This window comes from Mycolicibacter heraklionensis, from assembly GCF_019645815.1.
In the GTDB taxonomy this organism is placed as follows: domain Bacteria; phylum Actinomycetota; class Actinomycetes; order Mycobacteriales; family Mycobacteriaceae; genus Mycobacterium; species Mycobacterium heraklionense.
This window is the reverse complement of sequence record NZ_CP080997.1, coordinates 4,918,586-5,033,928: the sequence shown is the minus strand read 5'-3', so window position 1 is coordinate 5,033,928 and position 115,343 is coordinate 4,918,586. Positions and strand designations below refer to the sequence as shown.

Genomic DNA, 115,343 nt, shown 5'->3' with positions numbered 1-115,343 from the left:
GTGCTCGACGGCGAGCCCGACACCGAGACACTGCGGCTGCTGCACCGCACCATCGTCGGAGTGTCGGAAGACTATGCGGCGCTGCGCAACAACACCGCAGCCGCCAAGCTGATCGAGTACACCAACCACCTCACCAAGGAGCACCGCGACGGGGTTCCGCGCGCGGCCGTGGAGCCGCTGGCGCTGATGCTCGCACCGCTGGCGCCGCACCTGGCGGAGGAACTGTGGCGTCGACTCGGCCACGACTCCTCGTTGGCACACGGACCGTTCCCGGTGGCCGACCCGGCCTACCTGGTGACCGACACCGTCGACTACCCGGTACAGGTCAACGGCAAGAAGCGCGGGCTGGTCACGGTGCCCACCGACGCGAACGACGAGGCGATCAAGGCCGCCGCCCTGGCCGACGAGAAGGTGCAGGCGTTCCTGTCCGGTGCCACCCCGAAGAAGGTGATCGTGGTGCCCGGACGGTTGGTGAATCTGGTGGTGTGACAAGGCCATCCCGGCGAACAGACGCGAAAGCCCCCTTTTTCACCAGCAGAAGGGGGCTTTCGCGTCTGTTCGCGAGGGAAGGGGGAAGGTCAGCGCGGCCGGATCACCACTTCCTGCAGCTGCGCGTCGGCCGGCGTGCGTATCGCGGCGGCCACCACTTCGGCGACGGTGGCGGGACGCAGGAAGCGGCCGGGGTCGTACTCGCCGCCCTCATAGGCCACCAGGTCGTGCTGCATGTCGGTGTCGACCCGGCCGGGGTAGACCGTGGTGACCCGCAGCGCAGGCTCGTCACTGCGCAAGGAATCGGCGAACGCCCGAAGCGCGAACTTGCTCGCCGAATACGACGCCATGCCCGCAGAGACCCGTTGCCCGGCACCGGAGTTGATGAAGACCACCTGACCGCGGGCCGCCCGCAACGCAGGCAGCAGCGCCAGAGTCAGGGCCACCGCACCGAACACGTTCACTTCGAAAGTGGCCCGCCACTCTTCGATATAGGACTCTCCGGCCGCCCCGGGCAGCATCACCCCGGCGTTGTGCACCAGCACGTCGAGTTCGTCGACGATCTCGGTGGCCGCCTCGATCCCGTCGGCGTCGGCGAGGTCAAGCGGCCAGGTGGTGGCGCCGAGCCGCTGCGCCACCGCGTCCAGACGCGCTGACGGCCGGCCGGCCAGCAACAGCGTGTGGGTGGGCGCCAGCGCCTCCGCTATCGCCGAACCGATCCCGCCGCCGGCTCCGGTGATCAGCGCGGTCGGCATCAACCGCAGTCCAGGGGGCAGCCCGCCCCGTCGTCAGCGGCGGCCTCGACCCCGTCGCAGGTGGCCAGCCGCTCCAGCGGTTCCAGCGCCCGGGTCAGGGTGTCCAGGTCTTCCTGGCTGAGCTTGCTCAGCATCGCCGCCAGCGCGGCGTGCCGGTTTGCCAGCGACTCGCGGTGGCTGGCCAGGCCTTCGGGGGTGATGTCAACCAGCACCGCCCGCAGATCGGACGGATCCCGGCTGCGCTTGACCAGGCCGATCTTCTCCAGGCGGCGGATCGCCACCGTGGTGGTGGGGGTGCGGACCCGTTCGTGAGCGGCCAGCTCGGTCATGCGGATGGGGCCGCGGTCCAGCAGCGTGATCAGGATCGACAGCTGAGCCAGGGTCAACTCGCCGGTCGGCGTGCCTCTGCTGATGTCGCCGCGCCGCAGTATCGAAAAGAGTTTGGACAGCGAGCGGTGCAAGCCTTCCGCGATCGCCGTCACCTGCGGCGTATCGGCAGTGCTCTCCGTCATAGTTCGCCAGTCTAACCGGCGGTTCCCACGAGGGGTGATAGGTCTGCGAAGGTTGCTGTCACAACACTTGGGACAGGAACTTCTGCAGCCGCTCCGTCGCTGCGTTGTCGAACAGCTGATCCGGCGGCCCGGACTCCACGACCCTGCCCCGGTCCATGAAGACCACCGTGTCCGACGCGGAGCGGGCGAAGCCCATCTCATGGGTGACCACGACCATCGTCATGCCGTCGGCGCCGAGTTCGGCGATCAACGCCAGGATCCCCTTGACCAACTCCGGGTCCAGCGCCGAGGTGGCCTCGTCGAAAAGCATCACCTGCGGCTGCATCGCCAGCGCCCGGGCGATCGCCACCCGTTGTTGCTGGCCGCCGGAGAGCGCCGACGGGCGCGAGGCGGCCTTGTTCTTCAGCCCGACGCGGTCCAGCAGGCCCAGCGCGAGCTCGCGGGCCGCGTCGTCGGACATCCCGCGCAGCTTGCGCGGAGCCAGCGTGATGTTGTCCAGCACGCTGCGGTGCGGGAACAGATTGAAATGCTGGAACACCATCCCGATCCGCTGGCGCAGCTCGTCGGGATCGTCGGCCAGCACCGACCGGCCACCCAGCAGGACATCGCCTGCGTCGGGTTCGTGGAGCCGGTTCAAGGTGCGCAGCATCGTCGACTTACCCGAGCCGGAGGGACCGATCACCGCGGCGGTGGCGCCCGCCGGCACGTCGAGGTCGACCCCGCGCAGCACCTGATGTTTGCCGAAGGACAACTGAATCCCCTTGGCCGCCAACGACACCGGCTCGCGGTCCGACGGCGCTGTCACGTCATCTCCTGACTGGAGATCGCCGGGCTCAGCTCGACGAAATCGTCGGCTTCGGCGGGCCGGCCGCGCCGCAACCGATGGTCGACGAAGTTGACCAGGTGTGTCAGCGGGATGGTCAGGGCCAGATAGAGGACGCCGGCGGCCACCAGGGGGGAGAGGCTGCCGGTCTGGGCGTTGAAGTCGCGGCCCACCTGGAAAAGCTCCCGCTGACCGGCGACCAGACCGAGGAAGTACAGCAGCGCCGACGCTTTGAGCAGAGCGATGAACTGGTTGACCAGCGCCGGCAGTACTCGCCGGATGCCCTGCGGGATCACCACCAGGCGCATGGCTGCCGGGTAGCCGAAACCCAGTGCGCGCGAGGCCTCCAGCTGGCCGGACTCCACGCTCTGGATGCCCGAGCGCAAGATCTCCCCGATATAGGCCGCCGCGGTCAGCCCCAGCGCCGCGATCCCCAGTGGGTACGGGTTGTTGTGTGTTAGCCCGCCCACCAGCGGCCCGACCGCCAGGCCGATCAGCAGGATGATCAGCACCTCGGGCAGTCCCCGGAAGATGTCGGTGTAGATCCGCGCCGGCCAGCGCAGCCATCGGGTGCGCGAGAGTCCGGCCACGGCCAGGCCCAGCCCCGCCACCAAGCCGATGGCGCCACCGCTCACCGTCAGCAGCAGCGTGTTGGGCAGACCGGTCTTGAGCAGGTCCGGCAGCGCGCGCCGGTACAAGTGCCAGTCGAAGAAGGAGTCGCGGAGCTGCGCCAGCGTGGATTTGGGCGTGTACGGCTCTGACTCGAGCCGGTGATGCCGCGCCGCGATCGCGGCGAAGTCCGGCAGATGCGGGGTGGCCGCCGACTTGGAACCCGGCTGCCAGTCCGGCGGCAACGGCCGCGGCACCCAGTCGGTGAACAGCTGCGGCCAGGTGCCGTCTTCGATGACCGCGTCCAGGCCGGAGTTCAGCGCCGAGATCAGCGCCTGGTTGCCCTTGGCCACCGCGTAGGCCTCGAAGCCGGCCGGGCTGAAGGTATAGCTCACGATCTGCGCCGGATCGCCGGGCTTCAGCAGGTTCAGTGCGGTGAGCGACGGCGCCACCCACGCATCCACCTGGCGGCTTTTCAGGCTGGCGTACAGCGTGATCGAGTCGGGGAACCGCACCGGTTCGACTTCCAGGGTGTCGACGACGTAGGCGTCTTCGACGGTGCCCTGTACCACCGCGATGCGCTGCCCGCTGGTCAGGGAGTCGTATCCGGTGATTCCCGATCCGGCCGGGACCACCAGGGCCATGTAGCCGAAGTCGTAGCCGTTGGTGAAACCCACGGTGCGGCGCCGCTCGTCGGTGGCGTTGATCGATGCCGACCCGACGTCGAAACGTCCCGACTCCACTTGGGCCAGCAGGCCGAAGAAGTCGGTGCCGACGAAGTGGACTCGTAGGCCCAGTTTCTTGGCGATGGCCCGCAGCAGTTCATTGTCGAACCCGCTGTAGCGGCCTTTGGCGTTGATGCAGTTCGTCGGCGGGCTTTCGGTCAGCGTGCCGACCGTCAGCACACCCGGGGTGCCCAGCCCGAGCTTGGTCACATCAATCGAACTGAGCGGTTCGACGCCCGCCGTGGTGTATTTGTCCTCGCGTGGCCACTTGGCGTTGGCCAGTTTGACCGGCAGCGCGACGGCGGCCTGCTCCCCGGGCGGGGTGCACAGGTCCGGGGCGGCCCCGGCCGACGGCACCGCCGCCAGACCGCACACGATCAGGCAGGTGGCGATGAACGCCGCGAGCCTTATTGCTGGTCGCGCCATCGGCACAGCGCCTCGGCGGCGGACAGGTCGTAGTCGGGGCCGGTGCTGCCGATGGTCAGCAGGCTCACCCCGAGTCCGGTCAACGCGTCGGCCTCGGCGAGCAACTCGGCCACGCTGCCGCGCGTCTGGTCGCCGCCCAGCGCCGCGGAGTGCTCGATCGTGGCGGGGTCACGGCCGACTGCGGCGCAGTGCTGCGCCAGCACGGCGGCCTTGTGCGGGTAGCTGTCGGCGTCGGCGAAGCTGTGCCACATGTCGGCGTGCTCGGCGACGAGGCGCAGCGTCTTGCGCTCGCCACCGCCGCCGATCAGCAACGGGATCGCGCGGGTGGGCGGTGGATTGAGCTGGGCCAGGCGGCTTTTGATTCGCGGCAGTGCGCCGGCCAAGTCGTCGAGGCGGCTGCCTGCGGTCCCGAACTCGTAGCCGTATTCCCGGTAGTCCCGGTGCTTCCAGCCCGAACCGATGCCCAGGATCAGCCGGCCGTCGCCAATGTGGTCGACGGTGCGGGCCATGTCGGCGAGCAGCTCCGGGTTGCGGTAGGAGTTGCACGACACCAGCGCACCGATCTCGATGCGCGAGGTCTGCTCCGCCCAGGCGGCCAGCATGGTCCAGCACTCGAAGTGCGGTCCGTCGCGGTCGCCGTAGAGCGGAAAGAAGTGATCCCAGTTGAAGGCGATGTCGACCCCGGCGTCTTCACAACGCCGGACCGCGTCGCGGATCGCGCCGTAGTGCGCCGCGTGCTGAGGCTGCAGTTGCACCGCGATGCGGAGGGGTCGGGCCATCTCGCCACCTTATCCCCGGAATTGCGGGATGGATGCGAGTGAACCGACGGGTATCAGGCGAGGGTCATGCGAAGCAGCTCGACCAGCACGCGAGGCCGATCACTTTGTACCGAGTGTCCGGCACCGTCCACCACGTGCGTGGTCAACCCCGGCGAGCGTTGCGCGTACTCGGCGACGTCGTCGGCGGAGACGAACGCCGAATCGCCGCCGCGGATCAAGGTGGTCGGCGCGGTGATCGCCGAGACATCGGTCCACAGCTCGGTGAAGTCGCCGACCGACCGGATGGCGTCGTAACGCCACGTCCAACTGCCGTCCGGCAGCCGACGGGTGTTGTGGAACAGCCCGCGTCGCAGGGATTCCGGATCCCGGTGTGGTGCCGCGGCCGTGGTGACCGCCAGCAGTGACTCGAAGTCGGGGAAGGTCCGATCCCCTTGGGCCAATGCCACGGTGCCGCGGTCGGCGGCACTCATCTGGGCATGCCGCTGCAACGCCGACGGTGTCACATCCACAATGGCCAGGCGGCGCACCAGCTCGCCGGCGGTGGCCGCCAACCGGATCGCGGTCAACCCGCCCAGGGACATGCCGACCACCAACTCGGCGTCGGGTGCCAGCTCCTGCAGTACCGGCGCCAGCGTCGCGGCATTGCGCTGGGGTGAGTAGTCGCCGTCCTCGCGCCACGCCGAGCGGCCGTGCCCCGGCAGGTCCACCGCCAGCGCGGGCTCGCCGAGCCCGAGGATGACGGTGTCCCAGGTGTGGGCGTTCTGCGCGCCGCCGTGCAGGAACACCACCCGCGGCGGCGCCGATCCCCAGCGCAGCGCACTGACGTCACCGGTGTCGATCCGCTCCACATCGGGCAACGGACCGGCCAGACCGGCCTGCTCGGCGTTGCCCCCCAATAGGGCGAACTCCGAGAGGCCGGCCAGCTCGTCGTCAGTCATGTTCGGCGCAGAGTCGGCGTCTAGCCGACGATGAATTCCTCGAGCTCGGCGCGCGCGACGTCGTCGGGCAGCTGCTTGGGCGGGCTCTTCATCAGGTACGCCGAGGCCGGCAGGATCGGTCCGCCGATGCCGCGGTCCTTGGCGATCTTGGCGGCGCGCACCGCGTCGATGATGATGCCGGCCGAGTTCGGCGAGTCCCACACCTCGAGCTTGTACTCCAGGTTCAGCGGTGCGTCACCGAAGGCGCGGCCCTCCAGCCGCACGTAGGCCCACTTGCGGTCATCGAGCCAGGCGACGTGGTCGCTCGGTCCGATGTGGACGTTCTTGTCCTCGACCTTGCCGGCCAGCGAGCCGGTCAGGTTGGAGGTGACGGCCTGGGTCTTGGATACCTTCTTGGACTCCAGGCGCTCGCGCTCGAGCATGTTCTTGAAGTCCATGTTGCCGCCGACGTTCAGCTGGTAGGTGCGGTCGAGGGTGACACCGCGGTCCTCGAACAGCTTGGCCATCACCCGGTGGGTGATGGTGGCGCCGACCTGGCTCTTGATGTCGTCGCCGACGATCGGCACGCCGGCGTCGGCGAACTTCTTGGCCCACACCGGGTCGGAGGCGATGAACACCGGCAGCGCGTTGACGAACGCCACGCCTGCGTCGATGGCGCACTGGGCGTAGAACTTGTCGGCCTCTTCGGAGCCCACCGGCAGGTAGGAGACCAGCACGTCGACCTTGGCTTCCCGCAGGGCGGCGACTACGTCCACGGCCTCGACGTCGGACACCTCGATGGTCTCGGCGTAGTACTTGCCGATGCCGTCGAGGGTCGGGCCGCGCTGCACGATGACGTTGGTCGGCGGCACGTCGGCGATCTTGATGGTGTTGTTCTCCGAGGCGAAGATGGCCTCGGAGAGGTCGAAGCCGACCTTCTTGGCGTCCACGTCGAACGCGGCGACGAACTTGACGTCGCGGACGTGGTACGGACCGAAGCGCACGTGCATCAAGCCGGGGACCGTCGAGGTGTCATCGGCGTTCTGGTAGTACTGGACGCCTTGGACCAGCGAGGACGCGCAGTTACCGACGCCGACAATGGCGACCCGCACATCCGTCGTTTGCTCAGTCATTTTCGACGCTCTCCTTTTTCTGCTTTCACTGCTGACGTGCTGTTGTGTTTCCCCGATGCCCGCGTCCGGCAGGCTCAGGGTTGTTCGGCCCGACCCTGCGATACGCGTTCGGCCGCGATCAGCTCGTTGAGCCACTTGACCTCCCGCTCACTGGATTCCAGCCCGAGCTGGTGCAGTTGGCGGGTGTAGCGGTCCAATGAGTTGCTGGCCCGTGCCACCGCATTGCGCAGGCCTTCCCGGCGTTCTTCCACCTGCCGGCGGCGGCCTTCGAGGATCCGCATCCGAGCCTCGGCGGGGGTGCGGTTGAAGAACGCCAGGTGGACTCCGAAGCCGTCGTCGGTGTAGTTCTGCGGGCCGGTGTCAGACACCAGCTCGTTGAACCGCTGACGGCCGGCGTCGGTCAGCCGGTACACCCGCCGGGCCCGGCGCACCGGGGTCCCCGTCGGCGCGGCGTCCTCGGCGATCACTCCGGCCAGCTGCATGCGCCGCAGCGCGGGATACAGCGAGCCGTAGGAGAACGCCCGGAACGCACCCAGCAGACCGGTCAACCGCTTCCGGAGTTCGTAGCCGTGCATCGGAGACTCGAGCAGCAAGCCCAAAATGGCAAGCTCAAGCACTCCAATCACCTCCTCCAGGTGGCGTAGCTACGATCGGTCGACGGTTCGCGCCATAGTATCGCGCCGATATAACCAAGCCCAAGTGGCTATTGTTCGCCCGGTGTTCAGGCCCCCGAATCCGGCGGTTCAGGAGAGGTAAAGCTGGTTCAGGACGGGTAATTGATGCGCTTGATGCTGCCGTCGCCGGCGAAGGCGATGTAGCCGCTGCCGTAGTCGCTGGAAACGTAGACCGACAGCGACAGCGCCCCCGGTGTCGTCGGATCCCTGGCCGGATCGACGATCAGGTAGGTGTTTTTCACCTCGGACGGTTTGATGCCGAGCGTCTCGGCTCCCCCGCGCAGGATCCCGACGGTGGCCTTCACGTCGAATGCGCCGAGATCGACCAGCACGTCGTCACTGCTTCGGGACGAGGTGGACGGATCGTCCCAGCCGCCCCGGTAGGAGTAGTCCAGTTTGCGGCGCTCCTCGCCGGGGTCGGCGCGCTCCAGGGACGCATAGGTGGGATAGACCACCAGCCGGTAGCCCATGGTGTCGCCGAACTTCTGGCGGGCCTGCTCCAGCAGGCCGGTGAGCCCGCCCAGCGAGTGCAGCTGCCGCGGCGGGGTGAGCACCACCGGCGCGACACCGTCCGGCTTGGCGCCGGGGTCGGAGGTGAAACTCAGCGGGGAGCTGGTGTTTCCATACATCGCCCAGCCGAGCAGCATGCCCGCCAGCACGGCAGTGCCCAACGCGGCCAGCGCTTTGACGGCGACGCTGCGCACGCCGAATTTCGCGGGAGTGCCCAGCGTCGGAAGCTTCACCGGCGCGGTCTCGGTCTGCAGGTCGCTGACCAGTGAATACAGATCTCCCAGGGTCACGGCGCGGGTGGCGGCACTGATCCGCTCCTGGTGCTCGGCGCTGGAAAGCTGCCCCTCACCCAGGGCGCTGTCCAGGATTCGGCAGACGTCTTCCCGGTCGCTGTCTTTGGCTCGGGTGCCCGCGGTCTGCCGTGTCGCCACGGCGACGATAGTAGAAGAACTCCGCCCCGTGGTGACGCCGAATCCGCCGGTTAGCGGCGGTTGGGGGCGTTGATCGCGACCGCCGGTCAGCACCCGACGTACTCTGGTCAGCGTGCGATTGCAGCGACAGGTAGTGGACTACGCGCTTCGGCGCCGTTCCCTGCTGGCCGAGGTCTACTCCGGGCGTACCGGGGTCTCCGAAGTGTGCGACGCCAATCCGTATCTGCTGCGCGCCGCGAAGTTCCACGGCAAGCAGAGCGCGGTGGTCTGTCCCATCTGCCGCAAAGAGCAGCTCACCCTGGTGTCTTGGGTCTACGGCGACCATCTGGGTCCGGTCTCGGGCTCGGCGCGTTCCGCCGAGGAGCTGGTGCTGCTGGCCACCCGTTACCCGGAGTTCTCGGTGCACGTGGTCGAGGTCTGCCGGACCTGTAGCTGGAATCATCTGGTGAAGTCATACGTGCTGGGCATAGCGCGCCCGCCCAAGGGATCCCGCGGTCGACGGCCGGCACGCAGCGGAGCCCGTACCGCCAGTGAGTAAACACCACGACGACGGGTCCGATGCTGGCTCGGCCCGGCCCTCCGACGCCGGCAGCCGACGCCCACCGGCGGGGCCGGATGACCGACTGACCGCGATCATTCCCGCGGTCGACGACGCCGTGACCGCCGACTTGCGGGACCCGATCGACGCGGTCCGGGCGGCGCTCGACGGGGCGCCCCCGCAACGCGAGCAGACGCTGAGCGGCCGGATCCCGCGGCGCGAGCCGCCTCCCGAGAAGCCGGCCGCGCAGCCGCCGCGGCGGGCCGAGCACTCTGCTCCCACCGACGCACCGGCCGTGCCGAATCCGCTGGAGTGGCTGCGTGCGCATCCGCCGAATTGGCGGTGGGTCCGGCGCGGGCTCTACATCGCTGTGGTGGTGATGCTGCTGCTGCCGGTCATCACGTTCGCGATGGCCTACTCCATCACCGATGTGCCCTCGCCCGGCGACATCCGGACCAACCAGGTGTCGACGATCCTGGCCAACGACGGATCCGAGCTGGCCAAAATCATTCCGCCGGAAGGCAACCGGGTCGACATCGACATCAACCAGGTGCCGGTCTACGTGCGTAACGCGGTGTTGGCGGCCGAGGACCGCGACTTCTACTCCAACCCGGGCTTCTCGGTGTCGGGCTTCGCCCGCGCGATCAAGAACAACCTCTTCGGCGGTGACACCCAGGGCGGTTCGACGATCACCCAGCAGTACGTCAAGAACGCCCTCGTCGGGTCCGAACGGGCCGGCATGGGCGGGCTGGTCCGCAAGGCCAAAGAACTGGTGATCGCCACGAAGATGTCCAGCGCGTGGCGCAAAGACGATGTGCTGCAGGCCTACCTGAACATCATCTACTTCGGCCGCGGCGCCTATGGAATCGCCGCGGCGTCTCGGGCCTACTTCGACAAGCCCGTCGAGCAACTCGACATCGCCGAGGGTGCGCTGCTGGCCGCACTGATCCAGCGGCCGTCCACGCTGGATCCCGCGGTCGATCCCGAGGGCGCCCTCGACCGGTGGAACTGGGTGCTCGACGGCATGGTGGAGACCGGAGCCCTTTCCGCCGGTGAGCGTGCCGCCCAAGAGTTTCCGTTCACGGTATCGCCGGAGCTGGCCCGCACCCAGAACATCACTACCGGGCCCAACGGCCTAATCCAGCGGCAGGTCACCCAGGAACTGCTCGAGCTGTTCAACATCGACGAACAGACGCTCAACACCCAGGGCCTGCAGATCACCAGCACCATCGATCCCCAGGCGCAGGAGGCCGCCGAGGAAGCGGTCACCACCTACCTCAAGGACCAGATCCCCAACATGCGCTCGGCGGTCGTGTCCATCGACCCGCGTGACGGTGCGGTGCGCGCCTACTACGGCGGCTCGGATGCGACCGGCTTCGACTTCGCCCAGGCCGGTTTGCAGACCGGGTCGTCGTTCAAGGTGTTCGCGCTGGTGGCCGCGCTCGAGCAGGGCATCGGCTTGGGCTACCAGATCGACAGTTCGCCGCTGACCCTCGACAACGGCCGGACCAAGATCACCAATGCCGAGGGCGAGGGCTGCGGTGTCTGCAACATCGCCGAGGCGCTCAAGCGCTCGCTGAACACCGCCTACTACCGGCTGATGCTCAAGCTCAAGAACGGGGCGCAGGACGTCGCCGACGCCGCGCATCAGGCCGGGGTCGCCAAGAGCTTCCCCGGTGTGCCGCACACCCTGTCGCAGGACGGCGGCCCGCCCGAAGGCGGAGTGGTGCTGGGCCAGTACCAGACCCGGGTGATCGACATGGCCTCGGCGTACGCGACGCTGGCGGACTCCGGGATCTACCACCCGCCGCACTTCGTGGAGAAGGTGGTCAGCGCCGACGGCCGCGTGCTGTTCGATGCGAAGACCTCCGAAGACACCGGCGAGCAGCGCATCCCCAAGGCGGTCGCCGACAACGTCACCGCCGCCATGCAGCCCATCGCCGGCTGGTCGCGCGGGCACAACCTGGCCGGCGGCCGGCCGTCGGCGGCCAAGACCGGAACCACCCAGCTGGGCGACACCGGGGCCAACCGCGACGGTTGGATGGTCGGCTACACGCCGTCGCTGTCGACCGCGGTCTGGGTGGGCACCACCGGGGGAGACGAACCCCTGGTGAATCAGTGGGGCGGCCCGGTCTACGGCGCGGGCATTCCAGCCGACATCTGGAAGGCCACCATGGATGGGGCCCTGAAGGGCACCCCCAACGAATCCTTCCCCACGCCTACCGAGATCGGTGGTTATGCCGGCGTACCGGCCGCGCCGCCACCACCCCCGCCGATGGACGCCGGCCCGCCGGCGCCACCGGAGGAGACCGTCATCCAGCCGACCATCGAGATCGCCCCGGGCATCACCATCCCGATCGGTCCGCCCACGACGATCACGGCCGCTCCGCCTGCGCCGCCCGGGCCCGAACCGGGCGGTCCACCGCCGGCGGAGCAGCCGCCCGCTGCGCCGTAGTGCGTTTGTGACCTGGTTTCAACCCGATAGTGAGTCCACGGAAGTAGTCTGTTGGCCATGCGACTGCAGCGACGCGTGGGGGACGACTGGCTGCTGAGCACTTCGCCGATCGCCGAAATGGGTTGCGCCCGAATCGGGTTGGCGAAGGGCCGGAAGCCCGACTCCAACCCGCGGGGATGCCCTGGGCGCCGGTGAAAACCCAGGGCCCGACAGCGCCGGGTGCCGACAGCGCTGAAGAAGAGCACTTCTTGACGACGACCGACGCCAAGCCGACCGACGAAGCGAATGGCGCGGACGCCGACGGTTCCGCGCACAACTCCGCCGAGAGCTCCGATGACGAGGCGGATCGCCAGGAGTGCCTCGAAGCGGTCAAGGCCGCCATGGAGCGGCCTCGCCCGGACAGCGAAAAGCCCTGTGTACCAGAGGAACCGCCGACGGATCTCGATGACGAGCCGGACCAGCACGGGGCCCGACGGCGGCGGAATTGGCTCTGGGCCCGACGCGGCCTGTACGCCGCCACCGCTGTGCTGCTGGTGGTGCCGGTCGTCACCTTTGGGATGGCCTACCGCGCCGTGGAGGTCCCCGAACCCGGTGACATCCACACCACTCAGGTGTCGACAATCCTGGCAGCCGACGGTACTGAGCTGGCAAAAATCGTTCCGCCGGACGGGAATCGGATTGACATCAAACTCGACCGAGTGCCGGTTCACGTACGGGACGCGGTGCTGGCCGCCGAGGACCGCGATTTCTACACCAACTCCGGCTTCTCGGTCTCGGGGCTGTTCCGGGCGGTCAAGAACAACCTGACCGGCGGTGACACCCAGGGCGGCTCAACGATCACCCAGCAGTACGTCAAGAACGCGCTGGTCGGGTCGGAGCGGGCCGGCATGGGCGGCTTGGTCCGCAAGGGCAAAGAGCTCGTCATCGCCACCAAGATGTCGGAGGCGTGGCCCAAAGACGAAGTGCTGGAGGCCTACCTCAACATCATCTACTTCGGCCGCACCACCTACGGGATCGCCGCGGCCGCCCGAGCGTACTTCGACAAGCGGGTCGAGGACCTCACCATCTCCGAAGGTGCTTTGCTGGCGGCGGTGATTCAGCGGCCATCCGCCTTGGATCCGGCCATCAATCGGGATCGGGCCGTTGAGCGTTGGAACTGGGTACTCGACGGCATGGTGCAGACCGGCGCCCTGACACTCAGCGAGCGGGCCAAGCAGTTCTTCCCGACGACCATCCCGCCCGACCAGGCGCGCAATGCCGACCAGGCCTCCGGGCCCAACGGGCTGATTCAGCGCCAGGTCACCGAAGAATTGCTCGACATGTTCCACATCGACGAGCAGACCCTGAACATGGAGGGACTGCGCATCACCACCACGATCGACATGAAGGCACAGCGGGCGGTGGAGAAGGCCGTCAGGGCGACCATGGCTGGGCAAAGACCGACTATGCGGACCGCCGTGGTCTCCATCGATCCACGCAACGGCGCGGTGCGGGCCTACTACGGCGGCGACGAGGTCGGCGGCTTCGACTTCGCCCAGGCCGGCTTGCAGACCGGTTCCTCATTCAAGGTGTTCGCCTTGGTGGCGGCGCTGAAGCAGGGCATCGGCCTGGGTGAGCAGATCGACAGCGGCCCGCTGACGGTCGGCAAGACCAAGATCAGCAACGTGGGCGGCGCCAGCTGCGGAGTCTGCAACATCGCCGAGGCACTCAAACGGTCGCTCAACACGGCCTACTACCGGCTGATGCTCAAGCTCAAGCACGGACCGCAGGACGTCGCCGATGCCGCACACCAGCTCGGGGTCGCCGAGAGCTTCCCGGGTGTCGCGCACACCCTGTCCCAGGACGGCCTTGGCGGGCCCCCGGAGAACGGCATCGTGCTCGGCCAGTACCAGACTCGGGTGATCGACATGGCGTCGGCGTACGCCACCCTGGCCGACTCCGGGATGTATCACCGACCGCACTTCATCGCGAAGGTCGTGGGCCCCGACGACCGGGTGCTCTTCGACATCGCGGCCGCCAAGGACTCCGGTGAGCAGCGGATCCCGAAGGCGGTCGCCGACAACGTGACCGACGCCATGAAGGCCATCCCCAGCTGGTCGGGTGGACATGACCTGGCCGGTGGCCGGCCGGCCGCCGCCAAGACCGGCACCACCCAGCTGGGCAACACCGGGGCCAACCGGGACGCCTGGATGGTCGGCTACACGCCGACCCTGTCGACCGCGGTCTGGGTGGGCACCACCGGCGGCGACGAACCGCTGACGAACAAGTGGGGCGGGCCGGTATACGGCGCGGGCCTGCCGGCCGACATCTGGAAAGCCAGCATGGATGGCGCGCTGTGGGGCGACCCGATCGTGCAGTTCCCCAAGCCCACTGAGATCGGCGGTTTCGCGGGGGTGCCGGCCAGCGCACCTATCCCGGTGCAGAACGACTGGTATTCGCCGGCGCCACCACCACAGGACTTTGACGAGCCGCCGCCTCCGCCGCCGGGCTTCCCGACGCCGGAGCCGTTTCCGCCGCCTCCACCGCCGCCCCCGCCGCCGCCTCCTCCACCGCCCCCGCCCCCGGAGCCGCCCCCGCCGCCGGCGCCGGAGGCTCTGCCGTGACGGAGGAGACAACCGAACGCCCGATGCGCTCACCCCGCCGGCTGGCGGCGGACCTGCGCAGCGCCGACGACCGCGACCTGCCCAGCCGCACCGACGTCGTCGGTCATGCGCTGTCGAACACCATCGGCGGGCCGGTCGGCCGCCATGCGCTGATCGGGCGTACCCGGTTCATGACGCCGTTGCGGGTGATGTTCCTGATCGCCGTGCTGTTCTTGGCCCTGGGCTGGACCACCAAGTCGGCCTGCCTGCAGAGCACCGGCAGCGGAAGCCCCGACCAGCGGGTGGCCAACTGGGACAACGAGCGCGCGTACTTCCAGCTGTGCTACTCCGACGTGGTGCCGCTCTACACCGCGGAGCTACTGGATCAGGGCAAGTTCCCCTACAAGTCCAGCTGGGTGGAGAAGGACTCGTCGGGCAAGGAACAGACCCGCTACGACGGACTGCCCGCCGTGCGCTACATGGAATATCCGGTGCTGACCGGTCTGTACCAGTACTCGGCGATGGCCCTGGCGAAGACGTACACGGCGATCACCAAGGTGGTGAAGATCCCGGCGTTGAGTGGGGTCGCCGAGGTGGTGGTGTTCTTTGACATCGTCGCGCTGGGTCTGGCGCTGGCCTGGCTGGCGACGGTGTGGTCCACCGCCGGGCTGGCCGGCCGGCGCATCTGGGACGCGGCACTGGTCGCGGCGTCGCCGCTGGTGATCTTCCAGATCTTCACCAACTTCGACGCGTTGGCCACCGCGTTCGCCGGGGCGGGTCTGTTGGCCTGGGCGCGGCGCCGGCCGACCGCGGCCGGGGTGCTGCTCGGTCTGGGCACCGCCGCCAAGCTGTACCCGGTGCTGCTGCTGTTCCCGCTGCTGGTGCTGGGGCTGCGCACCGGCCGGCTGCGGGAGGTCAAACGCACCGCGGTGGCCACCGCAGTGAGCTGGCTGGTGGTGAACCTGCCGGTGCTGCTGTACGCACCGCGGGGCTGGAGCGAGTTCTTCCGGCTCAACTCCCGCCGCGGCGACGACATGGATTCGCTCTACAACGTGGTGAGGTCGTTGACCGGCTGGTCGGGCTTCGACGGCGACCTGGGGATGTGGCAGCCGCCGACGGTGCTCAACAGCGTCGTGGCCGCACTGTTCGCGCTGTGCTGCGCCGGGATCGGCTATGTCGCGCTGACCGCGCCGCGGCGGCCGCGGGTCGCGCAGTTGGCGTTCCTGGTGGTTGCGGCGTTCCTGCTGACCAACAAGGTGTGGAGTCCGCAGTTCTCGCTGTGGCTGGTGCCGCTGGCGGTGTTGGCCCTGCCGCACCGCCGGCTGCTGCTGGTGTGGATGACCGTCGACGCGCTGGTCTGGGTGCCGCGGATGTACTACCTCTACAGCGTTGCCGACCGCAGCCTGCCCGAGCAGTGGTTCACCACCACGGTGCTGGTGCGGGATCTGGTGGTGTTGGTGCTATGCGCGCTGGTGGTTCGGCAGATCTACCGCCCGCAGGAAGACCTGGTGCGCGCCCACGGGTGGGCCGACGATCCGGCCGGCGGGGTGTTCGATCGGGCACCGGATGCGCCACCACCGTGGCTGCCGGCCCGGCGGTTCAGCGAGGCTCGACGGAGGAGAGGCGAAGCTGGGACCGCCGCATGAACCTGGTTGCGGTCCAGCCCGAGGCGGCCGATTTCGTGAGGAAGCCCAGCCTCCGGTAACCTGACCCGGTTGCCGACGCAGGCGACCCTCCTGCCGTGGACACCTCCACGGCCGCACTACGACCATAGGAGGTGATGAGGTTCCCATGCGTCCATACGAAATCATGGTCATCCTTGACCCCACTCTCGACGAGCGCACCGTCGCCCCGTCCCTGGAGACGTTCCTGAACGTCATTCGCAAGGACGGCGGAACGGTCGACAAGGTCGACATCTGGGGCAAGCGCCGCCTGGCTTACGAGATCGCCAAGCATGCCGAAGGCATCTACGCGGTCATCGACGTCAAGGCCGCTCCGGCCACCGTGTCCGAACTCGACCGTCAGCTCAGCCTGAACGAGTCGGTGCTTCGCACCAAGGTGATGCGCACCGACAAGTCGTAGGCGGCTGTCGCAGCCGTTGCGTAGGCTCATGCTGCGAATGCAGCATCCAGCGCTGACACCGATCCTAGGAGGGCCCCGTGGCTGTAGGTGACACCACGATCACCGTCGTCGGAAACCTGACCGCGGACCCTGATCTGCGGTTTACCCCCTCGGGGGCGGCGGTCGCCAACTTCACGGTGGCGTCCACTCCGCGGGTCTTCGACCGGCAGAGCGGTGAGTGGAAGGACGGCGACGCGCTGTTCCTGCGGTGCAACATCTGGCGCGAGGCCGCCGAGAATGTTGCCGAGAGCCTCACCCGCGGATCGCGGGTGATCGTCACCGGGCGGCTGCGGCAGCGGTCCTTCGAGACCCGCGAGGGCGAGAAGCGCACCGTCTACGAGGTAGAGGTCGACGAGGTCGGCCCCTCGTTGCGGTATGCGACCGCCAAGATCAACAAGGTCAGCCGTGGCGGCGGCGGAGGCGGCTTCGGCGGAGGCGGCGGCGCGCCGGCCTCGGCCGGTCCGTCCGGCCCGCCCGCGGAGGACCCGTGGGGCAGTGCTCCGGCGTCCGGCTCCTTCGGGGGCGCCGACGACGAGCCGCCCTTTTAGACAACCGAACCACAGCACGAAAGAGATAGGTAGATGGCCAAATCCAACAAGCGGCGTCCGGCTCCTGAGAAGCCGATCAAGGCTCGCAAGTGCGCATTCTGCTCCAACAAGAAGCAGGTGATCGACTACAAGGACACCTCGCTGCTGCGCACCTACATCAGTGAGCGGGGCAAGATCCGCGCCCGTCGTGTGACCGGCAACTGCGTTCAGCACCAGCGCGACGTCGCGCTCGCGGTGAAGAACGCTCGCGAGGTCGCGTTGCTGCCCTTCACCTCGTCGGCGCGCTAGCCGACCATTCGATCTCCAGAAAGTACGAAACGATGAAGCTCATTTTGACCGCCGAGGTGGACCACCTCGGAGCGGCCGGAGACACCGTCGAGGTCAAGGACGGATACGGCCGCAACTACCTGCTCCCGCGGGGGCTGGCCATCGTCGCCACGCGCGGCGCGCAGAAGCAGGCCGACGACATCCGTCGGGCCCGCGAGACCAAGCAGGTGCGCGACCTGGACCACGCCAAGGAGCTCAAGGAAGCTCTGCAGGCGCTGGGCACGGTCACGTTGCCGGTGAAGACCTCGGGCGACTCGGGCAAGCTGTTCGGCTCGGTGACCGCCGCTGACGTGGTCGCCGCCATCAAGAAGGCCGGTGGGCCCAACCTCGACCGGCGGATCGTGCGGCTGCCCAAGGCCCACATCAAGGCGGTCGGCAACCACCCGGTGTCGGTGCACCTGCACCCCGAGGTGAACGTCGACGTCACCCTCGACGTCGCTGCGGCAAACTAAGCACGTACCTCAGCAGCCCCGGCGGCGCCCTGATCGGCGCCGCCGGGGCTTTGCTGTGTTCGGATCGGGTTCAGTCCGGTGAGTTCTGGCTAACTTTTGAGCTGTCTGTGAGTGCGGGGCCGTTTACCTTGTTGTGGAATCGCGTCTACCTGCTTGCAAAGCAACACGCCCAAGACGGCAACCTGCGACGACACGCCGAAGAGATTGTCTTCCACAATCAAAACACCCTTCGCTATGGCCTTTACCTGCGGGGATAACCCCGGTTAGAAGAACAATCCACAAGTCTTCCCCACCGTCCCAAACAAATGGGGGACCGGTGTGCACACTTGATCCACAGCTTTGTGAACAAGCTCGTTTTGTACGGCCGCCAGCAACGCCTACCGTCAACGCGGCACGACACAACGGGGAGTGTCAGAGCCAACGGATATGTTCGGGCCATTAACGCCGAATAGACGTTCGATCGTGCCAGTGGAGGAGGAGGGGCGCATGGCAGTAGTCGACGACCGTGGTCACTCTGAGCTCGAAGAGCCACCACGCGAGGACGTCGGCCGCCAGCCACCCCAGGATCTCGCCGCGGAGCAGTCGGTGCTCGGAGGCATGCTGCTGAGCAAGGACGCCATCGCCGACGTGCTGGAGCGGTTGCGGCCCGCCGACTTCTACCGCCCGGTGCACCAGAACATCTACGACGCGATCCTGGACCTCTACGGGCGCGGTGAGCCTGCTGACGCGGTTACGGTGGCCGCCGAGCTCGACCGTCGCGGCCTGCTGCGCCGGGTGGGCGGCGCCCCGTACCTGCACACGCTGATCTCCACGGTGCCCACGGCGGCCAACGCCGGCTACTACGCCACGATCGTCGCGGAGAAGGCCATCCTGCGCCGGCTGGTGGAGGCCGGCACCCGGGTGGTGCAGTACGGCTACGCGGGCGCTGAGGGCGCCGATGTGGCCGAGATCGTCGACCGCGCCCAGGCCGAGATCTACGAGGTCGCCGAGCGGCGGAGCTCCGAGGACTTCGTCCCGCTGGAAGACCTGCTGCAGCCCACCATGGACGAGATCGACGCGATCGCCTCGCACGGCGGAATCGCGCGAGGTGTGCCGACCGGCTTCACCGATCTGGACGAGGTGACCAACGGGCTGCACCCGGGACAGATGATCATCATCGCGGCGCGGCCCGGTATGGGGAAGGCGCTGGCGCTGAAAACCCCGTTGCCGACCCCTACCGGCTGGACCACGATGGGCGATGTCGCCGTCGGTGACGAATTGCTGGACGCCGACGGACGGCCCACCCGCGTCGTGGCCGCCACCGAGATCATGCTGGGGCGACCCTGCTATGAGGTGGAGTTCTCCGACGGCACGGTGATCGTCGCCGACGCCGAGCACCTGTGGCCGACGAACGCGGGCGTGCGCACCACCGCGCAGTTGCGCTGCGGACTGGACCGGATTGCCCCGGCCGGTACGCCCCCGCGGTCCAGCGGGGGCGCGGCGCTGCTGGCGCCGGCCCTGAGCCTGACCTCGGTGAGGCGGGTGCCCAGCGTCGCAGTGCGCTGCGTGCAGGTCGACAACCCAGCACGTCTCTACCTGGCCGGTCGTGGCATGGTGCCTACCCACAACTCCACACTGGCATTGGACTTCTTGCGGTCGTGCTCGATCAAGAACCGGATGGCCAGCGTCATCTTTTCGCTGGAAATGAGCAAGTCCGAGATCGTCATGCGATTGCTCTCCGCTGAAGCCAAGATCAAACTCGGCGACATGCGCTCGGGACGGATGACAGACGACGACTGGACCCGGCTGGCGCGGCGGATGAGTGAGATCAGCGAGGCGCCGCTCTACATCGATGATTCGCCGAACCTGACCATGATGGAGATCCGCGCCAAGGCCCGCCGGCTCAAGCAGAAAGCGGACCTGCGACTGGTGGCGGTCGACTACATGCAGCTGATGACCTCCGGCAAGAAGGTCGAGTCTCGCCAGCAGGAGGTGTCGGAATTCTCCCGGAACCTCAAGCTACTGGCCAAGGAGCTCGAGGTGCCGGTAATCGCGCTGAGCCAGCTCAACCGTGGTCCCGAGCAGCGTACCGACAAGAAGCCGATGTTGGCTGACCTACGCGAGTCCGGTTGCCTGACCGCCTCGACGCGGATCCTGCGGGCCGACAACGGGTCCGAGGTCACCCTGGGTGAACTCATGCGTACCGGGGAACGCCCCCTGGTGTGGTCGCTGGATGAGCAGCTGCGGATGGTGGCCCGGCCGATGACCAACGTGTTCCCCAGCGGGCATCGCGAGGTGTTCAAGCTGCGGATGGCTTCGGGGCGTGAGGTCGAGGCCACCGCAAACCACCCGTTCCTCACTCTGGACGGCTGGGTTGCGTTGGGCGACTTGAACGTCGGGGACCGGTTGGCCGTGCCGCGGCGGGTGCCCGAACCGGTGGACACCAAACGGATGGAAGACTGCGAGGTCATCCTGCTGGCGCACATGATCGGTGACGGGTCCTGCGTCAAGAATCAGCCGATCCGGTATGCGTCGATCGACGAGGCGAACCTGACTGCGGTGACGGTCGCGGCCATGCACTTCGGGGTGACGGCGGTCCGCGATGAGTACGCGGCCGCGCGGGTGACCACGCTGCGCCTGCCGGCCCCGTACCGGCTGACGCACGGCAAGCGCAATCCGATCGCGGCGTGGTTGGACAAGCTGGGGCTGTTCGGTAAGCGCAGCTACGAGAAGTTCGTGCCGCAAGAGGTTTTCGCGCTGCCGAACGACCAGGTGGCGCTGTTCGTGCGTCACCTGTGGGCGACCGACGGGTCGGTGATCTGGGACGCCAAGTTAGAGCAGGCGCGGATCTACTACGCCTCGACCAGTCGGCAGCTCATCGACGATGTTGCGCAGCTGCTGTCGCGAGTCGGGGTGTTCGGCCGCATCAAGCGGGTGACCAAAGCCGGTTACCGCGACGGTTGGCACCTGCACATTTACGGTGCCGAGAACCAGGTCCGGTTCCTGCACAACGTTGGGGCCCAGGGCGCCAAAGCCGAGGGGGCCAAGGAGATTCTGGCTCACCTGCAAGGTGTGGCACGCAACCCGAACCTGGACACCGTCCCGAAAGAAGTCTGGGGCCGGGTGCGCTGGGCGCTGGCTGATCAGCAGATGAGTCACCGCGAATTCGCCGCGGCCATGGGCACCCAGTTCTGCGGGTCCACGATGTGGAAGCACGCCCCGAGCCGGGACCGGCTACACCGCGCCGCCATGGTGCTCGAAGACCGCCACATCCACGACGTTGCGACCAGTGACGTGTACTGGGACACCATCGTGGAGATCACCAGCATCGGCGAGCATGACGTGTTCGACGGGACCGTTCCGGGAACGCATAACTTTGTGGCACAAGGGATCTCAACCCATAACAGTTTGGAACAAGATGCCGACATGGTGATCCTGCTGCATCGGCCGGACGCCTTCGAGCGTGACGACCCGCGTGGCGGCGAGGCAGACCTGATCCTGGCCAAACACCGCAACGGGCCGACGAAGACTGTGACGGTGGCGCATCAGCTGCACTTGTCGCGGTTTACGAACATGGCGCACTAATGATCGGTTGCTTGTAGGGTCTCAAGCTCCGGGTGCGCGGTCGATGATCCCGACGGGTCCGGCCAGGCGCGCGGGTGCGAGCCGGTTCCCGCCGCCGCCGTCAGTGTCTCGGCGGATCGACACCGGAACCGAGATCGGCATTGTTGCCTGCGCTGGCAGCGGCGCGCTGAGCTGCTCGTGATACCGCCGAAATGCGCCTAGCAGCGCGGATACGAATGCATCGTTGAGGGATCCGCCGGCGGCCTTGCCAGCTGCGCGCAGGTCCGCGAATTCGACGTCGAGCGCGGTGAATCGCCACGATGTTCCGCGAGGCGCGAGCAGCCCCAACCCCGCTGAGGCCGGCGGGGACAATACGCGGCGCGGCGAGTTGAAAGGGCCGGCGGCGGTCCTCGACGGACTCGGCGTGTCGCTACTGCGCGAACGGCTGCTGTCTGAGTGAGGGAGAAGCACTGCCAGCTGGCTCCGCTCGCGTGGGTGTCGGAGCCTCTCATCTCCTTCCGGTCCTTCCGGTGGATCACTCGATTTCGACGAACCACGCGGATGGGATGCCTTCGCTGAGGATCGCGTGCAGGTCGTTGTAGCCGTGCTCGAAAGCCGGTGCGAATCGGGTCGCCTCCCACTCGTCCATCCATGCCAGATACTCGCTCTTGGATCCCGCATGGCACACGAACACCGCACCCGCGCGGGAATCCTGCGGGTATCGAGCGAATTCGATTCCGTTAGCTGGTTTGTCGCGATGCCACCCGGTGCCGATGTTCGGTAGACCGCGCAAGGTTCGGGCTTCCTCGGCGATCAGAAACAGCAGGAATTTCTGGGCGTCTTCCAGTAGGACGAACCCCCAGTTCTTGTGCCAGGAATTGCGGTCACGTTGCTGCACCACCCATTTGTCGCTGGTGTTGAGAAAAAACCCGAACGCAATACCGCCGAGACTGAATGTGAGCACACCATCGGTGACCTCCGGCCGCTGTTCGCCCCAAAGCCTCTCGCTGGCGGTCAGCAAAAGCGGAAGGTCCGGCCAAGGGAACCTTTCGGCGTCAACAAACGGCCGCCGACCCTCGGTCGCGATGATCCGCCATTGATACCACGCTCGGACGACAGGGCGATACGGCTCAGGGTAGTCACCAAGATCGACGGTGGGGGCTGCGATGGGGCCCGGCGGCGCGGGGAGCGACGCTACCTCGGGACGTATCGATTTCGCCAACCCGGCGTCGATGAGGCGCAACAAAGGGCCGGTGCGGTCGTTCTGATCGAGCAGCCGGAACGCCGTGCCACCGCCAGGCTGGCCGAACCACGGAGCAACAACGAACGACTCGATCTGCCACCCGTCGGGAAGTTTGCCGCCACTTGCAAGCTCAAACCGAGAAAACTCCCTGATCACCAGATTGGGAGGAAGTGACCGCTGCGGATAGGGGGTGCCGTCGGCGTAGAGCCACCCCCCACGCTGGCTGCCATTGAGTTCCACAATCACTGATTCAGCCTAATCAGCATCCGTACGATGTCGCCGTGCCGAAAGCTGCTGGCAGGCGTCGGGGGCACCTGAACAAGCCGAAGAAATGACCCGTGTCGAGACAAACCGCCCGACACTACGTGAGACAACCTGCATCACCGGAGGTGAGGGTAGCGGGATATGACACGCAGCGTACGACCCTACGCGGCGATAGCGACGATTACGCCTGCCCCAAGCTCGGCCGGTAGTCAGCCGCCTCGGACTCGGCAGTAAGGAACGCACCCAGCTCACCCTCCTGCTGGGCGACAAACACACCAATTACCTGCCGGCATACTTCCGGCACGCTCACCCCACGTATATCCGCGATACGTTTCAGCCCGAACAGCATTGACGTGGACACATGAAATTGAACAGCGAACTGACCGCAGGAACCATCCTCAGGCGGCGACCCCGGACCCACCACGACAGGTTCATCAGCCTCGTACTGGTCCACCTCAGCACCCCGAGCTCGCTCGACAACCCCACCACGATCGCCGCCACCACCGCCGTCGGCCGGATCTCGGAACTCCTCATGACTGAACAAACCCATTCCGCCTACGCTAGACCCCGCAGAGTCTCACGCAGCCTCCACGCGAAGCGCCGGCTTCAATTACGCGACCCCTCAAGGCTTGACTGCGGGCGGCAGATGCGGCCAGAGGCTCGGATAGATCCGACATGGCGTGAGCTCAGCACCGTCGCGTGCCAAACCAGGGCAGACGACGGCGCCGGCGCGAATGATCTCGGTCGCGCCGGTTAGGTCGCCTACGGGGCACCGCCGAAGAAATGACACGAACTTGAGACAAAGCGAGGTGACATCACGTGAGACAACCTGCATCGTCGCAGTTCGGGACAATGCCGTATGACACGGAGCCTGAAACCCTACAAGGGTTTCCTTGTGGCGTCTCACGCTGCGTGTCGTATTCTCAGCTCGGTGTCATCTGCCGTCGATGACCATCTTGCCGTTCTCCATGTGCACCGCAACCGCTGCTGAGGGGCTACAGGTTGTGCCCGCTGAGCGTCAAAAGTACGTTGATGGTTTCTGTGTCGCTTGGGTGAAGGCCCGCCTGACGGTACAACGTTCCGACCGTTGTTCCTCGAGTAGTCCATTCATCGCTGTACATTTCCCACTGTTCGAGGGCGGCGCAGCGTTCGAAGATTCCGGAGACAGACCACATCTCGGGTGATGGCGGCGGTGGTTCCCGTACCAAGGTCTGTCCGCTCGGCGGCGGGGGACAGCCATTCACGGGCCGCACGAGAGTGTAGTCCTTGCGTGCGTGCATGGCGGCCAGGTAGCTGTCGACGTCAGCTCGCGGAGCTTTGAACGCCAGTGTGATGCTGGTGTCGGTCTCCATAGGTGCGTTGGTCTGGTGTGCGGTGGCTTCCAACGGAACCAGAGATGTTGGAAGGTATGCCCATTTGGCGGCACCGTTGATCTTCTGCACCGCGTCGTCGATGGGAATGTCCTGAGTCGATACCTTCGTGACGTTGTCGAAACCGCAAGCGGTCGGGACTTGGGCAACGAGAAGCGCGACCGTAATGGCGATCAAGCGCATGCGTGGCACTAGCGCACCGCGCCTTCAACCGTATGCACGCTACTGGACCGGGTTATGAGGAAGTCCTGCGCCAGTCCGGCGGTTTGAAGATCATGTGCCCAGGAGGAAATCTGTTGTGTTGTGCCAACCAGCGGGTACATCATTTTGGGTTGGCGTCCCGGGAAAGGTAGCCCACCGCACGGCGCATCACCTCGGCTTCCTGCTCCAGGAGCTTGATCCGCTTGTGCGCCTCGCGCAGCTGCGCCGACAGATCACCATCGGCGGCCGCAGACCCGGGCCGGTCGACACCCTCGTCACGGTCGGCGATCTTGAGCCAGCGATGCAGGCAGGCCTCGGAGATCCCGAAGTCCTTCGCGATCTGGCGCAACGGGGCCTCGCCCTTGCGGGCCACAGCGATCACGTCAGCACGGAACTCGGCAGGAAACGGCTTCGGCACGAGATTGATCCTTCCAGCAAGGACGAATCCTCACAGGTCAGGAATCAACCAAACCGGGGGCAGTCCCACTGCACTTTCTCAAGTTCGGCTGCACCGGGACTGCACTTGTGCAGTAGATGTGAGACACACGAGGGAGAATGCGCAGGAGTCCGCCCGCCAGATCCACAGGTATTGACAATTGCTCTGATGACCGCATAACTGACGGGCATGACTGCTGCCCGAAGAAATCTCTGCATCCTTTACGGTGTGATCGCGCTGGTGGCGCTCATCGCCACCTGGGCGCACAACATCGCGTACTTCTCGGCCGGCGGGGGCCCGCTCGACTTCTTCGCCGCCTGTTTCGCCAATCACGCGGTCAGCTCCATGACCATCGACCTGACACTGGTCTCCGTCGCAGCGCTGGTCGCCATGGTTGTCGAGGCACGCAGGATCGGCCTCAAGTACCTGTGGGTGTACGTCTTGCTGGGTTTCGTCGTCGATATCAGCGTGGCCGTTCCGCTCTTTGTCATCGCCCGGGAGCGGCGTCTGGCGCAGCTCTAGGACCTACGCGCGCTCCCCGCCACTGCCGAGTCGCGTAGATTCTTTGAGAACCAAGCCCACGCACCTGACGCAGCATTCAACGAAAGCCATCATGCCCGAAGACCAGAGCGCAGACGTTCCACCGAATCAACTCTCCGTCGATCCGCGGAGCGCCTTCTATGACGAAGAGGTGCTCCGCCGTGACGTCGGTATTCGCTTCAACGGCGTCGAGCGAACCAATGTGTGCGAATACAACGTGGCCGAGGGTTGGGTGCGTGTCGAAGTCCCCACCGCGAAGGACCGCCGCGGAAATCCTATGGTCGTCAAGCTCAGCGGCACGGTTGAACCTTATTTCCGCTCAACAGAATAAGGGCTTCCCTGGAATACTGGCCGTGCGTGAGGCTCAAGCTGTAGGGGCTCAGGCCCATGCATCCCAACGCGTGCCATGCGGGCGGGTCGGTTCCAGCGGGATGGCGGGCGGTGCCCACCACGACCGTTCGACGGCGGGAGAGGGCGTCACCGGCTAACCGACTCGATAATGGCTGTAGACCACACTCTCTCGCTAACCTCGATATGTGCCGGAGTCACCGAAACCCCCGTCCGAGCGGCAGCGTCCTCGCGAAGATCGAGCCAGTTCTGAGGGCGGCGGCTCTCCCAGCCCGATCGTTCTCGATGTTGAGGGCTCCGGGGTCCAACCGCCGGTTTCCCTCCGGGTGCGTCGGCTGTTCTGGCTACTGGAGCGAGTCGCGCCCGCCATCGGGTCGCGCTGGGCGCTTGAGCTGTGGTGCACCCCACCGGTCCTCGAGTCCAGCCTGCGCATGCCGCCCGGCGTCCCACCCGGCGAGCCGCTGGAAGCGCACTGGGACGGGCACCGGATCGTCGGCGAGTCCTGGGGTGAGGGGCCGCCGGTCTATCTCGTGCACGGCTGGGGCGGGCGCCGCCCCCACCTCGGCATGTTCATCAAACCGCTCGTCGAATCCGGGCACCGTGTCATCGCGTTCGACCTGCCCAGCCATAACGAGTCAGAGCCGGGCGTCCTCGCTCCCGGTCGCACCACGGCCATCGAGTGCGCCGAAGCGGTTGCCGCCATGATCCGGACACATGGGCCGGCCCGCGCGGTTGTCGCCCACTCCCTCGGTGCTAACGCGACCGCATTCGCGGCGTCCTGGGGCGCGACGGTCGGCCGGTTGGTGTTCCTCGCGCCGATGGGTGAGTTCCCGATCTACCTGGATCTGTTCGCGGCGCGCCACAACTTCGGCCGACGGATACGCGCCGGCCTGCATCGACGCCTGGAACGCCGTATCGGCATGCCGCTCGAGGACACCAATATGGTCCGGATCGCTGAGCGCACCGACTATCCGCCGCTGCTGCTCATCCACGACCCCGATGACCCCGACACTCCTTACGTGACGAGCGAGAAGGTCGTCGCGTCATGGCCAGGCGCACGCTTGATGACGACGGCGGGCCTCGGCCGGCTGGCACATTTCCGAATCTTGCGGCATCGCCCCGCGATTCGCGCGGGCGTCGACTTCATCGGACCCGCATCGGTGTGAAAAGCGCTTGGCCGCAAGGCCACCGCCTAAATACTGTAGTGCCGTAACCGCTGCAACCGCCGCATGCCCGCGGCGGCCACCTTCTCCGGGGCCGGGCGCAGCGCCTCCTCGAGACGTGCCCGAACGTCCGCGGTGTCGAGGTGCGTGCCAATCGCGACGAGGTGGCTGGCTCCCGCTCCGGCAGGCGCGGTCGCCACATGGACCGACGTCCCGACCACGTTAAAGAGGTAGTGACGCTTGCCGATCGCGACGGTGCCCTTGATCCGGTAGACCCCCTGCGGTGGCTGCTCCAGCAGGTCGATGAGCGGTCCCGGGTCAACGGCGCCATCTCCGACGACGGTGACCGAGGCCGCGTGCACATGGTCGTGGTGCTCGTCGTGACCGTCGAGGAGCAGCTCACGAAACGACATCTGCCCGGATTCCCCGCCGTCGCCGACGTCATAGAGCAACCGGGGATCAACGCGGCCGGCCACCGCGCCCACCACATGGGCGTGGGGATTGAGTTCGCGCACCCGGGCTTCAACGCGAGCAAGGGCCTCGTCGCGGGTGTCCTCGGGGATCCGATCCAGCTTGTTGACCACCACCAGGGACGCCACGCCGTAACGCTGCGGCGGGGCAGCCCCGGTGTCGACGGTGTCAAAATGCTCCAAGGCGTCGATGACGTCGACGACACCGCCGTGGCGGATCCGCTCCACCCCGCTGAACCGAATGACTCGCGATACGTCCGCGGGTTCGGCCACCCCGCTCGCCTCGATGATGATCGCGTCGAGCGCCAGCTTCGGGTCGGCCAGCTTCTCCAGGGCCTCGTCCAGCCCGCCCTCATCCGGCAGGTGACAGATGCACCCACCGGCGATGGACACCGGCTCGTCGACCTGGCCGGTGACCAGGCCGGCGTCGACGTTCAGTTCACCGAAGTCGTTGATAATGACCCCGATTCGCGCGCCCGGCGCCCGCAGCACATGGTTCAGCAGTGTGGTCTTGCCCGCCCCGAGGTAACCCGTCAGCGCGATGACGGGGATAGCGGGCGTGTTGCGGTCGACCATCCGGCCATTATTGCGTTGAGCTGGATCTTGGCCGACGGGAGCTATGGCTGCCATCGACCATTTTGCCAATCAAATGGTAATCTGGTGCCATGACTGTCACGGTGGACCGACTAGGACGGCTAGTCATTCCTAAAGCGCTGCGAGTGGCGCTGGGAATCACCCCCGACACACAGCTCGAACTGATTCCCGACGGATCTGGTCTGCGGATTGAGCCCGTCCAGCGGCATGCTCGCCCGATCGAGACGCGAGACGGTCTTCCGGTACTTGGCCCGGTGGAGGGGGCGGTGCTGACCGATGACGATGTGCGCCGGCTTCGTGATGACATCCAACGATGACCTTTGGGCCTGCGACACCAGCGTTGCCGTCGCTGCGCTTGATTCGACCCACGAAGCCCACGCGGCCTGCCGTCAAGTCCTTGTGCAACGTCGACCCGCCCTCGCGGGTCACGCGGCGTTCGAGACGTATTCGGTGCTCACCCGCCTCCCCCTCCCACTCCGCCTGAACGCAACTCAAGCGGCCCTGGTACTGGCGAAGGCATTCCCGGACGAGTGTTGGCTCGACGCACCTGCGACCGGCGATCTGTTCGAGCGGCTTGCCGACCTCGGCATTGTCGGCGGGTCGGTCTATGACGCGCTCGTCGGTCAGGCCGCCTCGACGCATCGGCGCGTCCTGCTCACCCGTGATCGTCGGGCGGAGCGCACATATCGTGCACTCGACGTGCAATATCAGTTCGTCGACTGACCAGCTCGCGCTCAGTTCGGCGCGTCTGAAGCAACGTCGGACCCCTCCGGAAGACTGCGCCGCATGAGCAGGCGCAACCGAGAGAAGAGGGCGGCGAAACACAAGAACCGGCGCCGGACGCCCCCAAAGCAAGAGCACGCCGGCTTCGATGCCGGCCCGGACCGCGCGGCGCTGCTTGAAAGCCTCGTCGTGGCGTTGAGCGCGGCCGCTTCGTGTCCCGCCGACTACTTGCCGCGTCGTGCCGCGGAACTGCTCGGCGAGTACCGGGGCTTCGCACGTGAGCTAGACGTGCAAGCACGGTCCAGGTCATTTCGCCAGTCGTTTCTCGTCGCGTACGCCCAACGCATTGGCGAAAGGCTCGACAGCGCGAGCGCATCTGTCACCGCAGAGGTGAAGCGCGGGGGTCGACTGCTTCCCGTGCTGGCTGCTAACAGTCGGGCGACCGAAGAACTCACGGAACGGCTCTTCCCGTCGACGGTGCCTCGCTCGGTGGCAGTGTCCAGCGGCGCCGGCTGGGGTGCCGGCCGCGTGGCGGCAGATATAGCAGTGCTCGACACACGCGATTCGATAGGGGGCTAGGTCGATCGGGCCCTTCGGTACGGTCCGCCTGCACCGCCCTCGACGACCGCTCGTCGTGACCGTATGCGCCGCTGGCATGGCGCCACGACCAAAGGCGTTCTGAGCGAACGAAAGACGCTAGACCTCCGCCGGGAACCAGAAGTCGAGCGTCTGCTCCACCCCGCCCCAGTCGATGCCCAGCCAGTCACCGAAGAAGGCTTCAATGTTGCCGAAGGCGCTGTAGAAGGACGCCACGAGTGAGTAGAACAGGCCCTCCCACCAGCCGCTGTCGATCAACCCGTGGGGCCACGCGTTGAGCCAGGCGCCGAACTGGTCGAAGTCGCCGGAGATGTTGATGTCGGTGAGCATGCCGTCGGTGGTCGCCGTGTGGTTGGCCACCTGATCGGGTGTGAGGCCCAGGTACATCATGTGTTCGTAGAAAATCCCCAACGCGGAGGTCGAGGTGGGGTCGGCGACCGGGTCGCCTGGGATCGTGTACACGGTGGTGGTGAACGCGTCGGTCGGGGTCTGGACGCCGGACAGCAGAGCGGTGTCGAAGAAGTCGCCGGAGGAACCGTCGAAATCGGGGATCTCGGTGCCGGAGCCCACCGGGTTGCCGATGAATACGAAGTGCAGCAATGCCGGGTCGATGCCCTCGTGGGCCAGCTGGGCCATCGCGATCGAACCGGCCGTCGCACCCTGCGACCAGCCGAACACCCACAGCGGGTGGTCGGCGTCGTAGGCGTCCGGGTTGGCGGCGAGCTGGGCGTGCACCTCCCGCACGATCTCCGCCGCCCCGACGAAGCTGCTGTGGCCCTGCTGAACGAGCGCGGGCGTGGACAGGAGCAGCAGCGGCGCGTCGCATCCCGCGGATCCGACCACGCAGGCGTCCGGGTCGTCACCGAGGTCGAAGCCCAGCGGCCGCAGGAACAGGTCGGCTGCGGTTTCGGCGAAGGTCGCCGACGGCGTCGACAAGATCGTCGGACCGACGAAGATCGCCGTGTCGGCCAGCAGGCTCACGTCGACGTGCGTGGCGTGCACCACCGGAGCGGCGAGTACGCCCCCCGCCACGGTGCTGGCAACCGCGAGCGGCGCCAAGGCCTTGGTCAGCGTCACGGGGTGCCCCTTCGCCACTAGCTAAAAATCACGAGAGTAAAGCCAAAGCTAAACCTGAGGGCGATCATGGCAGGGGCGCGCGGCGCGAGTCAATGGACCGCTTTAGGTCGTCGGGAACCAGCAGTCCAGGGTTTCCTCGACCCCACCCCAGTCCAGGCCCGTCCAGTCGCCGAAGAAGTCCTCGATCTTGCCGAAAGCGCTGTAGACAAACGCGACGGCCGAGTAGAACAGGCCCTCCCACCAGCTGCTGTCGGCCAGCCCGTGACCCCACGCGTTGAGCCAGGCGCCGAACTGGTCGAAATCCGTCGAGATGTTGATGGTGGTGAGCATGTCGTCGGTGGTGACGGTGTGGTTGGCCACCTGATCGGGGGTGAGCCCCAGATACATCATGTGCTCGTAGAAATCGCCGTACGGCGAGGTGGAGGTGTGGTCGGCGTTGGGGTCACCCGGGATCGTGTAGATCGTGGTCGGGAATGCGTCGCTGGGGGTCTCCTTGCCGTACAGCATCCAGGTGTCGGAGAAGTTGGTGTGCGCCGAGCCGTCGTCCTCGATACTCGGATACTTGCCGTCCGGAGCGGTCGGGTCGCCGATGAATACGAAGTGCAGCAGTGCCGGGTCGACGCCGTCGTGGGCCAGTTGCGCCATCGCGATCGAGCCGGCCGTGGCGCCCTGCGAGTAGCCGAAAACCCACAGCGGGTGCTCGGCGTCGTAGTCGCCCGGGTCGGCGGCGAGCTCGGCCTGTACCGCCCGCACGATCTCGGCCGCACCGAAATAACTGCTGTGGCCGACCTGGATGAGGGCCGGGGTGGTCAGCAGCTGCAGGGGCGCGTCACATCCCGCGGAGCCGACCAGGCACGAGGCCGGGTTATCGCCGACGTCGAAACCCAGCGGCCGCAGGAAGAGGTCCGCCGCGGTCTGGGCGAAGGTCGCCGACGGTGTCGACAAGACCGTCGGACCGACGAAGATCGCGGTGTCGGCCAGCAGGTCGACGTCGACGTGCAGGTCGACGCTGGCGTGCGCGGCGTGCACCACCGGTGCGGCAAGCACACCGCCGGCGACAGCGCCGACGATCGCGATCGGTGCGACGAGGTTGGTCAGCATCACTGCGCGGCTCCCATTCGTTGAGGCTTCGCCACCACCGGGGGTTCTTCGGCGTTTCTTTACTAGCTCATACAGACACCTTAGGGTGCTCGGCATGAACGCAACCAAGGTTTTCGCGCCGCTCGCTGCCGCGAGCGTGATCGCGGCCGGCGTCGTCGGAACCCCCGTCGTCCAAACGGCGCACGCGCTCCAAGTAGCCCTGCTGTCGGACACCGCGATCTTCGTCGGCGGGACCATGTTGACCACGCCGTCGGCGGCCTTCGCTCAGACCGCGGCCGACCTGTTCCTGGAGCCGCTGGGTTTCGACGCCGGCGACGATGCGAGCGTGTGCGTGATCGGCTCCGCCGGCTGCGATTCCGCGCTGCAGGTGCTGACCACCCCGCAACTCATCCTGCAGGGGCACAGCAGTTTCGCCGGGGCGGCACTGATCGTCCAGGCGGTGGAGGCCGAATTTGCCGCCAACCCCGGCGCCTACGACGCCGAGCACCCGCTGTGGGTTTTCGGCTACTCGCAGGGCGCCACGGCCGGCTCGATCGCGATGGCCCAGTTGGCCCATGACGGTGTCATCCCGTCGGGGGCGTTGCACTTCGTTTTCATCGGTGATCCGTCCAGTACGACCGGCGTGTGGTCGGATCCCTCCGGCGCCACCGACACCTCCGACCTTTACCCCCTGCTGAACGGTTTCCATACCCCCAACGACGCCTTCACCACCACCATCTACGAGTTCCCCGGTGACCCCGTTGCCGACTATGCGTCGAACTCCATGCTCGGCTTGCTCTGGGAGCACGTCATGTACTTGGGCCTCACGCCGGAAGAGGTCGCCAACCACACCCTCAGCACCGACGGGTTGATCACCAACATCGACCTCTCCGGTGACATCGACGAGTTCAGCACCTGGATCAGTGCGCTGACAAGCGGCGGGTTGATCGAAAGTGGTGTGTTCGTGGGACTGTTCAACTCGATCGTGGAGATGATCTACAACGCCTTCGGCAAGATCGAGGAGTTCTTCACCGACTGGATGGGCATCGACTGGGGCGGTGTCGAGGACACCCTCGACTACTGGTTCCCGCTGGTCTAGCGCGGTTACCGCGCGCCCGACGGCATCGGCCGAAACACCTGCAACGCGCGGTAGCACGCAGTGAATTCGGCTTCCGCGCAAGGGATGTCGACCTCTCCGTCATGGGCGATCGGTACCGGTCCGTCGACCGCGGTGAATCGGAATTGCGGTACCCGCAGCTCGTGGTAGAGCCGACTGCGCTGCAGCCGCCCGGTCAGCAATGCCGCCAGGATCCGCAGCGTGGACCACGGCCGGCCGGTTTCCAGGATCCGCACGTCCAACAGCCCGTCGTCCATCCGGTGCCGCACGGCCGGCGCGAAGCCGTCGGGCTGATACGCCGAGTTGCCGAGGAAGAACAGCGACGTCTGCAGGGTCTTGTTGTCGTAGGCGATGCGCACCGGCTGGTCGCGCCGCAGTGTCATCAGCATGGCGTAGGCGCTGGCGACGGGCTTACCGAGCTTGTCCTGCAACCGTTCTCGGCGACGAACGAAAGTCGGGTAGGCGCCGATGCTCGCCGTGTTGATCACCGTTGTCTCGGAGTTGAACCGCACCACGTCCACCCGCGACAGGCTGCCGTCGGCTACGGCCCGGATGGCCTTCGCGGTGGTGTCGCAGCCGATGTCCTTGGCGAAGTGGTTCAGGGTGCCACCCGGAAACACCGCCAGCGGCAGGTCGCGTTCCACCGCCACGTGCGCCGCGGTCGCGACCGATCCGTCGCCGCCGGCGATCGCAAGCACCTCAGCGGAATCGGCGGCGCGGCGCAACGACTCCGCCAGGTCGTCGTCGGGGCCGAGCTCGACGAGGGTGACGGCCGGCAGGGCTTCGCGCACCTGGGCGGCGACCTCGCCCGCCCGCCCGCCGCCGGAATCCGGATTGACCACCAACGTCACCCCGACGCCGTCGGGCCGTGCGGGGGAGGGGAGTCGCAGCGCAGCGGCGTGCGGCGTCGGCGGGGAGGCAATCGGCGGCACCAGCTTCGCCCCCACCACCGCGACCGACGCGCCGATGCCCAACCCGGCCAGCACATCCCCGGGATAGTGGACGCCAGTGGCGATCCGGGACAGGCCGACCAGGCCGGCCAGCCCGGCGATTGGTAAGCCCAGCAGGGGGTTCTCCAGGCCGACCCCGGTGGCGAACGCCGCCGCGCTCGCGGAGTGACCGGAGGGCAGCGAATTCGACAGCGGTAGGCGGCGGGCACGACGCAGCAGGGGCACCAGCGCGATGTTGGGGCGCGCGCGATGCCGGATCCGTTTGACCACTTGGTTGGTCACCAGGCTGGTCAACGCCAGGCTGGCCACCCCGCGGGCGGCGGCGCGCTGGGTGGCCGGGCCGCCCGTGACGGCCATGGCGGCCGCGAGAGCCAGCCACAGTTTGGAGTGGTCGGCGGCGCGGGTGAGTACCGGCATGGTGGTGTCGAGCAGTCGGCTGGGCGACTGGGCGATCGCCTCGAACACCTCGGCGTCGAGCTTGCCGAGGCCTTCGGTGATCTGACGCAGACCGGAACGTCGGCGCGGCAAGGGCGCCATCGGCAGCTGACCCACGGCAGTATTCCTCCGTCCAGCGGCGCCGCCGCTGGCGCCGTACCGCAGCTCTATACCCGTTTGACGGTGGGGAGACTCCACGCCACCGCGGTCCATGAGAAACTCTCATGGTTTTCTCCGGTTCGTGCGCAGGGCCCCTCGGCGCGAGCGCTCACAGCACCGGTGATCGAGAGGAACCGACTGTGAACGAGCGACCTGGCGCAGTACTGGAGCAGCAGACCGGGGCGGGCGCCGGCCCGGGCCTGGGGTGGCGGCCCACCACCGCGCCGGCCGCGTTCGCCCCGGACGACATCGCCGACATCATCGGCTACGTGCGCCACCCCGTTCATGTGGTGCGCGAAACGGCCACCGGGATGCTGGGCCTGGCCCTGGGCGGCGAGTTGGTCGGCGCCGGGGAATCGGAATTGTCCCTGGTGGGAACGCTGCCCCCGATCTACCCCGAATGGCTGGGGGACCGCGAGTTCTGCGAGGCACACGGCGTCCGCTTCCCCTATGTCACCGGAGCGATGGCCAACGGCATCGCGACGCCGGCGCTCGTCATCGCGATGGCCGAGGCCGGGATGATGGGCTTCTTCGGTGCGGGCGGGCTGTCCTATGACGCGGTTGAGCGGGGGCTGGACGAGATCCAGACCGCGTTGGCCGGCCGGCCCGGGCTTGCCTGGGGAGCCAACCTGATCCACTCGCCCAACGAGGTCTCCCTGGAGACGCGCGTCGCCGAGCTGTTCATCGCGCGCGGCGTTCCCGTCGTCGAGGCCTCGGCATTCATGAAGCTGACGCCCGCGGTGGTGCACTATGCGCTGTCGGGCCTGGACACCGATCCGGCCGGCAACATCGTGCGCCGCAACCACGTGATGGCCAAGGTGTCGCGGCCCGAGGTGGCGCGCATGTTCATCGAACCGGCGCCGGCGGCGTTGGTGTCGGCCCTGGTGTCGGCCGGAAAGCTGACCGAGCGTGAAGCCGAGCTGTCTCGCTACGTGCCGGTGGCCGAGGACATCACCGTCGAATCCGACAGCGGTGGGCACACCGATAACCGCCCGCTGCCGGCGCTGTTCTCCGAAATCGCCATGCTGCGCGACTCGCTGGCCCAGCAGCACGCGTTGAACTGCCGGGTGCGGGTGGGCGCGGCGGGTGGTCTCGGCGCCCCGCAGGCGGTCGCCGGCGCCTTCGCGATGGGCGCGGCCTACGTGCTGACCGGGTCGGTCAACCAGGCCTGCGTGGAGTCGGGGCTTTCGGCGCCCGGGCGCGCCATGCTGGCCACCGCCGGGATCGCGGACGTGATGATGGCCCCCGCCTCGGACATGTTCGAAATGGGCGTCAACCTGCAGGTCCTCAAGCGGGGAACGATGTTCGCCCCCCGCGGCAAGAAGCTCTACGAGTGGTACGCGGGCAACCCCGACCTGGCCAGCGTGGTCGCCAAGCACGGCCCCGAGCTGGAAAAGATCCTGGGCACCACCGTCGCCGAGGTGTGGGCGGACACCCAGCGGTACTGGCAACAGCGTGACCCGGCGGTGCTCGAGCTGGCCTCGCGGGATCCGAAGTACCAGATGGCACTGGTGTTCCGGTGGTATCTGGGGCAGTCGAGCCGGTGGGCCATCAGCGGTATTCCCGAACGTGTGCTGGACTACCAGATCTGGTGCGGCCCGGCCATGGGCGCGTTCAACAGCTGGGTGGCCGGCAGCCACCTGGAGCCGTGCGAGAACCGCCAGGCCGTCCAGGTGGCACTTAACTTGCTCGAAGGTGCGGCGCAGGTGACCCGCGCCAGCGCGGCCCGCTCCTGCGGGGTGCCCGTTCCGGCCAAGGCATTCGCCTACAGCCCGCGGCCGCTGGCTGTCTGACGCGGTCGTCAAATGCGCTGACGGGGCATGTTCTGGCTGTTCAGCGGCTCCCCGCCGTAACATTTCGGCGGACGACTGTAATGCATGCGGGAGTCTGGGCCGGGCATCTCGCCGTGTGATGGCTGCAACACTCTGATATGGTCCCGGCAGCGTCTGGCCATCGGGATGATCAGCGGACCCCCAGCTGCGATTAAACGTCTCTGATGGCAAAACTTAGGCATTCGATGCTTTGCGTCAAGGCCGCTCTTAAGGAGACCTGTGGTAGCCAAACATCCACCTGTCGCAGTGGTCGGCGTCAGCGCACTGTTTCCCGGGTCCCCGGAAGCCGAGCGATTCTGGCGCAACATCGTCGAAGGTGCCGACCTATTCTCCGACGTACCGGAGTCGCACTGGCGGATCGACGACTACTACGACGCAGATCCTCGCACGCCTGACAAGGTATACGCCCGCCGCGGGGGGTTCTTGCCCGCCATCGACTTCTCGCCGATGGATTTCGGCATTCCGCCGAACGTGGTGCCCGCGACCGACACGGCCCAGTTGTTGGCGTTGCGGGTCGCGCAGCAAGTGCTGGAGGACTACGCCGGCGGCGACATCTCCGGCATCGATCGCGAACGAGTCAGCGTGGTGCTGGGCTCGTCCGGCGGCACCGAGATGTCCGGCTACATGAGCGGTCGCCTGCACCGGCCGATCTGGGAACGCGGCCTGCGCGCCGCCGGCCTCTCCGACTCAGAGCTGGCCGCATTCAGCGAACGCGTGGCGTCGGGCTACACCCCCTGGCAGGAGAACACCTTCCCGGGCCTGCTCGGCAACGTCATCGCCGGACGTATCGCCAACCGTTTTGATCTCGGCGGAACGAACTGCGTCGTCGACGCAGCGTGCGCCAGCTCGCTGGCCGCGATCGAGATCGCGCTGCACGAGCTGTACCTGCGCGAGGCCGACATGGTGATCGCCGGCGGCGTCGACGCCTTCAACGACATCTTCATGTTCATGTGCTTCGCCAAGGTCACCGCGCTGTCGCGCACCGGCGACTGCCGGCCGTTCTCCGACCAGTCGGACGGCACCATGCTGGGCGAGGGCCTGTCGATGCTGGCCCTCAAGCGCCTCGACGACGCGGAGCGTGACGGCGACCGGATCTACGCCGTGATCCGCGGCATCGGCACGTCCTCGGACGGACGGGCCAAGAGCATCTACGCCCCCAGCCCGGATGGTCAGGCCAAGGCCCTGCGCCGCGCCTACGAGGCCGCCGGCTACGGACCGGAAACGGTCGGACTCGTCGAAGCCCACGGCACCGGCACCAAGGCCGGCGACGTCGCCGAGTTCACCGCCCTGCGCCGGGTATTCGACGAGTCGGGTCGGGCGGACCGCCAATGGTGCGCCGTCGGGTCGGTCAAGTCCCAGGTGGGGCACACCAAGGGAGCTGCCGGAGCCTGCGGCCTGTTCAAGACCGTGATGGCGCTGCACCACAAGGTCCTCCCGCCGACCATCAAGATCGACCGGCCCAACCCCGGGCTGGAGATCGAATCGTCGCCGTTCTACCTGTCGACGCAGACCAAGCCGTGGATCGCCGACCAGAACGTGCCGCGGCGGGCGTCGGTCAGCGCGTTCGGCTTCGGTGGTACGAACTTCCACATCACGCTCGAGGAGTACGCCGGCGCCGGCAAGCACGCACCGCGCTACCGCTCCTGGGACTCCGAGCTGGTGGTCCTCGGCGCGGACTCCGCCGCGGCGCTGGCTGCGCGGGCGGGGGAGCTGGCCGCCTCGCTGGTCGACTCGCCCGACATGCTGAGCTACCTCGCACGCAGCACCCAATCGGCGTATGACGCCAGCCAACCGCACCGCCTCGCCGTCGTCGCCAACGGTGTCGAGAGCCTGCGCGCGATGCTCGGCGAAGCTGCGGCGAAGCTTCAAACACTCAGCGGGGAAACGTCATTCAGCTCGCCCAAGGGCTATTACTACTCCTGCCGGCAGGCCGGCCCGGTCGCACTGCTGTTTCCCGGGCAGGGCAGTCAGTACGTCGGCATGGGTGCCGACATCCCGCAACTCTACGAACCGGCTTTGGCGCCTTGGGAACTCGCGCGGGCCGGCCTGCTCAACGCAGACCGAGACCTGCACGAGGTGGTCTGGCCCAAGACGGCGTTCACCGAGGAAGACCGCGCGGCTCAGGCCGCCGAGCTGACCAAGACCGAATGGGCGCAGCCGGGTATCGGCGCGCACAGCCTGAGCCTGCTGTCCGTCGTCCGCTCGCTGGGCATCGCGCCGGTCGCCGTCGGCGGTCACAGCTTCGGTGAAGTAAGCGCGCTGTGCGCCGCCGGAGTGATCAGTGACGACGTCGCGCTGCTCATCGCCCGGGCACGCGGTGCGCTGATGGCCCAGGCCGCCGCCAGCAGCGACGGAGCGATGTGCGCGGTGACCGCCCCCGCCGAGCAGGTCAGCAGACTTCTCGGCGAGTGGGGTTTGTCGGTGGTCATCGCGAACCACAATGCCCCCAACCAGGTCGTGCTCTCGGGCGACAGCGCGGCGATCGCCGATGCCGCGCAGCGCTTCAGCGCAGCGGGCATGAACGCCCGGCTCCTCGACGTCGCCACCGCCTTCCACTCCGAGATCGTCAGCTCGGCGGCGGCCCCGTTCGCGGCGTACCTGGCGGGCATCCCGTTCGGCGTGCCGCAGGTGCCGGTGTACGCCAACGCAACAGCGCAGCCGTACGTCGGCAGCGCCGAACAGATGCAGGTCACGCTGGCCAACCAGATCGCCCAGCCGGTGCGGTTCGTCGAGCAGATTCAGGCGATGTGGTCCGCCGGCGCCCGAACCTTCGTCGAAGTCGGCCCCGGCAGCGTGCTCACCAACCTCGTCGGCAAATGCCTGGCCGGCCAGGACCACGTCGCGGTCTCCCTGGATGCCAAGGGCAGGAATGGGATTCGATCGCTGTGGATGGGGCTGGCGCAGCTCGTAGCCGCCGGCGTCCCGATGAACTTCGAAGGCATGTGGGCGGACTACCGCCACGGCGACGATCCACGCACCCGCCCGGCGCCCAAGCTGACGATGAAGCTCACCGGCACCAACTTCGGCCGGCCCGACATCAACGACGAGCCGGTGTCCCGGCCCGCTGAGAAGTCCGAAAAGTCTGTGAAATCCACCCCCCGCAGTGACCACAACGGACACGCGACCGTATCGGAGCCCACCATGACAGCTGATCCATTCGTTCCCGCCGCGAACGGGTTGCCGGCACATGTCCCGACGCACGTCCCGGTGCCGGTTCAGGCCGCCCCGGTTCCGATGGTCACCACGCCGCTGATGTCCGGGCCCGGAGCCGAGATGGTGACGCACATGGTCGGCGCGCTGGGCAGCATGCAGCAGACCATCGCCCACCTGCAGGGCCTGCTGCAGACCCTGGTTTCCAGCACCGGCCTGACCCCGATGCCGGTCACTCAGCTGGCTTTCCCCGCCGCAGCCACGGTGGCGCCGGCTCAGCCGGTCGCTCCGTATGGCGTCGCGACCCCGCCCGCTCCGCCGGTGGCCGCTCCGCCGCCCGCGCCGCCGGCGGCTCCCGTTGCCCACGTCAGCGCCCCGCCCGCACCTGTGCCTGCCGCACCTGCGCCGGTGGCCGCTCCTGCTGCGGTCGCGACCATGCCGGCGCCGCCTGCGCCGGCTCCTGTTGCAGCCGCCCCCGCTCCGGTGGTTGTCGCGCCCGCGCCGGCTGCGCCGGTGGCCGCACCGGTTTCGGCCGCGCCGGCGGTGGGTGTGGATTTGGTCGGGGACATGTTGGCGGTGGTTGCCGAGAAGACTGGTTATCCGGTGGAGATGCTGGATTTGTCGATGGCGCTTGAGGCGGATCTGGGGATCGATTCGATTAAGCGGGTTGAGATTTTGTCGGCGGTGCAGGATCGGGTTCCGTCGTTGCCGGAGGTGGACACGGCGACGATGGCGGCGTTGGTGACGTTGCAGGAGATCGTTGACTATCTGCAGTCGCTGCTGGGTCCGGCGGCTGCGCCTGTTGTGGCCGCGCCGGCCCCCGCGCCGGTTGCGCCCGCGCCGGCTGCGCCGGTGGCCGCACCGGTTTCGGCCGCGCCGGCGGTGGGTGTGGATTTGGTCGGGGACATGTTGGCGGTGGTTGCCGAGAAGACTGGTTATCCGGTGGAGATGCTGGATTTGTCGATGGCGCTTGAGGCGGATCTGGGGATCGATTCGATTAAGCGGGTTGAGATTTTGTCGGCGGTGCAGGATCGGGTTCCGTCGTTGCCGGAGGTGGACACGGCGACGATGGCGGCGTTGGTGACGTTGCAGGAGATCGTCGACTATCTGCAGTCGCTGCTGGGTCCGGCGGCTGCGCCTGTTGTGGCCGCGCCGGCCCCGGCTCCGGTTGCGCCCGCGCCTGCTGCGCCGGTCGCGGCGGTGGGTGTGGATTTGGTCGGGGACATGTTGGCGGTGGTTGCCGAGAAGACTGGTTATCCGGTGGAGATGCTGGATTTGTCGATGGCGCTTGAGGCGGATCTGGGGATCGATTCGATTAAGCGGGTTGAGATTTTGTCGGCGGTGCAGGATCGGGTTCCGTCATTGCCGGAGGTGGACACGGCGACGATGGCGGCGTTGGTGACGTTGCAGGAGATCGTCGACTACCTGCAATCACTGATAGGTTCACCACCACCGGATTTGGTGGCGCCCAACGGATTATCGGCAGGTGATCGCGCCCCTTTTGAGTTAACCGGAGCGGAGGTGGCGCGCTACGCGGTACGCGCCACCGCCGCTCCGGTGAGCGGGATGGGCATGCCCGGCCTGTATGCCGCCAAGACCGTCGAGATCGTGACGGCCGAGGCAGCCCAGGACGGGCTGACGGAGACGGCCGAGGCCCTGGCCGCAGTTCTGCGCACCCACGGCATTCGCGCGGTGATCGTGGCCAAGCCCAGCGCCGACGCCGAGGCGGTCATCCATCTCGGCGGACTGCGGCCAATCACCACTCGTGACGAGGCGCTTGCCCTCAATCGGGTCCTGTTCGCCGACGCGCACTGCGTCGCAGCGCAGTTCGCAGAGCGCGGCGGTGTCTTCGTCACCGTTCAAGACACCGGCGGTACGTTCGGTCTGCTCACCGATCCCGGCCTGCGGGCCTGGTCGGGCGGGATCGGCGCACTGGCCAAGACCGCCGCGCAGGAGTGGACCGGCGCGCAGGTCAAGGCAATCGACATCGCCGTCGGCCACCGTTCCCCACTCGTCATCGCCGAGCAGATCGCCGACGAGGTCCTGGCCGGTGGAGTGGAACTCGAAGTGGGCCTGGGTAGCTCACACGGACGGACCACGGTCGTCGCGGACGCGCAACAGGTGACCACCCGCACGCACCGCATCGGTCCGCAAGACGTGATCGTCGTCTCGGGTGGCGCCCGCGGGGTGACCGCCGGTTCGGTGATCGCCCTGGCGCAGCAGACCCAGGCCGCTTTCGTGTTGATCGGGCGCACCGAACTCACCGACGAGCCGCCGGAGGCGCAGGGGCTGACCACAGATGCGGAGCTCAAGCGGGCGCTGCTCGCCAGCGCTGCGGCTCAAGGGCTCAAGGTCACCCCGAAGCAGTTGGAGCAGCAGGCGCAGCGCATCCTGGCCGACCGCGAGGTGCGGGCCACCCTGGCCGCGCTGACGGCGGCCGGTTCCCGGGTCCGCTACGCCGCCGCCGATGTCCGGGACGCCGCGCAGCTGAGTGCGCTGCTGGACAGCGTGCGAAGCGAGCTCGGTCCCATCACCGGCCTGGTGCACGGTGCCGGCGTGCTGGCCGATGCGCCACTGCACAAGAAAACCCTCGACGGGTTCGACCGGGTCTTCGAGACCAAGGTCGGCGGCGCCTGCGCGCTGCTGGATGCGACGGCCAACGATGCGCTCAAGGTGATCTGCCTGTTCTCGTCGGTGGCCGCGCGCAGCGGAAACGTCGGTCAAAGCGACTACGCCATGGCCAACGAAATCCTCAACAAGGTGGCCCTGGCAGAACAGGCTCGTCGCGGCCCGTCCTGTTTGGTGCGGGCGTTGGGTTGGGGCCCTTGGGATTCCGGAATGGTAACGCCGGGGCTCAAAGCGATGTTCGAGTCCCGTGGCATCTCGTTGATTCCGCTCGCCGACGGCGCGTGTGCGTTCGTCGCCGAGGTCCTCGACGGCGAGACCGGCAGTTCCGAGGTGACCCTGGGCGACGGTGTGCTGGCCGGGCTGCCCACGCATCCGATACCGCCGGAGGGCCGGGTCGCGCGGGTGCTCGCTCACGTGGCGCAGCAGCCCTACCTGCTGGACCATCGGGTCCAGGGCAATGTCGTATTGCCCGTCGTGCAGGCGCTCGAATGGTTCATCCGGATGGCCGAGGCGTGCCGGCCCGGCTACCACGTGGATCGGGTGCTCGACCTCAGAGTGTTGCGCGGCGTGACGCTCTACGAGTTCGAAAAGCACGGCACGCCCCTGCTGGTGCGTTGCGTGCCCGTCGAGGATCGTCCCGAGCTGTTGACGTTGACGCTCTCCGACATCGAGGACTCGACCGCGTACTACTCGGCCAAACTCGAGATGCGTTCGGGCGCAGCCGTCGTCCCGAGCGCCCCGGCGTCGACGCCAGGCAACCGCAGGCTGGACCGCGAAGCCTGCTACACCGGTGGGGCACTGTTCCACGGAGCGGCATTCCAGGTGCTCGACAGCATGGATTGCGCCGAGACGACCGCGACGGCCCAGCTGTCCGGATTGACGTCCGTGGGCTGGGTGGGGGAGGGCTGGGCGACGGACCCCGCCGCCGTCGACGGATGCCTTCAGGCGGCACTGGTCTGGAGCTATGAGCTGCTCGGCCGCAATGTCCTGCCGCTGCGGGTGGGCGAGATCGTGCGCTACCGATCCGGTGCGCTCAGCGCCGGCCTGCGGTGCGTCCTCACCGGCGGGGACGCCAAGACCAGCCGCGCCGTCTGCGACCTCGATCTGATCGACGCCGACAACCAGCTGGTGCTCAGTCTCAGACGACTCGAGTTGTATCCGTACGGCGGCTGATTCGAAGTGAAGTTTGATCCCATCGCGATCGTCGGGCAGGGCTGTGTCCTGCCCGGGGGACTGAATGCGGGTGAGCTCTGGACAACCGTGCACGACGGCCGCGACGTGCTGGGCTCGGCCGGCCCGGACTACTGGGGCGTATCGCCGGCTCGTGTCCGGTGTGCCCCGGCGGACGTACCCGAACTCGACCGCACCTGGTCGGATCGCGGCGGCTATGTCCGCGGCTTCGATGACGTGTTCAACCCCCGCGGACTGCTTCTCGACGCTGACGTTCTCGCCGGGCTCGACCCGCTCTACCGGTGGGGCATCGAGGCGGCCAGACAAGCCCTGGTCAGTGCGGGATGGCGCGCGGGTGAAGTCCCGGGTTCCGCCGGGATAGTCCTGGGCAACCTGAGCTACCCGACAAAGAAGATGACCGATCTCGCCGAAACGGTCTGGCGAGGACAACAACCCGGCGTCGAGTCTGGGGTGGACTGGCGCAATCGCTTCATGTCCGGGCTGCCGGCACATCTGATCGCACAGGCGCTGGGCTTGACGGGCGGAGCCGCGGCCCTCGACGCTGCCTGCGCTTCATCGCTGTATGCCATCAAGCTGGCCTGCGATCGGCTGCACGACCGCACCGCGGACATCATGTTCGCCGGTGGCGTCAACGGCGCCAGTGACCTGCTGCTGCATATCGGCTTCACCGCCTTACAGGCGCTCAGCCGAACGGGCCGGTCGCGGCCGTTCCACAACGGCGCCGACGGGCTGGTCCCCGCCGAAGGCGCGGCCATCCTGGCGCTGCGGCGGCTTGACGATGCGATCGCCGACGGCGACACCATCCTGGGTGTGATCCGGGGTGTCGGCTTGAGCAACGATGGTCGGGGACACGGATTTCTGGTGCCCTCCCAGGACGGCCAAGAACGCGCAATGCGACTGGCCTACCAGATGGCCGGACTCGAGCCGCGCGACGTCTCGCTCATCGAATGCCACGCCACCGGGACATCGCGCGGCGACCTGACCGAACTGATGAGCATGGCGCACATTTTCACCGGCATGTCCGACGTGCCGATCGGATCGCTGAAATCCAATCTGGGCCATTCGATCACGGCGTCCGGCGCTGCGGGTGCCATCAAAGTGCTCGCAGCGATGCGGGCCGGGGTACGTCCCCCGACCCTGCATGCCGATGATCCGCTGCCCTTCCTCGCCGACTCGCCGTTCCGGCTGCTCACCGAGGCCGAGCCGTGGGACAGCGACGGCCCGCGCCGCGCCGCGGTCAACAATTTCGGCTTCGGCGGCAACAACGCCCACCTGCTGCTCGAAGAATGGGTCGAAGGGAGCGGTCCAACGCCGGCTCCGCCGACCGCCGCGCCCCGGCCCGAGCAGGAAGTCGCGATCGTCGGCCTGAGCCTGCTGGTCGGCGACGGACACGGAACCGCCTCCGTCGCTGAGCACTTGACGACGTGTCAGCCGATACCCACCGGCACGGGCGACGGAATCCGCGGCGCACGCATGGCTGAGGTCTGTCTGGATCTAACCCAAACCCGTTTCCCGCCAGCCGATCTCAAACAGACCCAGCCCCAACAGCTGGCCCTGCTCGGTGCGGCCCTCAACATCGGCGAGTTGATCAAGAGCCTGCCGCCGGACACCACCAGCGTCGTCGTCGGAATGGGCTGCGACCCTGAAGTCAACCGATTCGGGCTGCGCTGGCGGTTGGCCGACGAATTCGATGACCCCGAGCAGCTCGCCGCGGCTCGGGACGGCGTCGTTGCGGGGTGGACCGCAGCGGGCGTCGTGGGCGCCATGCCCAACATTGTGGCGAATCGTCTCAACAGCCAATTCGATCTACGGGGGCCGAGTTTCACGGTGTCCCGGGAACAGCTCTCAGGCACCACGGCCCTCGAGATGGCCGCGCGGGCGTTGCGGCGCGGAGAGGTCGACGCGGCCGTGGTGGGCGCGGTGGATCTCAGCTGCGAACCCGTGCACCAGGCGGCGGCTCGTGCATTACTGCCCGCCGACGAGCAGGTACCCGCCGACGCCGCCGTCGTTCTCGTGCTCAAGCGCGCCGCCGATGCGCGCCGCGACGGTGACCCGGTGTACGCGACCCTGCTTCCCGATCAATCGGTGGACGCCGAATGTCTGCACCTGGGCACCGTTCCCGGTGCGGTGAATCTCTCGGCCCTGCTGGGTCACGCGCACGCCGCCTCGGGACTGTTGCATGTGGCCGCCGGCGTGCTCTACGGAGCCCTCAGTGTGTGGCCCGACGGCGAGCCCTGGACCTCCGAGCAACGGCGCGTCGCCGTCGAGCTCACCGGAATGGCCGATCAGCGACAACACATCACGCTGGTGTCGTCGGCAACCGGGCCCGAGGCCATGACATTGATGGCGCCGGCAGCCGCCAACGCCGTCGGGAAACCCATCCACCTCAACTTTCCCGCGCACCTGCCCGCGGTCCAACTTCCACCACGCGTCCCGGCCCCAGGAACGAACCCCCCTCACCAACTGGAGCAATTCATGCCAACACAACTCCCGATGCCTCCGGCTCTGGCAACGGTCGCGGAGTCGCTGGCCCGGCTGCCGTTGGGTGTGGCCGCGGCTACGCCGCCGCCGGAGCCGCAGCCCGCCGCAGCGGCCGCGCCGACTCCCGCCACCGTCACCATGCCCGCGGGCGCCAGCCGGGCAATCCAGCCCGCCAAGCCGGTCGACAAGGTGGTCCCGACGCCGACGGTCAAGCGCGAGCCGGTCGGACTCAAGCTCGACAAAGACGGACTGCTCGTGCACTCCTCGGGGAACATCTCCGAGATCTTCGGCCCGGCGTTCGCCGAGCAGGACCAGTACGCACGACAGGTCCGGATGCCCGAACCGCCACTGCTGCTGGCAGATCGGCTGCTGGGCATCGACGCGGAGCCCGCCCGCAACGGCACCGGAACGCTCTGGACCGAAACCGATGTCACCGCCGACTCCTGGTGGCTACAGCAGGGCCGGATGCCCGCCGGAATCATGATCGAAAGCGGGCAGGCCGACCTGATGCTCATCTCCTGGATGGGCGCGGATCTGCTCAACAAGGGCGAGCGGGTCTACCGGCTGCTCGGCTGCGAGGTGACCTACCTGGGCGGCCTGCCCGAGATCGGCGACACCCTGCGCTTCGACATCCATGTGGACGGCCACGCCCGGCAAGGTGACGTTCGGCTCTTCTTCTTCCACTACGACTGCACCATCGACGGTGTCGAGCGGATGTCGATGCGCAACGGCCAAGCGGGTTTCTTCACCGACGAGGAGTTGGCGGCCTCCGGCGGAATCCTTTGGCGCCCTGAGGATCACACCGTCAGCGGACCGATGGAGCAGACGCCCGCCCAGACGTCGCGCAGCTCGCTGCAGCGTGCCGATCTGGAGGCGATGGCGTCCGGCGAGATCTGGCGCACGTTCGGCGAGGGTTTTGAGCGCGCAGGCAGCCACACCCGCACCCCCAGCATCCACGCCGGCGACATGCTCTTCGTCGACGAAGTCACCGATCTGGACTTCACCGGTGGACCGTGGGGCCGCGGGTATCTGCGGGCCGTCGCGCCCGTCACGCCGGAGAACTGTTTCTTCGCCGGTCATTTCAAGAACGACCCGTGCATGCCCGGCACGCTGATGTACGAGGCGACCATGCAGACCATGGCGATCTACATGACCGCCCTGGGCATGACGCTCGACTGCGACGGCTGGCGCTTCGAACCCGTTCCCTTCGAGACCTACAAGCTGCGCTGCCGGGGCCAGGTCACGCCGCAGTCCCGGGAGGTCGTCTACGAAGTCTTCGTTCGCGAGGTGATCGCCGGACCCGAGCCGACCCTGTTCGCCGACCTGCTCTGCACCGTCGACGGGCTGCCCGCCTTCCACTGTGAGCGGATGGGCCTGAAACTGACACCCGGATGGCCGATGGACTCCGGCGCCAAGGAGCTCGAAGGCTACGTCGAGCCCAAACCGGTCGCCGAAGTCAACGGGTTCCGCTACGACTACCAGGCGATGCTCGCCAGCGCGATCGCCAAGCCGTCCATGGCGTTCGGGCCGCTGTTCGAGAAGTTCGACTCGCCCCGCAAGGCGGCCCGGCTGCCCGGCCCGCCGTATCACTTCATGTCGCGGGTCACCGAGCTGGTCGGCGAGACCGGCGTGATGAAGGCCGGCGCCGAGGTCGTCGTGGAGTACGACGTCCCCGCCGACGCCTGGTATTTCGCCGAGAACGGCGCCGCCAACGGGCACGAGACGATGCCCAACGCGGTGCTCATGGAGGTCGCCCTGCAGCCCTGCGGTTGGCTGGCCAGCTACGTCGGTTGCCCGCTGGACGGTGAGGCGGACCTGTTCTTCCGCAACCTGGACGGGACCGGGACCCAGCACCGCGAGGTCACTCCGGCGACCGGAACGCTGCGAATCCACGTGAAGCTGAAGAGCCTGGCCAAAGCCGCGGGCACCATCATCGTCGGCTTCGACGGAGAGATCACCGCCGACGACGGACCCGTCTACACCTTCGACACCGTGTTCGGCTACTTCAAACGCGAAGCGCTGCAGAACCAAGTTGGGCTCCCGGTCAGCGACGAACAACGTGCCGCACTGGCGCAGGCCTGCGAGGCCCCGGTGGTCGACTTGACCACCCAACCCGCCGAGTTCTTCGGCGCGGGTGCACGGTTGGCGGACCCGATGCTGCTGATGGTCGACCGAGTCACCGGCCGCTGGCCCACCGGCGGCGCCGCCGGACTGGGACAGTGGCGCGGCGTCAAAGACGTCAACCCCGGCGAGTGGTACTTCAAAGCGCACTTCTTCCAGGACCCGGTCCAACCGGGATCCCTGGGCATCGAGATGCTGTTGCAGGTCCTGCAGTTCGGGATGCTCGACCTCGGACTCGGCAAGGAAGCCGGCCCGTCCGCACGCTTCGAGCCGGCCGCCCTGCACGACGCCATGACCTGGCGGTATCGCGGCCAGATCATCCCCACCAACAAGCAGATCACGGCGCAGGTGGAGATCACCCGGATCGTCCGCGAGGACGCCGGCGTCCTCGCGGTCGCCGAGGCATCGCTGTGGGTGGACAACAAGCGCATCTACACCGCGAGCAACCTGGGCATGCGCATCGTCGCCGGCACCGGGGAAGGGCGCTCCTCGGTCGGTGCCGGCACCATCACGACATCCGCTCCGGCCGCGGTGTCGGCGGGAGGTGCAGTCGCGGCGGCCGCGACCACCACAATGGAAGTCACCCTGGATCCGGTCAGCGACTCCTGGATCGTCGATCACTGCCCGACCTATGTCATTCCCTCGCTGCCGATGATGTCGGTCATGGACCTGTTCGCACAGGCGGCAGCCCGCGCCACCGGCGGAGCCAAGGTTGTCGAGGTCACCGATGTCCAGATGGTTCGGTGGGTCGTGGTCGACTCCCCGAAGCAGCTGCGGGTGGTGCTGGAGCAGACGCAGCAGGCCGGGTGTTTCCAGGGCCGACTGGAGGTCTGGCGTGATGCTCCGCGAGCAGAGTTGTCCCGCTGGGAGATTCACGCGCACGCCGTCGTCGCCACGGCCGCGCAGTACACCGGTGCACCGGAACCGCCGGCCCCGCTGGAAGGTGCGGTGCCCTATGCCAACCCCTACGACGGAACCGTGTTTCACGGTCCGGCCTTCGCGGCCCTGACCGATGGCGCCCGCATCGGCCGCAACGGCTCAACCGGAACGCTCGCGATCGACCGTTGCGCCGTTCCGGCCGGCGAACTGCAGCCGGGACTGCTGGACGGCGCGTTGCACGTGGTACCGCACACCGCTATGAGCGTGTGGACCACCGACACCGCCGACCCCGCGTCGTATGCCGATGCCCGCGACCCCGATGTCGGATTCCCGCGCCGCATTCTCTCGGCCCGGTTCTACGCCGACGCTCCCGTGGCGGGAACCGTTGATGTCGAAGCCCGATTCGTGGGCTTCGACGACGACGAAGGCCGCATGCCGACATTCGACCTGTGGCTCAGTGCCGACGGAAAACCCTGGGCGCGCATCCGGATGGCCGAGTTTCTGCTGAGCAAGGGTCCGCTGGCCGAGGTCGGCGGTCCGGAGCGCCGCGCGTTCATGGGGGACCGCCAGCCCGTCCCCGGATTGTCGCTGAGCGAGCGGCTCGGGCGCGGCGTCCTCGAACTCGACACTGCCCGGATGGCAACACTCGACTGGTTCAAGGGCACCCTGCAGGCCGTGTACGGCACGGACAGCCAAGGTGATTCGCTGATGGTCGACATCGTGACCAAGGAGGCGGTGGCAGACGCCGTCCACAACGCGATTCACCCCTCCCGGGTTCAGATCGTCGACGGGCAGGTGAGCTGCCCGGCGCTGCCGCTGGAGCGCATCACGGTCGAGGTCGAGAAACTGCGGCCGGGAGCGTGTCGCGCGAGCGCGTCATCGGTGACCGACTGGGAACCGGTCCGAGCCTGGTGGACCGAGAGCGCGGGGATGCCGGACGGCTGGTTCGGTGAGTTGGCCCTGGGGGCGGTGCTGTCGCGCTACGTACGACACGTCGTGGTCACCGATCCGGCGGCGATGGCGGCGGTGCGCGGCCGGCCCGTCCTCTTGCTGGCCAATCACCAGGTGCAGGTCGAATCGTTGCTGGGCACCACCATCGGATCGTGGCTGACCGGCACGAAGGTCGTCACCATCGGCCATGCCAAACACGAAACGGGCTGGGTCGGCAATCTCTTGCGGATGATCGATACGGCGGCCGGCAAGGAGCTGGGGCATCTTCGCTATTTCGACCAGCAGCAGCCCCAGGAGTTCTTCGGTCTGGTCGATGAGCTCAAGCGCGAAGCCGCGGCCCTGGGAGTGTCGGTCATGGTGCACGCCGACGGGACCCGCAGCGTGAGCTCGGGCCAGCGGGTCGAGCGGCTGACGTCAACATTGCTGGACATGGCGATCGAGATGTCAATGCCGATCGTGCCGGTGTACTTCGCGGGCGGTTTACCCGAGGAGCCGTTGCCGCACAAGCTCGAAGTTCCCTACGGCCATGCCGCCCAGGACTACATTTTCGGCAGGCCGATCCTGCCCGAGGAGCTGCGCGGTCGGCCATACGCCGAGTTGCGGCGTTACGTGATGGATGCCATCAACGCGCTCGCACCGTTCAGCGATGCGCCGCATCCACCGAACTACGATGTGGAGAGCCGGATTACCGCCGCTGCCCCGGGCGCCTCGCCGCTGGAGTCGGTGTGGTTCTGCATCGAGGACGCGCTGGATTCCCTGCCCGTCGACTGGCGAAACCTGGTCACCGACGATGACTGGGAGACCGTCAAGGCGGCTGAGTTCAGTTCGTCCTGACTCAGAGGCTGGGTGCCGGCCTCGCCGGAGCCTTGTTGACGCCGGCCGAGGCGGGCGGCTAGCTTAGGGGCGATCGCGGCACGGCCGTCCAGCTGCGCAGCTGGGCGTAGATCGGCCTTCAACGAATCGTGACCAACCAAGTCTTCGCAGACAGGAGCCCACTTATGGCGTCAGCATCTCTGGGCGTCTACACGTGCCTCGCGTGTGTCGTGTTGCTTACCCTGGCACTCTTTTTGTCCAGCAAATCCTGATCGGTCGCACGACCTCACGGATGTAAATTCCACTGGCCGCAGTCCTGGGCCAGGACATCGTTGACGTCGACTTCGATCCCCCCGACGATCGGCCCCGGGTTTGAGGCGGTACTGACTATCCGCTGATAGAGCACCGCACCGGGGTCGACCTGGCCGCGCGACCAGGATCGGGTCTGCCAGGCCCACCGCTTACCGGGTGTGCGGGAGACCCCGATGACACCGTCGGCGGCCGCCCACTGGCAGACGTTCACGCCTCCGTAGACGCCGGTGCGCTGCACTCCCAGTACCGAGTTGATTCCCCGAAACCATTGCAGTGCCACGGCGTTCCAGGTGTTGCGGTCGATGTCGTCGTCGACGCTGAAGAAGATCGGCGCACTGCGCCCGCCGCCTGCCGCGGTGTGCAGCTGCCAGGCGGTCTGCGCGTCGGAGACACCGCCGGGGTATCCCCGGGTGAAATCCGACGGTGCCGTCCCGCCCGGCTTGCCGTACTGGTAGTTACTGACGATCACCAGTCCCGCGGCGGTCAGCGATTCGGCGTAGGGCCGGGTGATCGGCTTGGCGCCGAAGTGCGAACCCGGCCGCGACGTCGACACGTAGTTGATGACTCCGGCATGACCGGCGGCCCGGATGTCCTGCGCCGGAATCTGGCGCATGGCGTAGTCGATGAGCGTGGGAGCCGCAGCCGACGCCGTCGGCATTCCGGTGGCCGCTGCGCCCAGCCCGGTGAGCGCCGCGGCGGATGCGTACCGCAGTGCGTCACGTCGGGAGACGTGGTTCCGAGGGCGGGAAGTCCGCGGAGAGTCAGGCACGGGCCGATGTTAACAATGTGGCTGCTGTTAATGGTGTTGCCCGCGCCGAGCGCGCTCGGACGCTTTTCCGCAAAGATCGTCGCTTTGCCCGGAAGACGAGTCGTCGGCGGATACGATTCGTGCGTGTCGACGCCGGTCAGCAGTACATCGCCGACGACTCCGCGCGCACCCGAGGTCCCGCTGGTGGTCGCGGGCTGGTGCGTCGTCGCGACCTGCTTCGCTGCGATGGTAACGACCGCTTTGACTGGCGGATCATCGATATCGGCTGTCGCCGAAGCCATCTCGGGCGCGGCGTTGGCGGTGTTCGTGTTGCTCCATACGCTGACGCTCTACAAACCCGCCGGCGCCGTCGCCTACTTGGCCATCGCGGTGACCGTGGGATTCGGCCTGGAGGCGTGCAGTCTCGCGACCGGCTTCCCGTTCGGCTTCTACACCCATCACGTGGAAGGACCCCGTGCGTTCGGCGTGCCGTTCACGGTGGTGGCGGCCTGGGCGATTCTGGCCTGGGTGGCGTGGATTCTGGCCCGGGTGATTGTGGGCGAGTTCCGGAGCCGGACGCTGTCGGTCGTCGTGACACCCGTCGTCGCCACCCTGATCGTCGGCGGCTACGACCTGGTGATCGACCCGATCGGGGCCTACGTGCGTCAGATGTACTCCTACCGGTCACCGAGCGGGGTTCTGGGCGTGCCGTTGAGCAACTACGTCGGCTGGGTGATCACCGGGTGGGTGCTGTTCCAGACATTTGCCCTGATTGAACGACGGTGGCGACGCGAACCCAGCTCCGTCACCCGGTCGGCGCTGTTGATGCCGGCCGTCATCTGGTTCGGACTCGGCCTGCAGGTGAACCTCGGGCTGCTGCGCGCGGGCGATGCCACGACGACGATCCAGGGCACACCCGTTGCACTGGCCGACATCTATGAGACATGCGCTGAGATGACGTGGTTCATGATGGGCCTGGTCGTGGTCGTCAGCGTGGTCCGGCTCTATCAAGGCACGCCGGCGGCGTCGCCGGAGATCGCCGACTAAAGGCGCACACGGGCCGCTACCCGACCACGATGGGACGCGGCATGACGGTGAGCTTGACCCCATAGCGCGGTGTGCCGAGACCGTAGCCGCCGTGGCGGCCGGCGCCACCCGGAGGAATCGGGGGAGGCATGGCGGTCATCGACCTGCTTTCCGGGGCGACGGTCCAGCCGCTACCCGTCCCGGCGGTGGGAGCACCTGTCGGGGTGGCCGCCGCCCAGCTGGGTGGCGCCGACAACGAACCGACCAGGGTGGCCTGGCCTACACCGGCAGCCACCGGGGAGCTGGCGCCGCCGGCAGCGCGGCCGGCGGCCTCCAGCCCACCAGGGGTCGCCGACGCCAGTGCCATACCGGAGGCCGGGCCGAGCCCGCCGCGGGACAGGGCGGCGGTGCCGCCATCCATGCCGCGTGCCAGAAACCCGAGCGTGGCCAGCCCGGAAAATCCCTCGATGTTGCCGCCGGGGTCGAAAATGCCGGTTGCGGCGATGGTGTTCCACAACTGGGCGTTGATATTCAGACCCGACCCGTCATCGCTGCCCCAGGTATCCCCGAAGAGGCCGTCGAAGAATTTGGTCCAGTCCCAATCGGGTGACAACGGCGAGGTGCCCTCCGCCGGCGACGCCATGCTCCGCAACGCATTGGGCAGCTGGGCGTGGGCATCGGTGGGGCCTACGCCTCCGGCCGCCTGCCCGCCCTGGTCGTCTGCGTTGGTGGTTTCCGGCGCATCGGCGAAGGGGATCAGTTGTGTGGCGGTAGCGGAAGCCGCGGCGTAGCCGTACATCGCGACGGCGTCTTGCGCCCACATCTGGCCGTAACGAGCTTCGGCCGCTGCGATGGCCGCGGTGTTCTGTCCCAGCGCGTTGGTCTTGACCAATGACGCCAGCAGCACCCGGTTGGTCTCGATGGCCGCGGGCGGCACCGTCATGGCGTGGGCCGTGGCATACGCCTCGGCCGCGGCGTACGCCTGTGCCGCAGCCTGTTCGGCCTGCTCGGCGGTCACGCTCAGCCACACAAAGTAGGGTTCGGCCGCCGCCGCCATCGCCGATGCCGATGGCCCCCACCACCCTTGACTGGATAGGCTAGCGACCAACCACTCGAAAGATGTTGCTGCCGAGCGCAGTTCCGAGGCCAGCAGATTCCAGGAGGCCGCAGCGGCCAACATCGGCCCCGATCCCGGTCCGGCGTACATCCGTGCCGAGTTGATCTCCGGTGGAATTGATCCGTAGTCCATTACCCAAAATCCTTTCAGTAGAACGAGATGACGTTCGCGGCGTCGGTCGCTGCGTATGACTGCGCGCTGCGCTGCAGCGTGTTCACGAACGTCTCGTGCACCGCAGCGGCTCGCTTGCTGATCGCTTGGTACACCTGGGCGTGCCGTGCGAACTGAGCTGCGGTCAGTACCGAGACCTCGTCGGCGGCGGCGGGAATCACGCCGGTAGTCGGCGCTGCGGCGGCGGCGCTCTGCGCGGCCACCGTATATCCGACGCCGCGCAGATCGGCCGCTGTCGCGGCCAGTTCTTCGGGCAAGGCGGACACAAAAGACATCGGAAATCTCCCTCGAGAAGGCATGACGAATTACGCTGCTAAAAGCGGATATTCGCGCGTCACGGCAGCGCACGTCCACGATGCGGACAGCGCTGATACGGTACGGCGCGAACCGGTTCAGAAGGTGAAAGCAGCGCCGGGGCAGGATTCGAACGAAATGATCGTCGAACTCGGATAAGGACTATCGCTCGGACTCAATGTCGCTCTCACCTCCTCACGGCCAGGGCACACGGGGATGCCGTTGCGGCGGGCACATCGGGACAAACCGAACCAGCGCGGAGTCGGCCGGACGGCACCCCTCTCGACAGAGTTTTGGCACTGCACGGCGTATCCAGCCATAGGCCGAAAGCCACTTGGGCTCAACCCTTAAGCCGGGAAGAGCTGTCCTGACCCTGGGCGTCTCTCGACGTTTGAGGTCAGTGGCCTGTATCCGTACAGACGCCTCACCTAGCGAGGTGCGTTCGCGGCCATGGTGGCATCAACGGTGGGGGTAGTCAACTCGAACGAGCAGCTCCGCATACCCAAATGCGTTGCCCAAAAAGGCCAATGCACCTCGAAACTCGCTGTATGACAGTGCTATTCGCAATGTAGAGAAATTTGCCCGCCGCAGGAACACGCCATACCGGCGAAATCCTCGACATGGCGACGGTGGTGAACCACACGAAATACCAACGGATCCCGAGTCCAGCTGATCGACCGAATGCTCGGACGGTGTCGTAGACCGACGATTCGGTGGATCAAGCCGTGCTACCTTCGAAATGGCCGGCGGCCGATCCCTACGCACGTGGTTTCCTGAGCACGGATCGCGTCCGCCCTTGACCTGAATCACCCCATTTACTTAAATGGGCTAGCAGTCACATCAGCGACTACGGAGGAACTTGTGCAGACGTCGGCGTCCGAGGTCTCCGTTGGTTCCGACTACTGCGGTCCCCTGCTCGGGTCCGGCAGCCAACTGGAACGCGCCACGCACGACGCCCTGGACAGGCTGCAACAGGTGTTGGCTCTGCACCCTTTGGGCGCTGACCGATTCCGGGCGGGGAACGAGGCCGGCCGGTTCGGCAGAATCTTCGGCGGCCAGCTCATCGCCCAGGCGATGGCAGCGGCCGCGGCCACGGTGCCCGAGCTCACCGCCCATTCGATCCATGCGTCGTTTCTGCGCCCCGGCGACTCCGCCATACCTCTGGAGATCGTCGTCGACCGCACCCGCGACGGGCGCACCATGTCGGCGCGGCAGGTCACCGTACAGCAGGACGGTCGCACCCTGATGGTGGCGACGGTGTCCTTCGACACCAGCCCCGACAGCACTGACACCACCCCCGTGCCGCTGCCCGGACCCGAACCGGAAGCCCTGCCGCTGCTGCAGCACTGGGTACAGCATGCCCCGCCGTACCTGGCCGGGCGGGGTAACACCTGGATCGAACGACCCCCACCACTGGAAGTCCGCACTGCCGAAGCGCCCGTCTTCCTCGGCGGCGCACAGGCGCCGGGCCCGCGTACACATTGGATGCGGTTGCCACGTGAGATCGACCGCGACGCGCAGCTGCACGCGGTGCTGCTTGCCTATGCCAGCGATTACCTACTGGTGGACACCGCATTTCGTGCCCACCCGGAGCCGGTCGACCATGCCACGCACACCGGCCTGACCCTGGACCACAGCGTCTGGCTGCACCGTCCGGTCCATTTCGATCGATGGCACCTCTACACCCAGCAGACCGTCGCCACGGCCGGCCACCGCGCCCTGGTGCACGGCACCATGGTGGATGCCGCCGGCCGCCATGTGGCCAGCACCGCTCAAGAAGTCCTGGTCCGGCCGATAGCCGAGGCGCCCGGACGACAGAAGCCCGAGGATCGGTAGTGGTCCTGCGCAGAGCGGCGTCGACGCTTGATGGACGCGTAGCCGTCATCACCGGGGGCGGTTCGGGGATCGGCCGCGGTATCGCCGAGAGCTTCGCGGAATTCGGCGCCCGGGTGGTGATCTGGGATCGCGACACCGATGCGGCCCGAGCGGCCGCGGAGCTGGTCGGCGGCCACGCCTGCGCAATCGATGTCCGCGACCCCGATCAGGTCGATGTGGCACTGGCGGAAACCCTTGCCACGGTGGGCTTGCCGACGGTGTTGGTCAACAACGCCGGCGGGGTGTTCTTCTCCCCGCTACTGGACACCGCACCCAAGGGGTGGGACACCCTGATCCGCTCCAACCTCACCCAGGTCCTGCTCTGCACACAGCGCGTCGCGCAGACACTGGTCCAACACGGCGCGGCGGGCAGCATCATCAATGTCGCCAGCATCGAGGGCACCCGTGCCGCGCCCGGCTATGCGGCCTACGCGGCGGCGAAAGCGGGTGTCATCAACCTCACCAAAACGGCGGCTCTGGAATTGGCGCCGCACGGCATTCGGGTCAACTGCCTGGCCCCGGACCTCACGCTGACCGAAGGTATCGAACGGGTCGGCTCGGCCGAGATGCTGGCCGAAGCGGGCCACATGATTCCGATGGGCCGCCCCGGTCATGTCGACGAGATGGCCGGCGCCGCGGTCTTTCTGGCCGGCGACCTGAGTTCGTATGTGACCGGCCAGACGCTGCATGTCGACGGCGGAACGCACGCGGCGGGCGGCTGGTACCACCATCCCGACAGTGGCGATTACGTTCTCGGTCCGTCACGGCCTACCAACACCTAGCAACTCCACGCGCAGGAGGGCCGTATGCGGTTCGCTTTCACCTATCCGATCATCACCCATCCGTGCGATCCCGAGTTGGCCTCCGCAGGCGGGGTGACCACCGTTGCGCGGGCGGCCGAAGCCGCCGGGTTTGACGCCATGGGTTTCACGGACCACCCGGCGCCGACCCAGCGCTGGCTCGACGCCGGCGGCCACGACAGCCTCGATCCCTTCGTGGCGATGGGATTCGCCGCAGCGCACACCGAGAAGATCCGGTTCATCCCGAATGTCGTCGTCTTGCCTTATCGCAACCCGTTCGTCGTGGCGAAATCGGGTGCGACGCTGGATCTTTTGTCGGGCGGAAGGTTCACCCTGGCCGTTGGTGTCGGCTACCTCAAGGGCGAGTTCGCCGCTTTAGGGGTGGACTTCGATGAGCGCGCCGCACTGGTCGAAGAGAGCCTGGACGTCATCCGAGCTGTCTGGACCGGTGACGACGTCTCGTTCGAGGGCAGACATTTCCGGGCGCACGGGATCACCGCGCATCCGCGACCGGTCAGCAGCCCCCATCCGCCGATCTGGATCGGCGGCAACACGGGAAAGGCACGTCAGCGGGTGGCGACGCGCGGTGACGGCTGGGCGCCGTTCCCGGCGCCGCCCGGTCTGGCCAGCACCGCCCGCACCGCCGAGATGAACTCGCTGGAAGCCCTGGCAGCAGGCATCGACGACCTGAGACGACGCTGCGAGAAAGCAGACCGTGACTGGTCCACCATCGACGTCTGCTTCTCGAACCTCGCCGGCGGCCGGCTCGGCTACGACGACTTCGATCCCGGCGCCTATCTGGACGGTCTGGGCCGCCTGGCCGAGATCGGCGTGACCTGGGTCCAGGTCGCGGTCCCCGGCGACAGCCTCGGCCGGGCCGTGGAGGCCCTAGGGCGCTTCGGTGAATCGGTGATCAGGACGTTCTAGAAACGTCCGGCCGGTACCCTTCGGAGTCGTGACGCGTTCCGCTTCGCGGCGCGAGGTGCTCAGGTATGCCGCGCTACTCGGCCCGGCACTGGCATTGCCCGGTGCCCTCGGGGCGACGGTCGGCGCGCCGCGGGCCGGTGCGAACGGGCTGCAAGTCATCGATTTCGCCCACCGGCTGGTGTCGCCCGAACAGATCAAGGCCGCCGGTTTCGACGGGGCGCTGGTCTACGTCTCCGAGCTCCGGCCGGGCGCCGCCTTCGATTTCAAGCCCGTCACCCGCGACTACGCCGACGGCCTCCGCGCCGCCGGCCTGCAGGTCGCCAGCTGCTACCAGTTCGGCAAGCCGGGCTGGCCGCAGTCGCCGTCGGACTTCACCCGGGGCTACGACGGCGGCGTGGCCGATGCGCGGACGGCGCTACGGTTGCACGCCGCCGCCGGGGGGCCGTCGTCCGCGCCGATCTTCTTCAGCGTCGACGAGGACATCGACGCCACATCATGGAAGAGTCTGGCGGTCCAATGGTTTCGCGGGATCAATTCCGTACTGGGCGTTGACCGCACCGGAATTTACGGCGGCGCCCGGCAATGCACCTGGGCGATCAACGACGGCGTCATCGGGAAGTCGACCAGCCCGGGTCACCGGTGGGCGTGGCAGACCCGGGCGTGGTCGCATGGGGACCGCGAACCGGCGGCCGTACTCTTCCAACGAGAAATCGTCACCGCGACCGAGCCGGGTTTCGTCATCGACGACGTACATGTCGACGTCAACGACGTCCTCGCCGCGGACTTCGGCCAATGGGACCTCGCCCGACAATAGGGAGAACTTTCGTGATCGGCACATCCTGGGACGCACCACGAGTGGCGCGATGGTCCGGCGTCCTCGGTGTCGTCCTGCCCGCGATCACCTTGCTGGTGTACCCGATCTGGTCTTTCCCGGGGACCCGAACGCAGTCGGTCGACGTGGCGCGGTGGGCCGCCGCGCACCACGATCGGTTGGTCCTGACGATGGCCCTCAATACCGTCGGCGTCACGCTCTGGTTTGTCTTCGGTGCCGCGGTGTGGACGTACCTGCGGGATCGCGTTCCAATGAAATCGATCCTGCCGACCTGCTTCGCCGCGGGCTTCATCGGATGCGTAACGCTGCTGCTCAGCGGGTTCACCGCCTTTGACCTGCTGCTGTACCGGCGCCGCAGTGCCGACGCGGCGGCACTGCTCTACGACCTGACGTTCGGACTGCTGGCCATGTCGGGGATGCCCCTGGTGGTGGCGCTGGGCGCGTTCGTGGTCGCGGTGTATGCCCGGCAGACGTTGCCGTCGTACGCCGGCCACCTCGCGCTCGCTGCCGCGGTAGTCCATCCGGTGCTGCTGCTGACCTTCGTCTTCCGCGGCGGCCCGCTGTCCCTGGAGGGATATGCGATCACCGCGATGCCGGCGTTCTTGTTCGCCTGGATCCTCGGGACAGCGCTGGCGATGCCACGCGCCGGCGATGGCGCAGCCCCGGGCGCGGCGTCAGCGCAGCGTCGCGGGTCCGGCGTGCGTATCACCGCGCCAGGGCGCTAGCAGCAGCTCGCAGGCGCGCCGCATGTCGCGCTCGGCCTGTGCAGCGGTCGTTTCACCCATCACGGCCCAGGACAAGATGCCGTAGGCGCACTGCTCCACCAGTAGTGCCAGCTGTGTGTCGGACGGTGCGGGCCGGGCGATGCCGGCGACGGACAAGATGGCGGCGCGCAGGTCGAAGTCACCGCTCGCCGTTGATTCGGATCGCCGGGCGTTGACCGAGGTGATCATTGCGCGGGCCAGCCGCGGACGCGCGAGCATCGATCGACAGATACTGACCATGAGGTCGGTGACGTCGGCTGCCGGACAGCCCGTCGGCGGGTGCGACGGACCGGCGGTCTGGGTGTAGTGCAACAACAAGGCGCTGAACAGGTGATGCTTGGTGGGGTAGTAGCGGTAGACGGTCGCGATCGATACCGCCGATTGATCGGCCACGTCCTGCATCCGGACGGCCTCCAGCCCGTCGCGGGCACCGAGTCGGGCCGCGGTGGCAAGGATGCGCTCGCAGCGTTGTCGTTGCGCGGTCGTGCTGGGGGTAGCCGCCTCGCGCTCAACCGGCGGGCGGGGCATCAGTGGCTTCGGGGGGCTGTTCGGAGCAACTTCTGCATCAGCCGATGCGAGGCGAGCACGGCTTCGGCGCGATCTGAGGTGGCGCGCAGGGCAGGACTGTCGGCGTGGGCCGAGATGACGTGCACCGGGCCCTGGCAGAGCTGGCTGAGTCCTTCGCGCGCGACATCGGCCGGATCGGACACCCGCAACCCCGGCACGTCGAAGTTGAGGCCGGCTCGTGCCATGGCGGGAGTCCTGGTTACGCCGAGCACCAATTCCAGGACGTGCACGTCGTAGTCGCGCAATTCCAGCCAGAGGCCCTCGGCGTAGATCCGGGTGAACGCCTTCGCGCCGCCGTAAACGGTCTGCCGGGCCGAACCGAGATAGCCGGTCAGCGACCCGACCAGCAGTAGACCGCCGCGCCGACGGACGCGCATCGGCCTGCCGAAATGATGGATGAGCGCCAGCGGTGTCCGCACGTTCAGGTCGAGCACGCGTCCGAAGGCCGCCGGCTCGCCGTCGAGGAACTCCGCGCTGTGGGTGTTGGCTCCCGCGTTGTAGATCAGCAGACCAACCTCGAGCTCCGTCGTCGCCTCGACGATCCGCGTGACCGCGTCCGCACCGGCCAGATCCAAAGGGAGTTCACGGACACGCACGCCGCGTGCCCGGCACCGATCGGCGGTCTCGCGCAGCGGCTCTGCCTTGCGCGCGATCAGGACCAGATTGATGCCGGCGTCGGCCAGCTGGAATGCGAACTCGGCGCCGACACCTTCGGAGCCGCCGGCGATCACAGCCCAGGGGCCGTACTGCTGGGCCCACTCGGATTGATCACCGCTGGACAAGGCACGCCTCCATAACTAAAATTCATTCTAGTTTTACTCGGAAGAGGTTACCTCACCCTCGTGGTGCAACGGAAGGCGCAGAGCCATTGCGGTACAACGGCCCCCGGATTCGGTCCCGCTGATGCGGCTCGGCTTGGCCACACCGGTCGTCATCCAGATCCCCGGTACGGCATCGGACTGGGAAGCCGAAGGCGGTGTCGAGGACATCAGCCGGATCGCTTCGGCCGCCGACGAGCTCGGGTTCGCCTACCTCACCTGCTCGGAACACGTCGCGGTACCCGACGGGGCCGCGGCCGGGCGCGGGACGACCTACTGGGATCCGTTGGCCACCCTGTCGTTTCTCGCTGCCCGTACCCGCTCGATCCGGTTGGTGACATCGGTTGTGGTGCTGGGCTATCACCATCCGTTGGAGATCGCCAAACGTTACGGGACCCTCGACCGGCTCAGCGGTGGCCGGCTGACCCTAGGTGTCGGAGTGGGATCGCTGCGCGAGGAGTTCGACCTGCTCGGCTGTGCGTGGGACGATCGCGGCGCCCGCGCTGACGATGCGATGAAGGCGTTGCGGGCGGCACTGTCGGACACCCGCCCTGCCTATGACGGAGCCTTCTACCGGTTCGACTCGATGGTGGTGCAGCCGTGCGCCGTACAACAGCGGGTGCCGATCTGGGTGGGCGGCCGCACCCGCCGTTCGCTTCGGCGAGCCGTGGGCCTGGGTGACGGTTGGGCGCCGTTCGGCCTCAGCGTCGGCGAACTGGCGAAATATCTTGGCTCCGTGGACCTCCCGGACGAGTTCGCGGTTGTCTTGTCGACGCCTCCGCTGGACCCGATCGACGCCCCGCAGCAGGCCCTCGATCGGATCGGCAGGCTGGCTGACATCGGGGCCACCGATGTGAGCTGTGTGATCTCGGCGCGCTCTTCGGCGCACTTCTGCGACCAACTGGCCGCACTTGCCGAGCTGGCCGACCTCCCGCGGCGGGAGCGGCGATGAGCGAGCAACGGCTGGCCGACTTGGAGCGGCGACTGCAGCAGATCGAGGACGAGCGCGCGATCGAGCGGCTGATCGCGTCCTACGGGCCATTGGTGGACGCCGGCGACCCCGAATCGGTCGCCGCGCTGTGGCGACAGGACGGCGTCTACGACGTCGAAAGCTGGCTGATGAACGGCCGCGAGGAGATTGCGGCCATGGTGCGCTCTCGTGGCCACCAGGAGCTGATCGCTCGGGGATGTACGCACTTCCTGGGGCCGGCAGTGGTCACCGTGAACGGTGACGAGGCGGTCGCCGTGTGCGAGTCGACGCTGCTGGTCAAACAGGGCAGCGAGTTTCGCGTCGCGCGCGGCGGCGCCAACTATTTTCACCTCGAGCGGGTGGCCGGTTCGCCCGGACAGTGGCAGATTGTCACGCGGATCACCCGGATGCTGGACGGCGCCGCGGAGAGTCGCGCGTTACTGGTGGACGGCGTTGCCGGGCGCATCCGTTGAGAAGCCCACGGCGTAGCGGCCGAGACGGCCGAAGTCGGTCCGCACAACCCGGCGGCTAGACTGCGCGGAAAAGCGCCTATCCGCCGGCACGGCAGGGGAGATTAATGGATCTGCGGTGGTCGGAGGAAGACCGGGCATTTCAAGCTGAGGTTCGGGAATTTCTCGACCAGAAACTGACCCCTGAGCTGCGCCGTGCGGGCCGGCTCATGACCAGTGTCTACGCCGATCACGAGGCCAGCATGGCGTGGCAGGCGATTCTGCACGAGCGGGGCTGGGCGGCGCCCGCGTGGCCGGTGGAGCACGGCGGCTGCGACTGGAGCCTGACCCAGCACTACATCTTCAGTCGCGAGTCGACGCTTGCCGGCGCACCATCGCTGTCGCCGATGGGAATCCGGATGGTCGCGCACGCGATCGTCCGGTACGGAACGGACGCGCAGAAGGACTACTTCCTGCCCCGGATCCTCACCGGTGAGGTGTTCTTCTGCCAGGGCTACTCCGAGCCGGAGGCCGGATCGGACTTGGCGGCCCTGTCGATGGCGGCCACCGTCGACGGCGATGACCTGGTGTGCACCGGCAGCAAGATCTGGACCACGCACGCCGGCGAGGCGAACTGGATGTTCGCCCTGGTGCGCACCTCCCGGACCGGCAAGAAACAGCAGGGCATCACGTTCGTGCTGATCGACATGAACTCGCCCGGTATCGAGATCCGGCCGCTGGTGATGACTTCCGGCGAAGAGATCCAGAACCAGGTGTTCTTCGACGAGGTGCGGGTCCCCAAGACCAATGTGATCGGCGAGATCGACAGCGGCTGGACGGTCGCGAAATATCTGCTCGAGTTCGAGCGCGGCGGCGGCGCGGTGGCGCCGGGCCTGCAGGTGGTGGCCGAAGAGATCGCCACGGCGGCAAAGAGTCAGCCTGGGCCGGGCGGTGGCAAGCTCGCCGACGACGACACCTTCATGCGCAAGCTCGCGGACGCGCGGATTCGCGCCGAGGTGTTGGAGATCCTGGAATACCAGGTGCTCACCGCCGTCGCCGAGGGACGCAATCCCGGGGCGTCGTCGTCGATGCTCAAGATCTTGGGCACCGAGCTGAGCCAGGAACTGACCGCGCTGGCGTTGGAGGCGGCCGGACCGCGGGGGCGCATCTATCAGCCGCATGTCACCGCGCCCGGCGGACCGATCGCCGACTACCAGCCTCCCGCCGACGGATATGCGTCCGGCGAACCGTGGCAGGCGGTGGCCCCGCTGCGTTACTTCAACGACCGGGCCGGCTCGATCTACGCCGGCAGCAACGAAATTCAGCGGAATATTCTGGCCAAGGCGGCATTGGGGCTCTAATGGACTTCAACCTGAACAATGAGCAGCAGATGCTGCGTGACGGCATCACCAAGTTCCTCGCCGCGCGCTACGAACTCGAGACGAGCCGCGCCGCAGCCAAGACCGGCGCCGGCTGGCAGCCCGAGATCTGGCGCGCCTTCGCCGGGGAACTGGGCATTTTGGGCGCCACGTTCCCTGAAGAGTTCGACGGGATCGGCGGCGGCGCCGTAGAACTCATGGTCATCACCGAAGCGCTGGGACACGCGCTGGTGATCGAACCCTATGTCGACTCCGTCGTCGTCGCCGGCGGACTGCTGCACCGCTCCGGCAGCCCGGTGGCAGCCGGCCTGCTCAAGGAACTCGTGGCCGGTACCGCGGTTACGGCATTGGCTGCCGCGGAGCCGGATTCGGCCGATCGTTGGCAGGACGCGGCGACCCTGGCGCGTCCCGATGGCGACGGCTGGGTGTTGAACGGCTCGAAGATCATGGCCGTGGCGGCACCGCTGGCGACGCATCTGCTGGTCACCGCGCGCATCGAGGGCGAGGACGGCATCTCGTTGTTCCTCACCGAGGCCGACGCCGCGGGCATCACGCTGCACCCGTATCGAACCATCGACGACCGCAGCGCGGCCGATGTCACCTTCACCGATCTGCGGCTTGGTGCTGAGGCGTTGCTGGGTGAGCGAGGCGGCGCATGGCCGTCGTTGGCTCAGGCCCGGGACGAGGGTGCCGCAGCGATCTGTTCCGAGGCGGTCGGTTGCATGCGGAAAGTGTTGGCGGACACCGTCGAATACTGCAAGCAACGCCAGCAGTTCGGGCAGCCGATCGGTAGCTTTCAGGTGCTGCAGCACCGTATGGTCGACATGTTCATGGAAGTCGAGCAGTCGGCTGCCGCGGTCTACTTGGCGATCCTCAACCTCGAGGCCGACGAAGCCACCCGTGCCCGTGCGGTGTCGGCGGGCAAGGCCACCATCGGCCGGGCGGCCCGATTCGTCGGCCAACAGGCGGTGCAGTTGCACGGTGGCATGGGCATGACCGAGGAGTTGGCCATCGGCCACTACTTCAAGCGGCTCACCGCAATTCAATACGAGTTCGGAACCACCGACTCCCACCTGGCCCGCTACGCGGAGCTGACAAAGGCGTAGCCGGGCCGGCTACTTCTGCAAGTGCTGCGGGCAGTAAGCGTTGGCGGCGATCGCCGCGAACTGCGCGGCGCCGTCCATGGTCAGCCCGGGGTTGTCGGCCGTCAGTTGTTTGACGACCTTCAATCCCGACTCGCCGTTGTTAGCCATGCTGCAGACGGCATGGCCGGCCACAATGGCCTGATCGCTACTGGCGAAGGTGAGCCCCGCGGCTTTTAGGGCAGTCAGGAAGGCGGCGTCGCCGCCGCCGCCGTCGCCATCATCGGGATCCGCGTACGCCGGCGCGGCACACCCGATGACGGCGGCAATGCCCAAGACCGATAACAGGCTGCGCATGCCGTTCCTCCTACTCTTTACTCGGCTGCCTGGCGTCTCCATACTGTGCAATTCCTCTACTGCGACGTGATGAGACGGGCGATCTCGATGTAAAGAGGGATACCGATGGTGACGTTGTAGGCGAACGTCAAACCCAGCGATGCGGCCAGCGGCAGGCTGGGGCTGGCTTCCGGAATCGCCAGCCGCTGGATGGCCGGCACGGCGATGTAGGAAGCCGCGCCGCACAGCACGGCGAACAGGACGTAGGTGCCCAGCTGGAAGTGGACGCCGGTCAGCTGCGAGTAGGTGTGTGCGACAAATAGTCCCAGCGTTGCGAACAGGTTGGGAGCCAGCAGGCCGAACACGATGAAGCCACGGCCGGCAGACTTCAGGTCCTTCAACTTGCGCGCCGCAGTCAGCCCCATCTCGAGCAGGAAGAGGCACAGGACTCCCTGGAAGGCGGTGACGAAGACCGGGTCGTCGACGCCGGTGACCTTCGAGCCCTGCAGACCGCTGATGAAGCCGATCGCGATACCACCGAGCAGCAGGCAGATGCCCGGGTTGAGGAAGACCTCCCGCAGCAATTCCGGGCTGATCAGGCGCCCGTTCGAGGTCACTTCGGTCTCCGCACGACGTTCGGGGGTCATCTCGATGGCCAGACCGCCGGTCGGGTCACCGGAGGCCTGCGCGGCACCGACGGCTGCCGGGACGGAACCGGCCGGCACCGTGTAGCCCGGCTCGTGCGGCATGTTTCCGGCAGCGTCCATACCCCGGTGGCGCAACCGGGCAACCAGGAACAGCGCCACCAAGCAGCCCGGGATCTCCATGATGGCCAGCATGACGGGCATGTAGGCGTCGAAGGCCATGCCGATGGTGGCCAGCACGCCCATGCAGGTGGCGAAGGTTCCGGCCGAATCGGAGCCGTAGTACCCGGCGACCGTTGCGCGGTCGACCTCTCGCATCTTCGTCAGGTACTTCAGCAACAGGTAGGCGATGGTGCCGATGACGAAGTTCAGCACGAACCCGGTGACCATGAACCCGAGGATTCCGCCGATCTGCGAGATGTCGATGCCGGCGAGTTCCTCGCCACCGTGCCAGCCGATGGCCAGCAACAGGTACATCGTCAGGCCCTGATAGACCGCGTTCGGAAACTCGAACGGCACCTTGGCCAGTGCGAGAAGGAAGCCGAAGTAGAAGAACAACAACAGTGGCTTGAACAGGTTGTGCGTGAAGTTCTGCCAAAACTCGAGAAGCATGTCTCTCTCTTTCGGGGGGAGGTGGGGAAAGGTTTGGCGCCGCTGGTGGGCGTCAGCTGAGGGGCGTTGCGGCTTTCTTGGCGCCCTTGAGGTGCACGGCGTGAACGCCGGGCTTCCTCGACAATTCGTCAAGCAGTTCGTCGAGTCCGGCCTGGTCGACGTTCCAGTGCTGAACCGCCTCGGGCTGGCTCTGCAGCTTGGCGATCACCGCGTCGAGCTTGACCGGAGTCTTCGCCTTGCCGCCCTGGATGCGAATGCGCCCGCTGGGCACGGTGCGGGGGCTGGCGCTTCCCAGCGCGCCGCCGGCCATACTGCCCAGCGCCGCCTGGTTGATCAGGCCGCCGGCCATCCCCGAGGCGGGGGCGGCTGCCAGGCCTGCGGCGGGAACGCCGGTGGCCGCCAGCCGGATTGCCGGGCTGGCAGAGGCCCAGCTCGGCGGGACGGACAGGTTGCCCACCAGGTTCGCCTCGGACATGGTGGCCGACACCGACGAGGTCAGGCCGGCCATGCCTCCCACCCGAAGCCCGGCGCCGAGACCGCTGAGCGGCAGGCCTTCGAAAACCCGGCCCACCGGAGTTCCGAACTTCAGAGCGTTCTGGATGGGGAAGTTGGTCAGCAACGAAATGTCGTTGAACGGCGTGGTCAGCCCCGCCGGACCCTTCAGGGCCGAGAACACCGACGCGAAGTTGGCCGGAGCACTCGGATTGCCGGTCAGCTGGGTGAGCAGGTTGTTGACGAAGGTGTTGTACTGGGTCGCCAGGTTGGCCAGGAAATCCAGGATCGAGTTGCTGCCCGAGGTGGCTGCCGCCGACCCCCCGCTGGCCGCCGACGTGGCTGCGGCGGTCCCGGTGGTGGTCTGCGGAGGCTCGGTGAACGCGGTGATCTTGGTGGCCGCGGCAGCCGATGCGGCGTAGGTCTGCATGGCGGCGGCGTCCTGCGCCCACATCTCCAGGTACTGGGCTTCGTTGGCCGCGATGGCCGCGAGATTCTGGCCGAGGAAGTTCGTGGCGTACAGCATCTGGTTCTGGGTGCGGTTGGCCGTAACGACTTCCGGCGGGACGGTCGCCGCGTGCGCCGCTTCGTAGGCGGTGGCCGCGGCCTGCGCCTGGGCGGCCGCCTGAGCCGCGGTGGCCGCGGTCGTCGACATCCAGGCGGTGAAGGGCTGGGCGGCGGCCGTCATCGCCGTTGCCGACGGACCGGTCCACGATTCACTCGCGAGCGAGGCGAGCACCGCGTTGTATTCGGATGCGGCGGTGCTTAATTCGCTGGCAAGACGCCCCCACGCCGTGGCGGCGGCAATCAGCGACCCGGAACCGGGGCCGGCGTACATGTTGGCCGAGTTGACTTCCGGCGGGAGCAAAGAGAAATACATTTCGACACCCTTATCTGGTCGAGTGCGACTGAGTCAGCTGGGGGAGGCCACGTTTCGTCATCGCTGGGTCACTCATCCAGCGCCGGGATCACGATGATGGTGGCCGCCGCGGGATCGGCTTCACCGGGCGGAATGGGACCGAAGGCATCGGATCCGCCGCTGTTGCGCATGGAACGGGTGGCCGCGCCGACGGTTTGGGTTGCGGTGCCGCCTATGCCGCGGCCCAGCAGGCTGGACAGGGCCATCTCACCGAACATGGCGTCCTGACCGGCGACCGCCGCCATCGGGGCGGCCTCCAGGGTTGCCGGCAGTGACGAAGCCATGCTGACCAGCTTGGTCGCCGGCGCCGCGACCGCCCAGGAAGCCGGTACCGACAACTTCCCGACCGTCGCGGCGTTGCCCAGCACGCCCGTGGCACTGCTCAGGCTCGCTGCCGGTAATGCCGTTTGCGCCAGAGGTGCCAGCGGCAGCAGCGCTCCGGTGATGGCTTTCGGGCCGGCGAAGAAGGACTGTGCAGCCATCCCGTTCATGATCCAGGAGTACATCTGCCCGAACGCCAGCCAATAGCCACCGGGGATGGTCGACCAGCCGAGCGGGGTCGTGGGCCCGACCAGTGTGGAGAAGATCGTGTTCCAGCTGTCCAGGAATGAAGTCGATGTTGTCGCCGCCGCGGTCCCCACGGGGTTGGAGGCCAGCGACTGCAGCGCCTGGGGCATCGAATTCAGCAGCTGGGAGACCTGCTGCGAGATGTTGGAGGCCGCCGAGTTTCCGGTCGCCTCTGCCGATGCCGCCAACTGATTGGCCGTGCCGGTCGGGTTGGTGGTCTCCGGTGGCTGGTTGAACGGGGTGAGCTGCGTCGCCGCTGCGGCCGATCCGGCGTAGCCGTACATGGCCCCGGCGTCTTGGGCCCACATCTCCGCGTAGTGAATCTCGGTGGCCGCGATCGCCGGCGTGTTCTGCCCGAGGAAATTCGTCGCGATCAGGGTTGCCAGCTGCGTCCGGTTCGCCGCGACCACCGGTGGCGGCACCGTCGCGGCGAAGGCCGCCTCGTAAGCCGCTGCGGCGGCGCGGGCCTGGTTGGCGGAGAGCTCGGCCTGTGTGGCGGTCGTGCTCATCCAGGTCACGTAGGGCTCGGCTGCCGCGGCCATCGAAGTGGACGACGGCCCCGACCATTCCCCGGTCAGGCTCGAAACCACGGATTCATAGGACGAAGCCGCAGAACCCAATTCGGCCGCGAGCGCGTCCCAAGCCGAAGCGGCCGCCAGCAGGGGGCCGGAGCCCGCACCTGCGTACATACGGCCGGAGTTGATCTCCGGCGGCAATGCAGCAAAATCCATCTCGGGTGACTCCTTACGTCACGCGTTCTGACTGCCGACGCTGAAAACTCGCCGTCGGAACCCAAACGTTAGACGGCCGTTGTCTATTCAAGGTTCCTGCGATGTAAACAGCGTGCGACTTTTTCAATTGACAGTGGTACCAGTGGATCTTTGAAAACTGTTGTGAGGCAGCTGTCATCAAGCTATCCGCAGCGATTCTCCGCTTACATCAAGCTTTTTGACGACTTTTATGCCGTTAATTCCAAACGTAAGAAAGCGCAGCCGGTTCGAGTTTTCCGGCTGCGCCATCAGCCGGATTGCCGAAACCCGTCCACGCCTTTTTGTTCGGGCGGAATTCTCTTCACAATCGTCATCTCAGTCGACTGATAGTACGCAGGGTTAGCTGGAAACTAGCTGTCAGCGAACTGGGTCTTCCCTGTCGCTGTGCTGCAGGCGGCCTGTCAGGCTTGCGGGCGCCGCCTTGACCGCAGGTCAGCGGAACCGGACGTGCAAGGTCGCCAGGCCGAAGATCTTCCGGTTGTCAGACTTCGCGGCGACCAAGATGGTACCGCTGCGGGTCGCCGGGTCCAGCGACTTGATCCGCCCGCTGAACTCGATGTCGGCGCCCTCCTTGGCGGAGACGATCGCCGGCGCCGACAGCCGTACGGCGTAGCGGGTGACGGCGCCCGGGTCACCGGTCCATGCGGAGGCGAATCCCGCGCCCAGACCCATGGTGAGCATGCCGTGCGCGATCACATCGGGGAGGCCGGCCAGCTTGGCGATGTCCTCGTCCCAGTGGATGGGGTTCGCGTCGCCGGCGACACCGGCGTAGTTCACCAGGTCGCCGCGCGCCAGCCGAGTGTGGCGTACAGGCAGTTCGTCGCCGACCTTGACGTCGTCGAAGGACGGGGTCGCCGGGGTTCGGGTCAGGCCGCCTTCGGAGATCCGAACCTCGCCCTCGGGACGCACCGTCTTCTCGTAGGCGGCATCGGATTCGCCGACGTCGAGAATGTTGACGTCGTGCATCATCGCGTTGTGCACGGCCGTCTTGACGGTCGGGTCGATGTCCTCGGCGGTCACCCCGACGACGGTGGTGTGCAGGGTGTGCACCCGCTCGCCGGCGGTGTCGGTGAAGGTGTTGGTGACGGTGATCAAGTCGCGGCCGGCGATGCGGCGCACCGAGGTCAGTTCCACGTCGATCTTCAGCTCATCGCCGGCGACGATCGGGCGGTGCTGCTCGAAGACCTCTTCGGTCTGCATGTAGGTGTCGTAGCCGACGACCACCGATTCGAACATCCGGCGATTGCAATTCATGCCGGGGGTCGAGGTGAACGTCAGCGGTGCCACTACGTCCGAGTAGCCCATCTCCGCAGCGGCAGCGACGTCCCAGTGTGCGGGGTGATAGTCCTGCACGGCACGTGCGTACTCGCGAACCTTCTCCCGCCCCACCAGGTAGGTGCCGTCCATTTGGTAGTAATGGCCGACCCGGGATTCGATCGCCGACGTCTCTGCTGCGGTCATGAGTTGGCTCAACCGTTCTATCGGCTGGTTTGCGGAAGCCGACTAAAGCACCCTAGCGGGGATCGCGAGCGCGGCGAAGCCGGGCGCTGCGGGTCCCCGCCGTCGGCTCAGCGGGGATCGCGAGCGCGGCGAAGCCGGGCGTAGCGGAGCCGTCAGGCAGGTGGTGGGTGGCCACCACCACCGTCCGGTCGGCTCCGAACAGGCCGGGCGCGGCCAATACGTCCCGCAGGAGGTCGTCCGCGTCGGCCGCGTCGAGGTGCTCGGTCGGTTCGTCGAGCAGCACGATCCGGGCCGGCGAGAGCAGCGCCCGGGCCAGCAACACGCGCCGTCGCTGACCCGCCGACAGGGCTTCGGCGCCGCCGGCCAGCACGGTGGCCAAACCGTCGGGAAGACCGGCCAGCCACACCTCGAGGCCCACCCGGCTCAAGGCGGCGGTCAGTTCGTCGTCGCGGCAATCTCCGCGCGCCACCAGCAGGTTGTCGCGGACTGTGGTCGCGAAGACGTGTGCGTCTTCGGCAAAGAAACCGACCGCGGATGGCAGGTCGGTTTCGGAAAGCTCCTGCGGTGCGCTCCCGCCTAACGAAATACGACCGGCCAGCGGTGGCAGCAGACCGGCCAGGGTCATCAGCAGCGTGGTCTTGCCGACTCCACTGGGGCCGGTGATCGCCAGCCGGTCGCCGGGCGCCAAATCAAGCCGCACCCGGACGGACCGATCCCCGCGATACCCGGACCGCAGATCGGCGTGCAGCGGCGCGGTAGCGGCCGAAGTTGCCCGTGGCGCCGTCGGCGCGGCCGCAGCCACGGGATCCGTCGGCGCCAGGTCGACCAGGCGCCGCGCCGCGATCCGTGAACGGGTCAGCGCGACGGCGGCGCCCGGCAGCGCGGTGGTCGCCTCAAACGCGGACAGCGGCAACAACATCAGAATGGCCAGGGTGGTGGGCGCCACGGCATCGGCGAGCCCGATCCCGGCTACCACGGCGCCCAACACACTGACCCCGACCGCGGCGGTGGGCAGGGCAGCGGCGATCGCGGCCGGTTTGGCGGCCTCATCCAGGGCTGCCCCCCACGCTCGCTGCCGATTCTGGGACGCACCGATGACGGCGGGGAGCAGGCCGGCGATCCGCAATTCGGGGGCGTGGTCGAGCGCTTCCATCGCCGAGACGTCACGCTCGGCGAGGTGGTCGCGGGCCGTGTTCTCCTGTGCTGCGGCGGCCCGCGCGGCCAGCGACGGTGCGACGACGCCGGCAATCAGCAGGCAGGCGGCCAGGACCGCCGCGGCCGCCGGTGAGATCGCCGCGATCACCGCGGTGGCCACCACACCCAGCACCGCCGCCACTGCGATGGGGAGCAGGGCGCGTACCAGGACGTCTGCCAGCTCGTCGACATCGGAGCCCACCCGCGCCACCAACTCACCGCTGGGCAGCCGCACCGCGGTCTCTACCGGCCCGCGGGCCAGGCGCCGGTAGAGCTGGCTGCGGGCGTTGCCTGCGGCCCGCAACGCCGCGTCGTGGCTCACCAGCCGCTCGCAGTAGTGCAATACGCCGCGTGAGATCGCGAACGCCCGTACCGCCACCACGGCGATCGACAAGTCCAGTACCGGTGGCATCTGCCAGGCCCGGGTGATCAGCCATGCTGACGTCGCGGCCAACGCGAGCGCGCTGCACAGCGACAACGTCCCGAGCAGGCCGGCCCACAGCAACCGGGGCAGGCGCGGTTGCAGTAACCCGACGGCGTCCCACAGCGGATCAGGCCGGCGCATGAGCTGCGGCTCCCTCGCTGCGCACGGTGACGACCCGGTCGCCGATCGCCAGCACCGGCGCGCGGTGGCCCACCACCACGACCGTCGCGCCGGCGTGAGCGCGTCGCACCAGGGCGGCCAGGACCCGCTGTTCGGTGGCGGCGTCCAGGTGGGCGGTCGGCTCGTCGAGCAGCAGCACCGGCGCCGTCGACCCGAGCGCGCGCGCCAGCCCCAGCCGCTGCCGCTGCCCTAACGACAAGCCGACACCGCCGCGGCCCAACGCGGTGTGCAGCCCGTCCGGCAGCTCCGCGATCACCTCGTCGAATCCGGCCGCGGCGCACGCGGCTTCGGTATCGATGAGATCGCCGAACAACGCGAGGTTGTCCGCCACCGTGCCCGGGATGAGCGCCGGACGCTGCGGCAGCCAGGACAGCTGGGCCCACCATGCCGGCAGGTCGAGTGCGGCGACATCGACGTCGGCCACCGTGATGCGTCCGGAGCTGGGTTCGGTGAGGCCGGCGATAGCCGCCAGCGTGGTGCTCTTGCCGGCACCGTTGGCTCCGGTCAGCACGGTGACCTGGCCGGGGGCGATCACCGCGGTCAGGCCGGCGGGCGCATCGCCGTCCCGGCCGGCCACGCTGAGCCGATCGAGGCGAATCTCCGCGCCACGTGCTACTACCGTGCGGCTTCCCGGCACCTGGCGAACCGGTGCACCGATCAGCGCGAAGGCCTTCTCGGCGGCGGCGCGCCCGTCCTGGGCTGCGTGGAACTCCACCCCGATCCGGCGCAGCGGCCAATACACGTCAGGCACCAGCAGCAACACCGTCAGGCCGGCGGTCAGGCTCATCTCGCCGAACACCAGGCGCAGGCCGATGCTGACGGCCACCACCGCCACGCTCAGCGTGGCCAGCAATTCGAGCACCAGCGCCGACAAGAAGGCGATCCGCAGCGTGGCCATCGTCGACCGCCGGTGCGCGTCGGACAGCTCGGCGATGCGGCGCTGCGGCCCGTCAGCTCGCCCGAGGGCGCGCAGCGTCGGGATGCCGGCAATCAGATCCAGCAGCCGCGCCTGCAAGGTCGTCATGGCCGCCAAGGCCGCCGCTGAGCGGTCGGCGGTGGCAAGGCCGATCAGCACCATGAAGACCGGGATCAGCGGCAGGGTGATCAGGACGAGTACCGCCGCGCGCCGGTCGTAGCAGGCGATCACCAGCACGGTTACCGGGGTCAGAATCGCCGCGAGTAACAGCGCGGGCAGGTAGGCGGTGAAGTAGGGGCGCAGGCCGTCCAGTCCCCGGGTGACCACGGCCGCCGCGGCATCCCGTTCGGTGGTCAGCTGGCGGGGGGAACGCGCTGTGACCGCGGTCAGCACCCGTCCGCTCAGCTCGGCGATCGCGGCGCTGGCTCCGCGCTGGCCCAGGCGTGCCTGCAGCCAGTGCGCAGCGGTGCGCACCGTCCATAGCAGCGCGAGCGCTGCCAGCAGCGGTGACCAGTGCGCGACGTTGCGTGTCGACGGTTCGGTGATCACGTGAGACACGATGTCGGCCAACATGATCGCGGATCCGATTGCGCAGGCAGAGATCACCACTCCACAGCCGACCATGGCCAGCAGGAAGCGCCGCACCGCCGTCGATGCCTGCCACAGCCGCGGGTCGAGCGGCGCCCGAGAGGCCCGGGCGCTCAGGACGGTTGCCTCGCCAACCCGATGGACGGCGGGATCTGCTCCGCTGAGATCCGTTGCCGGAAAACCCAGTACGTCCAGCCTTGGTACACCACCACCAGCGGGGCGAAGATCGCCGCCGCCCAGGTCATGATTTTCAAGGTGTACGGGGTGGACGACGCGTTGTAGATCGTCAGGCTCCACTGCGGATCCAGGGTGGAGGGCACCAGCGCCGGGTACAGGGCGCCGAACAACAGGATGACCACCGCCGCGACCACCACCGCGGTGCAGGTGAAGGCCCAGCCGTCGGAGACCCGGCGCCACACCAGCGCCACCGCTGCCAGTTGGGCGACCACCGCGACGCCCAGCACCAGCCAGGTCCAGGTGGTGCCGTATGCCAGCTGGGTCCATACCCCGAAGGCGGCGACCAGCGCGGTCACCGGTAGCGCCAGCCGGTTCGCGAAGCGGTGCGCATCGTCACGGATCGCCCCGGCGGTCTTCAACGCCGTGAAGACCGCACCGTAGAAGAGGAAAAGCCCGCCGGTGGCCAGCCCACCCAGCAGGGTGTAGGCGTTGATCACGTCGCCGAACGCCAGATGGACACGGTGGTCGGCGTCCACCGGAAGGCCCCGGACCAGGATCGCGAACGCCACCCCCCACAGAATCGCGGGCAGCCAGGAACCGGCGGCGATCGCGAGGTCCGCCCACGCCCGCCATTTCGGGTCGTCGACTTTGCCGCGCCACTCGATCGCGACGGCGCGCACGATCATGCCGAACAGGATCGCCAGCAGCGGCAGGTACAGCGTCGAGAACACGGTGGCGTACCAGCCGGGGAATGCGGCGAACATCGCGCCGCCGGCAGTGAGCAGCCAGACCTCGTTGCCGTCCCAAACCGGGCCGATGGTGTTCAGCGCCGCACGCCGGTGGGCTTCCGCTGAACCACCGGTGCTGGCGCGGCCGAACGGCGCCATCAGCATCCCGACTCCGAAGTCGAAGCCCTCCAAGACGAAGAATCCGAGGAACAGCACCGCGACCAGTACAAACCACACCTGTTGCAGACCCACCGCGATGACCTCCTTCTCAGTCAGTAGGCGAATGACAGTGGCGCCACGTCGTTTTCGCCGGGCGGAGCCGGCGGCGCGGGTTCGGCGTCGTGCTCCTGTGGGCCCTCGGCCACGTAGCGTCTGATCAACCAGAACCAGATCACCGCCAGCACCGCATAGACCAGGGTGAACATCACCAGCGAGGTGACCACCAGACCCGCGCTGTTTCCCGACACACCTTCGGCGACGGTCAGCCGCACATTCGGGTCGCCGGTCGGGTTGGGGACGACAACCCAAGGCTGACGGCCCATCTCGGTGAAGATCCAGCCGGCGCTGTTGGCCAGGAATGGCATGGGGATGCTCACGAGCGCGAACCAGGAGAACCAGCGTTGCTGCGGGATCTGTCCGCGCCGCGTCAGCCACAACGCGACCATCGCGAACAGCACCGGAATCAGCAGCAGGCCGATCATCGCGCGGAACGACCAGTACGTGACGAACAGGTTCGGCCGGTAGTCGCCGGCGCCGAACTTCTGCTCGTAGTGCTGCTGAATGTCACGGACGCCGTCGAGCCGAACGCCGTTGAATCGGCCCTCGGCCAGGAACGGCAGCACATACGGCACCTCGATCACCCGGGTCAGGTGGTCGCAGTTGTTCTGCCGTCCGACGGTCAGGACCGAGAAGTTCGGGTCGGTGGCGGTGTCGCACAACGACTCCGCCGACGCCATCTTCATCGGCTGTTGGACGAACATCAGCTTGCCCTGTACGTCGCCGGTGAAGAACAACCCGACGGCGGCGACCAGTGCGACCCAACACCCGAGGATGGTCGCCGGCCGGTACATGGTGGTCGCGTCACCGTCGGCGGCCTGCGCGGAGCCGCCGGCCCGGGACCGGACCATCCACCAGGCGCTTACCGCGGCGACGAATGTCCCGGCCGTCAAGAACGCGCCGGCGACCGCGTGCGATAGGGCGGCTTGGGCGGTGTTGTTGGTGAACAGCGCCATGATGCTGTCCAATTCGGCGCGTTTGGTCTGCGGATTGAAGTGGGCGCCGACCGGGTGCTGCATGAACGAGTTGGCGGCGATGATGAAGAACGCCGAGAGGTTGGTGGCGATGGCGACAACCCAGATGCACGCCAGGTGCACCATTCGCGGCAGTCGGCCCCAGCCGAAGATCCACAGCCCCAGGAAGGTGGATTCCAAGAAGAAGGCGGCCAGCCCCTCCATGGCCAGCGGTGCGCCGAACACGTCGCCGACGAACCGGGAGTACTCGCTCCAGTTCATCCCGAACTGGAATTCCTGCACGATCCCGGTGGCCACCCCCAGGGCGAAGTTGATCAGGAACAGCTTGCCGAAGAACTTGGTGAGCCGGTACCAGGCGACGTTGTCGGTGAGCACCCATACCGTCTGCATGATCGCGACCAACGGGGCCAAACCTATGGTCAGCGGCACAAAAATGAAGTGATAGACGGTGGTGATGCCAAACTGCCACCGCGATAAGTCGACTACATCCATGGGCAATCTCCCGGAGCTGCGGAGCCGATGCTACGACTGAGTGTAGTAGTTGCGTCGGGGTGGGACTAGGTGTTTTCCGAGACAGGTTTGCCGGCTCGCCGGTCAGGCGACGATGGCGGCCAGCGTGCGCCAGCGGCGGTGCCGATGGGCGAACATCAGCCGGATGAACAGACGTGTGCCTAAGCCTTTGATGCCGTCATCGGTCTCGATCTCATCGGTGTAGCGGCAGCGATCCTCATCGAGGGGAGTGAACGTGAGGCGATGGTTCCAGGTGTGCACGGGCCCGCCGTGTTCGTGGGTGTAGATCGTCAGGTCGTCGAGCTCTTTGATTTCGAGGTGATGAGTCCAGGCCGGGAGGACACCGAACCACCACAGTCGCGCCGACGCGCGGGTGCCCACCTCGATGCGATCAGGTGCCTCCAGTCCGGGCAGCTTGAGGGCCGGGGCGAGCACGAATTGCATCAACGCAGGCTTGCGCGCCAGTGCCGCGGCGCGTTGCGCGGAAATCGGTAGCTCGGTGCTGACGACGACGGTGCTCACGACGGGTTCCCCAGGCGGAACAGGTTGAACCGGTAGGCGTTCACGATTCCGGGCGCAATCCGCGCCAGCGCCGGCAGGCCGTAGCGGTAGCGCGCGGGCAGCGAAGTGGCCAGCTCGGGCTGCGGCGTTGCCAGGGTGCGGCTGTCCAGCAGCTCCATACCCCAGGTGTCGAGTTCACGCGGGTCGTCGCAGACCCACTTCATCCGGGCCGTCAGTGCCTTCATCGCACCGTTGCGGTGCTGGTTCTCGATCATCTTGCGGCCGCCGGTATCGACGACGAGGTGCGATCCCGGGAACCGCGCGGCGAGATTGCGAATGGCGCCGCGCGCCTGGTCTTCGGGGAAGTACAGCAGTACGGCCTCGGCGACGAACAAATACGGGGCCGGTGCGGCGGCGACGGCGTCGAACCAATCGGTCTCCAGGACCGAGCCCGCCAGCATGGTGCGGCGTTCGGTGTCGGCGAAGTAGCGACGACGCAGTTCGATGGTGTCGGGTAGGTCCAGGTCGAACCAGCGCAACCGGCCGTTGTCGACTCGTTCGAAGCGCGTGTTGAGCCCTGTGCCGATCTCGACGACCGTGCCGCTGGGGTGGTCGCGCAGGAATTGGCGGACCCAGACATCGAAAATCGCGGTGCGCAGAACCGAGCCCGGCAGCGAGCCGCCACGAAAACGCGCGAAGTCGTAATCCAGGTCGTCGACCAGCTCAGCGGCCCGCGCGTCATGCAGGATCGGATGCCTCTTCGCGTTGTCGCGTGCGCGTCCGTACAGCGGAATCAACAGAGTTTCCTGGACCTCGCCGAGGTCGGGTTGGACTTTGCCCATGACTCACCTCAACAACCTGTCCCCGCAATTTCTGGCCAGCCTAGCCACATCGGTCCCGGCGTGGGGGTTTGTCCGAGGCCGGTCCCCGCTCGGATCCGGATCCGCCTGCCGCAGAACCTTCCGCGCTCCGTAGGCGATGCGGTACAGTCCGTTGCGGCCCACACGGAACTCGGGTTCCGCCGGACGTTTTCGCTCGGCGCGGTGGCCCTATCCCCGGTGGTGGGCAAGGCAAGGAGATGGTGCGTGTTCGCTCTGCTCAAGAAGCTGTGGATACCTCTGCTTCTTGTCGTCGTGATTGCGCTGGGCGCCTATGTGGTTGTCCGGGTGCGGAACAGCTTCGGTGCCGGCGCGCGGATGGCGACCTCCGACGCGAACGCCGACGACACGAAACCCTTCAACCCCAAACACATCACCTATGAACTGACGGCCCCCTCGGGTGGCACCGTCAACGTCAACTTCCTCGACGAGAACGGGCAGCCGCACCTCGTCGAAGACGCCCCCCTGCCGTGGTCGCACACCATCGTCACCACCCTGCCGTCGATGTCGGCCAACATCGTCGCTCAAGGTGACGTCGGCCTGCAGCATCTGCGGTGCCGGATCATCGTCGACGACAACGTCCGGGATGACCGCAGCATCGACGAGTACAAGCCGTTCATCTACTGCTTGGTGAAATCCGTATGAGCGACCAACTGCCGCACCCGCCGCGGTCCCGCATCGCCCGGCTGCTCTGGGTCCTGGCGGTGCCCATCATCTTGTTCTGGTTGCTCATCGCGATCGGCACCACCGTGTTCACCCCGGAGCTCGGCGTGGTGGCGGGCAAGCACTCGGTGCCGATGGCGCCGCTGGACGCACCCGCGTTCAAGGACATGATGACCATCGGTCACAAGTTCGAGGAGTTCGACACCGACTCCACCGCCATGGTCGTGCTGGAGGGCGACGACAAGCTGGGCGACAGCGCGCACGAGTACTACAACGAGATCGTCGCCAAGCTCAAAGCCGACAAGCATGTGCAGAACGTGCAGGACTTCTGGAGCGACCCGCTCACCGCCGCCGGCTCCCAGAGCCCGGACGGCAAGGCCGCTTACGTACAGGTGTTCCTCGACGGCGCCCAGGGCACCACGCCCAGTCACGCATCGGTGGCGGCGGTGCGCAAGATCGTCGACGGAGTGCCCGCGCCACCGGGCGTGCAGGCCCACGTCGCCGGTAACACGGTGCTCAACACCGACACCCTGATCGCCGCCCACAACAGCATGGAACTCATGACGGCGGTCACCATCGGCGTCATCTTCGTGATGCTGCTCGTCATCTACCGCTCGTTGCGGTCGGCGATCGTCGCGCTGATCTTGGTCCGCTTCGAACTGTATGCGGCCGAAGGCATTGTGGCCACGGCCGGCAACCTGGACATCATCGGGCTGACCCCGTACGCGGTCAGCATGGTCACGATGCTGACCATCGCCGCAGGCACCGATTACTTCATCTTCCTGCTGGGCCGCTATCACGAAGCGCGCTCCCGCGGCCAAGATCGAGAAGACGCATTCCACACCGCCTACAACGGTGTGGTGCACGTGATCGTGGGTTCGGGCCTGACGATCGTGGGCGCCTGTCTCTGCCTGACCGCGACCAAGCTGCCGTATTTCCAGACCATGGGCGTGCCGTGCGCCATCGCCTTGGTGGCCACCATGCTGGCCGGACTGACCCTGGCCCCCGCGGTGCTGGTGGTCGCGTCCAAGTTCGGGATCTTCGACCCCAAACGGGAAGTCTCGGAACGTGGTTGGCGCATCATAGGCACCGCCGTGACGAGGTGGCCGAAACCCATCATCGTCATCACGACTTTCGTCGCGGTCATCGGATTCATCAGCCTGGCGACCTATGTGCCGAACTACAACGACCGGAAGTTCACTCCGGAAGACATTCCCGCGAACGTCGCGCAAACAGCGGCGGAGCGGCACTTCTCCCAAGCGCGGATGAACCCGGAGCTGCTCATGGTCGACGCCGGTCATGATCTGCGCAATCCCGCGGACATGCTCGTCATCGACAGGATCGCCAAGAGCGTCTTTCACGAGCGCGGTATCGGGCGGGTGCAGACCATCACTCGTCCGCTCGGGGCGCCGATCGAGCACAGCTCCATCCCGTTTCAGATCGCCATGCAGGCCTCCGGCCAGTTACAGACCGCCAAGTTCATGAACGACAGCATGGCGTCGATGCTCGAGCAGGCCGACGAGATGGGGCGGACCGTCGCCACCATGGAGCACATGTACGGGGTCATGCAGCAAGTGGTCGACACCACGCACGACATGACCGGCCACATGCACATGCTGCTCGACGACATCGAGACGGTGCGTCAACACGTCGCGGACTTCGACGACTTCTTCCGTCCCCTGCGCAGCTATTTCTATTGGGAGCCGCACTGTTTCGACATCCCCATCTGCGCGTCCATGCGGTCGATCTTCGACATGCTCGACGACGTCGACACCATGACCGATGACATGGGCGTCACCGTCAAGGATGTCGACCGGCTCGATGTCTTGATGCCGCAGATGCTGGAGGACCTGCCCAAGGCCATCGATTCGATGAAGAAGATGCGCGGCTTCATGCTGGCGACGCACAGTTCGATGTCGGGCATCCAGCGCCACCTGCAGGAGAACGCCGAAGGCTCGACCCTGATGGGCAAGTTCTTCGACGAAGCCAAAAACGATGACTCCTTTTATCTTCCGCCGGAAGTCTTCGACAACCCCGACTTCATCCGGGGCCTGAAGATGTTCGTCTCACCCGACGGCCACGCGGTGCGATTCATCATCACCCACCAGGGCGACCCGGCCTCGGTCGAAGGGATCAAGCACGTCCAGGGCATCAGGGAAGCCGTCGCGGATGCGATCAAGGGAACTCCGCTGGAAGGGTCCAAGGTGTCGCTGGCCGGCACCGCGTCGATGTACAGCGACATGCAGGACGGCGTGAAGATCGACCTGATGATCGCCGGCCTGTCCACGCTGATCCTGATCTTCGCGATCATGCTGCTGATCACCCGCAGCCTGGTGGCGTCGCTGGTGATCGTCGGCACGGTGCTGGCGTCGCTGGGTACGGCGTGTGGTCTGTCAGTGCTGCTGTGGCAGGACATCCTCGGGCTGGGCCTGCAGTGGATCGTGCTGCCGCTGACGGTCATCATCCTGCTGGCCGTCGGGTCGGACTACAACCTGCTGTTGGTCTCGCGACTCAAAGAAGAGATCGGAGCCGGCCTCAACACCGGGATCATCCGCGGCATGGGCGCTTCCGGCCGGGTGGTCACGGCGGCGGGCCTGGTGTTCGCGGCGACCATGGCGTCGATGATGGTCAGTGACCTGCGGGTGATCGGGCAGTTGGGCACCGCGATCGCGTTGGGACTGCTGGTCGACACGTTCATCGTGCGGGCTTTCATGACCCCGTCGATCGCCGCGGCGCTGGGCCGGTGGTTCTGGTGGCCGCTGAACACCTTCGCCATGAGGGACCGGCCGGCGCCTGAGCCGGCCGCCGACACCGCGCCGATCCCGCAGCCGACGACGGTGTGACGCTATGGAGTCACGACTTCGGCAACGCACCGACGGACGGCTCGACCGATCCCGCGATCCGGCGATCCTGGACGCCGCCCTGGCGGTTGTTTCCGAAAAGGGTTATGACGCCGCCAATATGAATGACATCGCCGCACGCGCCGGTGTCGGGAAGGCCGCCATCTACCGGCGCTGGGCCTCCAAGGCGGCGCTGGTGACCGACGCGCTCATCTACTGGCGGCCCGATCTGCTCACCAAAGACACCCCGGACACCGGCAGTCTGGCGGGTGACCTCGATGCGCTCATCGAACAGATCGGCCGCAACGACAAGGACCCGGTTCCCAACGACCTGGTGCTGCGCGTGGCCTTGGAAGCCGTCCACGAGCCCGACCTGGCCGCCGCCGTCGACGACCTGGTGCTCGTCAAGGGCAAAGGCTTGGTGGCCAAGATCTTGGCGCAAGCCGCGGCACGCGGGGAAATCGACGCCGACAGGGACTGGTCGATGGTGGCCGACGTCGTCCTGGCGATGGGGCTGCTGCAGGTGGTCCGCGGTCAGACCCTGGACGCCGCCTTCGTCCGTCAAGTCCTCGACACGCTGGTCTTGCCGGCACTGCGCGCGCCGTCGCCAGACTGAGGTGCCTTACTGGGGGCCCGATGTCACCCCGCGCTCGAAGATTCGGGTGAGTGCCGGCACGATGCTGTGGCGCGGCACGGTGCCGTGTGCAGCCTCGCTGCAGGCTTTGACCAGGAGTCCGAACAGGGCGATACGGATCCATTCCGGGCTCAGCTCCGGGTCGAAGACGCCCTCCTGCTGGCCGCGGACGATGAGGTCGAGGATGGGAGCGGAGTTCGGCAGGTGCTCGGCGGGGATGTCGCGTAGTACGGCGGGGTCGGCGAACAGGAACACGATCCGGTCACCCTCTGGAGCGAGCGTGGTGATCACGCGTCGCATCGCGTCGATCGCCGGACCCTCAGCAGTCGCCGCGGCGGCGAGGATGTCGCTGATGACGCGGATCGAATCCAGAGTGGCTTCGTAGATCAGCCGTTCCCGGTCGGCGAAATAGCGATGCAGGGTGGAACGGGCGACTTGGGCGGCCGCCGCAATCTCGGGCAGTGTGGCGGTGCGATCACGGGCGAGCACCGATGCCGTCGCGTCCAGGATGGCCGCCCGCGTACGCGACTGCGCACCGGTGAGTTCCGGGCACTCCGCATTCATGATTCCCATCATAACCACAGCAACGTCCGTTTGTGGGATGTTGACGTCTCATTAACAGACGTTTAGCATCCCTAATCAGCCGTCCAGGTCCATCTGGCTGCGGCTAACGCGAGCGAGGGATTGGGGGCGGGCGTCAGCGATGAACTGGAATATGTTCGGCACGAACTGGCGTCTGTTCGGCGACTTGGCGGCGATCGTCTTCATAGCGCTGCTGGCCTTCGGCGCCGGCTTGTTCTGGTACATCCGGCGTCTGCAAAGCCGGCCGCCACTGCCGATCAGCGAAGGAATCGGCGCCAGAAGGGCGGTGCTGACCAAACTCCGCGAGCGTCAACCCCTCTCGCCCGATGAGCTGGAGTTCGCGACGCGCGCCATCACCGATCTGCGTTCACCGCTGGCATTCTGCATTCCCGCCGCGACGTTCTCGCTGGGCTGTCTCTACGTGCTCGGCAGCCTGGAACAGCTGCACGGCGCCACCCCGTCGGAACGGACGTTCATCGGGGTGATCCCGATGCTCGGATCGTTGAACATGACAGCTCAGATCGTGCGGGTCAGAAAGCTCAAGAAGCGGCTTCCGGCGGCTTCGGCAGGGGAAGTCGAGTGAGCCCGCAGCCGCGGCGCAGATCTGTGCTGGCGCGAGTCTGGATGCCCCTGGTCGCCGTGATCGCGCTCAGCCTGGGTGCGCTGTCGATGTGGAAGGTCCACCAGATGTCCGCTCCGGGACCGGTTCTGACTGTCAACCCGCCGCAGGCGCCCGAGCAGTTCAACCCGAAGAAGCTCACCTATGAGGTGTTCGGCTCGGTCGGCGACGGCGCCTTGCTTTCCTACCTCGACATCAACTCCCATCCCCACACCGTCGAGTTGGACGCCCTGCCATGGACGCATGACGAGACGACGATGCTGACCGTGGTGTCCGGCAGCATCTCGGTGCAGGTGCGCGGTGACTTCGTCGGCTGCCGGATCCTGGTCGACGACGTGATCCGCGACGAGCACACCAACACCCATGCCAACGCCGACGTCACCTGCCGGGTGAAGTCCGCATGAGCGAGCGTCCCGAGAAGCGGCCCCTGGTCGCGCGCATGGTCCGCCTGCTGGCGATACCGATCATCGTCTGCTGGGGCCTGCTGGCCATGACGACGAACACCTTTGTGCCCCAGGTGGAGAAGGTCGCCGAGGAACTCGCCGGCCCGATGGTGCCGACGTACGCGCCCTCGCAGGCCGCGATGCTGGCCATCGGTGAGAAGTTCGAGGAGTCCACCTCGACCAGCATGACCATGCTGGTGTTGGAGGCGGACCGCCCCCTGGCCGATCAGGACCACCGCTATTACGACGAACTGGTGCGCACGCTGCGCGCCGACACCGAACACGTCCAGTACGTCATGGACACCTGGGGCAAACCGATCACCGCGGCCGGCGCCCAGAGTCTCGACGGCAAGGCCGCCTACGTGCTGCTGCGCCTGGCCGGTGACATCGGCCAGATGCAGGCCAACGACTCCGTTGCCGCCGTGCGGCACACCGTGGCGACTTCCGACCCGCCGGACGGGCTCACGGTCTATGTCAGTGGCGCGGCGCCCCTGGCCGCCGACACGGTGGCGACCGCGAACTCGAGCCTGAACAACATCACGATCGCCACCATCTTCCTGATCATCTTCATGCTGCTGCTGGTCTACCGCTCCTTCATCACCATGCTGGTGCCGCTGTTCGGGGTGTTGATCCTGATGCTGGCCGCCAAGGGGGTCATCGCGACACTCGGGCACTTCGGCTACATCCAGCTGTCGTCGTTCGCGGTCAACATGGTCGTCTCGCTGACGCTGGGTGCCGGGACGGACTACGGCATCTTCTTGATGGGCCGCTATCACGAGGCACGGCTGAACGGCGAAAGCCGCGAAGACGCGTATTACACCGCCTATCGCGGTGTTTCACACGTGATCGTCGGCTCGGGCCTGACCATCGCCGGTGCGGCGTTCTGCCTGAGTTTCGCGCGGCTGAACTACTTCAACACCATGGGGCCGGCGGTCGCGATCAGTATGGTGTTGACCGTCGTGGGCGCCTTGACGCTCGGCCCGGCCATCTTGAGCGTGGGCAGCCTGTTCGGGCTGTTCGATCCGAAACGAACCGTCAAGGCGCGGCTCTACCGCCGGATCGCCACCAGCGTGGTGCGCTGGCCCAAGCCGATCCTGACCGCCAGCGCCGCGCTGGTGACGGCCGGGGCGGTGTTCGTGCCGACCTACCAGGTCAGCTTCGACGACCGCACGTACCAGCCGCGCAACTCCGCCGCGAATCTGGGATTCGCCGCCGCCGACCGGCACTTCGCCAAGAGCAAGCTGTTCTCCGAGATGCTGATGGTCGAGTCCGATCACGACATGCGCAATTCAGCCGACTTCATCTCGCTGGACCGGGTGGCCAAGGCGCTGATCCGCCTGCCCGGGGTCGCGATGGTGCAGAGCATCACCAGACCGATGGGACGCGCACTCGAGCACGCCTCGCTGCCGTACCTGTTCACCGTGCAGGGCAGCGCCAACGGCCAGCAACTGCCGTTCACCCGGGAACAGAACGCCAACACCGAGAAGCAAGCACAGATCATGGGGCACACCGTCGAGGTTTTGCAGACCACGATCGCGTTGACCCAGAAGCTCTCCGATGAAATGCATTCCACGGTGCTGACCATGGAGGAGATGCAGGCGCTGACCGAACAGATGGATGAGGAGCTGTCCAATCTGGACGATTTCATGAGACCGATCCGCAGCTACTTCTATTGGGAGCCGCACTGTTACGACATCCCGGTCTGCTGGGCGTTCCGGTCGCTGTGGGACATGATGGACAGCGTCGACAAGCTGGCGGAGAACATCAAGGACGCGGTGTCGTCGCTGGAGGTCGTCGACTCCCTGTTGCCGCAGATGGTCGCACAGCTGAACATCATGGTCGACGACCAGATCGCCCTACGGTCTCTGATCGTGAACACCTACGGCCCCACCAGCATTCAGGCCGAGAACACCGACCAGACCTTCGACGACATGATCAATGTCGGCAATGACTTCGACGCCTCCCGCAGCGACGACTTCTTCTACATACCCCGGCCTGCTTTCGACAACGAGGACATCAAGACCGGCATGCAGCTGATGATGTCTCCGGACGGCAAGGCCGCCCGATTCATCGTCACCCATGAGGGCAACGCCATGGGTCCCGAGGGCATCGAGCATGTCGAGAAGTTCCCCGACGCCATCAAGATCGCGCTCAAGGAGACCTCGTTGGCCGGCGCGAAGATCTACATCGGCGGCTCCGGCTCGAACAACAAAGACATTCAGCAATACTCACGATCGGACCTGCTGATCGCCGCGATCGCAGCCTTCGTGTTGATCTTCCTGATCATGCTGGTCATCACCCGAAGCCTGGTGGCGGCGTTGGTGATTCCCGGAACCGTGGCGTTCTCCTACGCCGGGGCGTTCGGGCTGTCGGTGTTGATCTGGCAGCACCTGATCGGTCTGCATCTGCACTGGCTGATCCTGCCGCTGACCTTCATCATCCTGGTGGCCGTCGGATCGGACTACAACCTGCTGTTGATCGCCCGGCTCAAAGAGGAACTTCCGGCCGGGCTGAACACCGCCCTGATCCGGGCGCTGGGCAGTACCGGCGGGGTGGTCACGTCGGCGGGGCTGGTGTTCGCCTTCACCATGCTGGCCATGCTCGCCAGCGATCTGCGCACCATCGGCCAAGTCGGCTCCACCGTCTGCATCGGACTGTTGCTCGACACCCTGATCGTGCGGTCGTTCATCGTGCCGTCGCTGGTGCGGATCTACGGGCCGTGGTTCTGGTGGCCGACGATCGTGCGGCAGCGGCCACTGCGGCAGCGGGCCGCTAGACCCGCGGCGCAGATCGCGGGCCCAGACCGGCAATGATGTGGTCGCTGACGAAGCGGCGCACGGCGCGGGGATTGTCCAGATTCACCCGCATCGGCGGAAGCAGCTCGAAGCTGAACAGCATCCGCACGATCCATTCACCGGCGCGGCCCGCGTCGAGGGTGCCGTCCACTTCACCTCGGCGTTGCGCGGCGCGCACCAGGGGCATCCACAGCGCCACGGAGCGCTGCATCAAGTCGTCGCCGCCGTGTTCCAGCAACAGGACCAGCACGCTCTGATTGATCGTGCGCGGCTCAGCGGCCGATCTGCGACGATGCGCGGAAATCAGGACAGCCGCGGCCGCGACCTGCTCGGCCAGGGTGCCCAACTCGTTGACCTCGGCGGCCATCGTCTCGATGAACGCCGCGGACAGATGGTCGAGCGCCGCGGCGATGGCCTCATCGCGGGTGCCGAAGGCGTTGTGCACGGTGCCGCGTGACACGTCCGCCGTTTCGGCGACCGCGGTGAGGCTGAAGCGTCGGGGACCGAGCTGGCGCAGGGTCTCGGTGGCAGCCATGAGCAGTGGCGGCGGGAGCGTTTTCGGTCCTTTTTCACCAGGCACTTGCACACATTATCGATATGTGTACAAATTGATCAACATCACTTCAGCCGTGTCGGGCGCCACGAACAGGGGAGTTGGCTGTGTATGACCTCACGATCACCGGTGGCACCGTCGTCGACGGGACGGGGGCGGACCGCTACCTCGCCGACGTCGGTGTCCGGGACGGGCGGATCGTGGCGGTCCACCGCCGCACCGGAACCGATGATCCGGGTCTGACCGGTGACGCGGCCGAAACGATCGACGCCACCGGCAAAGTCGTCGCACCAGGCTTCGTCGACATCCACACCCACTACGACGGACAGGTCAGCTGGGACAACCTGCTGGAACCGTCCAGCGGCCACGGTGTGACGACGGTTGTCACCGGCAATTGCGGCGTCGGTTTCGCCCCGGTCCGGCCGGGCCGCGAGGAGTGGCTGATCAAGCTGATGGAGGGTGTCGAGGACATTCCGGGCACCGCGCTGACCGAAGGCATCACTTGGGGATGGGAGAGCTACCCCGAGTACCTCGACGTACTCGACCGCCAGAGCCTCGCCGTCGACGTCGGAAGCCAAGTGGCGCACGGAGCGATTCGCGCCTATGCGATGGGCGACCGTGGTGCCCGCAACGAGCCGGCCACCCCCGATGACATCGCGGCCATGAGCCGACTGGTCCAGGAGGCGATCGAGGCTGGGGCACTGGGCTTTTCGACGTCTCGCACGTTGGCGCACCGGGCGATGGACGGCGAGCCGGTGCCGGGCACCTTCGCCGCCGAAGACGAACTGTTCGGACTGGGCCGGGCGATGGCTGCCGGTGGCCAGGCGGTCTTCGAGCTGGCCCCGCAGGGGGCGGCCGGTGAGGACATCATCGCGCCGAAGAAAGAACTCGAATGGATGCAGCGCCTCGGCGCCGAGATCGACCGGCCGGTGTCGTTCGCACTGATTCAGGTCGACGCCGACCCGAACCTGTGGCGCGAGCAGCTCGACATCTCCGCGGCCGCACATCAGGCCGGCAGTGCGCTGTATCCGCAGATCGCCGCGCGTCCCTTCGGCATGCTGCTGGGCTTTCCCGGGCATCACGCCTTTACCCACCGGCCCACCTATCGGCGGTTGAAGCAAGAATGCCGCCGCGACGAACTGGCGCAGCGGCTCGCCGATCCGGCTGTCAAGGCGGCGATCCTGTCCGAAGAGGATCTGCCCGTCGACGCCGCGGTGCAGTTCGACGCCATGTTCGCGCTGGTGCAGCACTCGCTGCACCGCATCTACGACCTGGGCGACCCGCCGGACTACGAGCCCACGCCGGACCGCTCGGTCGCGGCGATCGCCGCGGCGCGCGGCGAGGATCCGTTGGCAACCCTGTATGACCTGATGCTGGCGGCCGACGCCGGCGCGATGCTGATGCTGCCGTTCTTCAACTACGCCGACGGCAACCACGACGCGATCAGGGAGATGCTCACCCACCCCGCCGGTGTGCTCGGGCTTTCGGATGGTGGCGCGCACTGCGGAATGATCTGCGACGCTTCCTATCCCACCTACCTGCTCACACACTGGGCGCGCGACCGGCATCGCGGCGACAAGCTGCCCCTGGAGTATGTGGTGCGCAAACAGTGCCGGGACACCGCGCAGCTGTTCGGCCTCAACGATCGCGGGGTGATCGAGGTCGGCAAGAAGGCCGACATCAACGTGATCGACATGGAGTCGCTGACCCTGCATCCGGCTCGGATGGCTTATGACCTCCCGGCCGGCGGGCGCCGTCTGCTGCAGGGGGCGAGCGGGTATGTTGCGACGATCGTCAGCGGTACCGTCACCCGGCGCAACGGCGCCGACACCGGTGCGCGGCCGGGGCGGCTGGTGCGCGGAGCGCGCCAGTAAGACTGGAAGGGAATCAACAGTTGTCTCGGATGCACCCGTGTGAGCAGGTCGGCCTCGACTTCCTCGAGCGCGCCCCGCAGCGGTTCAGCAACAGCGTCGACCTGGCCGTGACGCCCGACGAGATCTGGGAGGTGCTGGCCGACGCCGAAGCCTGGCCGCACTGGGCCAGTGTCATCACCAACGTGACCTGGACCAGCCCCGAGCCGCATGGTGTCGGCACCACCCGGCTCGTGGACATGCGCGGAGGAATCGTCGGCGACGAGGAGTTCCTGGCCTGGGAACCGGGACGGCACATGGCATTTCGCTTCAACGCGAGCTCGACCTCGGCGCTGGCGGTGTTCGTCGAGGACTACATCATCGAGCCGACCGCCCAGGGCTGCCGGCTCACCTGGACGCTGGCCAATCGGCTGACCGGCCCCGCAGCGTGGTTCTCGCCGATCAGCGGGCCGTTGATGAATCTGGGGTTTCGCCGCTTCCTGGCCAACCTGCGCCGCTATACCGACCAGCGGTTCGCGACGGCGGACCGCGGGTAGATGAGCGCGTCCGGATGGTCACCGGAGCAGGGTGCTCCGCAGGCCGGCCGGGTAGCGGTCGTGACCGGGGCCAACACCGGGGTCGGCCTGGAAGTCGCGCGGGGGCTGGCGATCCTCGGCGCCACGGTCGTGCTGGCCTGCCGCAATACCGACGCGGCCACGGCGGCCCGGCAAGACATTCTGCAGTCGGCTCCGGCCGCGCGCGTCGACGTGGTTCGTCTGGACGTCAGTGACCTGGCCTCGGTGCGGGCTTGCGCGGATGAGCTGCGGGCGCGCTATCCCGTCATCGACATCCTGGTCAACAACGCCGGTGTCATGCATCAGACTCGGCAGCTGACGGTGGACGGCTTCGAGGGTGACTTCGGCACGAACTTCCTTGGGCCGTTTGCGTTGACGGGACTGCTGCTGGATCGGGTGCTCGCCTCCGCGGCGGGACGGATCATCGCGGTGAGCAGCAAGACCCACCGCAGTGGCCGGATCGCGTTCGACGACTTGCAGTTGGTGAAGTCGTTCACCCCCGCGGTGGCCTACACCCAGTCCAAGCTTGCCCAATTGATGGCCACCTTCGAACTGCAGCGGCGGCTGGAATCGTCTGCCAGCCCGGCGATCGCGCTGGCGGCGCACCCCGGGGGCACCCGCACCTCGATCCTGCGTGAGCAGTCCCGAGCGGTCCGCTGGGTGTTCAACAGCCGGTCTCGCTATGTGACGGGGTGGTTCACCCAGGGGCCGGCCGAGGGGGCGCTGCCGATGTTGCGGGCAGCGACCGACCCGGCCGCCACGGGCGGTCAGTTCTACGGCCCGGGCGGGCGTTTCGAGCAGATCGGCCCGCCGGTGTTGGTTCGGGCCGCCGGCCGAGCCTGTGACCCCGACGCGCAGCGGCGGTTGTGGACCGTCGCTGAAGAGCTCACCGGGGTCACCTACTCGCTGACGCGCGATCCGGCGTAGCGCTGCGCGCCGCGCTCACCGCCGGGGCGATCCACCGGCGCAGCAGACGCCGCAGTTCTTCGCCCGATGCCGGCAGCGGTGCCAGGATGAACGACTGCAATGTGCGCAGCACCATCTCGATGATGTCGTCGATGCCCTGATCGTCGAAGCCGGTCCAGTCGACATCCAGGCGCTCCAGCAGGGAGTGCCCGAAGCTTCGGCCGGTGTCGGTGGTGACGGTGACGGCGAAGGCGCTGGCCTGTTGGGTGCGCAGCAGCAGACCGACATAAGGGTCGTGGGGGAGGCGTTCCAGGGTGAGCGCGATGCCCTCGGCGACGGCTTCGCCGGGATCGGTCATTCCGGCCAGCGCTTCGGCGAGCTGGTCCAGAAAGGCGCCGGCGCCGTCGGCCGCGGTGGCCGTCAGCAGCTCCTCGGTGCTGGGGAAATAGCGGTAGACCGTCTGCCGGGTGACGCCGAGGGTGCGTGCGACGTCGGCGATGCTGGTCTGCTCGCCGCGTTCGTCGATGGTCTGGCGGGTGGCCCGCAGAATCCGTGCCACCGCCTCCTCGTCGCTCGCGGGCACATTCCCGCCCCAACCGCGGGTACGCATCAGAACCGCAGTGCCGGAGTGCGCCGCCGATTCATAGCCGGAACGGTAACCCCGGGCGCCACCCGCCGGCGCAACACCCGCTGTTGACCGCGTCGTGTCCCGAATGCTAAGCAGGTGCACAGCATCTCTGCTGCCGCGACCAGAAGGGCCCGTCTATGACAGTGCAGTCGGTAATCGATGACCTTGCGAAGCGGCCCGGCACCGGTGAAGTCATCCCGGTCATCGACCCGGCCACCGAAGAGCAGATCACCGAGTTCCGCGACGCCGGCCCCGCGGCCGTCGACGAGGCCGTCGCCCGCGCCAAGGCGGCCTACCAAGCCGGCGTGTGGACCGACCTCCCGGCGCGCCAGCGCGCCAAGGTGCTGTGGCGGCTCGGCGATCTGATCGATGAGCACGCGGCAGAGTTCGCCGAGCTGGAGTCCCTGGACGCCGGCATGCCCCCGGCCCAGGCCGAGATGATCGTGTCCACCTGCGCGGAGTTCTACCGGTACTACGCGGGCTGGTGCACCAAGCTCAACGGCAGCAGCTACCAGGTGCAGATGGAGGGCGGGGTCAACAGCACCTACGCCAACATGCACGCCTACACCGTGAAGGAACCCTACGGCGTGGTGGGCCTGATCTATCCCTGGAACGGCCCGCTGTTCAACGCCTGCGCCAAGGTCGCCCCGGCGCTGGCGGCCGGCTGCAGCAGTGTGGTGAAGCCGGCGGAGGAGACGCCGCTGTCGGCGGTGCTGCTGGAACGGCTGATCGCCCAAGCCGGGGTTCCCGACGGTGTCACCAACTTCGTCATCGGCTACGGCGCCACGGCCGGTGCGGCGATCACCAGCCACCCCGATGTGGAGAAGGTCGCGTTCACCGGATCGACGGATGTCGGCAAGGAGATCATGCGCAACTCCGCGGACAACCTGAAGAAGGTGACGCTGGAGTTGGGCGGCAAGTCCCCGGTGCTGATCTACGAAGACGCCGACCTGGACATGGCGATCATGATGGCCGCAATGGGTATCTTCGTGCACTCCGGTCAGGGCTGTGTCTGCGGATCCCGGATCTTCGTGCAGCGCAGCGTCTATGAGCGCGTCGTCGCGGGCATCGCGATGATCGGGGAAAACTTGGTACTCGGCGGGCCCAAGGACGAGGGTGCCATGATCAGCCCGCTGGTCAGCGCCAAGCAACTCGAGCGCGTCATGGGCTACATCGACCAGGGGCGCAAGGACGGCGTCGAGGTGGTGTCCGGCGGATACCGGGTGGACCGCAAGGGCTACTTCGTGAAGCCGACCGTGCTGACCAATGTCGACCCGGCCACCAGCCGGCTGTACCGGGAAGAGATCTTCGGGCCGGTGGTCACCATCTTGCCGTTCGACGACGACGACGAAGCCGTGGCGATGGCCAATGACACCAGCTACGGACTGGCAGCCACGGCGTGGACCACCAACCTGGCTCGCGCCCACAACCTGGGCAAGCGCCTGCAGGCCGGCACCGTGACGTTGAACTGCCAGCTGGTCTTCGATCACAACGTGCCCTTCGGCGGGTACAAGCAGTCCGGCATGGGCCACGAATTCGGCTACGAGGGCATCGACGGCTATCTGAAGACCAAGTCGATCTGGGCGGCGCTGTAGAGGTCAGCGCGGCAGATTGGGCCACCACACGCGATCGCCGATCAGTGCGAACAGCGCCGGAATCACCAAGGTGCGAACGACGAACGTATCCAACAGGATTCCAAGACCGACGATGATGCCCAGCTGGGTCAGCACAATCAACGGCAGCACCCCGAGCACGCAGAACACCGCGGCCAGCACGATGCCGGCACTGGTGATGACCCCGCCGGTGGCCGACACCGCGCGCACCATGCCGCCGCGGGTGCCGTGTGCGGGGGTCTCCTCGCGGGCACGGGTCACCAGGAAGATGGTGTAGTCCACTCCCAGCGCTACCAGGAACAGGAACGCGAACAGCGGAGTGCTGTTGTCCAGCGCCGGAAATCCGAAGAGGTGCAGGCTGGCCCAGCAACCCAACCCGAGCGCGGCGACCGCGCTGAGCACCGTCGCCGCCACCAGGACAGGCGGGGCCAACACCGCCCGAAGCAGCACGAACAACACGGTGAGCACCACCAGCAGGATCAGCGGGATCAGTACCGTGCGGTCGCGCACCGCCCCGTCGCGGACATCGAGGGCCTGTGCGTCGGCGCCACCCACCAACGCCCGCGCGTCCACCGCACCAACCGAATCTCGAAGTCCGGCAATGGTGCTGAAAGCCGCATCGGTCGCCGGTGCGGCGTTGAGCACCACCGACCACATGGTTCGTCCGGTCTCGGACACACCCGTCTGGACCGCCGAGACGACGCCCGGGACCGCGGTGATCGCCTGCTTGAGTTGCTGGGACCGGGCGGTGGGGCCGATCACGACCGTCGGACTCGCCGCGCCGTCCGGAAAGTGTTCTGCCAGCGTGTCGAAGCCGGTCACCGAGTCGGCCTGCAACCGGAACTGCTCAGTCTGCGACAACCCGATTTTGGCACCCAGCAGTCCCGCCGCCGACACCGCCAGAACCACGACCGCCGCTGTGCACACCACGGCCGGGCGGCGCGAGACGGCATCGGCGACGCGGTGCCACGGGCCGGCGGGCGTGCCCGCGTCGCCCGTGGCTTGAGGAATGAATGGCCAGAACATCTTTCGGCCGAACAGTGCCAGCAGCGGGGGCAGCAGAAACAGCACGAACACCGCGGCCACGACCAGCCCGCAACTGGCGCAGATCCCGAGACTGCGGGTGCTCGGGGTGACCGCTAAGACCAACGTGAGCAGAGCCAGCACCACGGTGGCGTTGCTGGCCAGGATCGCCGGGGCGGCGGCGGCCACCGCGCGGCGTAGAGCCACCCGATGCTCGTGCTCGGTGCGCAGTTCTTCCCGGTAGCGCGAAATCAGCAGCAGCGCATAGTTGGTGCCGGCCCCGAAGACCAGCACGCTGGTGATGCCCGCGGTGGAGCCGTCAAAGGTCACCCCCGCGGCGCGCGCGACATCGGACCCCACCATGGTGGCCACCCGATCCGCGAACGCGATCACCATCAGCGGCACCAGCCACAACACCGGCGAGCGGTAGGTGACGATCAACAGCAGCGCCACCACCAGTGCGGTGACCGCCAACAGGGTGACGTTGGCGCCGGTGAAGGCGTCGGCGATGTCGGCGCCGAACGCCGGCCCGCCGGTGATGTGGGTCGACAGCGTCGGTGGCAGACCGTCGGCGGCAGCGGCCCGCAAGGCTTTGACCGCATCGGTGAGCCCGAAACCGGACAACTCGGCATTCAACGGCACCGTGGCCAGGGCCGCCTGGTGGTCGGTGGACGGCAGCACGGGCGGGGCCGGCCCGGTGAGCACCTGGGGCACCTTCGTCATACGGTCGCGGGCCGCAGTCACCGCCGCGAGGTCGTCTGGTGTCAACGGCGCACCGTCGGTGCGGGTGGCGACCAGCAGCGCGGTCGCCTGCTCCCCGCCGGCGAAGGTGGACAGCGCCGCGGCGGCGCGGGCTGATTCGGCGCTGGCCGGCAGTGACTCGGGCGATTGGGTGGCGGCGCCGTTGTCGTTGCTGAGCACCATCAGCGCGACGGCGATCAGGATCGGCACCAGCGCAACGAGCCAGGATCGGCGGCCGCTGACGGCGGCGGACAATCGCTCCCAAATCATCCGGCGAGCATCGCACGAAACTTTGGCCGAACAACCGAATGCGCTCTGATCGCCTACTGTGAGGCTCGTGACCAGCAGTGCGAAGACGGCGATCTCACGCCGCATCTTCCTGCGCGGTGCCGCCTGGGCGGTGCCGGTCTTCGGCGCCGCGCTCGCCGGCCCGCGTGCACTGGCGGCGCCGGCCGGCTCACCCGGGTGCGGCGATCCGTACCAGGTGGTCGACAACTGCGCTGTGGAGTTGCCGGAGGAATTCAGCTGGACCAGCTTCTCCACCACCAGGGCGATTGGCGGCGGCACTAACTACTCCATCCAGTTCACCACCAGGATTCAGCCCGGGCCGCCGGTACCGGCGGAAGCCACCGGCTACCGCATCGACAGCCTCAGCATCGCCGGCACCAAACCGGACGGTTCGGCGTTTTCGGTGGTGCCGTCGCTCGGTGAGGCCGGTGAGCGGGCAATCTGGATCCGGACACTCGACTCATCGCTCGGTTTCGTGCTGGATGTGCCCTGGGATGCCAAGCAGTTGGTCCGCAGGTTCGCCTACACCTACAACGTGGTCTACCTCAATTTATCCACCGAGATTCAAACCTGTACCTACGTGACGACGATGCAACTCGCCAACAACGGCGCCGTCGACGGCGGGGTCGGGTCGGTGGCGTTCTCCCCGCCGCGGTTGACCTCCTGCGGCGGGTGAGGTCAGCAGACCGGGATCGGCTGATCGTCGTCGCGGTGCCCGAAAACACCGAAACTGTCGACCAGTTGCGCCGATGGCTCGGGAGACCAGTCCCATCCGGCGATCTGATTGCGCGAGCGTCTGCTGAACAGGCCGCGCATCAGCTCGTAGCCGTCGGCCCGCAAAGTGGTCACGGATTCTCCGGAGCCGCAACGCCATTGCTGTCCCAGCTCATCGCTGATCACCAGCGTCGCGGTGTCGCCTAGCAGCCGGCCGGGCAGGCGACCCAACACGTCCAGGAATGGCTGCCAGTGCTCGCGGTCGGTTCGCGGTAGGCCCAACGCCTCGCAGAGGTCTCCTTCGTGGCAGATCACGTCCGCGGCCAGGTTCGGGCCGGTGAACCGTTCGGGCAGACTCGCTTCGGCCGCCGGGGAGGCGTGCTCCCACTCGTCGAGCAGGTCGCCGACCGTGCGTTCGCGCCGTTCGGCGACGTGCCGTGCGGTCCAGTATTCACCCGGCGCGCCGTCGAGTCGCTGCGCCAAGACGTCAGCGGCGCCACCGGCCAGGTGCGCCAGCACGTCGTGCACCGACCAGCCCGGAGTCGCCGGAACCGGAATGCGCAGCTGGTCATCGGTGAGTCCGGCGGCCAGGGTGCTGATCCTGCCACGTGCGGCCCGGTATATGGCGTCAAGCATGGGAGCCTCCGGTGTCGTGGCGCCGGTGCGTCACGACGCGAATCCCGTGCCCCGCAGGTTGGCCAGCAGGATGCGGGCCAGCAGCACCGGATCGCGCAACCGTGATGGGGAATCCACCAGGTTGCGCACTCGTAGGAACCGCTCGGTCACGGCGATGTCGCGGGACGCGGCGGTCCCCACCGCCTCGGTGAACCACCCGCCCAGTCGGCGGCGGATCGGGTGCGGGCGATCGTTGGCCACGGGACGATCCTGGGCCGCGTTCGCCGCCCAGATCGGTGCGATCTGGGTGGCCGCCGCGCGGAAGAAGCGCTGCGACAGGTCTGGCCCACCCTCTGCCAGACAGTCGCGCAGGGCCAGCGCCTGCAGTGCCGCCACCGTCATGCCTTGCCCGTGCAGCGGATTGAGCCGGCAGAGGCCGTCGCCGAGCACCACCAGCCCTTCGGGGAAGCGCGGCATCTGGTGGTAGCGGTGCCACCGTGCCCCGGTGTCATGGGAGACCGCGATGTCGCCGACCGGTGTGGCGTCGCGCAGCCCAGCCATGATCGATGCCGGGAGAATCTGCTTGGCCGCGACCTGCATGGCGGTGAAGGTCCTTGGGGGAGAGCCATAGTCGCTGTGCCGAGCAATCGACAGCATCCAGGTGTCGTGTTCGTAGGCCACCAGCAGCAGACCGGGATAGGCGCGCCCCTGGTTGACGAAGACCATCTGGTCGTCGAGCAGTCCGGGCGGGATGCGTAGGAGCTGGCTGGAGTAGGCCCAAGCGGGGCGAAGGCGGTGATCCGGCACGCAGCCGAACCCGTTTGCCGCCAGGAATTCGGCAGTGCGCGAGGCTCGTCCGGTCGCGTCGATGACGAGGTCGGCGTGCAGAACCTGGGTGAGCTTGTTGTCCCGATTCGTGACCCGCACACCGCGAACGACGCCCCGATCGTGCACCGGCTCGACCGCGTCGTGGCCGTCGAGAAACGCGACGTTACTGAGCTTGTCGACGCGCCGACGGACGTGGAACTCCATGAACGGCCGGCTCGCGCTGTAGATCGCCAGGGCCTGGGGATCGGCGAGCGTGCCGGTGCGGTTGAGCTCATGGCGGCCGATGCGGGCGTAGCGCCCAGACAGATCGCCGTTGTCGATCACCACCGCGCCGGCGGCGGCCAGCTCGTCGAGGATCCCGGGAAACAGTTCGCCGAGGATGCCCGTGCCCCGGGTCAGGAAGCTGTGCAGATGCCGTCCCTGCGGGACCCCTCTGCGCTGTGCGGGGTGATCGGGGAGCCGATCGCGGTCCACGACGGTGACGGAGTCGTAGGACTCCGACGCCACGCGGGCCGCCAGCAACCCGGCTATCCCGGCTCCCAACACCACCGCTGACGTACCCGAACTGACCATCGCAAGCCCCTCTCCGTGACGCAAGGGACCCCACGATACAGGAAAATTAAGAAAAATAAGAGTATCTTGGCGTAACAGTAAGATTCCTAGCCCTCCGGGACGGGTGGCGGCGCCATCGAGAGTGTCGGTGTCGATGCGAAGACCTGCGGCGTTGGCGCGGCGACGACGCTGTCCGCACGGGCGGGGGACGGCGGCTCAGCCGGGATCGGCGCCGGCCGCCGGTGGACGTTGATCGGCCACCAGAACCACCGGCCGAGCAGCGCCGCGATCGACGGAGTGATCAGGCTGCGGACGATGAACGTGTCGAACAGCAGGCCCAGCCCGATGGTGGTGCCGATCTGGCCGACGGACCGCAGGTCGCTGGCGATCATCGCGATCATGGTGAAGGCGAACACCATGCCGGCCGCGGTCACCACCTTGCCGGTGGCGCCCATCGCCCGGATCAGCCCGGTGCGCAGCCCCGTCGCGGTCCCGCGGTAGATCTCCTCCTTCATCCGCGAGACCACCAGCAGGTTGTAGTCCGACCCGACCGCCAGCAGCACGATCACGCTCATCGCGATCACCAGCCACTGCAACTCGATGCCGAACACGTACTGCCACAACAGCACCGACAGCCCGAACGAGGAGGCCAGCGACAGCACCACGGTGCCCACGATCACGATCGAGGCCACCAGCGCCCGGGTGATCAGCAGCATCACTACGAAGATCAACACGATCGCCGCGATCGCCGCGATCAACAGGTCGTAGTGCGCACCGGTCTGGATGTCGGCGTAGGTGGCGGCGGTGCCGCCCAGATAGAACTTCGCCTTGGCCAGCGGGGTGCCCTTGACGGCTTCCTTAGCGGCCTGCAGCTCGGCGCCGACGTGCGAGATGCCCTCGACGGTCGCCGGGTCGGTGTCGTGGGTGATCAGGATGCGGGCCGCAGAGCCGTCCGGCGACATCATCAACTCCATCCCGCGCTGAAAGTCGGGACTGTCGAACGCCTCCGGCGGCAGGTAGAACATGTCGTCGTTGCGGGCGTCGTCGAACACCTGGCCCATCACCGCTGCGGTGTCGGTCATCTGCTCGAGCTGCGTCACCACCTGGCCGAAGCTGCTGTGCATGGTCAGCATCAGGTCACGCATGGTGGTGGTGATGGCGATCATCGGCGGGATCTGATCGGCGATCTGCGGGGTGATCCCGTCGACCCGGTCCAGCTGCTGGGCCAGCGTGGCGGTGTTCTCCGCCAGTTGGTCGAAGCCGTCGGTGGCGTCGAACGCCGAGCGGAACGCATTGCAGATGCCGATGTTGAAACAGTGCGGCTCCCAATAGAAATAGTTGCGCAACGGACGGAACTGGTCGTCGAAGTCGGCGATGCGGTCGCGGACCTCGGCCATGGTGCCTTCCATCTCGTGGGACGCCTCGTCGGTGCCGTGCGTGGCATCGGAGAGCTGCACGGTCAGTCCGTGCAGCCGGTCCATCACCGCGATCATCGACGAGAGCTGGTCGGCCATCGTCTGAGTGTCATCGAGGCGCGCCTTGAGGAACTGCAGATTCTCGGCCATCGTGACGCCTTGCGCGCTGATCTGAAACGGCACCGATCCGTGTTCCATGGGCGGTCCCAGCGGGCGAGTGATGCTCTGCACCCGTTCGATGCCCGGCACCCGGAAGATGTTGCGCGCGATGCGGTCCAGCACCAGCATGTCGCGGGGATTGCGCATGTCGTGATCCGACTCGACCATCAGCATGTCGGGGTTCATCCGCGCGGAGCTGAAGTGCTTCTCGGCTGCGGCATGGCCGATGTTGGACGGGACGTCGGCCGGTATGTAGTGCCGGTTGTCGTAGCTGGTCTTGTAGCCGGGCAACACCAGAACGCCCACGGCCGCAACGGCACTGGCGGCGGCCAGAATCGGCAGCGGCCAGCGCACCACGGCGGTGCCCACCTTGCGCCAGCCGCCGGTCTTGGTGACCTGCTTGGGGTCGAGCAGCCCGAACCGGCTGCTGACCGCAAGCACCGCCGGCGCGAAGGTCAGCCCCATCGCCAGGATGGTGAACATGCCCAGCGCGCACGGCACCGCGAGGGTGTTGAAGTAGTTCAGCCGGGTGAAGTGCAGGCACAGCATCGCCCCGGCGATCGTCAACCCGGAGCCCAGGATGACGTGGCTGACGCTGGACAGCGTTGTGTTCTGGGCGGGTTCGCGTTCTTCGCCGGCATTGCGTGCCTCGTGGTAGCGCCCGATCAGGAAGATCCAGTAGTCGGTTCCGGCGGCGATGGCCAGCGCGGTGAGGATGCTGACCACGAATGTCGAGATCGCGAAGACGTGCGAGTTGCTCAGCACCGCGATCAGCCCGCGGGCCACGCTCATCTCGGTGACCACCACCAGCAGCCCGATCAGCGTGGTCGCGATCGAGCGGTAGACCACCAGCAGCATCACCGCGATGACGGCCATGGTGATACCGGTCATCTTCACCATCGAGGCGTCACCGGCCTCGTTGGTGTCGGCGACCAGCGCCGCCTGACCGGTCACATAGGAGCGCAGTCCCGCCGGCGGGTCGGACCCCTCGACGATCTCGCGCACGGCGTCCACCGACTCCACGCCCTGCGCCGAGCCCTGATTGCCCGCCAGATGCACCTGCACGTAGGCGGCCCGGCCGTCCTCACTCTGCGAGCCCGCCGAGGTGACCCGGTCGCCCCAGAAGTCCTGCACGTGTTCGACGTGGGCGGTGTCGGCTCGCAGGGTCGCCACCAGCCGGTCGTAGTACTGGTGGGCGTCGGACCCCAACTCGGCATCGCTCTCCAGCACGATCATCAGCACGCTGTCGCTGGTGAACTCACCGAACTTCTCGCCGATGTGCTTCATCGCGATCACCGACGGCGCGTCCTGCGGGGAGAGCGAGACGGCGTTGCGGGCGCCGACGACCTCCAGCTGCGGCACCAGCAGGTTGGTCGCGGCGGCCGCGGCGAGCCAGAACAGGATGATCGGGATGGCGCACGCGCGGATCAGCCGCGGGAACCGAGGTGCTCCTGTGCCGGTCGCGCTGTGGTGGCTGCTCATGCCGCTTTCACCACGCAGAAGGTGGCGGCGCTGTGGCCGTCGGCCCGGTGCTCGTCGCGCAGCTCTCCGTTGACGGTGATCCGGCAGCCCAGTTCGTGGCTGTCGCCCTGGGCGATGACGTTGGCGAACACGCTCGGCTGCGTGGTGGTCAGCGTTAGCGACCAGGGCAGCGAGTGGAACTGGGCTTCCTGGGACTGGGCGCGCTCATCGACGTAGCTGACCAGGCCCGACGTCGATGCGGGGCCGTAGAGCTCGTAGGTGACGTACTTCGGCACGGTGGAGACGATCTCGCCACCGGTGCCCCCGGCAACCGCCGCCCCGGCTGCGCCGAACACGCCGTGGAACCGGTAGATGACCAGTCCGCCGATCGCGGCGACCGGGATGATCACCAGCACGATCCACAGCCGTTCGAGCGGTCCGCGAAGCTTTTTCATTGCGCTCATAGCCGTTAACCTTACGACCGTAAAGAAACGAGTGTAAAGTTAAATGGTGCCAGCTCACACTTGCGCGGAAGATGTGTTATGCAGAACGCAAGTGAGGGCAACTAACAAACCGTTAGGATCACCGCGTGCCCACTCCCCCTCGTCGGCGCAATTTGCGAGGTCACGGCGCGCTGCTGCGCGACGAGATCCTGGCTGCCGCTGTTCGGGTCATCGACGGCGCGGACAGCGAAGCCGAGGTTTCGCTGCGGCGCATCGCCCGGGAGGCCGGTATCGCCGCGCCCTCGGTGTACGCACACTTCGACGACCTGGAGCGGGTGCTCGAGGCGGTAGCCGAGTCGAGCTGGGTTCAGGTCTCCGACGAGATCGCCGAGCACGTCCAGCAAGCCACTGACCCGCGGGAACGTCTGCTCATCGGCTGCCGGGTCTATGTGTCGTTCGCGCAGCGCCATCCGCTGCGCTACGCCCTGATGACCCAGGACGGCCACGCCCCGCCTGCGGCTCGCCGGGCGCTGGCCGTCGTGACCCGAGGATTGCTGGCCTGTCGCGGTGAGACGCCGGATTCGGCGTCGGACCCCGATTCCGACCGGATCGCCGCGGCGTTGTCGGTGGCGCTGCACGGCGTCGCGATGCTGCATCGCACCGACACACCGAACCTGTGGCTCAGTAATTTCAGCACCGACGAGGTGATCGGAACGCTGGTTGACGGTGCGACGCTACTGCTGGCCGAGGCCGAACGCGTCTGAGTTGACGACCACGGTGAGCTGTCCGTGGCCACTGTGGAAGCCCTCGCGACTTACAGGCAATTTTCATTGAATGCTCAGCTCGGGCGGTCATAGGCTTGGCGATATCGAGTTTTTCTGCCGCGTCCCGAGGACATGCCATGCGTACAGCGCTTCGTCCCTATGCCACCGCCGGTGTCACCCTGATCGGCGCCGGAATGCTCGCCGCGACACCGGTGGTGTCGGCTGGGCCTGAACTGGTATTCCGCGCGGTACAGCTGACCGCCGGCCAAGATGTGGGTCTGGTCGTCGGCGGCACCGGCACCCCCATCCCGGGACCCGACTACATCGCCGGTGGCGACGCCTACATCCAGCGGATTCTGCCGGGCGCCGTCTCACAGGGTGTGTTCACGCCCGAGGGCGGATCGCCGATCTATACCGGGGTCAAGAGCCTGCCGTTCGACACCTCGTTCGCTCAGGGCACCACCATCCTGACCAGCGACATCGAACAGCAGGTCGCGCTCGGCAACACCGTCGCCGTCTACGGCGAATCGCAGAGCTCGACCATCTCCGGAATGGTGATGCCCCACCTGCAACAGGACGGCGTCGCCGCCGACGCGGTCAAGTTCGTGCTGGTCGGTGACCCGAGCAACCCCGACGGCGGGCTGCTGGAGCGCTTCGAGGGGCTGAGCCTGCCGAGCCTGGGCATCACCTTCAGTGGTGCGACCCCGCCGGACACCATCTACGACACCACCATCTACACCCAGGAGTACGACGGCTTCGCCGACTTCCCCAAGTTCACGCTGAACTTCCTGTCCGACCTCAACGCGTTCCTGGGCATCGAGTACGTGCATCCCACCTATCAGGATCTGACGCCCGACCAGCTCAACAACGCGATCCTGCTGCCGACCACCGAGGGCTACGACGGCAACACCACCTACTACATGGTCCCGATGGCCGACGATCAGGTGCTGCCGCTGCTGCGGCCCTTCGAGGGCATCCCGGGAATCGGCAAAGCGCTGGTCGACCTGCTGAACCCGGCCCTGACGCAGATCGTCAACCTGGGCTACGACAATCCCGACAATCAGGGCTGGGACGTCGGTCAGGCCAACGTGCCCACCACGTTTGGGCTGTTCCCGTCGACCGAGCAACTGACCACGGCGATGAACAACATGGGCCCCGCTCTGCAGGAGGGCTTCCAGGCGTTCCTCAACGACCTGGAGCACCCAGCGGCGGCCGATCCGTCGTCGATGGTCGGCGATCTGGTGTCCGGCGGCACGCCGTCGTTCACCGATATCGTCAACGGGCTGTCCTCGGCGTTCTCGCAGGCCTACGCCACGCTGCTGCCGACCGCCGACATCCTCACCGCGCTGACGCTCAACCTGCCGGCCTACGCCGCCACCCTGTTCACCGACAACATCGCGACCGATCCGCTGGACGCTTTCGGCCTGCCGCTTGCGGCGAGCACGGGCTTGATGACCCTGGCTGCGGGCATCGAATTCATGGTGCTGCAGGAAACCGCCTCGTCCATCAGCAGCACCCTGCAGGACCTGTTCTGATCGTCGTCTGACTGAGGCGCCCGGTCGAGCGTGACTGTGGCGACGCGTCCACGGCGTGTCACGTCGTGAGTTTCACACCCGCGCGTGGAGCCGGCGGCTTGAGCGCTAGCCGCCGCTGGGAGCGGGGGCCGGCGGCCGAGCCGTCGGCACGAAGCCCTTCAAGACATCGGGCAGGCCCACCGATTGCTGCGGTACCGGCGCGCAGGTGGGCGGGCATTCGGTCAGCTGCCAGGTCTGGCAGCGGTCGGTCCGGAACGCGGTGTCACTCGGCTCGATCAGCACGACTTGCGGCTTCTTGGTCATCGCGCTGTCGAGGGTCTTGTCGCCGCCGATGCGGCGCCAGTAGCAGGCCGCCCCGTCACGCGGCCCGTCGGAGCGGTAGGTGCCGGGCACGATGTCCTTGCCGACCGCGTAGGTGCCGTCGCCGTCGATCACCTGCTTGGGCGCGGGCGGGGGAGCAGGGGTCGGATCAGCCCCGGCGATCCCCGTGGCCGTCCAGCCTGTCCAGGCCGTGGCCAGCATGACCGCCGCGGTCCCGGCCAGCTTGTTCGGTCTCATACCAGGCGAGGGTACCTACGGCCGCAGCGTTACGGCTTGACGCCGACCGTGATCAGATCCGACACGACCAGCGTCCAGGCCGGACGCGCCACGCGGTGCTGGTCCGGAACGGTGAAACCGGCGTCGGTGAACAGCGTGCGCATCTCGGCCGGCGTCGGCTGGCGCGCCGGATTCCACCGGATCCCGGTCAGCGCCTTGAGCGGATCGGACAGCCGGGGGCTCATCCCCGTGACCGCCGCCATTCCGCCCGGCGCCAACACTCGGTAGAACTCCCGCAACGCGGCCGGTTGGTTGAAGAAGTGGAACGCCGAGCTGGTGACCACCGCATCCAGCGCCCCGTCTTCGAACGGCAGCGCTTCGGCGGGGCCGGTCAGCCAGTGCACGCGCGACGAGCGCTCCCGTGCCTCGTTGAGCATGCCGTCGGACATGTCCACCCCGTAGACCGCCTCGGGGGACAGCTCACGTTCGATACGGTCGGCCAGGATGCCGGTGCCGCAGGCGATGTCGGCCACCCGGGCCGGCTTGCGCGAGCGCAGCGCGGCAATCAGCTCGTCCTGGGCCGGACGATAGACCCAACGTTGGAGGAAGCCGGTGTCATAGGCGGGAGCGGCGAAGCTCCAGAACCGGGTGACGACGTCATTGAACGCTTGGCGCGGAGCTTGAGACGACATGGCGTGAAATCTACCGCCAGCGCTCCGGCAAGTGCGCCCTGAGCGGGCCGCTCTGAGAAGGTATAGCCATGACCGTCTGCTACCGGCACCCCGACCGGGCCACCGCGCTGCGCTGTACCCGCTGTGATCGCTACATCTGCGGCGACTGCATGCGTAGCGCCGCCGTCGGCCAGCATTGCGTGGAGTGCGCGCAGGCGGGCGGAACGCCGGTGCGCCGGGCGGCGCGGCCGCTGGTCCGCGCTGCCTCGGGGACACCGGTGGTCACCTACGGGCTGATCGCGCTGAGCGTGCTGGCTTTCGTCGCGCAGCTGTCGTCGCACGAGCTGGAGTCCGAGTTGGTGCTGTGGACACCGGCGGTGGCCGACGGGCAGATCTATCGCCTGGTGACGTCGGCGTTCCTGCACTACGGCCCGATGCATCTGCTGCTCAACATGTGGGCGCTGTATGTGGTGGGACCTCAACTCGAGGGCCTGCTCGGTCGGGTGCGATACAGTGCGCTGTACCTGCTCAGCGCACTGGGCGGCTCGGTTGCCGTCTACCTGTTGGCGCCGATCACCACCGAGACCGCAGGCGCTTCGGGCGCCATCTTCGGCCTGTTCGGGGCCACGCTGGTCATCGGACGCCGGCTGCGGATGGATGTCCGCGCGGTGGGTGCGGTGATCGTGGTCAACCTGATCTTCACTTTCACCATTCCGCACATCAGCTGGCAGGGACATGTCGGTGGTCTGATCACCGGGGTGCTGGTCGCGTTCGCCTACGTCTATCCGCCGCAGGCCAACCGGACCCGGATTCAGGCAGTGGCCAGTCTTGCGCTGCTGGCACTGTTCATCGCGCTGATCTGGTGGCGCACTGCCGAATTGGTCTCCTGATCGCGAGCGTGTCATCCCGCTGAGACGCCTGCTCGCCCCCTAAGCTTTCGGTGGTCCACCAGCGAGAGGATCGACCAATCGGCGCCCACGGCGACCAAGATGACATGAGTCGACCGGCCGGGAACCGGACTCGCCGGGCCACCTCGATGCGCACCTCGGGTAAGTCCCGCTGGGTTGCGCCGGCCCCGCGTGCCGCCCGGTTGGCCACCGCGCGCGCCGCGGATCGGATTCGGCGGGAGCGACGGCGTCCGGGCATTCACGCGCTGGACGGTCTGCGCGCGCTGGCCGTCGGGTTGGTGCTGGCCGACCATGGCGGCATCCCCGGGCTGTCGGGTGGGTTCCTGGGCGTGGACCTGTTCTTTGTGCTCAGCGGCTTCCTGATCACCTCGCTGCTCATCGACGAGCTGGGCCGGACCGGCCGGATCGACCTCACCGGGTTCTGGATCCGGCGCATCCGGCGTCTGCTGCCGGCCCTGGTGCTCATGGTGCTGACCGTCGCGATCGCGCACGAGCTGTTGCCGTCGGAGGCGGTGGTGGGACTGCGCGAGGATGCGATCGCCGCCTTTTTCTGGGTGGCCAACTGGCGGTTCGTCGCGCAGCACACGGACTACTTCACCGAGGCCGGCACCCCGTCGCCGCTGCAGCACACCTGGTCGCTGGGCGTTGAGGAGCAGTACTACTTCTTCTGGCCGCTGCTGCTCATCGCGATCACGTTGCTGCTGGGGGCCCTCGCCCGGCGCCGCGGCCGCCTGCCCACCGTCGGTGGGGTGCGGCTGACGGTCTTCCTGTTGGCCAGCGCAGGTGCGGCGGCGTCGGCGACGGCCGCGGAGATGCTGGCCTCTGAGGCCACCCGCGATCGCGTCTATTTCGGCACCGACACTCGTGCGCAGGCCCTGCTGATCGGCGCCGCGGCAGCGGCCCTGCTGGTGGGGGACTGGCCGGCGCTGACCGCCGGCTGGTCGGTGGTGCGGACCCGCCGCGCGCTGTGGGTCGCTCGCCTGCTGCCGCTGGCCGGGCTGGCCGTGCTGGCGACGGCGGCCCACCGCGCCACCGGCACGGCCGCGGAGTTCCGTGGCGGCCTGCTGTCCCTGGTGGCCGTCGCCGGGATCGCGGTGATCGCCCCGGTCGCCCTACACCAGAGCGGCCTGGTCGCCCGGGCATTGGCCTGGTCTCCGCTGGTGTGGCTGGGGACCATCTCCTACGGCGTGTACCTGTGGCACTGGCCGGTCTTCCTGGTCCTCAACGGCCAGCGCACCGGATGGACGGGGTGGGCGCTCTTCGGCGTGCGGTGCGCCGCCACCCTTTTGCTGGCGGCGTTGTCGTGGTGGGCCATCGAGGAACCGATCCGCCGGTGGCGGCCGGCGCGGGTGTCGCTGCTGCCGCTGGGGGCGGCCGTCAGCGGCACCGCGGTGGCGGTCACCGTGCTGGTGGTCCCGGTCGTCGAGCTGCCCACGGCCGCGAACGGCGTGACCCCGGATGTGGCCGCGGCCGCGGCGGTGTCCCCGTCGCCTCCGGCGCGGCTGTCGGATCCCAAAAAGCCACGGCCCCAGCCCGTGCGGCGCGACCCGAACCGGCCGCGCACCGTCTCGGTGTTCGGTGACTCGATCGGCTGGACGCTGATGCACTATCTGCCGGAAACCCCCGGCTATGACTTCATCGACCACACCGTCGTCGGCTGCAGCATCGTGCGAGCCGGCCCGTACCGCTGGGCCGGCAAGACCATCGATCAGGGTAAGGAGTGCGACGGATGGCCGGCCCGCTGGACGCGGCAGGTCAAGGCCGACCAGCCCGACGTCGTGCTGTTGTTCGTCGGCCGCTGGGAGACCGTGGACCGAGTCAACGAGGGCCAGTGGTCGCACATCGGCGACCCGACCTTCGACGCCTACCTGATCGCGGAGCTGCGCCGTGCGCTCGACGTGCTGGAGTCCGCCGGCAGCCGGGTCGTGGTGACGACCGTGCCCTACAGCCGTTACGGCGAGCGGCCCGACGGCAGTCTGTGGCCCGAGGACAATCCGGAGCGGGTGGACCGCTGGAACGCCCTGCTGCGCCGGGAGGTCTCCGGGCGGAGTGCCGTCACGGTGATGGACCTGAATAAGAAGCTGGGGCCGGCTGGCACCTACACCGCCAAAGTCGACGGCATCAAGGTCCGCAGCGACGGTATTCACCTCACGCCCGAAGGGGTGAAGTGGCTGCTGCCGTGGCTGGAGGAATCGCTGAGCTGACCACCGCGGGCAAACGCGGCGTGAGTGCAACGTCACACCCGCTCGGGGATCCTCAATTAAGTTAGTTTTGCTAACGTAGTTTACATCGGCGCAGACCGCGCCCATGAAAGCCCAGAAAAATCACTTTCGCGAGATATTCATTAGAGGTTTGAACATGTCCACTGTTTCCCCCACTGCTGACGAGGAGCAACTCGCCCGCCGCATCGCCGATCTAGTCGCCACCGACCCGCAGTTCGCCGCTGCCCGGCCTGACCCGGCCGTCGCCGCCGCTGTCGAAGGGCAGTCGCGGCTGGCGCAGATCGCCCGAACCGTCTTCGACGGCTACGCCGAGCGGCCGGCGCTCGGCCAGCGTGCCGTCGAGTACGTCACCGATCCGGCCACCGGCCGTACCGCCGCCGCACTACTCCCACACTACGAAACCATCACCTACGCCGAACTGGGTGAGCGAGTCCGCGCCGCGGCCGCCGCACTGGTCGCCGGCGCGGTGCGGCCCGGTGACCGGGTCGCGGTGCTGGGCTTCACCAGCGTCGACTACACCGTCATCGACGTGGCGCTGGGCCAGATCGGCGCTGTGTCGGTGCCGCTGCAGACGTCCGCGGCGATCAGCACGCTGGTGCCGATCGTGACCGAGACCGAGCCCCGAGTCATCGCCGCCAGCGTCGACTCGCTGCCCGATGCGGTCGAGTTGGTGCGGACGGGTCCGGCGCCCACCCGCCTGGTGGTCTTCGACTACCACGAGCAGGTCGACGACCACCGCGAGGCGCTTGCCGACGCCCGGGCCCGGTTGGCCGGCGTCGAGGTGGTCGTCGAGCCGCTCGCCGACCTGCTGACCCGCGGCCGCTCTCTGTCTTTGCCGACCCAGGCGGACTCCGGCGACGACGCCGACCCCCTGGCTCTGCTGGTCTACACCTCGGGCAGTACCGGCGCCCCCAAGGGCGCGATGTACCCGGAGCGCAACGTGGCCCGGATGTGGGTGCGGTCCACCAAGAACTGGTTCGGCCCGACCGCCGTATCGATCACGCTGAACTTCATGCCGATGAGCCACATCATGGGCCGCGGCATCCTCTACGGCACCCTCGGCAACGGCGGTACCGCCTACTTCAGCGCACGCAGTGACCTGTCCACCTTCCTCGAAGACCTGGCCCTGGTCCGGCCGACCGAACTGAACTTCGTGCCCCGGATCTGGGAGATGCTCTACCAGCACTTCCGCAGTGAGGTCGACGGGCTCGGGGGAGACCGAGCCGCCGCCGAAGCGCAGGTCTTGGCGCAGATGCGCACCGAGCTGCTCGGCGGGCGGTGCGTCTTCGCGATGACCGGCTCCGCGCCGATCTCCGACGAGCTGCGGTCCTGGGTCGACCAGCTCACCGAGCAGCACGTGCTCAACGGCTACGGCTCCACCGAAGCGGGCATGGTGCTCTTCGACGGCGAAGTGCAGCGGCCGCCGGTCCTCGACTACAAGCTGGTCGACGTCCCGGATCTGGGCTACTTCGGCACCGACACCCCGCACCCGCGCGGTGAGCTGCTGCTCAAGACCGAGAACCTGTTCCCCGGCTACTACAAGCGTCCCGAGGTGACCGCCGAGGTCTTCGACGCCGACGGTTACTACCGGACCGGCGATGTGGTGGCCGAGGTCGCACCGGACCACCTGGTCTACGTCGACCGGCGCAACAACGTGCTCAAGCTGGCCCAGGGCGAGTTCGTCACCCTGGCGAAGCTGGAGGCGGTGTTCGGCAACAGCCCGCTGGTGCGCCAGATCTACGTCTACGGCAACAGCGCCCAGCCCTACCTGCTGGCCGTGGTGGTCCCGACGCCAGAAGCCCAGGCGCGCTTCGATTCCGACGCCGCCCTCAAGGCTGGGATCGCCGAGTCGCTGCAGCAGGTGGCCAAAGACGCCGACCTGCAGTCCTACGAGGTTCCGCGCGACTTCATCGTCGAGACCGAGCCGTTCACACTGGAGAACGGACTGCTGACCGGGATCCGCAAGCTGGCCTGGCCGAAGCTGAAGGCGCACTACGGCGATCGCCTCGAACGCCGCTACGCCGAGCTGGCCGAGGGGCAGGCCAGTGAGCTGAGCGAACTGCGTCAGCACGGCGCGCAGCGCCCGGCGCTGGAGACCGTCGGTCGCGCCGCCGCGGCGCTGCTGGGGGCCTCGGCCGGTGAGGTGTCTGCGGACGCCCATTTCACCGACCTGGGCGGCGACTCCCTGTCGGCGCTGACGTTCGGCAACCTGCTGCGTGACATCTTCGCCGTCGACGTGCCGGTGGGCGTGATCGTCAGCCCGGCAAACGATTTGGCGGCGATCGCGGACTACATCACCGCCGAGCGCAACGGCTCCGGACGGCCCAGCTTCGCCTCGGTGCACGGCCGGGACGCCGTCGAAGTGGCTGCCGCCGACCTGACCCTGGACAAGTTCCTCGACGCGGCGACCCTGGCCGCGGCCCCGTCACTGCCCGGCCCCTCCGAGCAGGTGCGCACCGTGCTGTTGACCGGTGCGACCGGCTTCCTCGGTCGCTACCTGGCGCTGGAATGGCTGCAGCGGCTGGCCCCGGTGGACGGAAAGCTGATCTGTTTGGTGCGGGCGAAGTCCGACGAGGATGCCCGCCGACGGCTGGACAGCGTCTTCGACAGCGGAGACGCGCGGCTGCTGGCTCGCTACACCGAACTGGCCGCCAAGCACCTGGAAGTGCTGGCGGGTGACAAGGGCGAGGCGAACCTCGGTCTGGACCAAGAGGTTTGGCAGCGGCTGGCAGACACCGTCGACGTGATCGTCGACCCGGCGGCGTTGGTCAACCACGTGTTGCCCTACAGCGAGCTGTTCGGCCCGAACGCGCTCGGCACCGCCGAGCTGATCCGGGTGGCGCTCACCGGCAAGATCAAGCCGTTCACCTACTTCTCCACAATTGGTGTCGGCGACCAGATTCCGCTGGGCAAGTTCACCGAGGACGCCGACGTGCGGGTGATGAGCCCGGTCCGTGCGATCAACGACGGCTACGCCAACGGCTACGGCACCAGCAAGTGGGCCGGCGAGGTGCTGTTGCGTGAGGCCAACGACCTCTGCGGCCTGCCGGTCGCGGTGTTCCGCTGCGACATGATCCTGGCCGACACCAGCTACGCCGGCCAGCTCAACCTGCCCGACATGTTCACCCGGATGATGTTCAGCCTGGTCGCCACCGGCGTGGCACCCGGTTCGTTCTACGAACTGAGCGCCGACGGCCAGCGGCAGCGCGCCCACTACGACGGCCTACCGGTGGAGTTCATCGCTGAGGCGTCCACCACGCTGGGGTCCTTCGCAAGCGGCGGGTACACCACCTATCACGTGATGAACCCGTACGACGACGGTCTGGGGATGGACGAGTTCGTCGACTGGCTGATCGAGGCCGGCTACCCGATCCGGCGGATCGCCGATTACGGCGACTGGTTGCAGCGGTTCGAGACCACGCTGCGGGCGTTGCCCGAACACCAGCGCCAGGCGTCGCTGCTGCCGCTGCTGCACAACTACCAGAAGCCGCAGCCGCCGATCTGCGGGTCGATCGCCCCGACGGACAGGTTCCGGGCTGCCGTGCAGTCTGCCGGGATCGGGCCGGACCCCGAGCATCCCGACATCCCGCATGTCACGCCGGCGGTGATCGTCAAGTACATCACCGATCTGCAACTGCTCGGGCTGCTCTAAACGCAGCAGTGAATCAGCCGCTCCGCGAAGCGGTTTCGGGACGGCTCCGGCCACCGCCAGCCCGGCGGCCGGAGCCGTCCCGGCCCGTTTGCGTTTGACGGTCCGGTGTTTCGATGCCACCATGGTGGAAATTGCCACGACATGCCCGTGTGTCTCGGCCGGAAGGAGGTGAGGGCAAAGTGAGTTCCAGTGACGGTCCGCATCCGTATCCGTGTTCCACGATCGATTTGTTCCTCACCGGCTCCGGCACCTCCACTGAAGGATTTTCCAGGGCCTGAACCTCGAGTTCCGCCAACCCGTACGGTTTGTGTCGGCCGGTGAGTATCCCGGCAGGAGAAAATCATGGCTTTCATCACCATCAGTGTTCTGGCTCTTCACAGCTCGATCGAGCACCAGGCGGGCGACCGCATGGTGAGCCGGCTGCGTAACCGCCTGGCCGCTCGCCGCGAAATGCGGCGCGAGCAGCGCGCCGAGCGCTACGTGGCGCACATGCCGACGGCGGTGCTCGGCGCCTGCTGAAGCGATGCGGTGGAGCCGCGCGCGACCACCACCGGTTGCGCCGGCTCCGTCGCGTTTCGCCTTAGGCCTGCACGATGATTGGGTCGCCCAGGTGCACCGAGTTGAAGTACCACGCAGCGTCGTCCGGGCTTAAGTTGATGCAGCCGTGGCTGACGTTCGAGTAGCCCTGCGAGCCCACCGACCACGGGGCGGAGTGCACGTAGACGCCGCTCCAGGTGACCCGAACGGCGTACTCGCCGTTGAGCAGGTAACCCTCCGGGTCGTTGAGCGGGATGCCGATGGTGCGCGAATCGAACTTGATGGTGCGCTCTTTCGACAGTGCGGTGAAGGAACCGATCGGCGTGGGGCGCTTGGGTTTACCCATGGATGCCGCCATGATCCGCTGGATCTCGCCGTTGACGCTCACGGTGAAAGTGTGGTCGGAGATGTCGGCGAGCCCCACGACCGCGTCGCCGGTCTCGAAACCCGTTGACATCCCGTGGGCGTCGACGCTGATCTTGCTGTGCGGTGACCAGTAGCCGTCCGGGACCCACTGCACGACGTCGCTGCTCGTCCACTCGAAGTGACCGGCATTGTTGCCCGTGGAGTTGATGTGGATCCCACGTTCGGCGGCCGCCCGGTTCTCGACCGGTCCGTTGAAGGTCACGATCACCGGGTAGGCCACCCCCACGACAGAGCCGGCGGCCGGCTCGATCGCCGCGACGGCCAGCCCCCGTGCCGGCGATGTCTGAGCCGCTTCGCTGATGCCGGCCGACGCCCCTATAGATACGACAGCCAGGGCCACCGACCCGGCAATCGCCACAATTCCCCGCCTCACGTTGCGCATGGCGTCCATTGTGCCAACTGCAACGTCATCAGCGCAGGTTTAGCCGTCGTCCGACGCGCTGAGCAGGTCTCCCCAGGCCGCCTCGGTCCCGGTCGAGCCGATGGTGTGGATCGCGAACATCGACCCACCGGCGAGCGCGATCACCACGGTCACGATCCCCAGCCGCAGCAGTGAGCCGACTTTGCTGCCGCGCGACAACGCCACGTGTAGCCCTGCCAGCAACGTCGCGGCGACCGCCAGGCCCACTGCCATATAGAGGCCGTACTCGCCGGCGGCCATGTGGGCGTCCAGCTTGGGAGACGGGGCGAACTTGCCGGTGTCGGCCAGCCACTCGCCGGCGGTGACCGTCAACGGCGTCACCAGCAGTGTGATGGCGGAAAACGTCACCACCAGCCAGACCAATCGGCGCCGGGCCGCCGGCCACACCGCGCACACGATCAGCAGGACCGCGGTCAGGGGAACCAGCGACACCACCACGTGCAGCAGCAGGACGTGCGCGGGCAACCCGGCGATGGTCGACATGGACGTCCTCTCTGCGGGGATCAGGCGGTGCTGGCGGCGTGCGCGGCCGCCGCCTCCGACAGCGGTTCGTAGCGGGCGAAGCCGCGGCTGAACGAACCGGCGCCGTGGGTCAACGATCGCAGGTCGACCGCGTACCGGATGAGCTCGGTCTGCGGCACTTCGGCCTTCACGCACGTGTGGTCGGCGCCGACTTTGTCGGTGCCCAGCACCCGGGCGCGGCGGGCGGACAGATCGCCCATCACCGCGCCTACCAATTCGTCGGGTATCAACACGGTGACCTCGTCGATCGGCTCGAGCAGTCGCACCGTCCCGTTGGTCGCGGCGTCGCGCAGCGCGGCCGCGCCGGCCATCTGGAAGGCGAAGTCTGAGGAGTCGACGCTGTGCGCCTTGCCGTCGGTCAGGGTGACCCGGATGTCGACCACCGGATAACCGCCGCCGGTGTCGTTGGTCAGCCCGCGCTCCATCTGGGCGCGAATGCCCTTCTCGACGCTGGGGATGAACTGGCGGGGCACGGCTCCGCCGACGACGCGGTCGACGAACTCGAAGCCGCCGCCTTGGGCTACCGGCTCCACTTCGATATCGCAGATCGCGTACTGGCCGTGTCCTCCGGACTGCTTGACATGCCGGCCGTGGCCTTTGGCCTTGCCGGAGAACGTCTCTCGCAGTGCCACCCGCAGGGCTACGGTGTCCACCGATACCGCATAGCGGTGGGCCAGCGCGTCCAGCACGATGCCCGAGTGCGCCTCGCCCATGCACCACAGCACGGTCTGATGGGTTTCCGGGTTCCGCTCGATGCGCAGGCTGGGGTCTTCGGCGGCCAGCCGGGCCAACCCGACCGCCAGCTTGTCCTCGTCAGTCTTGGCGTGCGGAATGACCGCGACCGGCAGTAGCGGATCGGGCATCGACCAGGGTTTGCACACCAGAGGTTCGTCCTTGCCCGACAGGGTGTCTCCGGTCTCGGCGTGGCTGAGTCGGCCGACAGTGCAGATATCCCCGGCCATCACGACGGTGGCCGGGCGCTGTTGTTTGCCGAGCGGAAACGCCAGGGTCCCGATCCGATCGTCTTCGTCGTGGTCGCAGCGACCGGTCCCATCGCCGAAAAACCCGGCGCAATGACCGCTGACGTGGATTCCACTGTCGGGCTTGATGGTTCCCGAGAACACCCGCACCAGGCTGACCCGGCCGAGGTAGGGGTCCGACGTCGTCCGGACGACTTCGGCCAGCAGTGGCCCGTCCGGGTCGCAGCTCAGCCCGGCGCGCGCGACGCCGTTCGGGCTGAACACCTCCGGCAGCAGATGTTCCGGCGGCGCCGGGAAGCCGGTCGCGATGACCCCGAGCAGTTCGGGAATGCCGAGGCCGGTGACGCTGCACACCGGGATGACCGGGAAGAACGAACCGCGGGCCACGGCCCGCTCCAGATCGGCGGTGAGAACCGCTCGGTCGATCTGCTCCCCGCTCAGGTAGCGGTCCAGCAGCGACTCGTCCTCCGATTCCTCGATGATCGCCTCGATCAACGCGCCGCGCTGCTGCTCCGCGCCGGGCAGGTCGATCGAGTCGGCCGCCAACAGCCCGATCAGGCCGCCACCCTCGGCCGGTGCCGGTACATACAGCGGCAGCACCGTGTCGCCGAACGCCGCCTGGGCGGCGACCAGGCGGGCGGGGAAGTCGGCCCGCGCGTGGTCCAGCTTGGTGACGACGACCGCGCGCGGCATGGCTACCTGGCTGCACTCCTGCCACAGCGCGGCGGTCGCGTCGTCGATGTCTTCGTTGGCCGCGATCACGAACAGTGCGCAGTCGGCGGCCCGCAACCCGGCGCGCAGTTCTCCGACGAAGTCCGCGTAGCCCGGGGTGTCGATCAGGTTGACCTTGACACCGTCGTGCGCCAGCGAGGCGCAGGCGACCCCGACCGAACGCTGCTGACGCAGCTCCGCGTCGTCGTAGTCGCAGACCGTGCTGCCGTCGGCGATGCAACCGGCTCGAGGCAACACCCCAGCGGCCACCAGCATCGCCTCGACCAGCGTGGTTTTGCCGGAGCCGGGCGGACCGACCAGCACGACGTTGCGGATGGCGGCCGGGGTGGCCGCGGTGGGGGCGGAACCGGCGCCCCGTGATGTCCCGGTCTTGTCTGCCATGGCAGCCTCCTCCGCAGATCAGCCTTCCCTCAACAGGCGCTGAGCACAAGAGTTGCGCCGCGGCGACATCTGCCCGGCCGGTCTATAGCGTTTGCCGGCCGGATCGGCGGTTCCGGTAAGCTGGGCATTCTTGTTTCGCGAGTCAGTGTGGCCCGACTGCAGGAGGTATGACGTATGAGCAGAGCGCATCGCCCCGTCCGGTGGCGGCTGCTCAGCGTGACGACCGCGGCGATCGCCACCGCGGGGCTGGTAGCGGTGCCGGTCCAGGCGTCGCCCACTCTGCCCGCTCCGCCGCTCGACCCGGGGGCGATGGTTGCCCAGGTCGGTCCGGCAGTGGTCAACATCGACGCCCAGATGGGCTACCAGAGCGCGGTCGGCGCCGGAACCGGCATCGTGTTGGACCCGAGCGGGGTGGTGCTGACCAACAACCACGTCATCGCCGGCGCCACCAGCCTGACGGCGGTCTCGGTCGCCAACGGCCAGAGCTACGACGTCGACGTGCTCGGCTTCGACCGCAGCCACGACGTCGCGGTGCTGCAGTTGCGCGGCGCCGATGGGTTGCCCGCCGCGAATATCGGCAACTCCTCGCGGGTCGCCATCGGTGACCCGGTGGTCGCCATGGGCAACGCCGGCGGTCACGGTGGCACGCCGAGTGCGGTGCCCGGGCGCGTCATC

At 67.4% G+C, this 115,343-nt stretch carries 93 protein-coding genes, 1 pseudogene and 1 riboswitch (2 of these 95 running past the window's edge); of the genes and pseudogenes, 48 read left to right on the top strand and 46 right to left on the bottom strand.

Going from position 1 to position 115,343, the window contains the following annotated elements; all coding sequences use genetic code 11:
- On the top strand, nucleotides 1-489 hold the end of the coding sequence (gene leuS / locus K3U94_RS23280) for a leucine--tRNA ligase (RefSeq protein ID WP_220695190.1). It extends 2,388 nt beyond the left edge of the window; the window shows 489 of its 2,877 coding nt (coding positions 2,389-2,877); its start codon lies off the left edge, out of view; it ends in the stop codon at nucleotides 487-489.
- An 89-nt stretch (nucleotides 490-578) separates the two neighbouring features.
- Here leuS and K3U94_RS23275 read toward each other — a convergent pair whose 3' ends face one another.
- The 9 genes from K3U94_RS23275 to K3U94_RS23235 form a co-directional block, all read right to left on the bottom strand.
- On the bottom strand, nucleotides 579-1,244 hold the full coding sequence (locus K3U94_RS23275; protein WP_220695189.1) for an SDR family oxidoreductase: 666 nt from the start codon (nucleotides 1,242-1,244) through the stop codon (nucleotides 579-581).
- Nucleotides 1,244-1,756 (bottom strand): MarR family winged helix-turn-helix transcriptional regulator, encoded by a 513-nt coding sequence (locus K3U94_RS23270; protein ID WP_047321099.1) that lies wholly within the window; start codon nucleotides 1,754-1,756, stop codon nucleotides 1,244-1,246. The genes K3U94_RS23275 and K3U94_RS23270 overlap by 1 nt, the downstream gene beginning before the upstream one ends.
- 58 nt (nucleotides 1,757-1,814) lie before the next feature.
- Entirely contained in the window at nucleotides 1,815-2,561 is a 747-nt protein-coding gene (locus K3U94_RS23265) for an amino acid ABC transporter ATP-binding protein (protein ID WP_109519698.1), read from the bottom strand.
- Nucleotides 2,558-4,339: an ABC transporter substrate-binding protein/permease gene (locus K3U94_RS23260; RefSeq protein ID WP_220695188.1), complete on the bottom strand. Its 1,782-nt coding sequence runs from the start codon at nucleotides 4,337-4,339 to the stop codon at nucleotides 2,558-2,560. The genes K3U94_RS23265 and K3U94_RS23260 overlap by 4 nt, the downstream gene beginning before the upstream one ends.
- On the bottom strand, nucleotides 4,321-5,118 hold the full coding sequence (locus K3U94_RS23255) for an LLM class F420-dependent oxidoreductase (RefSeq protein ID WP_047321098.1): 798 nt from the start codon (nucleotides 5,116-5,118) through the stop codon (nucleotides 4,321-4,323). The genes K3U94_RS23260 and K3U94_RS23255 overlap by 19 nt, the downstream gene beginning before the upstream one ends.
- A 53-nt stretch (nucleotides 5,119-5,171) precedes the next feature.
- Entirely contained in the window at nucleotides 5,172-6,056 is an 885-nt protein-coding gene (locus K3U94_RS23250; RefSeq protein ID WP_220695187.1) for an Rv0045c family esterase, read from the bottom strand.
- A gap of 20 nt (nucleotides 6,057-6,076) precedes the next feature.
- Nucleotides 6,077-7,168, bottom strand: coding sequence for an inositol-3-phosphate synthase (locus tag K3U94_RS23245; RefSeq protein ID WP_220695186.1), 1,092 nt, complete (start codon nucleotides 7,166-7,168; stop codon nucleotides 6,077-6,079).
- 74 nt (nucleotides 7,169-7,242) lie between these two features.
- Nucleotides 7,243-7,785, bottom strand: a complete 543-nt coding sequence (locus K3U94_RS23240) for a PadR family transcriptional regulator (protein ID WP_047321095.1) — start codon at nucleotides 7,783-7,785, stop codon at nucleotides 7,243-7,245.
- A gap of 146 nt (nucleotides 7,786-7,931) precedes the next feature.
- Nucleotides 7,932-8,783: a DUF1707 SHOCT-like domain-containing protein gene (locus K3U94_RS23235; protein WP_220695185.1), complete on the bottom strand. Its 852-nt coding sequence runs from the start codon at nucleotides 8,781-8,783 to the stop codon at nucleotides 7,932-7,934.
- Between the two features lie 112 nt (nucleotides 8,784-8,895).
- Between K3U94_RS23235 and K3U94_RS23230 the strand changes: the two genes are divergently transcribed.
- From K3U94_RS23230 to K3U94_RS23190, 9 genes are all read left to right on the top strand, one after another.
- Nucleotides 8,896-9,321 (top strand): DUF5318 family protein, encoded by a 426-nt coding sequence (locus tag K3U94_RS23230; protein WP_047321094.1) that lies wholly within the window; start codon nucleotides 8,896-8,898, stop codon nucleotides 9,319-9,321.
- Nucleotides 9,314-11,776 (top strand): transglycosylase domain-containing protein, encoded by a 2,463-nt coding sequence (locus K3U94_RS23225; protein ID WP_220695184.1) that lies wholly within the window; start codon nucleotides 9,314-9,316, stop codon nucleotides 11,774-11,776. The genes K3U94_RS23230 and K3U94_RS23225 overlap by 8 nt, the downstream gene beginning before the upstream one ends.
- 248 nt (nucleotides 11,777-12,024) lie before the next feature.
- Nucleotides 12,025-14,379: a transglycosylase domain-containing protein gene (locus K3U94_RS23220; RefSeq protein ID WP_434084942.1), complete on the top strand. Its 2,355-nt coding sequence runs from the start codon at nucleotides 12,025-12,027 to the stop codon at nucleotides 14,377-14,379.
- Between the two features lie 23 nt (nucleotides 14,380-14,402).
- Nucleotides 14,403-16,004 carry a glycosyltransferase family 87 protein gene (locus K3U94_RS23215; protein ID WP_220696928.1) on the top strand — a complete coding sequence of 534 codons (1,602 nt, stop codon included), beginning with the start codon at nucleotides 14,403-14,405 and terminating at the stop codon, nucleotides 16,002-16,004.
- A 145-nt stretch (nucleotides 16,005-16,149) separates the two neighbouring features.
- The gene (rpsF, locus tag K3U94_RS23210; protein WP_047319220.1) at nucleotides 16,150-16,440 is read left to right on the top strand and encodes a 30S ribosomal protein S6; all 291 of its coding nucleotides are present in this window, start codon (nucleotides 16,150-16,152) and stop codon (nucleotides 16,438-16,440) included.
- A 77-nt stretch (nucleotides 16,441-16,517) separates the two neighbouring features.
- Nucleotides 16,518-17,027 carry a single-stranded DNA-binding protein gene (locus K3U94_RS23205; protein WP_047319219.1) on the top strand — a complete coding sequence of 170 codons (510 nt, stop codon included), beginning with the start codon at nucleotides 16,518-16,520 and terminating at the stop codon, nucleotides 17,025-17,027.
- 33 nt (nucleotides 17,028-17,060) lie between these two features.
- A complete protein-coding gene (gene rpsR, locus K3U94_RS23200) occupies nucleotides 17,061-17,315 on the top strand; it encodes a 30S ribosomal protein S18 (protein WP_024442719.1) in 255 nt (84 codons plus the stop codon).
- Nucleotides 17,316-17,347: 32 nt separating this feature from the next.
- The gene (rplI, locus tag K3U94_RS23195) at nucleotides 17,348-17,806 is read left to right on the top strand and encodes a 50S ribosomal protein L9 (RefSeq protein ID WP_047319218.1); all 459 of its coding nucleotides are present in this window, start codon (nucleotides 17,348-17,350) and stop codon (nucleotides 17,804-17,806) included.
- Between the two features lie 486 nt (nucleotides 17,807-18,292).
- A complete protein-coding gene (locus tag K3U94_RS23190; RefSeq protein WP_220695182.1) occupies nucleotides 18,293-21,370 on the top strand; it encodes a replicative DNA helicase in 3,078 nt (1,025 codons plus the stop codon).
- A gap of 514 nt (nucleotides 21,371-21,884) precedes the next feature.
- Here the strand turns inward: K3U94_RS23190 and K3U94_RS23185 are convergent.
- From K3U94_RS23185 to K3U94_RS23170, 4 genes and pseudogenes are all read right to left on the bottom strand, one after another.
- On the bottom strand, nucleotides 21,885-22,838 hold the full coding sequence (locus K3U94_RS23185; RefSeq protein WP_220695181.1) for a TNT domain-containing protein: 954 nt from the start codon (nucleotides 22,836-22,838) through the stop codon (nucleotides 21,885-21,887).
- A 199-nt stretch (nucleotides 22,839-23,037) separates the two neighbouring features.
- Nucleotides 23,038-23,406 (bottom strand): hypothetical protein, encoded by a 369-nt coding sequence (locus tag K3U94_RS23180; RefSeq protein WP_220695180.1) that lies wholly within the window; start codon nucleotides 23,404-23,406, stop codon nucleotides 23,038-23,040.
- 445 nt (nucleotides 23,407-23,851) lie between these two features.
- On the bottom strand, nucleotides 23,852-24,409 hold the full coding sequence (locus tag K3U94_RS23175; protein WP_220695179.1) for a hypothetical protein: 558 nt from the start codon (nucleotides 24,407-24,409) through the stop codon (nucleotides 23,852-23,854).
- A 125-nt stretch (nucleotides 24,410-24,534) separates the two neighbouring features.
- Nucleotides 24,535-24,845: pseudogene (locus tag K3U94_RS23170) on the bottom strand (transposase); the annotation flags it as partial.
- A gap of 246 nt (nucleotides 24,846-25,091) precedes the next feature.
- Here K3U94_RS23170 and K3U94_RS23165 point away from each other — a divergent pair.
- The 3 genes from K3U94_RS23165 (at nucleotide 25,092) to K3U94_RS23155 (ending at nucleotide 26,917) form a co-directional block, all read left to right on the top strand.
- Nucleotides 25,092-25,385 (top strand): DUF2834 domain-containing protein, encoded by a 294-nt coding sequence (locus K3U94_RS23165; protein WP_220695178.1) that lies wholly within the window; start codon nucleotides 25,092-25,094, stop codon nucleotides 25,383-25,385.
- Nucleotides 25,386-25,476: 91 nt separating this feature from the next.
- The gene (locus K3U94_RS23160) at nucleotides 25,477-25,734 is read left to right on the top strand and encodes a DUF3297 family protein (protein ID WP_047319212.1); all 258 of its coding nucleotides are present in this window, start codon (nucleotides 25,477-25,479) and stop codon (nucleotides 25,732-25,734) included.
- A gap of 292 nt (nucleotides 25,735-26,026) precedes the next feature.
- On the top strand, nucleotides 26,027-26,917 hold the full coding sequence (locus K3U94_RS23155; protein WP_220696927.1) for an alpha/beta fold hydrolase: 891 nt from the start codon (nucleotides 26,027-26,029) through the stop codon (nucleotides 26,915-26,917).
- A gap of 26 nt (nucleotides 26,918-26,943) precedes the next feature.
- On the opposite strand, the gene K3U94_RS23150 is transcribed toward K3U94_RS23155, so the two are convergent.
- Complete coding sequence (locus K3U94_RS23150) at nucleotides 26,944-27,960, bottom strand: CobW family GTP-binding protein (protein ID WP_220695177.1); 1,017 nt, start codon at nucleotides 27,958-27,960, stop codon at nucleotides 26,944-26,946.
- Nucleotides 27,961-28,049: 89 nt separating this feature from the next.
- On the opposite strand from K3U94_RS23150, the gene K3U94_RS23145 reads away from it, so the two are divergent.
- From K3U94_RS23145 to K3U94_RS23135, 3 genes are all read left to right on the top strand, one after another.
- Complete coding sequence (locus K3U94_RS23145) at nucleotides 28,050-28,295, top strand: AbrB/MazE/SpoVT family DNA-binding domain-containing protein (RefSeq protein ID WP_082134059.1); 246 nt, start codon at nucleotides 28,050-28,052, stop codon at nucleotides 28,293-28,295.
- Nucleotides 28,255-28,701 (top strand): type II toxin-antitoxin system VapC family toxin, encoded by a 447-nt coding sequence (locus K3U94_RS23140; protein ID WP_230987314.1) that lies wholly within the window; start codon nucleotides 28,255-28,257, stop codon nucleotides 28,699-28,701. Before K3U94_RS23145 ends, K3U94_RS23140 begins: the two co-directional genes overlap by 41 nt.
- Before the next feature lie 63 nt (nucleotides 28,702-28,764).
- Nucleotides 28,765-29,280: a hypothetical protein gene (locus K3U94_RS23135; protein WP_220695176.1), complete on the top strand. Its 516-nt coding sequence runs from the start codon at nucleotides 28,765-28,767 to the stop codon at nucleotides 29,278-29,280.
- Between the two features lie 117 nt (nucleotides 29,281-29,397).
- Here K3U94_RS23135 and K3U94_RS23130 read toward each other — a convergent pair whose 3' ends face one another.
- Together K3U94_RS23130 and K3U94_RS23125 are read right to left on the bottom strand one after the other, a co-directional pair.
- Nucleotides 29,398-30,375, bottom strand: a complete 978-nt coding sequence (locus K3U94_RS23130) for a PE-PPE domain-containing protein (RefSeq protein ID WP_220695175.1) — start codon at nucleotides 30,373-30,375, stop codon at nucleotides 29,398-29,400.
- A 102-nt stretch (nucleotides 30,376-30,477) separates the two neighbouring features.
- Nucleotides 30,478-31,476 carry a PE-PPE domain-containing protein gene (locus tag K3U94_RS23125; RefSeq protein WP_220695174.1) on the bottom strand — a complete coding sequence of 333 codons (999 nt, stop codon included), beginning with the start codon at nucleotides 31,474-31,476 and terminating at the stop codon, nucleotides 30,478-30,480.
- Nucleotides 31,477-31,570: 94 nt separating this feature from the next.
- Between K3U94_RS23125 and K3U94_RS23120 the strand changes: the two genes are divergently transcribed.
- Complete coding sequence (locus K3U94_RS23120; RefSeq protein WP_220695173.1) at nucleotides 31,571-32,554, top strand: PE-PPE domain-containing protein; 984 nt, start codon at nucleotides 31,571-31,573, stop codon at nucleotides 32,552-32,554.
- Between the two features lie 5 nt (nucleotides 32,555-32,559).
- Here the strand turns inward: K3U94_RS23120 and K3U94_RS23115 are convergent, their stop codons facing one another.
- A complete protein-coding gene (locus K3U94_RS23115) occupies nucleotides 32,560-34,059 on the bottom strand; it encodes a bifunctional phosphatase PAP2/diacylglycerol kinase family protein (RefSeq protein ID WP_220696925.1) in 1,500 nt (499 codons plus the stop codon).
- Between the two features lie 197 nt (nucleotides 34,060-34,256).
- Between K3U94_RS23115 and K3U94_RS23110 the strand changes: the two genes are divergently transcribed.
- From K3U94_RS23110 to K3U94_RS23100, 3 genes are all read left to right on the top strand, one after another.
- Nucleotides 34,257-35,909, top strand: coding sequence for a PfaD family polyunsaturated fatty acid/polyketide biosynthesis protein (locus tag K3U94_RS23110; protein WP_230987312.1), 1,653 nt, complete (start codon nucleotides 34,257-34,259; stop codon nucleotides 35,907-35,909).
- Between the two features lie 285 nt (nucleotides 35,910-36,194).
- Nucleotides 36,195-42,899, top strand: a complete 6,705-nt coding sequence (locus K3U94_RS24255) for a type I polyketide synthase (protein WP_220695171.1) — start codon at nucleotides 36,195-36,197, stop codon at nucleotides 42,897-42,899.
- 6 nt (nucleotides 42,900-42,905) lie between these two features.
- Complete coding sequence (locus K3U94_RS23100) at nucleotides 42,906-50,183, top strand: beta-ketoacyl synthase N-terminal-like domain-containing protein (protein ID WP_220695170.1); 7,278 nt, start codon at nucleotides 42,906-42,908, stop codon at nucleotides 50,181-50,183.
- A 265-nt stretch (nucleotides 50,184-50,448) separates the two neighbouring features.
- Here the strand turns inward: K3U94_RS23100 and K3U94_RS23095 are convergent, their stop codons facing one another.
- Entirely contained in the window at nucleotides 50,449-51,243 is a 795-nt protein-coding gene (locus K3U94_RS23095) for a DUF1906 domain-containing protein (RefSeq protein ID WP_220695169.1), read from the bottom strand.
- Nucleotides 51,244-51,366: 123 nt separating this feature from the next.
- On the opposite strand from K3U94_RS23095, the gene K3U94_RS23090 reads away from it, so the two are divergent.
- Nucleotides 51,367-52,269 carry a carotenoid biosynthesis protein gene (locus K3U94_RS23090; RefSeq protein ID WP_220695168.1) on the top strand — a complete coding sequence of 301 codons (903 nt, stop codon included), beginning with the start codon at nucleotides 51,367-51,369 and terminating at the stop codon, nucleotides 52,267-52,269.
- 16 nt (nucleotides 52,270-52,285) lie between these two features.
- Here the strand turns inward: K3U94_RS23090 and K3U94_RS23085 are convergent, their stop codons facing one another.
- Together K3U94_RS23085 and K3U94_RS23080 are read right to left on the bottom strand one after the other, a co-directional pair.
- Nucleotides 52,286-53,497: a PPE family protein gene (locus K3U94_RS23085; RefSeq protein WP_220695167.1), complete on the bottom strand. Its 1,212-nt coding sequence runs from the start codon at nucleotides 53,495-53,497 to the stop codon at nucleotides 52,286-52,288.
- A 14-nt stretch (nucleotides 53,498-53,511) separates the two neighbouring features.
- Nucleotides 53,512-53,811: a PE family protein gene (locus K3U94_RS23080; RefSeq protein WP_047319206.1), complete on the bottom strand. Its 300-nt coding sequence runs from the start codon at nucleotides 53,809-53,811 to the stop codon at nucleotides 53,512-53,514.
- A gap of 289 nt (nucleotides 53,812-54,100) precedes the next feature.
- Nucleotides 54,101-54,273: riboswitch (M-box (ykoK) riboswitch) on the bottom strand.
- Nucleotides 54,274-54,691: 418 nt separating this feature from the next.
- On the opposite strand from K3U94_RS23080, the gene K3U94_RS23075 reads away from it, so the two are divergent.
- The 5 genes from K3U94_RS23075 (at nucleotide 54,692) to K3U94_RS23055 (ending at nucleotide 58,989) form a co-directional block, all read left to right on the top strand.
- Nucleotides 54,692-55,666, top strand: a complete 975-nt coding sequence (locus K3U94_RS23075; RefSeq protein ID WP_220695166.1) for an acyl-CoA thioesterase — start codon at nucleotides 54,692-54,694, stop codon at nucleotides 55,664-55,666.
- A complete protein-coding gene (locus K3U94_RS23070; protein WP_220695165.1) occupies nucleotides 55,666-56,487 on the top strand; it encodes an SDR family NAD(P)-dependent oxidoreductase in 822 nt (273 codons plus the stop codon). The genes K3U94_RS23075 and K3U94_RS23070 overlap by 1 nt, the downstream gene beginning before the upstream one ends.
- Nucleotides 56,488-56,511: 24 nt before the next feature.
- Nucleotides 56,512-57,432 carry an LLM class F420-dependent oxidoreductase gene (locus K3U94_RS23065; protein WP_220695164.1) on the top strand — a complete coding sequence of 307 codons (921 nt, stop codon included), beginning with the start codon at nucleotides 56,512-56,514 and terminating at the stop codon, nucleotides 57,430-57,432.
- An 88-nt stretch (nucleotides 57,433-57,520) separates the two neighbouring features.
- Nucleotides 57,521-58,246: a DUF1906 domain-containing protein gene (locus tag K3U94_RS23060; protein WP_230987664.1), complete on the top strand. Its 726-nt coding sequence runs from the start codon at nucleotides 57,521-57,523 to the stop codon at nucleotides 58,244-58,246.
- 11 nt (nucleotides 58,247-58,257) lie between these two features.
- Nucleotides 58,258-58,989 (top strand): hypothetical protein, encoded by a 732-nt coding sequence (locus K3U94_RS23055; RefSeq protein WP_220695162.1) that lies wholly within the window; start codon nucleotides 58,258-58,260, stop codon nucleotides 58,987-58,989.
- On the opposite strand, the gene K3U94_RS23050 is transcribed toward K3U94_RS23055, so the two are convergent.
- Nucleotides 58,939-59,556, bottom strand: coding sequence for a TetR/AcrR family transcriptional regulator (locus tag K3U94_RS23050; protein WP_220695161.1), 618 nt, complete (start codon nucleotides 59,554-59,556; stop codon nucleotides 58,939-58,941). The two genes, K3U94_RS23055 and K3U94_RS23050, sit on opposite strands and share 51 nt — an antisense overlap.
- Nucleotides 59,556-60,377 (bottom strand): SDR family NAD(P)-dependent oxidoreductase, encoded by an 822-nt coding sequence (locus tag K3U94_RS23045; RefSeq protein WP_220695160.1) that lies wholly within the window; start codon nucleotides 60,375-60,377, stop codon nucleotides 59,556-59,558. Before K3U94_RS23045 ends, K3U94_RS23050 begins: the two co-directional genes overlap by 1 nt.
- A 121-nt stretch (nucleotides 60,378-60,498) precedes the next feature.
- Between K3U94_RS23045 and K3U94_RS23040 the strand changes: the two genes are divergently transcribed.
- The 4 genes from K3U94_RS23040 to K3U94_RS23025 all read left to right on the top strand — a co-directional run bounded on the left by K3U94_RS23040 (nucleotide 60,499) and on the right by K3U94_RS23025 (nucleotide 64,317).
- A complete protein-coding gene (locus K3U94_RS23040; RefSeq protein WP_220695159.1) occupies nucleotides 60,499-61,365 on the top strand; it encodes an LLM class F420-dependent oxidoreductase in 867 nt (288 codons plus the stop codon).
- Nucleotides 61,362-61,856, top strand: a complete 495-nt coding sequence (locus K3U94_RS23035) for a nuclear transport factor 2 family protein (protein WP_220695158.1) — start codon at nucleotides 61,362-61,364, stop codon at nucleotides 61,854-61,856. The genes K3U94_RS23040 and K3U94_RS23035 overlap by 4 nt, the downstream gene beginning before the upstream one ends.
- Before the next feature lie 104 nt (nucleotides 61,857-61,960).
- The gene (locus K3U94_RS23030) at nucleotides 61,961-63,193 is read left to right on the top strand and encodes an acyl-CoA dehydrogenase family protein (RefSeq protein WP_220695157.1); all 1,233 of its coding nucleotides are present in this window, start codon (nucleotides 61,961-61,963) and stop codon (nucleotides 63,191-63,193) included.
- A complete protein-coding gene (locus K3U94_RS23025) occupies nucleotides 63,193-64,317 on the top strand; it encodes an acyl-CoA dehydrogenase family protein (protein WP_220695156.1) in 1,125 nt (374 codons plus the stop codon). The genes K3U94_RS23030 and K3U94_RS23025 overlap by 1 nt, the downstream gene beginning before the upstream one ends.
- Before the next feature lie 9 nt (nucleotides 64,318-64,326).
- Here K3U94_RS23025 and K3U94_RS23020 read toward each other — a convergent pair whose 3' ends face one another.
- The 11 genes from K3U94_RS23020 to K3U94_RS22970 form a co-directional block, all read right to left on the bottom strand.
- Complete coding sequence (locus K3U94_RS23020; RefSeq protein ID WP_220695155.1) at nucleotides 64,327-64,650, bottom strand: DUF732 domain-containing protein; 324 nt, start codon at nucleotides 64,648-64,650, stop codon at nucleotides 64,327-64,329.
- A 56-nt stretch (nucleotides 64,651-64,706) separates the two neighbouring features.
- Nucleotides 64,707-65,885, bottom strand: coding sequence for a sodium-dependent bicarbonate transport family permease (locus K3U94_RS23015; protein WP_220695154.1), 1,179 nt, complete (start codon nucleotides 65,883-65,885; stop codon nucleotides 64,707-64,709).
- Between the two features lie 52 nt (nucleotides 65,886-65,937).
- On the bottom strand, nucleotides 65,938-67,257 hold the full coding sequence (locus K3U94_RS23010; RefSeq protein WP_220695153.1) for a PPE family protein: 1,320 nt from the start codon (nucleotides 67,255-67,257) through the stop codon (nucleotides 65,938-65,940).
- Between the two features lie 68 nt (nucleotides 67,258-67,325).
- The gene (locus K3U94_RS23005; RefSeq protein ID WP_047319193.1) at nucleotides 67,326-68,594 is read right to left on the bottom strand and encodes a PPE family protein; all 1,269 of its coding nucleotides are present in this window, start codon (nucleotides 68,592-68,594) and stop codon (nucleotides 67,326-67,328) included.
- 471 nt (nucleotides 68,595-69,065) lie between these two features.
- Complete coding sequence (locus tag K3U94_RS23000; protein ID WP_047319192.1) at nucleotides 69,066-70,094, bottom strand: fused (3R)-hydroxyacyl-ACP dehydratase subunits HadA/HadB; 1,029 nt, start codon at nucleotides 70,092-70,094, stop codon at nucleotides 69,066-69,068.
- Nucleotides 70,095-70,146: 52 nt separating this feature from the next.
- Entirely contained in the window at nucleotides 70,147-71,853 is a 1,707-nt protein-coding gene (gene cydC, locus K3U94_RS22995; RefSeq protein WP_220695152.1) for a thiol reductant ABC exporter subunit CydC, read from the bottom strand.
- The gene (gene cydD, locus K3U94_RS22990; protein ID WP_220695151.1) at nucleotides 71,840-73,453 is read right to left on the bottom strand and encodes a thiol reductant ABC exporter subunit CydD; all 1,614 of its coding nucleotides are present in this window, start codon (nucleotides 73,451-73,453) and stop codon (nucleotides 71,840-71,842) included. Before cydD ends, cydC begins: the two co-directional genes overlap by 14 nt.
- Nucleotides 73,454-73,509: 56 nt before the next feature.
- A complete protein-coding gene (gene cydB / locus K3U94_RS22985; RefSeq protein WP_047319190.1) occupies nucleotides 73,510-74,553 on the bottom strand; it encodes a cytochrome d ubiquinol oxidase subunit II in 1,044 nt (347 codons plus the stop codon).
- Nucleotides 74,554-74,573: 20 nt separating this feature from the next.
- Nucleotides 74,574-76,043 (bottom strand): cytochrome ubiquinol oxidase subunit I, encoded by a 1,470-nt coding sequence (locus K3U94_RS22980; protein WP_220695150.1) that lies wholly within the window; start codon nucleotides 76,041-76,043, stop codon nucleotides 74,574-74,576.
- Nucleotides 76,044-76,145: 102 nt separating this feature from the next.
- Nucleotides 76,146-76,583 (bottom strand): Rv1443c family protein, encoded by a 438-nt coding sequence (locus tag K3U94_RS22975; RefSeq protein ID WP_220695149.1) that lies wholly within the window; start codon nucleotides 76,581-76,583, stop codon nucleotides 76,146-76,148.
- A complete protein-coding gene (locus tag K3U94_RS22970; RefSeq protein WP_047319187.1) occupies nucleotides 76,580-77,404 on the bottom strand; it encodes a class I SAM-dependent methyltransferase in 825 nt (274 codons plus the stop codon). The genes K3U94_RS22975 and K3U94_RS22970 overlap by 4 nt, the downstream gene beginning before the upstream one ends.
- A gap of 243 nt (nucleotides 77,405-77,647) precedes the next feature.
- Here K3U94_RS22970 and K3U94_RS22965 point away from each other — a divergent pair, with 243 nt between their 5' ends.
- Genes K3U94_RS22965 through K3U94_RS22955 form a run of 3 tightly spaced genes read left to right on the top strand, consistent with a single transcriptional unit; the run spans nucleotide 77,648 to nucleotide 81,559 of the window.
- The gene (locus K3U94_RS22965) at nucleotides 77,648-78,085 is read left to right on the top strand and encodes an MmpS family transport accessory protein (protein ID WP_109519560.1); all 438 of its coding nucleotides are present in this window, start codon (nucleotides 77,648-77,650) and stop codon (nucleotides 78,083-78,085) included.
- Entirely contained in the window at nucleotides 78,082-80,946 is a 2,865-nt protein-coding gene (locus K3U94_RS22960) for an MMPL/RND family transporter (protein WP_220695148.1), read from the top strand. Before K3U94_RS22965 ends, K3U94_RS22960 begins: the two co-directional genes overlap by 4 nt.
- Before the next feature lie 4 nt (nucleotides 80,947-80,950).
- Nucleotides 80,951-81,559, top strand: coding sequence for a TetR/AcrR family transcriptional regulator (locus K3U94_RS22955; RefSeq protein WP_220695147.1), 609 nt, complete (start codon nucleotides 80,951-80,953; stop codon nucleotides 81,557-81,559).
- A 6-nt stretch (nucleotides 81,560-81,565) separates the two neighbouring features.
- On the opposite strand, the gene K3U94_RS22950 is transcribed toward K3U94_RS22955, so the two are convergent.
- Complete coding sequence (locus K3U94_RS22950; protein WP_220695146.1) at nucleotides 81,566-82,141, bottom strand: TetR/AcrR family transcriptional regulator; 576 nt, start codon at nucleotides 82,139-82,141, stop codon at nucleotides 81,566-81,568.
- Between the two features lie 139 nt (nucleotides 82,142-82,280).
- On the opposite strand from K3U94_RS22950, the gene K3U94_RS22945 reads away from it, so the two are divergent.
- Genes K3U94_RS22945 through K3U94_RS22935 form a run of 3 tightly spaced genes read left to right on the top strand, consistent with a single transcriptional unit; the run spans nucleotide 82,281 to nucleotide 86,034 of the window.
- Nucleotides 82,281-82,742 (top strand): hypothetical protein, encoded by a 462-nt coding sequence (locus K3U94_RS22945; RefSeq protein ID WP_220695145.1) that lies wholly within the window; start codon nucleotides 82,281-82,283, stop codon nucleotides 82,740-82,742.
- Nucleotides 82,739-83,182: an MmpS family transport accessory protein gene (locus K3U94_RS22940; RefSeq protein WP_047319183.1), complete on the top strand. Its 444-nt coding sequence runs from the start codon at nucleotides 82,739-82,741 to the stop codon at nucleotides 83,180-83,182. Before K3U94_RS22945 ends, K3U94_RS22940 begins: the two co-directional genes overlap by 4 nt.
- A 35-nt stretch (nucleotides 83,183-83,217) precedes the next feature.
- The gene (locus K3U94_RS22935; RefSeq protein WP_434084940.1) at nucleotides 83,218-86,034 is read left to right on the top strand and encodes an MMPL/RND family transporter; all 2,817 of its coding nucleotides are present in this window, start codon (nucleotides 83,218-83,220) and stop codon (nucleotides 86,032-86,034) included.
- Here K3U94_RS22935 and K3U94_RS22930 read toward each other — a convergent pair.
- Nucleotides 85,994-86,551 (bottom strand): TetR/AcrR family transcriptional regulator, encoded by a 558-nt coding sequence (locus K3U94_RS22930; protein ID WP_230987310.1) that lies wholly within the window; start codon nucleotides 86,549-86,551, stop codon nucleotides 85,994-85,996. The two genes, K3U94_RS22935 and K3U94_RS22930, sit on opposite strands and share 41 nt — an antisense overlap.
- Nucleotides 86,552-86,676: 125 nt before the next feature.
- Between K3U94_RS22930 and K3U94_RS22925 the strand changes: the two genes are divergently transcribed.
- The 3 genes from K3U94_RS22925 to K3U94_RS22915 are packed head-to-tail and all read left to right on the top strand — an operon-like array spanning nucleotide 86,677 to nucleotide 89,921.
- Nucleotides 86,677-88,443 carry an N-acyl-D-amino-acid deacylase family protein gene (locus K3U94_RS22925; RefSeq protein WP_220695142.1) on the top strand — a complete coding sequence of 589 codons (1,767 nt, stop codon included), beginning with the start codon at nucleotides 86,677-86,679 and terminating at the stop codon, nucleotides 88,441-88,443.
- Between the two features lie 29 nt (nucleotides 88,444-88,472).
- Entirely contained in the window at nucleotides 88,473-88,976 is a 504-nt protein-coding gene (locus K3U94_RS22920; RefSeq protein ID WP_220695141.1) for an SRPBCC family protein, read from the top strand.
- The gene (locus K3U94_RS22915; RefSeq protein ID WP_220695140.1) at nucleotides 88,977-89,921 is read left to right on the top strand and encodes an oxidoreductase; all 945 of its coding nucleotides are present in this window, start codon (nucleotides 88,977-88,979) and stop codon (nucleotides 89,919-89,921) included.
- On the opposite strand, the gene K3U94_RS22910 is transcribed toward K3U94_RS22915, so the two are convergent.
- Complete coding sequence (locus K3U94_RS22910) at nucleotides 89,890-90,510, bottom strand: TetR/AcrR family transcriptional regulator (RefSeq protein WP_047319177.1); 621 nt, start codon at nucleotides 90,508-90,510, stop codon at nucleotides 89,890-89,892. The two genes, K3U94_RS22915 and K3U94_RS22910, sit on opposite strands and share 32 nt — an antisense overlap.
- Nucleotides 90,511-90,665: 155 nt before the next feature.
- On the opposite strand from K3U94_RS22910, the gene K3U94_RS22905 reads away from it, so the two are divergent.
- Complete coding sequence (locus K3U94_RS22905; RefSeq protein WP_220695139.1) at nucleotides 90,666-92,123, top strand: aldehyde dehydrogenase family protein; 1,458 nt, start codon at nucleotides 90,666-90,668, stop codon at nucleotides 92,121-92,123.
- A 3-nt stretch (nucleotides 92,124-92,126) separates the two neighbouring features.
- Here K3U94_RS22905 and K3U94_RS22900 read toward each other — a convergent pair whose 3' ends face one another.
- Nucleotides 92,127-94,175, bottom strand: coding sequence for an MMPL family transporter (locus K3U94_RS22900; RefSeq protein WP_220695138.1), 2,049 nt, complete (start codon nucleotides 94,173-94,175; stop codon nucleotides 92,127-92,129).
- A 67-nt stretch (nucleotides 94,176-94,242) separates the two neighbouring features.
- On the opposite strand from K3U94_RS22900, the gene K3U94_RS22895 reads away from it, so the two are divergent.
- On the top strand, nucleotides 94,243-94,869 hold the full coding sequence (locus tag K3U94_RS22895) for a hypothetical protein (RefSeq protein WP_220695137.1): 627 nt from the start codon (nucleotides 94,243-94,245) through the stop codon (nucleotides 94,867-94,869).
- 2 nt (nucleotides 94,870-94,871) lie between these two features.
- Here the strand turns inward: K3U94_RS22895 and K3U94_RS22890 are convergent, their stop codons facing one another.
- The 4 genes from K3U94_RS22890 to K3U94_RS22875 form a co-directional block, all read right to left on the bottom strand.
- Nucleotides 94,872-95,543 (bottom strand): maleylpyruvate isomerase family mycothiol-dependent enzyme, encoded by a 672-nt coding sequence (locus K3U94_RS22890; RefSeq protein WP_220695136.1) that lies wholly within the window; start codon nucleotides 95,541-95,543, stop codon nucleotides 94,872-94,874.
- 30 nt (nucleotides 95,544-95,573) lie between these two features.
- The gene (locus K3U94_RS22885; protein ID WP_220695135.1) at nucleotides 95,574-96,923 is read right to left on the bottom strand and encodes an FAD-dependent oxidoreductase; all 1,350 of its coding nucleotides are present in this window, start codon (nucleotides 96,921-96,923) and stop codon (nucleotides 95,574-95,576) included.
- Nucleotides 96,924-97,009: 86 nt separating this feature from the next.
- Nucleotides 97,010-99,958, bottom strand: coding sequence for an MMPL/RND family transporter (locus K3U94_RS22880; protein WP_230987308.1), 2,949 nt, complete (start codon nucleotides 99,956-99,958; stop codon nucleotides 97,010-97,012).
- Nucleotides 99,955-100,401 carry an MmpS family transport accessory protein gene (locus tag K3U94_RS22875; protein WP_230987306.1) on the bottom strand — a complete coding sequence of 149 codons (447 nt, stop codon included), beginning with the start codon at nucleotides 100,399-100,401 and terminating at the stop codon, nucleotides 99,955-99,957. Before K3U94_RS22875 ends, K3U94_RS22880 begins: the two co-directional genes overlap by 4 nt.
- A 125-nt stretch (nucleotides 100,402-100,526) precedes the next feature.
- Between K3U94_RS22875 and K3U94_RS22870 the strand changes: the two genes are divergently transcribed.
- Both K3U94_RS22870 and K3U94_RS22865 read left to right on the top strand, forming a co-directional pair.
- On the top strand, nucleotides 100,527-101,144 hold the full coding sequence (locus K3U94_RS22870; RefSeq protein ID WP_230987304.1) for a TetR/AcrR family transcriptional regulator: 618 nt from the start codon (nucleotides 100,527-100,529) through the stop codon (nucleotides 101,142-101,144).
- A 137-nt stretch (nucleotides 101,145-101,281) separates the two neighbouring features.
- Complete coding sequence (locus tag K3U94_RS22865) at nucleotides 101,282-102,679, top strand: PE-PPE domain-containing protein (RefSeq protein WP_220695134.1); 1,398 nt, start codon at nucleotides 101,282-101,284, stop codon at nucleotides 102,677-102,679.
- Nucleotides 102,680-102,784: 105 nt separating this feature from the next.
- Here the strand turns inward: K3U94_RS22865 and K3U94_RS22860 are convergent, their stop codons facing one another.
- A complete protein-coding gene (locus K3U94_RS22860; RefSeq protein WP_047319170.1) occupies nucleotides 102,785-103,237 on the bottom strand; it encodes an Rv1352/Rv1906c domain-containing protein in 453 nt (150 codons plus the stop codon).
- Nucleotides 103,238-103,266: 29 nt separating this feature from the next.
- On the bottom strand, nucleotides 103,267-103,908 hold the full coding sequence (locus tag K3U94_RS22855; RefSeq protein WP_220695133.1) for a class I SAM-dependent methyltransferase: 642 nt from the start codon (nucleotides 103,906-103,908) through the stop codon (nucleotides 103,267-103,269).
- Nucleotides 103,909-103,976: 68 nt separating this feature from the next.
- On the opposite strand from K3U94_RS22855, the gene K3U94_RS22850 reads away from it, so the two are divergent.
- The 4 genes from K3U94_RS22850 to K3U94_RS22835 all read left to right on the top strand — a co-directional run bounded on the left by K3U94_RS22850 (nucleotide 103,977) and on the right by K3U94_RS22835 (nucleotide 111,188).
- Nucleotides 103,977-104,777 carry a rhomboid family intramembrane serine protease gene (locus K3U94_RS22850; protein WP_220695132.1) on the top strand — a complete coding sequence of 267 codons (801 nt, stop codon included), beginning with the start codon at nucleotides 103,977-103,979 and terminating at the stop codon, nucleotides 104,775-104,777.
- Between the two features lie 146 nt (nucleotides 104,778-104,923).
- Entirely contained in the window at nucleotides 104,924-106,999 is a 2,076-nt protein-coding gene (locus tag K3U94_RS22845) for an SGNH/GDSL hydrolase family protein (RefSeq protein ID WP_220696924.1), read from the top strand.
- Between the two features lie 154 nt (nucleotides 107,000-107,153).
- Nucleotides 107,154-110,669, top strand: coding sequence for a carboxylic acid reductase (car, locus tag K3U94_RS22840; RefSeq protein WP_220695131.1), 3,516 nt, complete (start codon nucleotides 107,154-107,156; stop codon nucleotides 110,667-110,669).
- A gap of 342 nt (nucleotides 110,670-111,011) precedes the next feature.
- A complete protein-coding gene (locus K3U94_RS22835) occupies nucleotides 111,012-111,188 on the top strand; it encodes a hypothetical protein (protein ID WP_157864235.1) in 177 nt (58 codons plus the stop codon).
- Nucleotides 111,189-111,249: 61 nt separating this feature from the next.
- On the opposite strand, the gene K3U94_RS22830 is transcribed toward K3U94_RS22835, so the two are convergent.
- From K3U94_RS22830 to K3U94_RS22820, 3 genes are read right to left on the bottom strand one after another with little or no spacing between them, the layout of a single operon-like run.
- The gene (locus K3U94_RS22830) at nucleotides 111,250-112,005 is read right to left on the bottom strand and encodes a L,D-transpeptidase (protein ID WP_434084939.1); all 756 of its coding nucleotides are present in this window, start codon (nucleotides 112,003-112,005) and stop codon (nucleotides 111,250-111,252) included.
- A 48-nt stretch (nucleotides 112,006-112,053) separates the two neighbouring features.
- A complete protein-coding gene (locus K3U94_RS22825; protein WP_047319166.1) occupies nucleotides 112,054-112,536 on the bottom strand; it encodes a hypothetical protein in 483 nt (160 codons plus the stop codon).
- Nucleotides 112,537-112,556: 20 nt separating this feature from the next.
- Nucleotides 112,557-114,668: an elongation factor G-like protein EF-G2 gene (locus K3U94_RS22820; RefSeq protein ID WP_047319165.1), complete on the bottom strand. Its 2,112-nt coding sequence runs from the start codon at nucleotides 114,666-114,668 to the stop codon at nucleotides 112,557-112,559.
- Between the two features lie 174 nt (nucleotides 114,669-114,842).
- On the opposite strand from K3U94_RS22820, the gene K3U94_RS22815 reads away from it, so the two are divergent.
- Nucleotides 114,843-115,343: the beginning of a S1C family serine protease gene (locus K3U94_RS22815; RefSeq protein WP_220695129.1), read on the top strand. It continues 546 nt past the right edge of the window; only the first 501 of its 1,047 coding nucleotides appear in the window; the start codon lies at nucleotides 114,843-114,845; its stop codon lies beyond the right edge, outside the window.

Coding starts and splice junctions, on each gene's coding strand:
- car (WP_220695131.1), top strand. CDS start 107,154: ATGTCCACTGTTTCCCCCACTGCTGACGAGGAGCAACTCGCCCGCCGC.
- K3U94_RS22855 (WP_220695133.1), bottom strand. CDS start 103,908: ATGTCGTCTCAAGCTCCGCGCCAAGCGTTCAATGACGTCGTCACCCGG.
- K3U94_RS22955 (WP_220695147.1), top strand. CDS start 80,951: ATGGAGTCACGACTTCGGCAACGCACCGACGGACGGCTCGACCGATCC.
- K3U94_RS23025 (WP_220695156.1), top strand. CDS start 63,193: ATGGACTTCAACCTGAACAATGAGCAGCAGATGCTGCGTGACGGCATC.
- K3U94_RS23120 (WP_220695173.1), top strand. CDS start 31,571: ATGAACGCAACCAAGGTTTTCGCGCCGCTCGCTGCCGCGAGCGTGATC.
- K3U94_RS22960 (WP_220695148.1), top strand. CDS start 78,082: ATGAGCGACCAACTGCCGCACCCGCCGCGGTCCCGCATCGCCCGGCTG.
- K3U94_RS23115 (WP_220696925.1), bottom strand. CDS start 34,059: ATGGCGCCCTTGCCGCGCCGACGTTCCGGTCTGCGTCAGATCACCGAA.
- K3U94_RS22930 (WP_230987310.1), bottom strand. CDS start 86,551: ATGGCTGCCACCGAGACCCTGCGCCAGCTCGGTCCCCGACGCTTCAGC.
- K3U94_RS23180 (WP_220695180.1), bottom strand. CDS start 23,406: ATGGGTTTGTTCAGTCATGAGGAGTTCCGAGATCCGGCCGACGGCGGT.
- K3U94_RS22935 (WP_434084940.1), top strand. CDS start 83,218: ATGGTCCGCCTGCTGGCGATACCGATCATCGTCTGCTGGGGCCTGCTG.
- K3U94_RS23215 (WP_220696928.1), top strand. CDS start 14,403: ATGCGCTCACCCCGCCGGCTGGCGGCGGACCTGCGCAGCGCCGACGAC.
- K3U94_RS23030 (WP_220695157.1), top strand. CDS start 61,961: ATGGATCTGCGGTGGTCGGAGGAAGACCGGGCATTTCAAGCTGAGGTT.
- K3U94_RS22880 (WP_230987308.1), bottom strand. CDS start 99,958: ATGAGCAGCCACCACAGCGCGACCGGCACAGGAGCACCTCGGTTCCCG.
- K3U94_RS23015 (WP_220695154.1), bottom strand. CDS start 65,885: ATGCTTCTCGAGTTTTGGCAGAACTTCACGCACAACCTGTTCAAGCCA.
- K3U94_RS23245 (WP_220695186.1), bottom strand. CDS start 7,168: ATGACTGAGCAAACGACGGATGTGCGGGTCGCCATTGTCGGCGTCGGT.
- K3U94_RS23010 (WP_220695153.1), bottom strand. CDS start 67,257: ATGTATTTCTCTTTGCTCCCGCCGGAAGTCAACTCGGCCAACATGTAC.
- K3U94_RS23275 (WP_220695189.1), bottom strand. CDS start 1,244: ATGCCGACCGCGCTGATCACCGGAGCCGGCGGCGGGATCGGTTCGGCG.
- K3U94_RS22980 (WP_220695150.1), bottom strand. CDS start 76,043: ATGGATGTAGTCGACTTATCGCGGTGGCAGTTTGGCATCACCACCGTC.
- K3U94_RS22885 (WP_220695135.1), bottom strand. CDS start 96,923: ATGGTCAGTTCGGGTACGTCAGCGGTGGTGTTGGGAGCCGGGATAGCC.
- K3U94_RS23035 (WP_220695158.1), top strand. CDS start 61,362: ATGAGCGAGCAACGGCTGGCCGACTTGGAGCGGCGACTGCAGCAGATC.
- K3U94_RS23125 (WP_220695174.1), bottom strand. CDS start 31,476: ATGCTGACCAACCTCGTCGCACCGATCGCGATCGTCGGCGCTGTCGCC.
- K3U94_RS23000 (WP_047319192.1), bottom strand. CDS start 70,094: ATGACCGCAGCAGAGACGTCGGCGATCGAATCCCGGGTCGGCCATTAC.
- rpsF (WP_047319220.1), top strand. CDS start 16,150: ATGCGTCCATACGAAATCATGGTCATCCTTGACCCCACTCTCGACGAG.
- K3U94_RS22820 (WP_047319165.1), bottom strand. CDS start 114,668: ATGGCAGACAAGACCGGGACATCACGGGGCGCCGGTTCCGCCCCCACC.
- K3U94_RS23250 (WP_220695187.1), bottom strand. CDS start 6,056: ATGACTGACGACGAGCTGGCCGGCCTCTCGGAGTTCGCCCTATTGGGG.
- K3U94_RS23020 (WP_220695155.1), bottom strand. CDS start 64,650: ATGCGCAGCCTGTTATCGGTCTTGGGCATTGCCGCCGTCATCGGGTGT.
- rpsR (WP_024442719.1), top strand. CDS start 17,061: ATGGCCAAATCCAACAAGCGGCGTCCGGCTCCTGAGAAGCCGATCAAG.
- K3U94_RS23140 (WP_230987314.1), top strand. CDS start 28,255: ATGACGATGTGCGCCGGCTTCGTGATGACATCCAACGATGACCTTTGG.
- K3U94_RS22890 (WP_220695136.1), bottom strand. CDS start 95,543: ATGCTTGACGCCATATACCGGGCCGCACGTGGCAGGATCAGCACCCTG.
- K3U94_RS23160 (WP_047319212.1), top strand. CDS start 25,477: ATGCCCGAAGACCAGAGCGCAGACGTTCCACCGAATCAACTCTCCGTC.
- K3U94_RS23270 (WP_047321099.1), bottom strand. CDS start 1,756: ATGACGGAGAGCACTGCCGATACGCCGCAGGTGACGGCGATCGCGGAA.
- K3U94_RS23260 (WP_220695188.1), bottom strand. CDS start 4,339: ATGGCGCGACCAGCAATAAGGCTCGCGGCGTTCATCGCCACCTGCCTG.
- K3U94_RS22950 (WP_220695146.1), bottom strand. CDS start 82,141: ATGAATGCGGAGTGCCCGGAACTCACCGGTGCGCAGTCGCGTACGCGG.
- K3U94_RS23150 (WP_220695177.1), bottom strand. CDS start 27,960: ATGGTCGACCGCAACACGCCCGCTATCCCCGTCATCGCGCTGACGGGT.
- K3U94_RS22850 (WP_220695132.1), top strand. CDS start 103,977: ATGACCGTCTGCTACCGGCACCCCGACCGGGCCACCGCGCTGCGCTGT.
- K3U94_RS22865 (WP_220695134.1), top strand. CDS start 101,282: ATGCGTACAGCGCTTCGTCCCTATGCCACCGCCGGTGTCACCCTGATC.
- K3U94_RS22860 (WP_047319170.1), bottom strand. CDS start 103,237: ATGAGACCGAACAAGCTGGCCGGGACCGCGGCGGTCATGCTGGCCACG.
- K3U94_RS22835 (WP_157864235.1), top strand. CDS start 111,012: ATGGCTTTCATCACCATCAGTGTTCTGGCTCTTCACAGCTCGATCGAG.
- K3U94_RS22845 (WP_220696924.1), top strand. CDS start 104,924: ATGCGCACCTCGGGTAAGTCCCGCTGGGTTGCGCCGGCCCCGCGTGCC.
- rplI (WP_047319218.1), top strand. CDS start 17,348: ATGAAGCTCATTTTGACCGCCGAGGTGGACCACCTCGGAGCGGCCGGA.
- K3U94_RS22825 (WP_047319166.1), bottom strand. CDS start 112,536: ATGTCGACCATCGCCGGGTTGCCCGCGCACGTCCTGCTGCTGCACGTG.
- K3U94_RS23005 (WP_047319193.1), bottom strand. CDS start 68,594: ATGGATTTTGCTGCATTGCCGCCGGAGATCAACTCCGGCCGTATGTAC.
- K3U94_RS22970 (WP_047319187.1), bottom strand. CDS start 77,404: ATGGGCAAAGTCCAACCCGACCTCGGCGAGGTCCAGGAAACTCTGTTG.
- K3U94_RS23040 (WP_220695159.1), top strand. CDS start 60,499: ATGCGGCTCGGCTTGGCCACACCGGTCGTCATCCAGATCCCCGGTACG.
- cydC (WP_220695152.1), bottom strand. CDS start 71,853: ATGCGCCGGCCTGATCCGCTGTGGGACGCCGTCGGGTTACTGCAACCG.
- K3U94_RS22905 (WP_220695139.1), top strand. CDS start 90,666: ATGACAGTGCAGTCGGTAATCGATGACCTTGCGAAGCGGCCCGGCACC.
- K3U94_RS22915 (WP_220695140.1), top strand. CDS start 88,977: ATGAGCGCGTCCGGATGGTCACCGGAGCAGGGTGCTCCGCAGGCCGGC.
- K3U94_RS22945 (WP_220695145.1), top strand. CDS start 82,281: ATGAACTGGAATATGTTCGGCACGAACTGGCGTCTGTTCGGCGACTTG.
- K3U94_RS23050 (WP_220695161.1), bottom strand. CDS start 59,556: ATGCCCCGCCCGCCGGTTGAGCGCGAGGCGGCTACCCCCAGCACGACC.
- K3U94_RS23065 (WP_220695164.1), top strand. CDS start 56,512: ATGCGGTTCGCTTTCACCTATCCGATCATCACCCATCCGTGCGATCCC.
- K3U94_RS23190 (WP_220695182.1), top strand. CDS start 18,293: ATGGCAGTAGTCGACGACCGTGGTCACTCTGAGCTCGAAGAGCCACCA.
- K3U94_RS23085 (WP_220695167.1), bottom strand. CDS start 53,497: ATGGACTACGGATCAATTCCACCGGAGATCAACTCGGCACGGATGTAC.
- K3U94_RS23175 (WP_220695179.1), bottom strand. CDS start 24,409: ATGCGCTTGATCGCCATTACGGTCGCGCTTCTCGTTGCCCAAGTCCCG.
- K3U94_RS23080 (WP_047319206.1), bottom strand. CDS start 53,811: ATGTCTTTTGTGTCCGCCTTGCCCGAAGAACTGGCCGCGACAGCGGCC.
- K3U94_RS23145 (WP_082134059.1), top strand. CDS start 28,050: ATGACTGTCACGGTGGACCGACTAGGACGGCTAGTCATTCCTAAAGCG.
- K3U94_RS22910 (WP_047319177.1), bottom strand. CDS start 90,510: ATGCGTACCCGCGGTTGGGGCGGGAATGTGCCCGCGAGCGACGAGGAG.
- K3U94_RS23255 (WP_047321098.1), bottom strand. CDS start 5,118: ATGGCCCGACCCCTCCGCATCGCGGTGCAACTGCAGCCTCAGCACGCG.
- K3U94_RS22920 (WP_220695141.1), top strand. CDS start 88,473: ATGCACCCGTGTGAGCAGGTCGGCCTCGACTTCCTCGAGCGCGCCCCG.
- K3U94_RS22875 (WP_230987306.1), bottom strand. CDS start 100,401: ATGAGCGCAATGAAAAAGCTTCGCGGACCGCTCGAACGGCTGTGGATC.
- K3U94_RS23135 (WP_220695176.1), top strand. CDS start 28,765: ATGAGCAGGCGCAACCGAGAGAAGAGGGCGGCGAAACACAAGAACCGG.
- K3U94_RS22900 (WP_220695138.1), bottom strand. CDS start 94,175: ATGATTTGGGAGCGATTGTCCGCCGCCGTCAGCGGCCGCCGATCCTGG.